Raw genomic sequence first — 114,873 nt, forward strand, 5'->3', positions numbered from 1 at the left:
TTGTCGAGCGGACGGGGACAGGGCGCGCCGCGGCGAAGGCGCGGGGCGTCCGGTTCGGCCGGCCGCCGGCGCTGAATGCCGACCAGGTGCGTCTCGCGCGACGGCTGCACGCGGAGGGGATGCCGGCCCGGGAGATCGCCGCCACCCTCGGCGTGCATAGGGCGACGATCTATCGGCTCGCGGCCGCCGAGGCGCATTGAGCCCTCCGCCAGCGAAGAGAGTGGCTTGCCACAGGTGGCGACATGAGAGTTGCGGCACGTGGCGTGGTCACGCCTCACGCTGGGCCGCGAGCAGCCGCTGCACCTCGGCATGGACCTTTCGCAGCATCGCTTTTGACACCGCACCGAGCGGCTCGGCATGGCGCGCCGCGATGGTGGCGATCTTGCACGGGCGGACGACGGACGGCGCCGGCAGGCCGGCCTTTCGGTACCCGGCGCCGAAAGACACATCACCGGGCCAGGGCCGGTTTTCCGCGCTGGTGATCATCACCACCCAGATCAACGCGCCATCCTCGCCCACGGCGCCATCGGAGATGACCAACGCCGGCCGATGTTGCCGCGTGGCTTTGTCCGTGTAGGGGAAGGGCACGCGCACCACCGTGCCCGCCTCAAAGGTCGGCATAGGCCTTGCGGTCCGCTTCGCTGTCCCACTCGCCGAAGGTCGCGAACGGATCGTCCGCCGGCTGCGGTGCCGCCTTGGTCAGCACGACGCGACCATCCTCGATGCGATAGGCGATCTCGTCGCCCTCCCGCAGATGGAGCGCCGTGCGCACCGCCTGCGGGATCGTCGTCTGGGCCTTGGACGTGAGCTTGCTCGTGATCATGCCGGAGCATCCGCCATCTGGATGCTCCATAGGTAAGGAATGTCCTTACCGCGGTCAAGGCGCGGGGGCCGATCCCCGCGGGGAGAGGCTGGCCGGCTACGGGTTGGCATGTGATCGACGGTTACGGTGCGCCCTGACCCCAATGCGCCGCCCCTCGCGGGCCAAATTTGGTGCCCGCAAAATCAATATGTTGGATGAAGTATCATGCATGTTCACGCAAGGTCGTGCGCGTTCATTCCTCTTCACGCATCATCGCGACTGTTCGCGCCACTACACTGCGTTTCGCACGAACACGCGCGACATGAGCATCGAAGCGATGTGATGGATTGGACAGCAAGGGGAATGTGCCATCGTGCGCCAAACGGAGATCGGCGTGAGGCACGGACGTTCCTGCTGCCACCGTGCTCGCTCCGGGCAAGGGACGCTTCGCTTTCCGGGGCGGCCCGTGGCTCGCTGCGCTGCGCCCGCGCCAGCCGCCCCTCCACCCTTGCCCTCCACTCCAGCTCGGCGGCGCTCCGAGAGATATCGGGACAAGGGGCGTCGCCCCTGTCCCGCTCCGCGGAGTTCGATCAGCCTCCGGCGGATCGAACAAGGGGCTGGACAGGCAGGCACGCAACACCCGACCGGAGTGTGCCAAGGGGGTTTCGAAAGGGGGCGCAGCCCTCTTCGCCTACGACGCAACTTTGGTAGCGGCTAGTAGGTTATGGTTTTTGAGGCGGCGGCCGGAGAAGAGCGTGGATCACAAAGCTCCGGCTTCGGCAGTTTGATACGCTGGAGGTTTGCTGCCAGGCGGTCCAGTCCGAACCACTCCAGGATGATCTGTACTGCCAGCAGCCCGTTGCCTATCAGCGCCGTCAGCCATGCCGCTGGACCACTACCCTTGTGCTCTTTTCCATCCTGATGAGTCAGGACCCAGCTGTTCTTCTCCTCGTCGAAACTCGAGTCTGTCCACTGCAGCAGCGCGAGCTCCCACGCGAAGGCGAGCAGGTCGTCCGGCAACTCGTGGAGCTGGATGGGTATCATGCGCTCCTTCCGGGCCTCCTCCTCTTCACGCAGGCGCGCCTCAGCCTTCCTCACCTCCACCTCTCGCTGCGCGAGCGAAATGCTTAGCTTGTGCAGTTCCGCGGCACGCGCATCGTCACGTGGGTTGAGCCGCTTCGCATCTCGTGCCTGTGCGTGCAGCCGCTCCGCCTCGGCGCGCTTTTGCGCCTGCTGCCTCTCCGCCTCTGCCAGCTTTTTCTCCCGAGCCTCGATCCGCGATGAGTGCTCTCTCGCCCAATCCTTGGTCTGCTGGTTCTGTCCAGCCGCCCACGCCTCGGCGCGGCCAGGCAGCATGAAGAGGTCGGGTGCCGGGATCGTTGGTGGCTCTGGAAGAGGGGAGACCGAGAGCGCCGTGATTTCGTCCTCGATCCGCTCTTTTTGGGTCTGCGCCTGCTCTCGCAAGCGGACCTGCTCTGCGGTCTGTTTGGCAGTCTGCTTCAGCGTGGCGTCTGCATCTGCGAGCTTTTGCAGAATGCCTTCCATCCTTTCCGTAAGGGTGCTCAAATTGGCTTCGGCGGTCCGCGCACGGCGATCGTATGTTTCGACGTTTTTGCGCGCCTTCTCTGCCTTTTCCGTGGTCTCCGCCCATTTTTCGGCCTTCTGCCGCGCTTCCGCGGCCCGCCGCTCGTTCTTCGAAACGGTGTCCTGTGCCTCCCCCATCTGCCTCTCGAGATCGGCCAGCTGGGCACGGAGCGCATCGGCCTCGAGAGGCAGGTCTTGATGCAGCTCCTTGACGGTGCGGTGCACGACCTCCGAATATTTCGCACCGGCGGCCAACCGATCTCGCTTGCGGTGCCCACGTTCGATCCGTGGCTCGTAATGTTGGGCGACCTTCGCCGCGATATCCTGAAGTTCGGAGGTCACCGAGGGGGTCGCGACCTTTGAGACCGGCCGGCCGTCATAGGCGACGGCGGCCAATTGGTAATGCGCATGGATCGCCGTCTCGTCCAGGTGCACCACCAGTCCGTGCAGCGAGGTGTTGAGGCGCTGAGCGACCGCTTCCGCAACATCACGGAATAGCCGGTCCTGCAACTCGACCGGCAAGGCCTCGATCCATGGCTGCGCTTCGGTCCCGAAGGTGATGATGCCCACTGTCGAAACCGCTGCGCTCTGCGATACTTTGCGCTGGCGAGGGATGTCGGAAGCCTCGCGGCGCGCATCACTGATCTTCCGCATCTCGCCGCCGGGCATGGTCGGGATCAATTTTCGATTCAAATGAGTGCGGTCGGCGTCTACGTATCCAGGCTGTTTCCCCAACCGCAGATCGTGGGCGCGTTCACCATTTGTACCCATGCGACCCCGGGCTTCAATTCGGGTCGAGATGGCCCGCGGATTGGCCTTTGCTGCCTCGGGGTCTAGGTGTTTGATCCCTGGCTTTGATGGTGCAGTCTTTTCGCAGGACTGGAAGGATGCGCTATGGGCCAAGTTCTGCATGGATGCGCCACGACGACAGAGGCGGTCCGTCGAGCGATACAGCATAGTCAAGAGAGCCTGAGGGCTCTGGCCCGGCGCTACGGGATCAACCCGAAAACCGTCGCGAAATGGAAGAAGCGGACGTCCTGTGCTGACCTGCCAACCGGCCCGAAGGATGCCAAGTCCACAGTCCTGTCCCTGGAGGAAGAGGCGATCATCGTCGCCTTCCGCAGGCATACCCTGTTGCCGCTCGACGACGGCCTCTATGCCCTTCAGGCGACGATCCCCCACCTGACCCGCTCGTCGCTTCATCGTTGCCTTCAGCGCCACGGCATCTCCCGCCTGCCCGATGTCGAAGGCGACAAGCCGGCGAAGAAGAAATTCAAGGCCTACCCGATCGGCTTCTTCCACATCGACATCGCCGAGCTGCATTATGAGGATGGGAAGGCTTACCTCTTCGTGGCGGTGGATCGGACAAGCGAAGCTCGTTTTCGCCAGGATTTACCGCAAAGCGACAAAACTGGTGGCTGCGGGCTTCCTCAAGGCCCTGACCGGCACCGTTCCGTATCGGATCCATACGGTGCTTACCGACAACGGCGTGCAGTTCATCCCGCACGACAGGAAGGCAGCGGAGGGCTTCGTCAGCCACGTCTTCGGCAGGGTCTGCGCTGAGCGTGGCATCGAGCATCGCTTGACCAAACCCTATCATCCGTGGACCAACGGTCAGGCCGAACGCATGGTGCGCCCCATCAAGGAGGCCACTGTCCGTTCCTTCCACTCTGCTTCTTTGATCGATCTCAGGCGCCATGTCCGCGACTGGCTGCTGGCCTACAACTACGCCAAGCAACTCAAGGCATTGCGTTTCAAAACACCCTTCGAAGCCATCCGGCAGATCGCGACGCAGAAGCCCGAACTCTTCGTTCGCCAGCCAAGCCATCACATGCGGGGACTAAACACCTAGGCTCGGGGCGCGCCGGAATCCGAGGCGCGAGCAGGTTGGGGCCAAGATGCCGTTGCCATGGCGTCCGCGCGGCCGCGGATGATGCAGGCCAAGATTCTGCAGCAGGCCACGGGGGAGGCGTTGACGGACGATCCGCGGGGCAAGGTCCATGGGGACACGCGCATGTGTCCAGTCCACGGCGCGGTTGGTTGAATTCACGGCGGCGGCGTCCTATGCGTGGACCCCATGGACACCCGAGCCGCCGCCGAAAACCCCCAGGTTTCCTTGCCCCACCGCCGCCCGCCATCCGGCAGGGCGGCTCCGTTCCTGCCCATGAGCCGCGCCGAGATGACGGCGCTCGGCTGGGACGCGTGCGACATCGTGCTGGTGACGGGCGACGCCTATGTGGATCACCCGAGCTTCGGCATGGCCATCATCGGTCGGCTGCTGGAGGCCCAGGGCTTTCGGGTCGGCATCATCGCGCAGCCGGACTGGCAGTCGGCGGAGCCGTTCAAGGCGCTGGGCAAGCCGAAGCTGTTCTTCGGCGTCACCGGCGGCAACCTGGACTCCATGGTCAACCGCTACACGGCGGACCGCCGGCTGCGCCACGACGACGCCTATACGCCCGGCGGGGAGGGCGGCCGGCGGCCGGACCGCTCCACCATCGTCTATACCCAGCGCTGCCGCGAGGCGTTCAAGGACGTGCCGATCGTGCTCGGCGGCATCGAGGCCTCGCTGCGCCGCATCGCCCATTACGATTACTGGTCGGACAAGGTGCGCCGCTCCATCCTGGCCGACGCCAAGGCGGACCTGCTCGTCTATGGCAACGCCGAGCGCGCCATCATCGAGGTGGCGAACCGGATTGCCGCCGGCGAGCCGCCGCGCGATCTCGATTCCATCCGCGGCGTCGCGCTGTTCCGCCGCGTGCCGGAGCATTACACCGAGCTGCACGCCGACGATCTCGACAGCGCCGACGAGGGCGCGGCCCGCCGACCCGGAGATACGGTGATCCGCCTGCCGGCCTATGAGCAGGTCGAGCAGGACCCCGAGGCCTATGCCCGAGCCTCGCGCGTGCTGCACCGGGAGAGCAATCCCGGCAATGCGCGGCCGCTGGTCCAGCGCCACGGCGATCGCGACCTGTGGCTGAACCCGCCGCCGATCCCGCTCACCTCCGCCGAGATGGATTCGGTCTACGACCTGCCCTATGCCCGCGCGCCGCATCCCGCCTACGGCGAGGCGAAGATTCCCGCCTGGGACATGATCAAGTTCTCGGTGACCATCATGCGCGGCTGCTTCGGCGGCTGCACCTTCTGTTCCATCACCGAGCACGAGGGCCGCATCATCCAGAACCGCTCGGAAGGCTCGATCCTGCGCGAGATCGAGCTGATCCGGGACAAGACTCCGGGGTTCACGGGGGTGATCTCGGACATCGGCGGGCCGACCGCCAACATGTACCGGATGGCCTGCAAGGACCCCAAGATCGAGGCGGCCTGCCGGCGCCCGTCCTGCGTCTTCCCCGACATCTGCCCGAACCTCGACACCTCCCACGACGACCTGATCCGACTCTATCGCAAGGTGCGCGAGGTGGAGGGCGTCAAGAAGGTGATGGTCGCCTCCGGCGTGCGCTATGATCTGGCGGTGAAGAGCCCCGAATATATCAAGGAGCTGGTGACCCATCATGTCGGCGGCTACCTGAAGATCGCGCCGGAGCACACCGAGCGCGGCCCGCTGGACAAGATGATGAAGCCGGGGATCGGCACCTACGACCGCTTCAAGGAGATGTTCGACGCCGCGGTGAAGCAGGCCGGCAAGAAATACTATCTCATCCCGTACTTCATCGCCGCGCATCCGGGCACCACCGACGAGGACATGATGAACCTCGCGCTGTGGCTCAAGAAGAACCGCTATCGTGCCGATCAGGTGCAGACCTTCCTGCCCTCGCCCATGGCCACGGCCACGACCATGTTCCACACCGGCGTCAATCCCCTGCGCGGCGTGCGGCACGGGGGCAGCGACAAGGTGGTGACGGCCAAGGGCCTGCGGCAGCGTCGGCTGCACAAGGCGTTCCTGCGCTACCACGATCCGGAGAACTGGCCGCTGCTGCGCGAGGCGCTGAGGCAGATGGGCCGCGCCGATCTCATCGGCGCGCGCCCCGACCAGCTCGTGCCGGTGCATCAGCCGCCCGGCACCGGCAAGGCGGCGGGCACGAGCCGGCCTGTGCGCCGCGCCGGCGGAACCCAGCGCTTCACCACCAAGGGCGTTCGCCTGCCGGGCAAGTAAGGCCATCGGCCCCAGTCTCGACCGGAGCCAAGCGGGTCCGCTCAAGGGCCGCGCGGGCGTGGCCAGCGGCCCTTGTGTCACGCTCACCGGCCGCTGGTATAACCACTGGCCCAGCGGCCGCTGGGCCAGTTGGCGTCGGAGAGCTGAACCGCCCCGCGGGCCCGCGGGGCGTCCCGCCATGGGCCGAGCCCGGAACTTATGACCGTCGGCCCCGGTCATCGACCGCTGCCAAGTGTGTCCGTTCAAGCGCCGTGCGGGCTCGACCAAAGGTCGATGAGCAGCCCTCACGGGCCTTTGGCATGACCTCCAGGCAGGTGTCCACGAGGCGAGGGGCACCGGGCAGCCGAACCGCCGCCGGGATCGCTGGCGCCTCCCGCCATGGGCCGAGGCGGGACCTACACGGAGGGCGGCGTGTCCTCGGTCAAGGGCAAGGCGGCGCGCTGCAGGACGGCGGCGAAGAACCCATCGGTATCATGGCGCGCGGGCGTCAGCGACAGATAGTCCGGATGCGCCGAGCCGGTCAAAGGCGGCGCGGCCTCGTGCAACGGCACCACGCGAAAGGCGGGATGGGCGGCAAGGAAGGTGGCCACCTGCTCTTCGTTTTCCTCGGGCAGCAGGGAGCATGTGGCGTAGACGAGCCGGCCGCCAGGCTTCACCAGCCGGGCCGCGCTCGCCAGAATACGGGCCTGCAGCGGCAGGAGATTGTCCAGCCCCGGCCCCAGATCCCGCCAGCGGGCATCGGGATTGCGCCGCCACGTTCCGGTGCCGCTGCAGGGCGCATCCACCAGCACGCGGTCGAACGTGCCCTTGTGGCGCTTCACCCAGCGGTCGGTTTCGCTGGCCAGCGGCCGGGTCTCAATGTTGTGGAGGCCCGCCCGCCGGAAACGCTCCGCCGCGCGCTTCAAGCGGCCCTCCAGGACGTCGCAGGCGATGACGTGGCCCTTGTTGGCCATCTGCGCGGCGATGGCCAGCGTCTTGCCGCCGGCTCCGGCGCAGAAATCGACCACGCGCTCGCCCGGCCGTGCATCCACCAGCACCGCCACCAGCTGCGAGCCCTCGTCTTGAATCTCCACCTCGCCGCCGCGCAACATGGGCAGGCTGGCCAAGGAGGGAGGCGCGCCGAGGCGGATGCCGTACGGCGCCATGGCGCAGGCCTCGGCCCGCAAGCCGAGGTCGCGCAGGGCCCGCAGCATCGCCTCGCGCGTGGACTTGACCGTGTTGACGCGCAGGTCGAGCGGGGCGGCGGTCAGAAGCGCGGCCATCTCGCTCGTGAACGACGCCTGGAAACGGCGCCGCAACGGCCCGACCGCCCACGCGGGACATTCGACGCGCACCTCGTCCGGCATGGCCGGATGATTGATCGGGTTGCCCTGCAGTTTCACCAGCAGCGCGCGCTCGTTCTCTGTCAGGACGGCGGGCGCGAACCGTTCGCCATTGAACAGGGCCTGCACCTGATCGCGCGTCCTGCTCCCCTCGCGCTCTCCGGCATCCAGCGCAAGCCATGCCAGCAGCCGGTTGCGCGGCACGTCCGGGCGCCCGTGCCGGGCCAGCCACCAGCCCAGCCGCGCGTGATGTCGCAGCAGCGCGTAGAGCAACTCGCAGATGCGGCCGCGATCCGTGTCGCCGATGAAGCGTCGATCCCGGAACCACGCCGAGACGACGGCATCGGCGGGCCGCGCGACATGATCGACGTCATGCAACAGCTCAAGGGTCGCTTGCAGGCGGGCGGCAGGGGTCACGGAGAGGCGATCAGTCTGGAACCGGGGCGGCACCATAAGCGAACGCACCGCTCTTGGCCATCGATTCGCATATGCTCGCTCTGGTCCCCTGGGCGGACGACTGATCGGGGTTTTTCCGGCGCCAGCTCCCGCGCCAAGATCCGCCCAAGTCCGGCGCGAACAGCTGATCGGCAGATGCCGGGCACAGGACGGCGACCGATCGAGGCTCGATCCGCCCGGCTCAATGCCGGGGCCACATCTGGTCGCAGCGTTCGCCGGCGGCGTGGTCGAGGAGGGGGCGGCCGTGGTTGCCGCCATCGCGTCACTTGCTGCAACGGCCAAACGGAAGGGCCGGTCACCAGGCCCAGGCTCGCCGGGTGCCAGATGTGCGGCGGAGGATGGCCTACTTTTGCCACGGCCGCCGGATTGAAGCCCAAGGCGCATCGCACGGCGCCGAGCCTCGCCGCCATCCTGTGATCCAGGGCGATCACCCTGGTTTCTTGGGCGCGTCTTAGTGACAGTCTGGCGCGTCCTGGTCGCGATAGACCTCGAAGGCGACGGTGGACGCCCACTGCTCCCCCCGCTGCCGCCAGCGCTCCGCGCTTGCGCCGGAGGCGAGAACCTCCGCGATTGCCCGCGCGAGCGCCGGCGCCCCCGGCGCCACGGCGGCAACCAGCCTCGTCTGCTCCACCTGTGGCAGCGTGGCGGAAAACTTCTGCCACGACACCTTTGCGAACAGCGGATCGAGCAGGGCGCGGTCGTGAAGGGCGGCGTCGCAGGTTCCCGTGCGTACCTGCATCAAAGCGAGCGCGGGCGCGCGCTGGGCCTTCACCTTCGCTCCCAGACGTTCAGCAAGGTCGTGGGCGTGCCGGTTCGCCGCCGCCACGCACACCACCTTGCCCCTCAATTCATTCCACGACGACAGCGGCCGGTCCGTGCGCACGGCGAGGCTGAGGCCCGACCTGAAGCCGGTTTCCACGATGCGTGCCTCCGGCAAGCGAAGATCGTCGCGGTCGAGACGCGCGAGCACCACGTCGACCTCACCTTCGGCGAGAGCCCGCGCCGCGCTCTCCGGCGCCACACGGACCAGCCGCAGGCCAGCGCCAACCCCCTGGGCAAGCTCCGAGGCGAGGTCGAGCTCGAAACCCGCCTCCGTATAGGGGCGCGTCTCCGGCGTCTCTGGCGGCGGCAGCCACTCCACCCCAACGCGCAAGGTCGAGCCGGCAAAAGCGCGGGCTGGCGCGTCCTCGCGCCGCGACGCGGCCAGGAGTAGGGCCGCGGTCAGTCCGCCGACGATGAGCACGGCGCGGACCGTGGCGGGCAAGAATGAACCCCGGAGCAGGAAAACCATTGCAGTTCAAACCGATGAGGAAGAAGGCTCGGGTGCGTCCAAGGTCGCCGGCCCGGCCATCTTCGCCGCCGGGCCGGAGAACCCTCTTGCTATTTTTTATAAAAACCATCGATTATATCAATATATAATCCGGCGTCTTCGGCCCCCATTCCGCATTCGGCGATGGTCGAGCGGCGCCGCAGGAGCTCCCGGCCGCGCGCCGGATCACTGACGGGACCTCGAACATGACCGCACTCCATGAGCACGATGCCGCAGCGATCAAGGCGCTGCGCGATCTCGGCCCCGAGACGCCCAACTGGGTTCCGCCGCGGCCGGGCATCGATCATGATGTCGCGGTCGTCGGCGGCGGCCAATGTGGGATCGCGACCGTGTTCGCGCTGCGTCAGGCGGGCATCGGCAGCGTCGCGCTCTACGATGCCGGCGACGCGGCGCGCCCTGGCATCTGGCTGACCCGGGCCCGGATGCACACCCTGCGGACGATCAAGGACATTTCCGGCCCCGAGCTGCACAACCCGGCGCTCGGTTTCAGGGCCTGGTTCGAGGCTCGCCACGGGCAGGCGGCGTTCGAGGCATTGACGCGGATCGCGCGGACCGACTGGGCAGAGTATCTGCTCTGGTTCCGCCGCATCGCGGGCGTGACGCCGCGCCAGCGCACACGCCTGACGCGGATCGAGCCCGCGGACGACCATCTGCGCCTGCATCTCGAACACGACGGCGCGCCGAGCGTGGAGACCGCGAGGCGGGTGGTGCTGGCGACCGGTTATCCCGGTGGCGGCGCCATCGTCATTCCCGAACTGGTCCGCGAGGGCTTGCCGCCCTCGGCCTACGACCATACGGACGCCGAGATCGATTTCTCGCGTTTCAGGGGACGGCGGGTTGCGATTCTTGGCGCGGCCTCCGCCGCCTTCGACAATGCGGCCGCCGCCCTGGAAGCGGGAGCGGCGGAGGTGCGGCTGTTCTGCCGCCAACGTGACCTGCAACGGCACGGCGTGGGCACGGCTTCCATGTACCAGGGGGTCAGTGACAATTTTCATCACCTCCCGGACGCCGTGCGCTGGCAGCTCGCGCCCTTGATCCGCGCGCGCGGCATTTTTCCGACGCCGCCCGTGGTCGCGCGCGCGACACGGTTTCCCAACTTCCACATTCACCTCGCCGCGCCCTGGCAGGCGGTCCGCCAGCGGGGCGAACATGTGGAGATCGACTTTCCCGGCGGCCGCGTCGAGGTCGATCATGTCCTGCTGGCGACGGGCTATCACATGGGCCCGCATCTGCGACCGGAACTCGCCGATTTCGCCGACCAGATCGAGCTTTGGGGCCACCGCCCCGGCCTGCCGCCCATCGCGAACGGGACCGCCATCGGCCGTTTTCCCTATCTTGGACCCTATTATGAGTATCGCGAGCGTGTTCCCGGCTCGGCTCCCTTCCTCGGGCGCATCCAGGCCCTCAATCTTTCGGCCCTGGTCAGCTTCGCCCGCCACGTGGGGGATATCGCCAGCCTGAAGGTCGCAGTGCCGCGCGCCGTGCGGGGCATCAGCCGGGGCCTGTTCCTCGAGGACGCGGGCCACCATCTCGCCCGGATCAGCCAACCGGCCACCGAGGAACTGCCGCGATCGAGCTATGAGGGGGCCATCGTCGGTGGCGGCACGCTGGAGGCGGCGGAATAGGCCCCACCGCGCCACGGCGCTCCTGCCGCTGGCCGCCACGCTGCAGTCGCGCCCGTGGCCGTGATGCGAGATCAACCTGGGCTGCGGACCCGCGCGGAGATTCCGCGGCACCGGATCCGGCCGGCACGCGGATCGTGCCGGCCGGATCGCCTCCCGCAAGAACATTTTACATAGTTTATTTATTAAATAGATTTAATTGACAAATAGGCTGTGAACCTTACTCTGGCTCCCACTCTTCCAAAGACGTTCCTGGAATCGGGGTGTTTCACAGACCTTCCAGAAGGTCGGCGGTGCCGTTGATCCTGCGAGCCCCACGGGGCGCGCGGCGATGCAGCCGGTTGCCGCGAGGACCCGAAGGTGCCGCGTTGGCGGCGATGTTCCATGGTCTGGGGAGCCTATCGAAAGATGAAAAGAGGTCGAATGCTCATGTCCAGATCGAAGGCGGGCGTGCTCGGAAGCTTTCATCGCCACGCTTTGCGTTTCGCCGGGGTACTCCTGGCCGCGACGGCGCTGGCCGGATGTTTCCCCGAAGAAGAGAAGAAGGCCGCAGAGGGAACCGTTTCCGATCCGAAGAATCCGATTTATTTCACCTATGCGGAATACCCAACCCAGGTGTCTCTTGTCAGGTTCGCCCAGGAACTCGGCTATTGGGACAAAGCCGGAATTCGCCCCAAGTTCGTCGGTGGCGTCGATGCCGGACAGCTTCCTGCCCTGGTCGGCAAGGGCGAGGTCACATTCGCCAACTTCATGTTCAACCGCGCGCTGGCGGCGGTGGCGAACGGCGTCGACCTGAAGGTGATCGCGGCGCAGTCCTATACCACCCGGGACGAGCCGCACATGACCTATTTCACGCGGGCCGACTCGACCATCAGCGTCGACAACCTGAAGGAACTGGAGGGCAAGACCGTGGGGCTGGCGAGCCTTGGCGGTTGCGCGGAGTTCATTCTCAAGGACCTGCTGACCAAGAACGGCATCGACGTCAAGAAGGTCAAGTTCCTGACCCAGGCGGAAAGCCTTCTTCAGCAATCGGTCGAGAACGGCTCCGTCGCTCTCGCGGTGATCCATCCGCCCCTGAACGGCGTGATGCGCGCCGACAAGGCCCTCAAGGCCGCGTTTTCCGACTACGACAATTCGCAGGAGGACGGCGGGTCGGCCCCCATCAGCGCCAATGGTGAGTTCATTCGCAAATATCCGGCGCAGACCAAGGAGTTCGTCGGTATCATCGCGAAGACCGCAAATTGGATCAACGCGAACCCGGATAAGGCCGGCGATATCAGCGCCAAGGTCACCGGTTTTTCGCGAGAGTATGTGACGAAATATTACTATGTCAACAATCTGATCCTGGACGAAAATCAGCTGCAGTTCTGGTGGGGGCTTCTGGATCGGGTGGGCAGCCTCAAGCCTGATCAGGCCAAGCTCAAGCCATCGGACATTGCGACAAACGAATACAACCCCTACGCCCCGTCCGCGGCCCTGATCGCTTCCCAGAAGGACAACCTGAAGGTGCTTACGGCCACGGAATACTAGGACATCTCCGGCAGGCCGGTTGCCTTCTTTTCCGAAAGACGACGCCATTGCAGCGCCTGCGGATACCCAGTCGAAGCATTTCGTCAGCCCATGTGGGTGAAAAGACTTCGATAAAACCTGCGCAACGATGACCGGCAGACCGCGCGGCGCGATCCGTCCGGTCGTCTGGAGCCTCGCGCGGGGTCTCGGTGGAAACCCTTCCGGTCGGCATGGAGAATCTATGACTCAATCCGTCGTCGGTCTGCCCCAGGTTCACGCCCCCGTGCGGCGCGCGGCCGGGCATGCGCACAAGATCCAGGCCCGGGACCTGCGCAAGACATTCAGGCATGCTGGCCAAGGCGCCGGGTCCGGCGTCACCGAGGTCCTGCAGAACTTCAATCTCGATATCCGGGAGGGAGAATTCGTCGCCTTGCTCGGCCCGAGCGGCTGCGGCAAATCCACGTTTCTCAACATCATCGCCGGGCTTGAAGAATTCGACGGGGGCGGACTGCTGCTCGACGGAACGGCGGTGCGGGGCGTCAGCAAGAAAGTCGGCGTGGTGTTTCAAAGCTACGCCCTCTTTCCCTGGCTGTCGGTGCAGAAAAACGTCGAGGCCGGCCTCAGGATTCGCGGTGTGTCGGTCCGGGAGCGGCACGAGATCGCCACCCGCATTCTGCGAACGGTCGGCCTGGAGGCGTTCGCCGATCATCTTCCGCACCGCCTGTCGGGCGGCATGCGTCAGCGCGTGGCGATCGCGCGGGCCCTCGCCTATGATCCCGAGATCCTCGTCCTGGACGAACCATTCGCGGCCTTGGATGCCCAGACCCGCGAATTCCTCCAGAACGAGCTGCTGCGGATCTGGGAGACCGGAGGGCAGAAGAAAACCATCCTGTTCGTCACCCACTCCATCGACGAAGCCATCTTCCTTGCCGACCGGATCGCGGTCATGACCAAGCGACCGGGAAAGGTCAAATCAGTGATCGACGTCAATCTTCCGCGACCGCGGGATGATAGCGCTCGCGCCACCACAGAATACGGCCGCATCCGTGGCGAGGTCGCTGCGATCCTGCTGGAGGAGGTTGAACTTGGCAAATGAAATTGAACTTGAGAGCGGCGTCGTGAATGCGATTCCGGTGCGGGCTGGCGCCGCGAAATTTATTCCTAAACTGCCGGAATTGGAGAAATATGACAAATATCTCTACGGATTTATCGGCCTCGCCTCCTTCATCTTCCTGTGGTGGCTCGCCAACAGCATCGGCCTGCTGAACCCTAAGTTCCTGTCGCCTCCGCGAACCGTTCTGGTGACGCTGATTTCCGGCCTCCTTCCGGGAGGCGACCTGTGGCCACAGATCTGGCCCAGCCTTCGCCGGGGGCTTGAGGGATTCGCCATCGCCCTGGTGGTCGGAATCGCTGCTGGAATTGCCGCCGGATCGTTCAGCGTGGTTGAAAAAACTCTGGCACCTGTTCTTCTGTTTTTTAGAAATCTGTCTATCCTGGCGCTGTTTCCCGTTTTTCTCCTGTTCTTCGGCATCGGGGAGCAATCCAAGGTAGCCATTGTCGCCTGGGCGTCGTTCTGGCCGATCTTCGTCAACACCACCAGCGCGGTCAAAGGTGTCGAGCGTATCCTCATCAACGCGGCGCGGACCCTCGGTGCCGGCAAGGCCTATATTTTCGCCTATGTGGTGCTTCCCGCCGCCTTCCCGAACATCTTCCCCGGCATCAGGCTGGCAGCCTCGTATGCCTTCACGGCATTGGTGGCTGCCGAATACCTTGGGGCGACGGAGGGCCTGGGCATCTATATCCGGGCCAGCCAGGAGCGCTTTGAGATCGCGGAGATGTATTCTGGCATTGTGGTGCTCGGCCTCATCGGCGTGATCGTCAATGCGGTGCTGACCCTGGTGGAGCGGCGGGTCACCAGCTGGCAGCTCGGCATCACCAATCGATGATCGCGCACCTTGTCCCGGCCATCGATCGCGTCGGAAGAAACCGCCGGCCCGGCCAACGCGGCGGCACGCGGAGGCACCGCCGCGTTGCCTTGCGCGTGGCGGCGGCGCTGCTTTCGCTTGCGGCGCTGGCTGGCCTTCCGGCCTGCTCGGACGCCGACGGGGCCGGCGAGCGCCCCATCAAAATCTATGTCGGGGGCGATGACTATCGCGATGTCCTGGATTACGTCCGGTCCAGCGGGCTGGTCGGAAACGTGACGTTCAAGCTGCTCGATGCGGGGGCCGATGCCAACGCCTTGGTCGCGGCGGGACGGGGCGATCTCGCCTTCCACCAGCCGCTTCCGGCATTCCTCGCGGAGCAGCAGGAGGCCTCAGGTGAGGCGCTTCAGGTGGTCTCAAGGGTGACTGTCGCGCCCTATGCGATCTATTCGTCCAAGTGGAAGGATCTGAACGAGACGGCGTCCAGAATCAACTCGTCCCTTGTTCCCGATACAGTTGTCGGCGACAGCCTCCCGCATGGCTCCAAGGTCGTCCTGCCGGATACGCCCGCGGGTTTCGCGCGCGGGCTCTACCTTCTTCAGGCCGCGGGTTTGCTCAAGCTTGACCGCGCTTTTGGCGGAACGGGGATCGAGGACCTGTCGGTCAACAGGGATAATGTGCTGGAAACGCCGCGGCACGTCGCGATAGACGGCCTGGACCTGGGTCTTGCGGCCGACATCTACCGGTCCTTTGATGCCGTGGTCCTGGATCCGCGCACAGCCGCCCGGATCGGTCTGGTTCCGTCCAGGGACGCGCTGGCGATCGAGGCGGGGCTGGACAATCCGTATGCGCGGGTTCTCGTGGCGCCGGCAAGGCTCGCGGGAGACGCCCGGGTTCTCGAACTCGCCCGCGCCCTGGAAAGCCCGCAGGTCGCCGCATTCCTTGCCAACAAGTATAGGGGCACCCTCATCTCGGCCCGCACGCCGCACCAACAACGCTGATGAACCGTGCTGGGTTTGCCGGAGACCCCAACTCGAGAGAAGTAAGGTCTAGGTGTTTAGTCCCGGCATTTGCTGGAGTGGATTGAGGGTGAATCGTTCGGGCTCGTTTGTCCAGCACTTGCAGATGAATTCGTAGGGGGTGAGGCCCCTCAGAGCCCGTCCCGAAAGGGTTGAGCGGCTGGGGCGCTCGTGATTCCAAGGGGTTGTTCAGGCCATCTTGGAGCGAGCGATGTGGACCCCAGCCACTCGCCGGCAGCATAGTCGTGCGGGACTTCGATACGAAACGGATCTGACGGATGCGGAGTGGCGGCTGGTTGCGCCGTTGCTACCGGCGCCGAAGACGCCGAAGCCACCATTGCCTCAGCGACCGCCTCCTCTACGCCGCCGCCGCCATGGTCCTCATCCGCCGCATCGCCCGAACGTCATGAGGTTCGGGACGGACTCTGAGACGCCAAAACGGTCTCAACTCATCTGACGACGGACAGCCGCGTGTCTTTCATGGTTTCGGTCGCGTCGATGAGGCGCGGGAAATCTTCCGCCACGGTATAGACGCCCTCGATGATCTGATCCTGTATCCCGCCCTTGTGAGAGCCCGTTTGGAAATTCGTTATCCAGGGATTCCTGTTTGTCCGTGCTTATGATTCAAGCTGTGGATGTGGACAGCAGAACAGCGGGACCGGATGGCCAGGATCGCCCGGAAGACGAAACGCTATCCGTCGGACCTGACGGATGAAGAATGGGAGCGGATGGCGCCGTTGATGCCGGCTCCCGGACGCCGGGGGCGGCCCCGCGAGGTGGAGTTCCGGGAAGTCATCAATGCGGTGCGCTATCTGGTGCGTTCAGGCGGCGGCTGGCGGATGCTGCCGATCCATTTCGGGCACTGGCGCACGGTCTATGGCTGGTTCCGCGAACTGGCGCGCCGCTTCCTGTTCCAGACCATCCACGATGTCGAACTGATGCTGGACCGCGAGCGGGCCGGGCGTGAGGCGAGCCCGACGGGCGCGGTGATCGATAGTCAGACAATCAAGGCGCCGCAAGCCGAAGCCAGGGGCTACGACGCCGGCAAGAAGATCGTCGGGCGCAAGCGCCACATTGCGGTCGACACCGACGGGCGGCTCCTGATGGTCCATCTGACGACCGCAGACATCTCCGACAGCGCCGGCGCACAGATGATCCTCGATGCGATCCGCAAGCGCTGGCCGTGGGTGAAGCACCTCTTCGCCGACGCCGCCTACGATCGGCTCAAGCTCATGGACAAGGCCGCCTATCTCGACTTCGTCGTCGAGATCATCCGTCGCCGCGATGGCGCGCAAGGTTTCGAAGTCCTGCCGCGCCGCTGGGTCGTCGAGCGCACCTTCGGCTGGATGACCCGCTGGCGCCGCCTGGTGCGCGACTATGAGCGCCGCATCGATGTTTCAAAGGCCATGATCCTCGTCGCCATGGGCGCAAATCTGGCCCGAAGAAATACCCATCCCTGAATTTCCAAACGGGCTCTAAGCGGTCAGGGAGATGGGGGACATCGCCTCATAAGACCTCTATGAAGATCAATCAATCTCGCGGACTTTATAGGTCGGATAGCTTATCACGTACAGATATAATGCGGATTTTTTGATACGTCCATCCGGTGCGTCGACAGACGTGTACTTTATGCCAACCGCTGAACGCAAATCATCACCAAGTCGCCTGCGCTTAGTATAGGATCCGATGCTATTTAGAAGAGTTTCTACACTAATTCTATCTACAGCGTCGGTGAGTTCGTACGGAATAGAGCGCCCTTCCTCCAGATCAAACGCCCGACCAGTCCCTTGGTTTGCATTAAAACTCGATATGCTAAATATTTTTGCTCTAACAGAATTATCTATTACATTACCCAACATATACTCCTTAGTTTTTGGCGTGAATTTCGCAATATTCGTCGCCTTCTCCTGCTGTATGTTGTTTATATTTATATTTATAACGCCATGATTAATTACATTGTGCCCTAACCGTACGGCGGGTTCAACGGCTTCAACCAATGCGGCCACATCTCCACCTCGGTCAGCCTCTAATCTGGAAACAGAGTCGGGGGTATCCGCTTCATTCCCACCGGTAACACGTCTATAGACAGTCTTAAGTAGGTCAGTAAGTAAATTTCCTGCAACTCCACCCGCCAATGTCAGGGCGATTGGGCCACCAATAGTAGCTACGTTATACGCGACTTCGTACAACGTTTCATAGCTGCCGGGCCGTTGCGCGATCATGTTGAAAGTTAGCGGTACCTGACCGAAATCACGGCGGCGGACACGCCCCTCAACCAGAAAATTCGATATCATTAAAATAGAGCGCGTTAGGCCTTCGAGCGATTTTGTGCCGTCATAAGCCGGTATTTTATGGGTATCTGCAAGACCGCCCTCAAATTTAACCGCTATGAGCATTTAAGCCCCCGCTGGCATAAGCTGCGATCATATAAACGGGTTCCGTTAGGTATTGCAATGGCGTGCCACTCCGACCACGCCGCTCGTATAGGTAGCGAACCGTGCGTAGATCGTGAATGGCCGCGCGCCGGAGAATATCCCGCCAACGGAAGGCTCTCTGGAGAGCGGAGTAACGCGACTCTAGGCGAGTCAAAGTGGTGTACGGCTCTGTGTCGTACGGGCGACACCGCCTATCTGATGCAAAACACGCATCCCTTGTCTCCGCAAAAAACTGACTGATATTCGATACACCGATTCGAGTTAGGTGGTGCGCTCGCATGCGAGATGCTCTGCGGTGATTAGCGAACTAAGATTGCGGCTGTAGACGCTATCGCCTTTGATATATAGCATCTATTCCGTCGCTTATCATAAAGAAAGAATGTCTCATGAATCTAAAGGAAAGCGCCCGTCAATTTGTCTTGCACAATCTGCCGTTTGACAGAAATGATGCCGAGACGATCAGCTACTTAAGTCGCCTTGATGCCTCTCTGCTGCTGGCCGTTTACCATAACTGGCTTAACCGGTTAGTTCGACCGCAGCCACGTCAGGTTCTACAATCTCAAGCCTTCATACGCAATCCAGTTGTTCTAGCGCGCCAGGCGGATATTAATGGGATTGTCGTGGATGTTGAGCGCGGATTCGATCTGACAAAATACTTAAGTCGCGGGGTTAAAATTGGGGCGCAAAGTCCGGCGCAAAAACGCCGACAAGACCTGGATTTAATGCTCAACCAATGGGGCATACACCACCTCCATCTCTCATCAGAAGTAGAGTCAGATGGATTTGTAAAAAGAGATGGTCCAGTCATTTTCGCAATGTTTAGGACAGACAAGGCCTTTTTTATCGATGTCATGGGTCACGGAGATTGGACACGAGACCACGTCCTCGAGACTTTGGTGGATGAATGGCCAAACGAGGGGCTTATTCACCAATTACGAGGCGCGGAAGGTCTCAGTCGGACGATAAGTGAATCTGACCGCGCCGTCTTGCGTAAGAAGCACGCGAATGCAGCCTTTGAATATAAAGGAAAGGTGTATATGCCGGATGGACTGCTCTCGTCAGCTGGAACATCGGTCGACTCAATCCGAGAGGCTGACAGAGTTGTCATTGCGATCGAGGATTTCGAGCGACGGGCTGCCGTTGATTCAAACTGGCTTCCGCGTATATTTGCCGCTAATGGGATCACATATCCGACAGAGCCAAAATTTGCATTTACCGTAGGGGACGAGGGTGTTGCGGTACTCGAAGAATCGACAGGCGCGATAATACCTTTACTGAGATGAGGCCATAAGGGATGTCATCGCCATGCGGCAATTACTGCACCACTCTTGATGGTCACTTCGGACAACCGGATGGTCTCCCGTTTCTGGGATATTTTCACCGCCGACAGTCGTGCTCCGCAGTACCCGCCGCGCGGAGCGGAATAGGAGTGCGGCTTGCTGCTGCCAACCAGAAGGCTCTATTGGGGGCGTTTCTTGCTACCCGCTAACTGAGCGAGCGGCCTTGTAACGGCGACGGTTGCAGCGTCCGGCCGAGGTAAGCCTCGGGGACGCGGCTAGATGCCTTACGGCGGGGGCATGCGAAGGCGTACGGGCGGTCCGCTGCCCGCATCTCCCGGAATACCGCCACCTCGGCCGCGAATGGGAGGCCCCCCCCCCCGCCTGGGCCCAGGTGCGAAATGTTAGGGTCGAGACTCAACGGCACCAGCATGCGACGAGTGCAGCAAGGCACAAGGAAGCGAGATAGTTCCTGGCGAGCTTGTCGTATCGGGTGGCGATGCGCCTGAAATCCTTGAGACGGCAGAACATGCGCTCGATGGCATTGCGGTTCTTGTAGCGCTTCTTGTCGAACGGATGCAGATATTTGCGGGTGGGATTGTTGGGAATGACCGCGCGCATGTCCCGGTCGGCCAAATCCTCTCGTACCTTGTCACTGTCGTAGGCGGTGTCGGCGAGAAGCTCGCGGGCCGCCGGCGCGGCGTCGAGCATCACCGACAGCATCTTGATGTCGGCAGCCTGGCCGGGCGTGAGCGCAAGGACAAGGGGGCGGCCCTTGCCGTCGCTCAGGGCATGGATCTTAGTTGTTCGACCACCGCGGGAGCGACCAATCGCCTGACGTTGCTCCCCCCTTTTTCGGCGCCGGCCGCCGAGCGGTGCGCCTTCACATGGGTCCTGTCGGCCAGAAGCTGGCGGGGCGTTCGCTCATCGCCGGTGATCGCGGCGTAGATCTTCTGCCAGATCCCCTTGCGGGACCAACGGTTGAAGCGGTTGTAGACGGTTGTGTAGGGGCCATAGTCCGGCGGGCAATCGCACCAGCGACAGCCGCAGCGCAGCACATGGATGATGCCGCTCAGAATGCGCCGGTCATCGACGCGGGGCGGACTGCCGTAATGCGGCAGAAGCGGTTCGATCTTGGCCCACTGCTTTTCGTTTAACCAGAACAACCGGCTCATGCGAATCATCCTCCCATGAGCTGATTGAATCACAGTAATAGCGTTGGGTTTAGACCCTAGGGAATGAGACCGCCCGCGCCGAGCCTCGCGAAGCCGTCCAGCTTGATGCTGAGATCGGCCACCTTGTCGCCGTTCACGTCGCCCAGCAACTGGCCATTGCGCAGGCGCAGCTCGCCGGCCATGCCGGAGAACGCCGCCGCGCCGATGAACGCGAAGGCATCGTCCCCGTCCGTCCGGATATTGGCATCGATGCCGGACAGATCCAGCCTGTCCCCCGCCGCGACGGAGAAATCGGCAATGGTGTCATGGGCTCCACGCCGGGATTCGCTCACCTCGGCGTAGGCGAAGGTATCGGCGCCAGACCCGCCCCACAGCGTATCCTGCCCCGCGCCGCCGGTCAGCGTGTCGTCTCCGGCTCCGCCCAGGAGCACGTCGTTGCCACCGCCGCCGGACAGGACATCATGGCCGGCGGCGCCACGCAGGACATCGCCATGCGCACATCCAGTCATTTGATTATCCCGGGCGTTTCCAATGCCAATACCGCCGCGTGGCGATCCATGAAACGCCAGATTTTCTACATTATCCGTTAGCCTATAGAATTCAACGCTGGCTTGCACGGAATCCAGTCCGCCATCCGCTTCTTCTATAATGACATCGTCAGCCGATCGAACAACATAAAGGTCATTTCCAGAGCCGCCGATCAGATAACTACGTCCAGCGCCGCCATCCAGGACATCATTCCCGGACCCGCCATGGAGCGTATCGTCTCCGGCTTCTCCGAAAAGCGTGTCATCTCCCGCGCCGCCATAGAGCGTATCGTCGCCGCTCCACCCCCAGAACACATCGTTCCCGACGCCCCCGAACGCAACATCGTTTCCGTCGCCGCCATGGAGCACGTCGTCGCCGCGCCCGCCGATCAAGCGGTCATCGCCGTCATAGCCGTAGAGGATGTCGTTGCCGGCACCGCCGTCGAGGTCGTCGTCTCGCCGGAATCCGCTGATCGTATTGTCCAGCGCATTGCCGATGCCGCGGAACCTGTCGCCGCCGATGTACGCGCCGCTAACCTCATCATAGCCGTATCTGCTGCTGAAAGTCAGGTTCTCGACATTGGCGCCGAGGCTGAAGACGGCGGCAGAGCTGTAGACGGTATCGATCCCCCCGTTGACGCGCTCGTCGATGGTATCGCCAGCATCGACCCAAAAGTAGGAATCGTTTCCCGCCCCGCCGATCAGGCGATCATTGCCCGGGCCGCCATAAAGGCTGTCATCGCCGTCTCCCCCGACCAGCCTGTCGTCGCCCTGTCCGCCATGCAGCGCGTCGTCTCCGGCACCGCCGTCGATGTCATCGCTTCCCGGCCCGCCGACCAGATGGTCGTCACCGGCCGTTCCCAAAGGCTTCGCCATCCCGCCCTCCGATGCGCCGCAGCGGAACCTAGCGCGGAGGTTGCACCCGATCAAGGCAGCGTCCCGTTGATCGCGCTCAGCTCCGCCGGGTCATCAGGACGGCCTGTCCGCCACCCGCGTTTCCTCACCGGCGATCTCCAGCCGGTCACGCCCGCCTTGCTTTGCGCGGTAAAGCGCCTTGTCGGCGGCATCCATCACCACGGCGAAGCGTTTCCCGCCGATCTCGCCGCAGGACAGACCACCGCTGACCGTGGCGGCGAGGGCCAGCTGGGCATGGGCGCGGCGAGCGAAATCGCGGCGCAGCCGGTCCGACTGCGCCCGCACCACAGCGAGGTCGCCGCCAGGAGAGACGAGCACGAACTCCTCGCCCCCAAGCCGCGCCGCGACCTGGCCGGGGGCGAGGTGCTGCCGCAGTGCCTCGGCGAACAGGGCGATGACCTCGTCGCCCCGCGCGTGACCATGCGTATCGTTGATGTTCTTGAAGCGGTCGATGTCGAACACGGCGAGGGTGGCAGCCCCCGTCCATCCCGCCACGCTTTCCAGCAGCGCGCGCCGGTTCGGCAGGCCGGTCAGGGGATCGGTCAGCGCCTGTTGCCGGTGGGCGCGCACCAGGCGCTGCTGGTTCAGGGCCAGCGTCAGCGCCCCCAGGGCCGGAACCGACAAGACGATCAGCGCGAGGCTGGCGGTCTGCGCCCAGTTCCGCGGCGGGCCGGGCATGATCGCTTGTCCGTCGAGGGCGACGAGCGCGGCGCGCGGCAGAAACGAGAGGCCGATGGCGAAATAGAAGGCGGAAAGGCCGATGAGCGTTCCCGGCGCTTCCCGGCGCGCCGCCCAGAAATGAAAGGAGGCCAGAAAGAGCAGGCCCGCCGCCGACAGGAAGCCGGCCACGAAGCCGATGCCGTTATACCCCGATGCATGCGGCGGGACGGTCAGGCCCAAGGCGATGGCCGTGGCGAGAAGCACCACGCGCCGGGGCGGGGCATCGTAGCGAAACTGCCAGGCCGTGCCGTAGATGGTCGCCAGGCCGCTGAGGAGAAGCACATAGGCGCTGGTGACGAGCCAGGGCTGCGGCCTGTGCGCATAGAAGGCGGAACAGACCACGCTGATCGCGACCAGCAGCGCGCCGAGCCCGCACGTCAGCAGAAAGCCGTCGTGGCGCGATGTCGCCCACGCGGCGAACAGGACGATGCTGCTGCCCACGGTGGAGAAGAAAATCGCAAGGAGAAGCGATGAGAAGTCGAGCATTCTCCGCCTTCTCGTCTCCGGGTCACAGTCAATGCGCAGGGTTTCCGGGCCAAGCGGCACCAGGGCTACCGGATACAGGGGGCACGGCCGCGGTGCAACCCCGACATGCACACGCCCTCCTCCGAGAGCCGGCCCCGGCCTGCGGTGTCGGCGCCCGGGGGCCGGCGGCGTGGCGCGTTTTATTGTATAGCGGGGCGCGAAGCAGCTGTGCGGGGTACCGGGTGATGGTGACGGGGTTGACGGGCGCGCTCCGGCGCACCCTTGGCGCTGCGGCGAGCGTGCTGGTCGTCGCCTTCGGCTTTTATCTCGGCCTCGCCATCCACTACTGGATTCCCTGGCCTGTTCCGCTCCGGCAGGCCGGGAGCTTTCTCTTTCCATTGCTCGTGTGGGCCCTGTGGTTTGCGCCCGGCCCCTGGCGCGCGGTTCGCAAGGGCGCCGCGATCGGCGCCATCGCCGTGCTCTTCGCGGCCTTCCTCCTGAAGGAGCCGGCCGAGCAGGACTGGATCGCCCTCCAGGCGCACAATCCCACGGCGCAGATCGATGGCGACATGGCCACCATCCATAATTTCCGCGATGCGCTCCACCGGCCGGGCCAGCCCTCGGTGCCGCGCTGGACCACCGCCACCTTCGACCTTTCGACCCTCACCGGGGCGGATCTCATCATCCAGCCGTTCGGCGACATGCAGGCCCTGGCCCATGTCATGCTGTCGTTCAACTTTGCCGACGGCCGGCATGTGGTGGCGTCCATCGAGGCGCGGCAGGCCAAGGGGGTCAGCTTCGACGCGCTCGCCGGCTTCTTCCGGCGCGACCCCATCTATCCCGAGATCGGCACCGAACGCGACATCATCTGGAACCGCTTCGCCCGCACCCCGCCCGACGAGGTTCAGATCTATCCGCTGCGCGCCGACCCGGCCGCCATCCGCCTCTATTTCGAACGCGTCCTCGCCTTCATCAATCGTGTGGACGCCCGGCCGATCTTCTATTCGACCCTGCGCGAGAGCTGCATGACCACGCTCATGAACCTCGCGCCGGAGAGCTTCGCCTCGGTTCCCTGGCACGACGTGCGCCGGTGGATCCCCGGCTACGCGCTCAGCCTGTTCCAGCAGCTCGGGCTGGTCGCCGATGGCATGACTCCGGAAGAGATGGCCCGCCGCCATGGTCTGCGCGACGGCGTCCGCTCGCCGGAGGCCTTCCCCTCCGATGCCGCCTGGAGCGCCTATCTGCGCTCTGAGCTTCACCTCGGCGGAACGCGGAACGCGCGGCTGCAACCGGCGGTCCCAGCCGCCGGTCAGTGATCGTCCGCCTCCTCCTGCGGCCGGCGGACGCGCTCCAGGGTGGCGGGATCGTACTTGGCCTTGAGGCTCCCGCCCCGGGCATTGGCGGCCCGGACCTTGTAGCAGCCATCGTCGGAGCGGATGGACAGGACGGTCCAGCCTTCCGACTCGAGCTTCCTCTGGAGCACCTCGCGGGGCTGCCAGTCGGCCAGCGGCACGGTGCAGTCCCGGTCGGCCGCCGCCGGCCCCGAGGCGAGACCCGCCACAGGACCCGCCATGAGCAGCAGGAGGCCCACCAACCCTGAACGTCTCACCCGCGCTCTCCCGCTCGTGCCGCCCGGCCTGGCAGCGGACCACGCCCACCTGACATCCAGCTGAACGCCGCGACGCATTCTCCCGCCCGTGGCTCCGCCCGCCGGGCTAAAACCATAACCCATGGGTCCTGGGCCAAGCCCGCGCGGCGCTTGAGCAGCCCCGACGGAGCGCCGGTGGAAGGCCGGGCCGGTGCTATAAGGTGCCACGACGCACATCGAGGAACCAGATGCGCATTCTCCTGGTGGAAGACGATCCCGTGCTGGGCATGGCGGTGCGCGACCAGATCGTCGCCGACGGGCACGGCGTCGACTGGATGACGCGCCTCGGCGCGGCGGGAGATGCCCTGCGTGCCGCCGCCTTCGACCTCGTTCTGCTCGACCTGATGCTGCCCGACGGGCGCGGAACGGATTTCCTGAAGCGGCTGCGGAGCGCGGGCGCCGCGACTCCGGTGATCGTGCTCACCGCGCGCGACCAGATCTCCGACCGCATCGCGGCGCTTGACGCCGGGGCCGACGATTATCTGGTAAAGCCGTTCGACCTGTTCGAGCTTTCCGCCCGTATCCGCGCGGTGGGCCGGCGCTACGCGGGCAATCCCAACCCGCTCGTCACCCTCGGCGACATCGAGGTGGACCTCGCCGCGCGCGCGGTGCGGCGCGCCGGGCGGCCGGTGGCGCTCACCGCCCGGGAATGGTCGCTGTTCGAGGCCTTCGTTCAGCGGCCGCACCAGCTCATGTCGAAACCGCAGCTGGAGGAACGGCTCTATTCCTTTGACGCCGAGGTGGAGAGCAACACCATCGAGGTCTATATCGCCCGGCTGCGCAAGAAGCTCGGCGCCGATGTCGTCGAAACCGTGCGCGGCATGGGCTATCGCCTCGGCGCGCCGGGAACCGGCGGGTGACCGGCCGCCGGCGGTGCCGGTGGAGCCTGCGCCGGCGGCTGGGGCTGTGGCTCGCGCTGTCCGTGGCCGCCCTGTGGCTCGCGGCGGCGACGGTGGCGGGCCTGGTGCTTCGCCACGAGATCGACGAGGTGTTCGACAGCGCCCTCCAGGAAGTGGCGCAAAGGGTGCTGCCGCTCGCGTATTCCGAGCTGCTCGCCCGCGAGGAGGGCGCCGCCCCACAGCACATGGCGCCGGTCGGCCCGCACCGGGAATACATCACCTATGTGGTACGCGACGGAACGGGACGCGTGCTGCTCCAGTCCAGCGACGCCGAGCTGATGGACATTCCCGCCGGCCTCGCGCCGGGCTTCCAGACCACGGCGCGGCTGCGCACCTACACGGAAGCGGCAGTGCGCGGCACCCTTCTCGTCACCACCGCCGAAGACCTCGGCCATCGCGCCGCCGCGGTGCGCCGCGCGGTGATGGCGCTGGTGTGGCCGCTCGTCGCCCTGGTGCCCATCGCGCTGGCCGGCGTCTGGCTCGCGCTCCGCCTCACCCTCAAGCCGGTGCTCTCCTTCCGGGCGGCCATCGCGGCCCGGGGCCGGGGCAACCTGACACCGGTGGCGGCGACGGGACTGCCCGAGGAGATGGCGCCGGTCGCCGCCGCCGTGAATGCCCTGCTGGACCGCCTGCGCGGCGCGCTGGAAGCGGAGCGGGGCTTCGCCGCCAACAGCGCCCATGAGCTGCGCACCCCCATCGCCGCCGCCCTGGCCCAGGCCCAGCGCCTGATCGCGGAGCTCCCCGAGGGGGCGAGCCAGGAGCGCGCGCGCGCCGTCGCGGAGGCCCTGCGCCGCCTCTCGCGCCTGTCGGAAAAGCTGCTTCAGCTCGCCCGCGCGGAGGGGGGCGGCCTCATCGCCGAAGCACCGGCGCCGCTCGCGCCGGTGCTTCGCCATGTCATCGCGGATCTCGGCCGGCAGGCCGGGGCAAACCCGGACCTCACAGTCACCCTCGCGCCGGACGGGGGACCGGTCAGCGATCTCGATCCGGACGCCTTTGCCGTGCTGGCCCGCAATCTCGTCGAGAATGCCCTGAAGCATGGCGCGCCCGGCGCGCCGGTCCGCGTGCGCCTCGCCGCCGGCGCGCTGGAAGTCTCGAACCGTGGCGCCGTGGTGCCGGCGGAGCGGCTCGGCGTGCTGCTGCGCCCGTTCGAGCGGGGGCCGACCACGGCGGAGGGCGCCGGCCTCGGCCTGGCCATCGCCGCCGCCATCTGCCGGGGCGCCGGGCTGAACCTGGAGATCGCCTCGCCGATCCCCGGAGAGGCGGACGGCTTCCGCGCCACGGTGCGCTTTGCCGCCCCACCGATCCTGACGGGACGCTGAACGCGATCCCGGGACAGGTTCAGGCCGCCGTCAGGTGCGGGGGCGAGGGTGCCCTCGTCAGCACCTGCCGGGAGGCTTCCATGAAGACACGCACCCTGATCGGAACAGCCCTTCTCCTGTCCACGACGGGCCTCGGCGTCGCCTGGGCGGCGACCCAGGCCGAACATCCGGACCGCCGCGCCCATGTCCGGCACGAGAAGCTGGACACCGCCGCCGCTGGTCCCCTGCGCTTCGCCGGGAACGACCGAGAACACGGCGACCGGCATCACGACCGCAGCCGCCACGCCGGCCACGACCGGGACAACGACGACGATGACGACGCGGGCGCCCGTGGCGCGGCGCTGTGGACCGCACCGGCCGATCCCGCCGCCGCGGTGCCGGACAACGGCCTGTTCCAGGGCAAGACCCGGCCGAAGGTCGAGGTGCAGTGAGCCCCCATCCCCCCAATCGTCCCAGGACCGCACAGATGAAGCTCATCCTTCCCATGGCCGCCGCCACCGCGACCCTGCTCTCGCCGGTGATCGCCGAGGCCCGGCAGGTCACGTTCGAGACCACGCTGAAAAGCTACGGCGGCAACGGCGCCTATGTGGCGCTCTATGTCACCGATGCCGCCGGCGCCTACAAGGGCACGCTCTGGATGGCCGGCGGCAAGGCGAAATACCATCGCCACCTCGCCGACTGGCAGCGCGCCTCGGGCGGGCGCCCGGCCGAGATCGACGGCATCACCGGCGCCAGCATCGGCTCCGGCAAGACGCTGAAGATCACCCTCGACCTCGCCGACGCGATGATCGACGCCGGCTACACGGTGCACCTGGACACCGCCGTGGAGGACGGGATGGACAATCCCTCCGAGGTGGTGGCGCCGCTCACCACCGCCGCGTCCGGCAAGCCGGTCGCCGGCAGGGGCTATGTGAAGTCCTTCACCGTCACGTTCTGAGCCGGCTGGAGAAGTCCCATGCTTCGCCGCCTTCATGGCCTGCCCGGCGTGGTGCTGGCGCTCGGCCTTACCGTCACCGCCCTTACCGGGGCCGTGCTCTCGGTGCAGCCGGCGCTGGACCGCCGCGCCGCGCCCGCGATCCCCGCCGGAACCAGCGTGGCGGATCTCGCCGCGCGGGTCGCCGCGCGCCATCCGGGCATCGCCGCCATCCGCCAACGGGCGGACGGCACTCTCACGGTGGCGTTCGACGACGGCGGCACGCGCGGGGTGGAGCGGGTCGATCCGGCCACCGGCGCGGGGCTCGGTCCGTACCGGGTGTCCGAGACCACACGGTTCGTCATCAATCTCCACCGCTCATTCCTGGCCGGCGATGCCGGCCGCGCCGGGGCCGTCGTCGGCGCCCTTGCCCTGCTGGCCCTGAGCGTCTCCGGCCTCGCGCTGCTCGCCCGCCGGCTCGGCGGAGCGCGGGCGCTGCTGCGGCCCATCCGCGGCACGCCGGCGCAGCGCTGGCACGGCGAACTGGGGCGGCTGGCGGTGGCCGGCCTCGTGCTGTCGTCCCTCACCGGACTGTGGATGTCCGCCGGCACCTTCGGCCTCGTCCCGCAGCCGCAGGCCTCCGCGCCCGGCGTCCCCGGCAGCGGCGGGACGCCGGCACCGGTCGGCACCCTCGCCGCGCTGAAGGCGGTGCGGCTGGAGGACCTGCGCGCCCTCGACTTCCCCGATCCCGCCGACCCCACGGACGTGTTCACCTTGCGCACCGCCGCCGGCGAGAGCCGGATCGACGCGGCCAGCGGCCTCGCCCTCGCCGTCGTCCCGGCAACGACGGTGGAACGGGTCGACGACATCATCCGCACCCTGCACACCGGGCGGGGCGCCTGGGTGCTCGCCCTCCTGCTGGGGCTCGCCTCGGCGGCGGCGCCGATGCTGGCGGCCACCGGCCTCGTCCTATGGGCGCGCCGGCGCGCCATGCGGCCGCGCATCGCCGCCAACGTCTCCGCGCGCGGCGCCGACACCGTGATTCTGGTGGGGAGCGAAGGCCTGTCCACCTGGGGCTTCGCGACCACCCTGCACGCGGCCCTTTCCGCCGCCGGGCACCGCGTCCACACCGCCGCCATGAACGAACTGGCCCCGGCGCATCTCGCCGCCGACCGCCTGCTGATCCTCGCCGCCACCCATGGCGAGGGCGCCGCGCCGGCCTCGGCCGATCACTTCCTGTCGCGCCTCGCGCGCCTGCCGGGCCGGCCGCCGGTGGCGGTGCTGGGCTTCGGCGATCGCACCTTCCCGCGCTTCTGCCACTTCGCCCGGGAGGTCGCGGACGCGCTCGACGCCCGGGGCTGTCCACAGCTCCTGCCCATGAAACGGGTGGATCGGCGCTCGCCCCAGGAGTTCGCCCAGTGGGGGCGCGACCTCGGCGCCGCGCTGGGGCACGACCTCGCGCTCTCCCACGTGGCAGAGCCGCCGACAACCATGCCGCTCGTGCTCGCCGGGCGCGAGCTGTACGGCGAGGCGGTGGGCACCCCGGTGGCGATCCTGCGCTTTCAGGCCGCGCCTGATCCGCGCACCGGCGCGCCCGGCCGGTTGCCCGCCTTCGCGGCGGGGGACCTGATGGGCATCCTGCCGCCGGGTGACGCCATGCCGCGCTTCTATTCGCTTGCCTCCTCCACCCGCGACGGCGTCCTCGAAATCTGCGTGCGGCTGCGCGCCGGCGGAGTGTGCTCCGCCTTCCTGCATGCCCTCGCGCCCGGCGGCACCGTCGCGGCCTTCATTCGCGAGAACCCGGCCTTCCGCCCGGCGGCGGGGCGCGCTCCGCTCATCCTCATCGGCGCTGGGGCCGGCATCGGCCCGCTCGCCGGCTTCGTGCGCGCCAATGCAGCGGAGCGACCCGTGCATCTTTACTGGGGCGGGCGCAGCGCCGCGTCCGATTTCCTTTACGAGCACGAGCTGGCGCGGCACCTGGCCGAAAGGCGCCTCACTTCGCTGCGCATCGCCTTCTCGCGCGACCCCGACGGCGGCGCCTACGTGCAGGACCACATCGCCGCCGACGCGCCACGCCTGCGCGAGCTGGTGCGGCAAGGCGCGCAGATCCTGGTATGCGGCGGCCGCGACATGGCCGAGGCCGTGACCCGCGCCTTCGAGCCGGTGGTTCGCCCGCTCGGCCTCGACCTTCCCACCCTCAGATCGTGTGGACGCTATGTGGAAGATGTCTACTGACCCCGCGCCCGAGGCCCCGGCGCTCCAGCGCCAGGCCCTGAGCGGTCCCGCCATGGGCGCGCGCTGGTCGGCCCTGTGCTTCGCCGATGGCGGCATGGACACGGCGGCGCTGACCCGTCGCCTCCAGGCCGCCGTCGACCGGGTGGAACGGCAAATGTCCCCCTTCCGACCGGAGTCCGACCTGGAGCGGCTCAACGCCGCCCCGCCCGGCACCTGGGTGGCGTGCCCCCGCGAGCTGCTGCGCGTGCTTGCGGTGGCCCTTGAGATCGGCCGCCTGTCGGACGGGGCGTTCCACATCGGCGTGGGCGATCTGGTCCAGGCCTGGGGGTTCGGCGGCGGCCCGCGCCAGCCTGATCGCGCGCGCGCCGCCGCCCTCGCCGGACAGCCCGCCCTCGCACCACTGAAGACGCTGCAGCTCGACCCGGCGGGTGGCCGCGCGCGCCGGCTGGCGCCGCTGCGGCTCGACCTCTGCGGCATCGCCAAGGGCTTCGGCGTGGACGAGCTGGCGCGGGTGATGGCTGAGGCGGGCCTCTCCTCCTGGCTGGTGGGCATCGACGGCGAGCTGCGGGCCCGGGGACTGAAGCCGGACGGCCGCCCCTGGAGCGTCGCCCACGAGGCACCGACCGCGGGCCGGCGGGACATCCTCGGCGTGCTGGAGCTGTCCGGCGCCGCCGTCGCCACCTCGGGCGGCTACCGCCGTCAGGTGGAAGCGGCGGGCCGCCGCCTCTCCCACACCATGGACCCCGCGCGTGGCGCCCCGCTCGACAACGACCTTGCCGCCGTCACCGTGCTCGGCGACACCTGCATGGCCGCGGATGCCTGGGCGACGGCGCTGCTGGTGGCCGGCGCCCAGGACGGCCCGGCTCTCGCCCGCCGGCTCGGCCTCGCCGCGCTGTTCGTCCGGACCGATGGGGCCGTGGTCTCGACGTTGCCCGGCGCGGCGGCCTGAGCCGCCCTCGCGAGCGCGCCCGCCACCCGGGCGGCACCACGCCCCCGGAGGCGGTCCGCGGGCGCCGCAAATCGGCCCCATAATCTCCCCAGGCCCACCTTGCGCCCGTAAGCAAGGCGTAAGCTCAGCCTTGCAACCTCCCCTCGCTCCTTTCACCACCAGGACGAGCGGACATGGGATCTGCATATATCGTTGAGCCGGCCGATGCGGACCGCGCCGAGGTCGAGGCGTTCGTCCGGGCGGTTTATGCCCGCGAGCATGGCGCGCGCGTGGGCCGCCTCGCCAGCCGGCTGCTGTGCCGCAGGGGGGCGCGGGACGAGATCGTGTGCGCCGCCGGCCTGCGGCTGCCGGCGGATGGCTTCTTCTCCGAGCGCTACCTCGACCAGCCGGTGGAAGCCGCGCTCGCCCGTGCCAGCGGCCGCAGCCTGCGGCGCGACGACGTGTACGAGGTAACGACGCTCGCGAGCCGCTCCCCCCGCGACCTGCCGGCCTTCATCGACGACATCATCGGCTTCGGCGCGCGCCAGGGCCTGTCCTGGTGCTTCTTCACCCTCACCCGGCGTCTCAGCCTGCTGGTGCGGCGCCGGGGCCTCGGCCCCATTCCGCTCGGCGATGCCGACCCGCGCCGGGTGCGCGACGCCGCGTCCTGGGGGCGCTATTACGAGACCGAGCCGAAGGTTTACGGCGTATGCGGCGTCGATCTGCTGAACGCCCGCACCAAGGCTCTTTCCTCCGGCGCGCCGGCGATGCCCCATGCGCACCTTCTTTGAAAAGGTGGCGGACCTCGCCCGCCGCGCGCCGGACCGCCGCGTCTTCAGCGATGCCGACGGCACGCTCACCCGCGCCGGCCTGATGGGCGACGCCGCGCGCCTCGTCGCCGCCCTGCCAGCGGCCGCGCGCGTGATCGGCCTGCTCCTGCCCAACGGGCGGGCGTGGGCGGTGGCGCAGATCGCCTGCGTCGCATCGGGGCGCATCGCCGTTCCGCTGCCCGCCTTCTTCAGCCCGGCGCAGATTGCCCACATCGTCCGCGATGCGGGCATCGAGCTGGTGCTCGTCCCCCCCGGGGGCCATGGCGCGGCCCCGCAGGGACTGGCGCGCCATCCGGTGGCAGTGACCGGGGCCAGCGGCCCGGCGCCCGCGTTCCAGGACGGCTACGGCACGCTGATCTACACCTCCGGCAGCACCGGGACCCCCAAGGGCGTGCGCCACGACAGCGGGCAGGTGGGCTGGTCGGCCGCCGCGCTCGCCGCCGCCATCGGCGCCGGCCCCACGGATTCCTATCTCTCGGTCCTGCCCTTGTCGCTGCTGCTGGAAAGCATCTGCGCCGTCTTCGTCCCGGCGCTCGTCGGCGGCCACGCCCACTTCGCGACGGGTCTGGCGGAGGCGGTCGGACGGGGCGCGGCGGCGGGCATCGCCGCCGCCTTCGACACCCACCAGCCGACCGTCAGCGTGGTCGTGCCCGAGCTGCTGCGGGTCTGGCTGGGCGAACTGAGCGGTGGCGGGCGGCGGGCCCCGCAGAGCCTGCGCTTCGTGGCGGCCGGCGGCGCCCCGGTTCCCCCGCGCCTTGCCGCCGCCGCCTGGCGGGCGGGCATTCCAGTGCACGAGGGGTACGGCCTCTCCGAATGCGGCTCGGTGGTGGCGCTCAACCGCCCTGGCGCGCGGGCGGCCGGAACGGTGGGCCTGCCGCTGCCCGGCCTCTCGGTATCCATCCGCGACGGCGAGATCCTGGTGGACGGCCCCTCGGTGACCGACGGCTATGCGGGACGGCCCGGCGCCGCGCGGCCCTGGCCGACCGGAGACCTCGGCGGGTTCGACGCCGCGGGGCGGCTGTTCGTTTCAGGTCGCAAGGACAATCTCATCGTCACTGCGCTGGGGCGCAACGTCAGCCCGGAATGGGTGGAGACGGCAATCCTCGACGACCCCGGCATCACCGCCTGCGCCGTCGGCGCGGACCAGGGCTGGCTCGTCGCCCTCGTCGTGCCGGCGCCGGCCGCGCTCGCCGGGTTCCGCGACGCGGACCCGCAGGCCCGCGCCCACCGCATCGCCAGCCTCTGCGCCAACCTCCCGCCCCATGCGCGGCCGCAGCATGTGGTCGTCGTCGACCTGGCCACGGCCGGGGCCTGCGGCCTCTTCACGGACAACGGCCGGATTCGCCGGGCGGTCGCCGCCACGCTCATCGCACGGGCCGCGCCCGTCCCTGTTCCCTTCCCTTCGCCCGACCAGATGGAGCCGGCCAAGCCATGACCTTTTATGATCGTCTCGTGCGGGAAACCGCGCCTGAGCGGGACCGCTTCCTGTCCATCCCCCTGATCCGCGAGGCCCTCGCCTCGGGAGGGCCCAGGAGCCTTTACCTCGCCTTCCTGGCCGAGGCCTATCACCATGTGAAGCACACCTTCCCGCTGCTGGCGCTCGCCGCCTCCCGCACCACCGACGCGCGCTACCAGGGCGCGCTGCTGGAATACATGGAGGAGGAGCGCGGCCATGAGAGCTGGATCCTCGCCGACATCCGCGCCCTGGGCGGAAACGCCGAGGCGGTGCGCGACGGGCGCCCGGGGCCAGCCTGCCGGGTGATGGTCGCGTTCGCCTACCACGCCATCGAGCACACCAGTCCCTATGCCATGCTCGGCAGCGTTCATGTGCTGGAGGGCATGTCGGTGCTGCTCGCCGACCGGCTGGCGAACGTGCTGCGCCGCCAGTTCGGCGGCAGCGAAGGCGAGGGCTTCTCCTACCTCGTCTCCCACGGCAGCCTCGACCTGGAGCATGTGGCCTTCTTCCGCACCCTGGTGAACGACCTCCACGATCCTCTGGCGCAGGACACCGTCATCGACCATGCGAAGATGTTCTATCGCCTCTACGGCGACATCTTCCGGGAGCTTGGCGCGCGCGGGGAGCTGAGCCATGCCGCGTGAGGCGAAACGTGTTCTGGTCACCGGCGGCGGGTCCGGCATCGGCCGCGCCCTGGCCGTCGAGGCCGGCCGGCGCGGCATGAGGGTGGCCCTGTGCGGCCGGCGGCGCGCCGCCCTCGACGCCACCGCGGCGGAGCTGCCGAGCAGCGCCCACCCGCTCGTCATCGACGCGGACCTGACCCGCGCGGCGGACCGCGCGCGGGTGGTGGCGGGCCTCAGCGAAGCGTGGGGGGCGCTCGACGTCCTGGTCAACAACGCCGGCGTAATCGAGGGCGGGCGCGTGGAGGACATGGACGACCGGGTGCTGGACGAGGTGTTCCGCACCAATGTGCTGGCGCCCATGGCGCTGACGCGGGACCTGGCGCCGCTGCTGGCCGCCGCGCGCCCCGCGCGGGTGGTGAATGTGGGCTCGGTCTTCGGCGACATCGCCTATCCGGGATTCGCCGCCTATTCCGCCTCCAAGTTCGCGCTCAGGGGCTTTTCGAGCGCGCTGCGCCGCGAGTGGAAGCCCCTCGGCATCGGTGTCACCTATGTGGCGCCACGGGCCACGCGGACCGACGCGGCCGGTGCCTTCCGCGACCTGATCGCCGCCACCGGCATGCGCCTCGACCCGCCCGAACGCGTCGCCGCGCGGATCTGGCAGGCGGTCGAAGCCGGGCGCGACGCCGCCTATCCCCCTGGGCCGGAGCGCGTCTTCGTCCTCATCCAACGCCTCGCCCCCCGCCTGATAGACCGGGCCTTGGGTCGCGCCGCCGCGCGCGCCGACGCCTGATTTCCCGCAACCGGAAAGGACCAGACCCGTGCGTGCCCTCTCCCGCGCGCGCCTTCGCGCGCTCCTCATCGCCAGCCTCGCCCTGGGCGCCCCGGCGGCCCACGCGGGGGACGACCCCGTCACCACGCAGGTGAAGCAGATTCAGATCAAATGGGAGACCATCAAGTTCACCGTTCCCGAGGGTGACCGGCAGACCGAGCAGATGAACGCCCTGGGCACCGAGGCCGACACGCTGGCCTCCAAGCATCCCGACCGCGTCGAGGCGCTGATCTGGGACGGCATCATCACCAGCGAGCGGGCCTCCATGGTCAATCCCCTCTCCGCCCTGTCGCTGGCGACCCGGGCCCGGGACACGCTGGAGAAAGCCTATAAGATGAACGCCACGGCGCTGGACGCCGGCGCGCCCACCAGCCTCGGCGTGCTTTACTACCGCGTGCCCAGCTTCCCCGTGGCGTTCGGCGACAAGGCCAAGGCCCGCCACCTGCTGGAGCAGGCGACCACCGCCGCCCCCGACGGCCTCGACGCCTGGTATTTCTACGGCGACTTCCTGCTGGCCCAGGGCGAATACGCCAAGGCGCGGGAGGCCTTCGGCCATGCCCTCGCCATCCCCGTCCGCGCCGACCGGCCGCTGTGGGACGAAAACCGGCGCCTCGTGATCAACGAGAAGCTCGCGCAGATGAAGGCCAAGCCGTGACGCCGGCCGGACGACCACGCCCGGAACTGCGCCTCTGGCACTGGCTCGGGCGCCAGCTCGCCGATCCGCGGGGGCGCGGGGGCACCGTGCTCGGCCGCCTCATGGCAATGGTGAATGGCGCCCCCTACCGCCTCGCCATCGAGGGGCTGCACCCCTCCCGGCGCCACCATGTGCTGGAGATCGGCTTCGGACCCGGGGCGGGGCTCGCCGCCCTGGCCCGGCTGCTGCCGGACGGACGCGTCTGCGGCATCGACGGGTCGCCCGCCATGCTGCGGCTCGCGGGGCGGCGAAACCGGGCCGCGATCGCCCGCGGCCAGATGCGGCTGGCCCAGGGGGATGCTCGCCGGCTGCCCTGGGCCAACCGGAGCTTCGACGGCGTGCTCGCGGTGAACGTCGCCTATTTCTTCGACGCGGAAGGCCGCGCGATCCGCGAGATCGCGCGGGTGCTGCGCCCGGGCGGGCGGCTCGCGCTCTATGTCACCGACCGGGCGACCATGCGGCACTGGCCGTTCGCGGGGCCGGACACCCACGCCACGTTCGATGCGGACGAACTGGGCCAGTTGCTCCGGCGCGGCGGCTTTCCGCCCGAGACGGTCACCGTGCGCGAAGTGCTCCTGCCCCTCGGCATCCGGGGGCTGGTGGCGATCGCGGTGCGGCCCGCGCCGTGAGGTCGCCGCGCCTCACGCCTCGGCGTCCGCCGGCGGGGGGAAGACCATCACCGCCTCGGCGCCGCCCGATGGCGCGTTGCGCAGCTCCAGGCGGCCGCCATGGGCCTGCATGGTGCGCTCGACGATGGCGAGGCCGAGCCCCACCCCCTCGCGGCGATCGCTGCGCACCGGGCCGCGGCGCCGCGATTCCGCATCGAGCAACGCCGGAGAAAAGCCGGCGCCCTGGTCGCCAACGCGAATGGCCGGCGCCGCCGTGACCTCCACCCGGATCATGCCGTTGCCGGGCGAGTGCTCGAGCGCGTTCTCAATGAGATTCCGCACGGCCCGGAAGAGGTCGTCTCGGCCTCCCGCCACCACCACCGGCGCCGGCCCGGCAATCACCTCGATGCGCCGCCGCCGGGCGATGATCCGTGGAGCCATGAGCGCGGACGCCTCGCGCGCCACGTCCCGCAGGTCCACCACATCGCCCGGCTCGAGGCGGAAGCGGCCCAGGCGCGCCCGGTCCAGCAGCTGCTCCACCAGGCGCGCCATGGCGCCCAGCTCCCGCTCCAGCACCCGCGCGTAGGGCGCGTCCACGGCGGCGAGCTGCGCCGTCATCACCGCCAGCGGCGTGCGCAGCTCGTGCGCCATGTCGCCGGAGAACTCCTCCTGCGCCCGGTAGCCTTCCCGCAGGCGACCGAGGGCCTGATTGACCGCGCGCACCAGCGCCAGCACGTCGTCCGGCAACCCCCGCTCGCTCAACGTGACGGAGACGCCTCCGGGATGGATCGCCTCGGCCTCCTTCACCGTCTGGGCCAGGGGCCTGAGGGCGATGCGGGCGACCAGCAGGTTGGTCGCGAGCATCAGCAGCATGAACGGAATCCACAGCCAGGCGATGTCCTGGAGAAACTCTTCCAGAACCGAATCGAAGATCAGATCGCTGCTCGGGAACGCCACCTGCACATAGGCCGCCGGCGGTCCGGGAAGGCGCAGGGAGATGCCGTAGAGCGCCTCCGGCGAATTGCCCTTGGGCAGCTCGAAATAGCGCTCCTCCACGTCCTCCAGCGGCACGAACGCCTCATCCACGTCGGACGAGCTGGCCAACAGGGCCCCGGACGCGCCCAGAACCACGAAATGCCCCCCCTCCTGCGCGATCCTGCGCACCGTGGACGGACGGATATGGACCGACGGCACCACGCCGACGTCGACATCCTTCGCGATGCTGACCGCGAAGCTGTGCAGCGTGCCTTCGCGAAAGCGGGTGTTGACCGCGTCGAACCGGATGTAGAGAAACGCCGCCGTCGTGCACACGGCGAAGACGCTGACGACGATCATGCCAAGCATGAGGCGGCCGAACAGCCCCCGGACCAGCCGCCTCACGGCTGGCGCTCCGCCAGCAGGTAGCCGATGCCGCGCAGGGTGTGAATCTCCACGCCGGCGCCCGCGCCCGACAGCTTTTTCCGGAGGCGATGGATGAGGACCTCGATGGCGTTGGTGCTGACCTCCTCGCCAAATCCGTAGAGCGCCTCCTCCATCGTGGATTTGGCGACCACCACGCCGGAACGCCGCATGAGGAGCTCCAGGGCGCTCATTTCCTTCCGGCTCAACGCAAGCGGCGCATCGGCGACCCGCACCTGCCGGGTCACCGTATCCAGCTCGATATTGCCATCCCGCAGGGCCGTGGCCGCGGGAATGCCCGGACGCCGCAGCAAGGCACGGATGCGGGCCACGAGCTCTTCCATATTGAAGGGCTTGCGCAGATAGTCGTCGGCGCCGCCGTTGAGCCCCGCCACCACCGAGGCGGCATCGTCGCGCGCGGTGACCAGCAGCACCGGCGTGGCCACCCTGTGCCTCCGGATGCCCTCCAGGAGCTCCATGCCGTCCTGGTCCGGCAGGCCCAGGTCCAGGATGACGGCATCGTAGGTGGAGACGCGAACGGCCGCCTCCGCATCTCCGGCGCGGTGCACACAGTCCACCGCGAACCCCGACGCGCGCAGGGCCGTGGCCGTCAGGTCATTCAGGCGAACGTTGTCTTCGACGAGGAGAATGCGCATCGGACAGGATCGGCGACTTCACACGCCCCGGTAGAGGGAAAATGTGGCGTAAAGCAGATTGATATTACGAGGAACGACTTCCTACGCTGACGCTATTCAGCCAGCTTGACACAAGAGCACGGTGATAAGCATGCCAATGGCCGCGCGCGCGAAGCTGACACCGCCGCGCGGGGCGCCGCCAAACGGCCCCCCCCGCGAAGGCCCGGGCGGGGCCGCGGCCGCGCCCGCCGCCGTGTGGCTCCGGCGTACCTTCGAGGCGGCGGGCATGTTATTCATGGATCGGATCGGCGATGCGCCGGGGTCAGATGAAGGACCGGACATGACGAACACGGCCCCAGGCCACGCGAAACGCATGCCGGCGCGATCGCGGACGGCGCCAGGGGCGTGTGAACACCTGGCGACGCGCGGCGGAGCCCCGGGCCCGGAACCTGTTCCAATGCGCGCGAAGGGCTGAGCACCAAAATGTGGCGACTGCCCACCGCTCCGAGAAACGAAGCCGAGCGCCTGAAGATCTTGCAAGCCTGCGGTATCATGGACGCCATGTCGGACGCGCGCTTTGATCGCATCACGCGTCTGGCGGCCCGCATCTACGCGGCGGACGTGGCCTTCATCGGCCTGGTGGACGATCAGTTCCAGTCGCTCATCTCCCTCTCCACAGACGCGCTGGGACGCAACGTTCCGCGGAACGACAGCGTGTGCAATACGGTCATCGAGAGCGGCCAGCCGATGATCGTCGGGGACTTGAAGAGCGACCCCAGGTTTCTCGGCCATCCCCTGGTGCCGCACATCACCTTCCGCTTCTATGCCGGGGCGCCCATCATCGCCGCGCCGGATCTGGTGCTCGGCACGCTGTGCGTGATGATGCGCGAGGCCGGCGACCCGGACGCCTTCGACATCGGCCCCCTTCTCGATCTCGCCGCCATCGCGGCCAGTGAAATCGTCCAGTGGCAGGCGAACCAGGAATTGCGGCGGCAATCCGAAACCGACAGCCTCACCGGCCTGCCGAACCGGCGCAGCTTCGACGATGCCCTTGGCCTGGCCATCCGCCGCTCCCGCCGGACCGGGCAGCCGGTTTCGCTGCTCATCCTCGACCTCGACCACTTCAAGCAGCTCAACGACAGCGGCGGGCACCAGATGGGCGACGAGGTGCTCGCCCGGATCGGCAAGCTGCTCGCGGCCCGGCCGCGCGGCCCGCTCGACACGGTGGCGCGGATCGGCGGCGAGGAATTCGCCCTGATCCTGCCCGACACCGATCGCGACGGCGCACGCGCCGTCGCGGAAGCGCTGCTGGCCCGGGTGAGAAAGGCCGCGCTGCCCCATCCCACGCGCAGGAGCGTGAGCGCGAGCATCGGCGGCGCGACCATGAGCGGGGCGGAGCTGACGCCATCGGCGCTCTTCAAGGAAGCAGACGTCGCGCTCTACGCCGCGAAGACAGCAGGCCGCGACACCTTCCGGGAAGGACGTCTCCCCGCCGAGGCCCACGCCTGAGATCAAGCCGAAGACTTGCCACCTAATGCGCACCCCTGGCCGATGACGGACAGGAAGAGCGGAGCACAGATATGGATTATCGTGACATTTCCGACTTCAGAATAAATATGCTCCGCCGGTTCCGCGAAATGTACCAGAACCGGCGCTTCGGGCTGGACCTCTTCGACGCGGACAACGGATACCTGCAGACGACACTTTCAGACGAGGATCGCATGTCATTGCGTTTTTTCGTCGAATACAACAATGCATGGTGGTTCGCTATCATCGACGGCGTCGATGTTCCTTCGATCGGCTATGATGCCGAGACCGACACCGGGTCGATCGTCCTGGACATCCGCTATGGCGAGGACCATTTGCTGGCGATGCAGCATGTTCAGTTTGACGATGAGCGGATCGTCCGGCTGCGCACCTATGCGTCGAACAGCTTCTTCGCCAGGGGCAACCCCTTGATCAGGCTCGATGCCCATGGCAACGCGATCTGGCTGGAAACCGGCTATGACCTGAGGAACGCGAGCGAAGCGGCGGAGGTCTTCCTTCGCAGCCCCAAGGGGCGCCGCTTCGGCGAAACCGAGCCGACACGAGGGGCGGTCGCGCGCATCCGTGAAAACCTGTCAGACTTGCGCCGCCGTCTCTAGGGAACACGAAGCGCCGAAGTCCGCGCCCGGCGCGGCGCCGCGATGCCGGCCTTGCCGCACGCGCTTCTCGCGCCGGGCTGAGCGCGCCGGAAGCACCCGGACGCGGGGCGCGGGGCGCCGCTCAGGCTTCCACCTCGCCCATCTCCCCGATGGCCACGACGCAGGAGCGTCCGCTGGTCTTGCCCCGATACATGGCCGCGTCGGCGCGCCGGATCAGGCTTTCCGTGCTGGCGGAGCTGGCGCGGCCCACCGCCACGCCCACGCACGCCGAGATCGAAGCCAGCCCCTCGGCGAGGCGGAAAGGCGCGCTTATCCGGTCGTGGATCTTCTGGGCGACGGTCATGGCGTCAGCCTCGGTCTCCAGCGCCGGCAAGAACACCACGAATTCGTCGCCGCCGACGCGGGCGACCGTGTCTCCCGCCCGCACCGCGCCGGCGATGCGCTGCGCCACCATCCCCAGCAACTGGTCGCCGGCGGCATGCCCCCACTTGTCGTTGATGGGCTTGAAGCGATCGAGGTCGATGAACAGGAGACCGAGCAGGCCGTCGGTGCGCCGGTGCTGCGCCAGCGCCTGCTCGATCCGGTCGGACAGCAGCGTGCGGTTCGGCAGGCCCGTCAGGGGGTCGAAATTGGCCCGCTGCCAGTTTTCCTCCTCCTGCCGCTTGCGCGCGGTGATGTCCGACAGCAATGCCACGTACCCGGAAATCCTGCCGTCCGACTGCATGATCGCGCTGATGACCGCGCGCTCCACGAACAGGCGTCCATCCTGGCGCCGGCTCGTCATGTCGCCTTCCCAGCGGTTCTGGACGGCGAGGCTCTTGAGGATCGGGCGGCAGAAGCCGAGGGCGTTGTGCCCCGATGCCAGCATCCGGGGCCTCTTGCCCACCACTTCGTCGGCGCGATAGCCGGTGAGTTCCTGGAAGGCGGGATTGACGCGGATGACCTCCCACTTGCGGTCGGTCACCATGATGCCTTCCGCCGCCGCCTCGAACACGCGCTCGCTGATGAGGACCTCCTCCTCCAGCTGCACCGCGCGCGTGATGTCGGAAAAGGCGACCACGGCTCCGGTCGGGCCCGTGCCATGCTCCTGCAGGAAGCGGCGGGTGTTGACGCTGAGGCAGGCCCTCCGGCCGGATGCGTCGCGCAGAAAAAACAGCTCCTCGTCGAGATCCTCGGTCAGGCAGCGCACCGATGGGCGCTCGGCGAACGGAACCTCCTGGCCGTTGGCGTCGAACACGCTGCGGGTGCGCTCCGCCACGTTTTGCGGATCGGTCCGCAGGATCTCCGCCGCCCGCGAATTGCATTCGACGATGGCGCCGCTCTCGTTGACCAGCAGGAGGCCGGCCGGCACCACCTCGAAGATGCTGCGGTAGCGCGTCTCGCTTTCCCGCAGCCCGCGCTCCAGCTCGAACCGGTCGGTGACGTCGTGGATGATGGAGTAGAGCGCGATGCCGTCTTGGAGCTTCACCGGACCGGAGAAGACCTCCACCATCCGGATGTCCCCGGATGCCAGTCGATGCGGGAAGATGAAGGACGGGCGCTCCCCTTCCTTCGCCTCCTCCATGCGGCGCCGGATCTCCTCGCGCGGCAGGCAGTTGATCTGGGCGATGTTCATGCCGGCCAACGCCTGCTGGCTGTAGCCGTAGAAGGCGGCGGCGGCGGCGTTGGCGGCCAGGATGTGGCCGTTGGCGGGATCGGTGATGAGCTTGACCGAGTGGTTCTGCTCGAACAGCGCATGGTAGAGCGCCTCCTGCTGAACCAGCCTGGCCCGCTGGCGGACATCGCGCAGGGCGAACTGCGCCAGTCCAAGGCCCAGGCAGAGCAGAACGCCGGTGCCGATCAGGTTGGTCCAGCGATGGGCCGCGATCGTCTGGTTCAGGGGATCGAGAAGATCGGCGGTGGAGAGGCCGACGAAGACCACCACCGGAAAGCCCTGAAGCCGGGCCCAACCATAGATGCGCTCGATCGGCTCATGGGTCGCCTGCGCCGTGAACACTCCGGTCGGGCGCGCATCAGCATCCAGGTAGGGACGGGAGGCGTCCACGGCCCGCCCCATCAAGGTGGAAATGTCGCTGCTGCGGGCCAGATAGGTGCCGTTGGGAACGTGCACCGCGCCGACGGTGTCGTGCCCGCCCAGGACCACCAGGGCCAGTTCGTCCGAGAGGAACGCCGGCGCAAGCCGCAGCACCATGACGCCGCCGAAGCCGGAACCATCCGCCGCCAGGGGACGGACCATGGGCACCCACCAGCGCCCGTCGTCGACGCCGCGCTCGGCCTCGCCCAGAAGCAGGACATCCTCCCCTGCCCGCGCCTTCTGCGCCTTGAAATAGGGCGTGTCCGCCACGTTCTCCGGGGCCGCGCTTCTGCCGTTGCTGGCCACGAGACCGCCGTCGGCATCGTATATGGCGACCCGCGCGTCCGCCGAGGGCGGCAAGGCCGCGAAGGTTTGCGATGCGGTGGTGTCCAGTTCATGCGGCGCGCGCTCATAATCGCGCCGAATCTGTCGCAATATATAATCTGCCCCGCGAAATGTCGCAGCGAGTTGCTGGCGCGCGGCCTCGCTGATTTGCGAGGCCCTCAGGCTGCCATCGGCCAGCGCGTCTCTTCGCAAAATATAGAATGAACGCTCAAGATAAGCCCAATACACTGCAATAGCTGCTAAAAATACAACAAATGCAACAATCAGGCGAACTGAACTACTCTTGACACCCATCGACCGTCCAATCCGCACCCAACGCGAGCACATACCTTTTCATGTTACGCGAGGCCGCGCCGTTCCTCAATTCGCCTGAAATCGATACCTGCCACCGTCGGCGAGTGAGCGCACACATTTGTTGTTCGGATGATGACAGGAAGGGCCGCCCGGAGGGACGCCACACCCGGCGGGCGTCATCGCACGGCCCATGTCCCATGCCGGGCACCGCGCCCCGCACCGGCATGGCCGCGAATGCGGCGCCCTCGGACGCCCTACTTGGTGGTGTAGCCGCCGTTGACCAGGATGGTCTGGCCGGTCATCCACCAGCCGTCCGAAACCAGGAAGCGGATGTAGGGAACGATGTCCTCGATATCCGTGAGACCGGTCCGCGAGCGTGTCGACAGCGCCGCCGCGGTCTTGTGGTAGGCCTGCGCCTCCGGCGTCTCCTGGCCGTAGAAGAAGGGCGTGTCCATCGGCCCCGGGCCGATCGCCGTCACCGAAATGCCGCGCGCGCCGAATTCCTTGGCGGCGGCGCGGGTGAAGTGCTCGACCGGAGCCTTGGTCCCGGCATAGCTCGCATAGAAGGGCGTGAAGGCGCCGAGCAGGGAGGTGACGAGGGTGCAGATCCGGCCATCGTCGTTCACATGCCGCCCCGCCTCCTTGAGGAAGAAGAACGCCGACTTGGCATTCACCGCGCTCATCTCGTCATACTCGGCTTCCGAGGTGTCGAGGATCGGCTTCTTCAACACCTTGCCCACGGTGTTGATGGCGATGTCCGGGCGACCGAACGCGGCGACCGCGGCGGCGAACAGCGCCTCCACCGCGCCGGCGGTGGTGAGATCGGCCTGGAAGGCGGCGGCCCGGGCGCCGGCGGCCTGAACCGCGGCTACCGTGGCCTCGGCGTCCGCGCGTGTGGCGGCGCTGTTGTAGTGGATGGCGATGGCCTTGGCGCCATGGGCGGCGAGGTCGCGGGCGATCAGGCCGCCGAGGTTCTTGGCGCCCCCGGCGATGATGACGGTCTTGCCGGTGATGGAATGGTCGGTCATGGAATGGTCGGTCATGGAACGAGCCCCCTTGCGGCGGCGCGATCACGGTGCCGCCGGTATCGCGGCTGAATGTAGCGGCTGGCATTTTGCGATAAAGAAAGCCAGTCTGGCATCATCTGTCAGGCTTCACGAACAATCGGCGCCCCGTTGGATCGCATCGACCTCTTCCGCATCTTCGCGCGCGTTGTCGAGGCGGCGAGCTTCACCCGCGCGGCGGATGCCCTGGGCCTGCCGCGCTCGTCGGTGTCTGCGGCGGTGATCGAGCTGGAGGGACGGGTGGGGACCCGCCTTTTGCACCGCACCACCCGCAAGGTTGCCCCGACCCGGGACGGAGCGGCCTTCTATGACCGCTGCCTGCGGGTCATCGCCGACGTGGAGGAGACCGAGAACCTGTTCCGCCAGAGCGATGCCGGGCCTTCCGGCAAGATCCGGGTGGATGTTCCCGGCCGGATCGGCCGGCTGATCATCGCCCCCGCGCTGCCGGACTTTCTCGACCGCTTCCCCGGAATCGACATCGAGCTCGGGGTCACCGATCGGGCGGTGAACCTGGTGGAGGATGCGGTAGACTGCGCCCTGCGCGTGCACGCCTCCAGCGATCCGGGGCTGATCGCACGCCCCATCGGCAAGCTGCCGCTCGTCAACGTGGCGAGCCCCGGCTACATCGCCCGACATGGCACGCCCGCCACCCCCGCCGACCTGGCCGCGCATTGGGCGGTGCGCTACGCCTCACCGTCCACCGGGCGGATCGAGCCCTGGGAGTGGATCGAGGCCGGCGCGGTGCGCACCCTGCCCATGCGCGGACGGGTGACGGTCAACAGCGCGGAGGCCTATATCGCCTGCTGCCTCGCGGGCCTCGGCCTCATCCAGATTCCCGCCTACGACGTGCGCCGCCATCTTGAAGCCGGGGAGCTGGTGGAAGTGATGGCGGGACACCGGGCGGCGCCGCTGTCGATGGCGCTCCTGTACCCGCACCGCCGGCACCTCTCCCACCGCATCCAGGCCTTCGCGGACTGGCTGGAACGCCTGATGAGGGAACTCACGGCACCGCCGCCGGAGCCCGCCAGCGGCCCGAAAGACGCACCATGAGGCGCGCCCGCGCAAACCGCCCTCGGGCGCGGTCAACGGGTCGCGGCGGGGCCCGCCCCCGGCCGCTTGAAGCGGCCCGGCGCTCGTGCTCTTCCTGCCGGTGCCCCAAGCACCGACGGGCGCATCGAACGGAGCACGCTGAATGACGAGCAGGGGCGCGGCCACGCAGGGCGGCCGGAGATGACGGTTCGACAGATCGTGATGTTTCCCGACCCGCGCCTGCGCGCGGTCGCCGCGCCCGTCACCGTCTTCGACGGCGCGCTCAAGGCCCTCGCCGGCGACCTGCTGGACACCCTGCGCGCTGCGCAGGGCCTCGGGATCACGGCGCCGCACATCGGCATCCCGGCACGGGTGGTGGTGATCGAGCTCGCGCCCGCCGACGGGGTCCGGACCTATGTGAATCCCGAGCTCACCTGGACCTCCGACACCATGGCCCGGCACCAGGAAGGCAGCCTGTCCCTGCCCGGCGTCGCCGAACAGGTCGAGCGCCCGGATCGGGTGCGCGTGCGCTTCCAGGACACGGACGGCGCCGAGCACGCGGCGGAGGCCGACGGCCTGCTGGCAGCCTGCCTGCAACACGAGATCGACCAGCTCGACGGCCTGTTCTGGATTCAGCGGCTGTCCCGGCTGAAGCGCGAGCGCCTCCTCAAGCGCCACGGGAAAGCCAGGCGCGCGTCGCTCCCGGACTGAGGCTCCGCCGCGGCGGCGTCATGCTTCTGTCGTCGTCCTGTCACGGGACGACGCCACACCTCGCCCCGGATCACAGCGGGTGCCCAGATGGATTATTTCAGACGCTTCACCTTCCTCTTCGCGACGCCGGCCTTCGACGCCGAGGACCTGGAAGGCGCCCGCTATAACCAGATCGTCGCGGAGATCGAGCGCTCCGGGTTCGAGGTGGTGCGCGCGCGCAACCTGGAAGACGCGGAAATCGCCGTGCAGACCGACGCCGCCATCGGCTGCATGATGGTGGACTGGGGCAAGAAGGGCCTGGAAGGCAAGACCGCCGCCCTCATCAACCTCATGCGCCGGCGCGGCCTCGACTTCCCCATCATCCTGCTGATCCGCCGCAAGCGCTTCGAGGACGTGCCGGTGGAAGTGCTGGACTTCATCGACGGCTATGTCTTCCTGTCCGAGGAAACGCCCGCCTTCATCGCCAAGAACCTCATCAGCCGGCTCAAGCAATATGCGGAGACGCTGAAGACCCCCTTCTTCGGCGCGCTGGTGGATTACGCCGAGCAGGGCAACCAGCTGTGGACCTGCCCCGGGCACAATGGCGGCGTGTTCTACAGCCGCAGCCCCATCGGCCGGGTGTTCATGGAGCATCTGGGCGAGGCGGTGTTTCGCGATGACCTCGACAATTCCGTGCTCGATCTCGGCGACCTGCTGACCCATGAGGGGCCGGCGCTGGCGGCGCAGAAGGAGGCGGCCCGGATCTTCGGCGCCGAAAAGACCTATTTCGTGCTGAACGGCACCTCCACCTCCAACAAGGTGGCGCTGTCCGCCCTCGTGACCGACGGCGACCTGGTCCTGTTCGACCGCAACAACCACAAGGCCGCCCACCACGGCGCGCTGATGATCTCCGGCGGCATTCCGGTCTATGTGCCGACCACGCGCAACGCCTACGGGCTCATCGGCCCCATGGATTTCGCCGCCCTCGACGAGGACGCCCTGCGCGCGCGCATCCGCGCCCATCCGCTGGTGAAGGACCCCGAGGCCTGGCGCAAGCCGCGCCCGTTCCGCGTCGCCGTGGTGGAGCAATGCACCTATGACGGCACCATCCACAATGCCGAGATGATCCTGAACAAGATCGGCCATCTCGCCGACTACATCCTGTTCGACGAGGCCTGGGCCGGCTTCATGAAGTTCCATCCGCTCTATGCCGGGCGCTATGCCATGGGCCTGAGCGACCTCGGGCCGGAGGCGCCGGGCATCATCGCCACCCAGTCCACCCACAAGCAGCTCGCGAGCTTCTCCCAGGCCTCGCAGATCCACATGAAGGACCGGCACATCACCGGCCAGAAGCGGCGGGTGGAGCACCGGCGCTTCAACGAGAGCTTCATGCAGCACGCCTCCACCTCGCCCTTCTATCCCCTGTTCGCGTCCCTCGACGTGGGCGCGCAGATGATGAAGGGGCGCTCGGGCGAGGTGCTGTGGGACGACACCATCCGCCTGGGAATCGAGCTGCGGAAGAAGATCCGCGCCGTGCGCCGCGAGTTCGAGGAGAAGGAGCAGCGCCCGGAGCGGCGCTGGTTCTTCGAGCCGTTCGTCCCGGACCGGGTGGCCATTCCTGACGCGGCCCGTCCCGGCGCGGTGCACGACGTGCCGTGGGAGAGCGTGACCACCGACCAGCTCGCCACCAATCCAGCCTTCTGGCAGCTCGCCCCCGGCGCCGCCTGGCACGGCTTTCCCGGCATGGAGCCGGGCTTCGCCATGACCGACCCCAACAAGCTGACCCTGCTCACGCCCGGCTTCGACCGCGCCACCGGCAGCTATTGCGAGCACGGCGTTCCCGCGCCGGTGGTGGCGCAGTATCTGCGCGAAAACCGCATCGTCGCGGAGAAGAACGACCTCAATTCGCTGCTGTTCCTGCTCACCCCCGGCGTCGAGGCCTCCAAGGCGGGAACCCTCATCTCCGGCCTCGTCGCCTTCAAGAAGCTGCACGACGACAACGCCCTGCTGGAGGAGGCCATTCCGGCCTTCCATCGCCGCCGGCCCGCCCGCTATGCCGGGGTGCGGCTGCGCGACCTGTGCTCCGACATGCACCGCGCCTACCGCGCCGCCAACGCCAGCGCGCTCCAGACCATGCAGTTTTCCGCCGCGCACCTGCCGGACATCGCCCTCTCGCCCCACGACGCCGCACGGTGCCTGGTGCGCAACGATGTGGACTACCTGCCCATCGACGCCATCTCCGGCCGCATCGCGACCACGCCGTTCGTGGTCTATCCGCCCGGCATCGCCACCATCGTGCCCGGTGAACGCCTGACCGAGCGGGCCCAGCCCATGATCGACTATCTCAGGATGTTCGAGGCCGCGTTCAACGCCTTCCCCGGCTTTGACGTGGAGATTCAGGGCGTCTATCGCGAGATCGACGCCTCCGGCCGCGTGCGGCTTCATACCTATGTGGTCGCGGAATAGGACAGGGAGTAACGGGTTCCCCCATGGATCAGGAGCAAGCCATCGTCGTTCGCCCGTCGCGGGATCAGGATGTGGAGGCCATGCTGGCGATCTATCGCCGGCATATCCGCCGCGGCGTCGAGGAGGGCGTGGACGACGGCGACACACCCCAGCCCGACGACCTGCGTGAGCGGCGCAAGAACCTGAAAAGCCGCCGCTTCCCCCATCTGGTGGCGACGCTGCACGGGGAGGTGGTGGGCTATGCCTATGTGGTGCTGTTCCGCAAGCGCCCGGCCTATCGCTACACCGTCAAGCACTCCATCTATGTCCACCACGATCACCTGGGCCGGGGCGTCGGGCGGCGGCTCATGGGTGGGCTGATCGATGCCTGCGCGGCCGCCGGATTCCGGCAGATGATGGGCTATATCGACGCCGACAACACCGCCTCCCTGGCCCTGCACGAGCGCTTCAGCTTCGTGCGCGTGGGCTATCTGCCCGCGGTCGCCTATCGCTATGGCCGCTGGGCCGACAGCGTGATGGTGCAACGCTCCCTCGGCCCCGGCGCCAGCACCCCGCCGCCGCCCCTCCCGCTCTCCACCCGGTGACGCCGCGATGGCGGCACGCCGCTACGGCGGCGTGCGCGACGGCGTAGCGCGGGGGCTCCGCCCCACCGAGCGGGATCGCGCCGCATCCGCCCGCCCCCCCCCCTTGGCCTGTCCCCCTTGGCCTGTCCCTCCCCTTGGCCCCCGTCCCCTTGGCCCCGTCCCCTTGGCCCCGTCCCCTTGGCCCCGTCCCCTTGGCCCCGTCCCCTGGCCCGCCACTGCGCCTGAGCGCTCGCGGCCCAGGCAACCCGCGCTCGGGCCGTTCATAGCCCCCGCGGCTTCGGCCCATGGCCCGCGTTCGCCCCTGGCCCTTGGCGCGGCCCGCACGCAGCCAGAACCCGCATGGGGGAATCCCGGAAGCACCGAGCGGCGGCACGCCCCTCGGCAGCGGCCTGAGAGCGGATAGCGGACGGCTGGAACGATGCCGGCCGTCGCCCCGCGGTGACAGCGACAGGGCCGCCTCGGGTGGCGACAGGACGGACCCGGCGGACCGTGCGCTCAATGCCGTCGCGATCGCGGTACAGCACCGGGAAGCAGGGCGTCCGGCGTCGGCTGACCTTGAGCTGCATATGGAGCAAGGCGCCCGCCGCCTCCGCGTGACGGCCCACTGAATCTCAGTCGTAGTCCCCTGCGAGGGGGACGCACCGTCCATATCGGCCGAAGCAGACCGCTGCGTGGCGCGCCAGGGCCTGAAATCAGAGGCCCGTGAGCTCGACTCCTGGGCTTTTGTAACGCCCGCGCGGCGCTTGAGCGAACCCACCTGGCACCGGTGGAAGACTGATACCAAAGGCCCATGAGCGTGACTCATGGGCCTTTGGTCAAGCCCGCGCGGCGCTTGAGTGGACCCACTTGGCACCGGTCGAAGACCGGGGCCGATGGTATGAGGCCGATGATATGAGCCCCCGCCCCTGAGCCCGCGCCCGTGGGCTTCGAACCTGAGGGATCGCTCCCACCCATGCTCCAGGGGCGTCAGCCTCCGGTCCACTTCCGCGCGGCGCGTGGACCACCGCCGCCCACCCATCACCGATGCCACGCGAAGTGCCGCGACGGACACGACAAGGTCGAACACAAGGCAAGGCTGGAAACAGTGCGGCCCGCGCCCGTCCGCCTGGGGAGACGAACCGGCACGGGCCGTAAAAGTCACTTGCAAAGCGGGGCTGGACGCGGCGGGGAGTTGCCGGTTCGGAACGCAAACTCACGTCGGAAAGCAGGCGCGGAGCCACGGCTCAGGGAACCGCCGCCTCCGCGCCCGGCGCGCGCCTGTGCGACTCAGCTGTTCTCGCCCTCGCCTTCCGCCTCGCCTTCCGGAGCGGCGGGCGCCGGCGTCTCGGTCTTGGGCGCGCGGGTGCGGGTGGCGCGTCGGGTGGCGGGGGCCGCCTCACGGGTGGCGCGCGCGCGGGCGGACGGCTTCTTCGCCGGCTTATCCGCCACTGGCTCCACCCCTTCGGCCTCGGCCTCCGGCTCGGCGGCCACTTCCGCGGTCACCTTCTTGCGCGGCTTACGCGCCGGCGCCTCCTCGGCGACCTCCGCCTTCGGCGTGGCGACGGCGGCATCGCGGCCGGCCTCCGCGCCTTCCTCGAAACCACGGCGCAGGGTGCTGTCCTCGGGCAGCAGCTCGGTCAGGAACACGGCGCCGAAGACGACGCCATAGGACACGCCGTAGGCCAGATTATAGACTGCGGAACCAACACCGCTCTGCACCTTCTTCGCCGCCACCTTGGCGGAAGCGCGGGCGCTGGACGCAGCGTCCCCGAGGGTGTCCGCTGCCGTTTCGAGAGCCTCCCCGAGAGCGGAGAGGGGATCCGTGTCGAGAACTTCACTGGTCTTGGTGCTCATTGGCCTAACCTTGTTGTCTCAGGAAACCGTTTCAGGTGCGGAGCGACACTGTCGTCATCACGAAGGCCGGCGGCGGAACCCTGCCCGGGCCACCGGCGCCGACGACAACCACCGCGTCGCCGCCAAGTCATCGCGCGCCTTGGCACATTAAAGCAAAAATCTGCCCGCAGCCAAGCACATTTAGTCGAACTCACCCCCTCATCATCGACACCGGGCGGAGCTATTGGGGCTAAGTCCGATGTCATTCACGGGCTTTTCAAGTTGAACAGCGGAAGCGGGACAGTTGAACACCGCCCGCCGCCCGGCTGTGCCCGCCGGTCACTTCAGCGGGCGCTTCGCCGCCTGCGTGGTGGCCTTGGCCAGATGCAGGTCCAGGTCATCGATGGCGCTCCGCAGATTGAGCAGCAGATGGGGACGCCGCACCCGCTGCAGGGTCATCCAGCCGAGGCCGATGGCCATGTAGGCCACGAACAGCAGGAACAGTACATTGTCCGGGAAGCCCGGTGGCGGGAACAGCTCGCTGCCGGGAATGCCGATGGTGCCAAGGACCGGCAGCGCCATGAAGGCGATGGACAGCGCCGAGATCGCCACCGCGCCCGGGGTCAACTGGCCGATGCTGCGCAGGTACCGCGGCGCGGCGATGGAGATGAGCACATAAGTCAGCAGGAACCCGAAGCTGCACAGGGTTCCGAAGTAACCCTGGCCATCGAACGCCGAACCGCCGGACAGATAAAGCCCCGTCGGCAGAAGGAAGGTGATGAGGGCGGCGATGCAGACCGCAGTATAGGGCGTCTTGTTGGTTTCGTGCGCTTCACCGAACACTTCGGAGACCAGACCATTGCGGGCCATGGAAAACACGATGCGAGCGGTGGAATTCACGCAGGCGAGCGTGCAGGCGAAGAAGCTCAGCAGGATGCCGAAGTTGATCACCATGCTGAGCGGCCCCCAGCCATTGGCCTTGGCCAGCGCATCGAGCGGGGCCTCGCTGTTGGCGAGATTCAGCCCGGTGCCCTGGAAGCCCAGGACCACCACATAGGCCATGAAGATAAAGACCAGGCCGGAGATCACCACGCTCTGGATGACCGAGCGGGGAATGGCCCGCAGCGGATCCTTCGCCTCGTGGCCGAGGGACGTGGAGCTCTCGAAGCCGGAGAAGGCGAACACCACCAGCAGCACGCCCATCAGCACCCCGTTCGGCGTCGCGCCCTCCAAGGTGAATTGCGCGCTGTCGAGGGCGAAGCCCTTGTCCCACCAGATGAGCACGCCCAGCACCAAGATGGCGGCCATCACCGTGCCCTCGATGAGCAGCATCATCTTGGCGGAAAGCTGGATGTCGCGGAACGCCACGTAGCAGGCGCCCACCGCGCCGATGGCGAACGACAGCAGGATCGGCACCTGGATGCCGAGCGGCGCCAGGATCACGTTCACGAAGATGGCGAAGCCGCACAGGGTCGACATGCCGGTCATGGTGTAGCCGAACAGGAGCGCCCAGCCGCCGAGCACGCCGGCGGTGGGGCCGAGGCCCTTCACGATGTAGCTGTAGAGCGACCCCGGAGACGCCGAGCGGCGCGCGAACTGGTTGATGTTCAGGCTCACCAGCACCATGCCGACCATGCCGAACAGGAAGCTGAGCCAGGTTCCGTTGCCGGCGGCGGCGAAGATCAGGCCGACGATGGCGGCCGGTACGGTTGAAGGCGCGATGACGGACACCGACTGAGCGAGAACCTCCGTATAGGACAGGCAATTGTGCTTCAAATCACCGCCTCTGCCCGCAAACGTCACTTGGGGGCCGACCGAGGGTTCTCCAGGCTCAACCTGTGTTTTCATTTCCATTTCAACCTTTTGGATTGTGAGAGACGCGTGATGATCCGGACTGACAACAGTCCGCAGGTGTGAATTTCAGGAGTGGCGGGCGCCGCATCCCGCCGCGCCGCCGAGCGATCTTTCATTTGACAGGTGACGCCGGGGGTTTTAATGTATATAAAGTTTATGGAATTAAGCCTATAATGGGCGCCACCCCAGAGATGTCAATATGATGACAGCTTCATTCGAGACCTCCCTCGCCATCGGCGCCGGACCTGAGAGTGAGAGGGAAGCGGCCACATATTACCACCACCCATCAATGCGGAATTCGTCCTGCCGCAGAACGTCAAACCGCAGCAAGTCAATCAATGATGTAATACACAAGATCAGTGCGTGTATTTATTGATAGCCGGCTTAAATATATTCGAGCCTTTCGCTTTTCGGTAGTGGGAACGCGTGCAGCGCGGCAATTTTTTTCAAGGCCCGGGCCGCTGTGACAAAAGCGAGACATAAATTGACTAGTGCAGACGCGACTGCTTCTGATCGGTCCCAGGCAACCCGCCCCCGTGGCGCGGCAACCCGAGCCTGGGAACCCGAGACGAACGAACCCCGGAAGAGGTCGCGATCGGTGCCCAGATCCCCAAATTCGAGGCCGCGTCAGAACCACGGACATGTCGCCGGCGGCGCCACCAGCACCGCGCGGATGCGGACCTCTCAGGTCCTGCGGCAGATTCTGACCAAGAACCCCTCCACCAAGGAATTCACGGTCGAGCACATCGTCGCCTCCATGAGCGACAACGGTCTGGCCCCGCCGCTGCTGCTGTTCTCGATCCCGTCGATCCTGCCGGTTCCCGATGCCAACGCCCTGACCGGCCTGCCCGCCGGCGTCATTGCCAGCCACATGATCGCCGGGCGGCGCGAGATCGAGCTGCCCAAGGTCATCCGCGAACGCTCGGTGCCCCGCCGGTCGCTGGCGGTGGCCATCCACACCATCCTGCCGGTGCTCGAGCGGCTGGAGAAGACCACCAAGCGGCGCTGGCTCTGGGCCAGCCACCCCATCGCCGAGCGCATGCTGGGCGTGGTGGTGTTCCTCCTCGCCCTCACCATCGCCTTCCCGATCCTCGGCTTCGCCCTGCCGCACGCGGCCGCCATGTTCACCATCGCGCTGGGCATGGCGGAACAGGACGGCGTGGCCATCCTCGTCGGCGTCGCCGGCGCGGTCGCGGCCCTGGTGCTGCTGACCGGCAAGAGCCTCACGGTAAGCGCCCTGCGGGCCAAGGCGTGGGACTGGATCCGCGGGGTCGGGCGCCGCTACGGCCTGAAGCTGCTGACCACGGCGCTGGAGAAGCTCGGCATGACCTGGGCCGGCCTGCTCACCTTCGATTGGACCCAGTTGCTTTTGTTGTGGGACCCGGAGCGCAACCGCCCGGCGGCGGAGCAGGACGCCCAGCGCGGCAAGCGCAAAATCCCGGAACTGCCCCCTGGCGCCCGGCCGCGCAAGGCGACAATACTGTCTCCCGCATTCGCCCCCTGCGTGGTTCCGGTGTGACGATGAAAAAAGAGAAGATCTTCGAGTTCCAGATTGAGAAGCCTCTCACCGCCCAGAGGCGCAAGGCGGTGGAGAAATATATCGAGAAACAGGCCGAACTGAACAAGACCGCTCTCGAATACGGCTGGGCTGGCGCGGACGACACCATCCTTGAGATCGCCGCCTCGCCCATCGAGATCGAGGTCCGTTTCCAGGAGCACGTGGTTGAGCTGTATGGCGCCGCGCCGCTCTGGGCCCGGCTGCTGTTCACGGACAAGAAAAAGGGCGAGTTGAAAGCGCAGATTGAAGTCCTGCTGCGCGAAGCGAAGTTCATCTCCGCCGCCAAGACCGCTTAATACCATCGGCCCCGGTCTTCGAGTGGTGCCAAGCTTCGAGCGGTGCCAAGGTTCGAGCGGTGCCAAACGGGTCCGCTCAAGCGCCGCGCGGGCGGGACCAAAGGCCCATGAATCAGGACTCACGGGCCTTTGGGATAAGCGGAACACCCGAGGCCATCGCCCGGCTCCCGGCCGGCCCGTGGCGGGTCCGCGCCGGGGCGGAACGCGGTCATGGCCGCCTGTTCCCAGGCCTCCGCGCGCGCCCACCCGCATCCATGTCCCGATAAAAAAGGCCCCCCACGGGTGGGAGGCCTGATATTGGCTGCACGCGGCTGTCTCGCCGCGCAAGCAACCGCTGCAGAAGCACCCGCCGGACCGGCACGACAAGGGATCGCACCCGCGCGGGGACGACAAGCGCCCGGAAACGGGCCGCGCGCCCACGGAACGGTACCCGCCGACCGGGAACTCCACAGCGGCGGGCGCCAGTCCTTCTCGGCGCGGCGGGGCGGCGTTGCCGGCCGCCCCGGGTCCCGCCGGCTCAGATCTTGTATTCGTACAGCAGCCGGGCGCGAATGGTGCCTTCGAGCGCGCGAATGTCCTCGAGAACGCGCTGGCTGTCCGCCGCCGACGCATCCGCGTCCAGCACCACATAGCCCACGTCCGCATAGGTCTCGTAATATTGCGCGGCGATGTTCACCGAATGGCGCGCGAGCACTTCATTCAGCCGCCCGAGCATGCCCGGCAGGTTGCGCTGAACCTGAATGAAGCGGGTGCCCAAAGGGCGCGCGGGCAACTGCACCTGGGGGAAATTGACCGCGCCCACGGTGGAGCCGGTGTCGCTATAGTCCAGCAGCTTGCGCGCCACCTCGGCGCCGATGCGCTCCTGGGCCTCCAGGGTGGAGCCGCCGATGTGCGGGGTCAGAATGACATTCTCCAGGCCCTGCAGCGGCGAAACGAAGCGCTCCCCATTGGCGCCGGGCTCGACCGGGAAGACGTCGACGGCAGCGCCCAGCAGCTTGCCCGCGCGCAGCACCTCGGCCAGCGCCTCGAGGTCCACCACCGTGCCGCGGCTGTTGTTGATGAAATAGGACCCCGGCTTCATGGCCGCGAACTCGGCCTGACCAATCATGTTCTGGGTCGCGGGCGTCTCCGGCACGTGCAGGCTCACCACGTCGCTCTGCTCCAGCAGCTCGGTGAGGGTGGCGGTGGGCTCGGTGTTGCCGAGGCGCAGCTTGTCCACGAGATCATGGAAGATCACGCGCATGCCCATGGCTTCCGCGAGATTCGAGAGCTGCGAGCCGATGTTGCCGTAGCCGATGATGCCAAGCGTCTTGCCGCGCACCTCGTGGCTGTTGGTAGCCGACTTGTCCCATTCCCCCCGGTGCGCCGCGTTGGAGCGCGAGGGAATGCGGCGCAGCAGCATGACGATCTCGCCGATCACCAGCTCGGCAACGCTGCGGGTGTTGGAGAAGGGTGCGTTGAACACCGGAATGCCGTGGCTGCGGCAGGCATCCAGGTCCACCTGGTTGGTGCCGACGCTGAAGCAGCCGATGGCGATCAGCCGATCCGCCGCCTCCAGCACCTCGGCGGTGATGTGGGTGCGCGAGCGGATGCCGAGCAGATGCACGCCCTTGATGGCGTCCTTGAGCGCATCCCCGTCCAGCGCCTTGCTGAGGCGCGTGAGGTTGGTATAGCCCGCCGCCGTCAACATCTCGACCGCGCTGTCGTTCACGCCTTCGAGAAGCAGCACCCGGATCTTGTCTTTGGCCAGGGAGAGTTGCGACGAATGGGAATGGCTGTCGGTCACGATCTCGGCGTCCTTCGGCGGTGAATGAGCTACGAACGAAAAACCAGGGCGGGTCGCGTGGCTCGGACGGCCACGTCCGGTCCCGCGCCCTCGGTATAGGCGCTCCTGGGGCGCGCGACCTTAGCCTTTTTGCCGCGCGCGTCTAGGGTCGGGCCCTGTCGCGGCCGCGCCGGAAGCGGCGGCGGCGGCGATTCCGGCCGCGGGGAAGATCACATGCCCGTCAGGGGCGTGAAAGGCGGCAAGGTGGCGCTCTCGATCGGCGACGCCCCGCCGCCGTCGGGCGGCATCGAGCTCCCCGACACACGGACCCGTCTGACGTTGGGACAGGAGTAAGCAACTCCGCGCGCAGGACGCCCGGCGCCCCTGTCGCGCCCTTTGCGGGCGTAGCTTGATCACCTACAAACGATAGGTAGTTTTCCGCTGTTCCAACACTGGAGCGGGTCCATGATCTTGGCTCGGAAAGCATCCCTCACCTGGTCCGACAGCGGCGTCGCGGGCATCCAGACCTGCCAGACCTGGACGGGGGCTGAAGGCGATGGCGGCTGCCTCGCGCGACTCGAGGCCGGCGCGCGCTTTCCCCGGCACGCCCATCACGGGTGGGCGCAGATCCTCGTCCTGGAGGGCGCCATTCGCTTCGACGATGGGGTGACGCGCGCCGGAGACATGCTGCAGGTGCAGGGCAGCGACGCGCACGAAGCCCTGGCGCTGGAAGGAACGCTGCTGTTCGTCGCCCATCGTGGCGGCATCGACTTCGTGGACGGACCATCGTGACGGCGCCGCCGAAGCCCCACCCTCCCCTCACCCGGGAAGCGATCCTGGGCGCCTCCATCCGCTTGTTCCAGCAGCGCGGCTTCAGCGGGCTGGCATGCGCCAGATCGCGGAATGCCTCCAGATCAAGGCGCCCAGTCTCTACCACCACTTCCCCTCGACGGAGACGCTGGCGCAGCAGGCCTTCGGACACTAGCGCCAGGACCAGACCGCGCGCCTGCGCGTGATGGACGCGCTGGACGACCTGACCGCGCGGCTGAACGCCCATGCGGCGCTTTTTGCCGAGATGCTGGGGGATGGAACCCGGCCCTGCCTGTACCTGGTCATGATGCGGGAGCCGGCGTTTCAGGACTCCGGTGGCGCCGCCGAATTGAAACGGTGTGTGGACCAGAACATCGATTGGCTGGAACAGACCCTGCTCATGGTCAGGGGCAAACGAGACAGGACGCGGGCCTGTCCGAGCGCGATCTGGCCGAGCAGATCTTTGCCTCCTTTGAAGGCCTGGTGGCGCTCTCGCTTTCCGACCCCGAGCCCATGGCCTCGTTTCGGAAGCGCTCCGAGAAGGCCATCCGGCTCCTGACGGCGGCGCCGGGCCTCCCGGGTCCGGGAGCCTGAGACGGATACATTCCAGCCGGCGCGTCCGGGGCCGCCCCGGACGCGCCGACCTAGCGCCGCTTGCAGCGGGGCGGCACGCCGTACACCTTCTTGAACGCCACGGCGAAATTGGAGGGGTCGTTGTAGCCCGCCGCATAGGCGGCCTGGGCGATGGTGACGCCATCCCGCTCCAGCGCCTCGCAGGCCTGGGCAAGGCGCGCGCGGCGGATGAAGTCGAACACCGTCATCCGGAAATGCTCCTTGAAGTGCCGCTGCACCGAGGACACGCTGGCCCCCACCGCGCGAGCAATCTCCTCGATGGTGAGCGCGCGGTCGAGATGCTCCACCACATAGTCGCGCACCCGCTCGCTCTGCCGCCGGCTGGCAAGAACCGGGCGGCGCTCCTCCTCGGCCTCGGCCAGGGCAAGGCCGGCCACGCACATGATGTCGAGCGCGCGCGAATTGCAATGCAGCGTGCGCAGTTCCCCGGCGAGCGAGGGCGGCGGCGACAGGATCTGCTCGGCGAGCTGGCGCACATGGCCGCTCGCGGCAAAGGTGAAACTGGCGAGGTGCTCGGCCAGGAATGGCCGCAGCGCGGAGGCCTGCGGCCCCTGGGTTCGCATCAGCCACTCCATCCACGGGTGCGGCGCCGAGATCATCACCTTGCGCAGTGGAATGCGGCTGTCGTTGACGAAGCGCAGCCGCGCGAACCGCGCCACGTTGAGCATGAACACCAGCGGCCGCGCGGTCTCCCCTGCTCCGGCGTCGATCCGGAACGCGCTGTCGTCGATGACGAAGTGCTGCGCCCCCTGCAGCAGCACCATGACGACGAACTTCGGCCAGATGTCATACACGCTTTCCGCGCATGCGCAGGCCGGCACGCCTTCCATCGTGCCCACGAACAGATGCTGCGGTATCTCCCGTTTCAATGTCCTACCTTGGAATTTGTAATAATCAAAAGAACGCCTCTTGCCCACCTTCGCCGTTTGCGCAGAACTATTTGCCGTTTGCGCCCGCCCTTCGCCAATCGACGCCTTTAATACTAAATCTTATACATGAGGCAGTTCGTCAAGGCGTGCCGCCGCGCCGCGCGCCGCCCATTGCATTTCAAGGACATGGCCAATGGTGCTTCCTCCTTTTGCCTCGCCCCGCGTTCGTCCCGCGTTCCGCGCCGCCCTTCTGTGCGCGGTGAGCGTCGCCGCCATCGGCCTTGCCCACGCCGAAGAGGCGAAGCCCGACGCGATCCCGCTCGACACCCTCCAGGTGCAGGGCCGGCAGGAGCGCGGCGACGGGCCGGTGGACGGCTACGTGGCCCGCCAGTCGCTCGCCGGCACCAAGACCGACACGCCCATCGCCGAAACGCCGCAGTCCATCTCGGTGGTGGGCCAGCAGCAGATGCAGGACCAGCAGGTCGAATCCGTCGCCGAGGCCCTGCGCTACACGCCCGGCGTGTTTTCCGAGTATCGCGGTGCCTCCAACGTGCGTGACGAAGTGTTCGTGCGCGGCTTCAGCTATGTGCCGCGCTATCTCGACGGCATGCTGGTGGGCGGCGACCAGGATTACGCGAAGGTCTATCCCTACCTGCTCGAGCGGGTGGAGTTGATCGCCGGCCCGTCCTCGGTTCTCTATGGGCAGATCAATCCCGGCGGCCTCATCAACATGGTGAGCAAGAAGCCCACCTTCTCCGCCCTGCGCGAGGTGGAGCTGACCCTCGGCACCAACAACATGTTCCAGGGCTCGTTCGACTTCGCCGACAAGATCGTCGGCAGCGACACTCTGGCCTTTCGCGTGGTGGGCACCGGCCTGTCCACCGATCTCCAGGAAGACTTCGCCAAGCAGCAGGCCATCGCCATCGCCCCCTCGCTGTCGTGGCGGCCCAGCGACGACACCCTGCTCACCATCCTCGCCGGCTACGAATATGAGCCGGACTTCGGCTATCGCAACTTCCTCGACGCCGCCGGCACGGTCGAGCCCATCGCCGGCTACGGCTTCGTGCCGCGCTCCTTCTTCGTTTCCGACCCCAATTTCGAGACCGAGAAGCGCACCCAGGCCTGGCTCGGCTACGAGTTCGAGCACCACTTCAACACCGCCCTCACCGTGCGCCAGAAGCTGCGCTACTATTGGGTGGACATGGAGCAGAAGACCTTAGTGTGGGGCTGGACCAGCGCCACGCCGGGCACCGGCGCCTACACCACCGTGCATCGCACCGCCAGCGGCGGCACCGACACCTGGGGCACCCTCACCAACGACAACCAGGCCGAGTTGAAGTTCGACACCGGCCCGGCCGCCCACACCGTGCTCGCCGGCCTCGACTACCGCTACCGCAAGCGCGACTATCAGTGGGGCTACAATTGGAGCGACGTGCCCACCATCAACCTGGTGTTCCCCGTCTACGGCTACGACTTCTCCGGCCTGGTGCTCAACCCGTCGTCGGACCAGGACCTGTCCGCCTCCCAGCTCGGCGCCTATCTGCAGGACCAGGTGTCCATCGGCGACCTGCGCCTCATCGCCGGCCTGCGCCAGGACTTCGCCCAGACCTCCATCGTCGACGCGGTGGGCGGCACCAACCTGCGCACGTCGGATTCCGCCTTCACCTATCGCGTGGGCGCCCTCTACACCTTCGCCAACGGCATCGCGCCCTATGCCAGCTACGCCACCTCGTTCGAGCCCGCGCTCTACGAGCCGCCGGCCGGCGAGGGTCCGTTCAAGCCCACCACCGCCGAGCAGGTGGAAGTAGGCGTGAAATACGCCCCGGAAGGCACCCGCACCCTTCTGACCGCCGCCTATTACGACATCCGGCAACAGAACCAGGTGCAGAGCATCTACAATCCGCTGATCGGCTCCTATGTGTATCAACAGATCGGCGCGGTGCATAACCGCGGCGTCGAGCTGTCCGCCCACACCGAAATCAACAAGAACTTGTCGGTGATCGCCAGCTATTCCTACATCAACTCCACCATCACCGAGACCGGGGACACGTCCCAGCTCGACAAGACTCCGGCCCGCATTCCCGCCAACATGGCTTCGCTATGGGCCAAATACGCCTTTGACGAGGGCATGGCGAAGGGCCTCGAGCTGGGCGGCGGCATCCGCTACATCGGCGAGAGCTGGGGCAACAATGCCAACACGTTCGAGGTGCCGGCCTACACGTTCTACGACGCCATGCTGAAATATGATCTCGGTGCGGCCGACCGGCGCCTCGCGGGAGCCGCGCTGCAGGTCAACGCCAAGAACATCGCCGACACCACCTATGTGGCGTCCTGCGCCAATGCCTATGCCTGCTTCTACGGCGAGGGGCGCTCGGTGACCGCCTCGCTGAAGTATACGTGGTGACCGCTCCCGCCCGCCGCTCCCCCCGCTCCCTCGCCCTGCTGCTGGCGGGGGGGCTCCTTGCCCCGTGTCCCGCCATGGCCGAACCGCCGCCCGCCGCGAACACCCCTGCGCTTGCTCCCCTCATCGACGCCGGCGGCGCGCGACCGCTCGCCGGCCTCGCCGAAGGCGGCAGTCTGCGCCTGCCCCTCGCCGGGGCTGAGGGCGACTACCTGCGCGGGGAACTGGCGGTCTCGCGCGGGCGCTGGCGGCTCGATCTCGTCGCGGCTGACGGCCGGCACCTGCGCCGCCTCGCCGCCGACGTGGCGACCGTGGCCAGCTTCCAATTCATCCTGGCCGCCCCCGGCGACACCCTGGTGGCGACGGCGCTCGCGGCCGACGCGCTCGCCACGCTCACCCTGTCCGCCCGCGTGCCGCGCGCCGCCCAGCGGCCCCCGGCCGAGCCGCCGCTCAGCCCGGCCATCGCCGCGCTCGCCGCGCGGCTGGCCCAAGGGGAGACCACCGAGGCCTTCTGGGCCGAGGTGGGGCGCGCCGGCACGCCCCTGGTGGAGTCAGCGCCGGACGGGCAGCGCCTGCTGACCTTCCTGGCGCGCGGCGCGCGCGCCAACGTGCGCCTGTTCGGCGCTCCCTCCGGCGATCACGACTGGCTGGCCCGGCTGGGCGACAGCGACGTCTGGTTCAAGAGCTTCCTGGTGCCCGCCGATACCCGCCTGTCCTACCAGCTGGCGCCTGACGTGCCCGAGCTGCCCGGCACGCCGCGGGAGCGCCGTGCCGCCCTGCTCGCCACCGCCCGGGCCGACCCGCTGAACCGCGCGCCCTGGCCGGCCGTGGCGCCCGATGCCTACAATCAGGACTCCACCGTGACCCTGCCGGATGCCCCTGCGCAACCCGGCCTTGCCGCCACCGGCGCCCCGAGCGGCCACCTCGCCACCTTTCCTTTCGCCAGCCCGCGGCTCGGCAATGTCCGCGACATCACGATCTACCGGCCCGCCGGCTTCGACCCGCGCGACCGGCGCAACGCGCTGCTGGTGGTGTTCGATGTCCGAGCCTATCTCACCAAGGTGCCGACCCCGGCCATCCTCGACGCGCTGATCGCCGAGGGCCGCCTGCCGCCGGTGCTGGCGGTGTTCGTCTCCGAGATCGACCCGGCGACGCGCGCCCGCGAGCTGCCCGGCCATCCCGGCTTCGCCGACATGCTGGCCGACGAGCTGCTGCCGCGCATCCGCGCCGAAACCGGAGCCGACATTCCGGCCGCACGCACCATTCTCGCCGGCTCCAGCTATGGGGGACTGGCGGCGGTGACGGCGGCGCTGCGCCGCCCCGAGCGGTTCGCCAATGCCATCGCCTTGTCCGGCTCGTTCTGGTGGCATCCCCCGGACGCGCCCGCCGATGCCCCCGAGCATGTGGCCGACCGCGTGGCGCGGGAGCCGGCGCGCAAGCTGCGGCTCCACCTCAGCGCCGGCCTGTTCGAACGCGCTCATGGCGACAGCGCCGGCATCCTCGACACCTCCCGCCACCTGCGCGACGTGCTGCGGGCCAAGGGCTATGACGTGAGCTACCGCGAATATGCCGGCGGCCATGACTATCTGGTCTGGCGCGGCGCGCTGGCCGATGCCCTCCTCGCCCTGGCCCCGCGCCTGGACAGCCCCTGAGCCCGGAACCCGGTTGCGCGCTCAGTGCAGGCCGAATTCGCGCAGCAGGGCCTCGCGATAGCGGATGAAATGCGCCTCGCTGCGATCCCGCGGGCGCGGCAGGTCGATGTCGATGAGCTGCGGCGCCCGGCTCTTGTCCTTGGGCAGCACCAGCACCCGGTCGGCCAGGTAGATCGCCTCTTCCAGATCGTGGGTCACCAGCACCATGGTCACGTTCTCCTCGTGCCAGATGCGGCTCAGCTCGTTCTGCATGGTGATCTTGGTCATCGCGTCGAGGGCACCGAACGGCTCGTCCAGCAGCAGGATTTCCGGCTGCACCGCCAGCGCCCGGGCAATGCCCACGCGCTGCGCCATGCCGCCCGATAATTGCCGGGGAAAGGCCTCGGCGAAATCCGAGAGCCCCACCAGCGACAGGTAGCGGCGGGCCTCCGCTTCCGCCGCGCGCCGGGCGAGGCCGCGCATCTCCAGGCCGAACGCCACGTTGCGCAAGACGCTCTCCCAGGGCAGCAGGCGCGGCTCCTGGAAGATCATGGCGCGCTCGGCGCCGACCCCGTGGACCCGCCGGCCGCTCACGCGGACATCGCCCGCATCGGCCGTCTCCAGGCCGGCGAGGATGCGCAGCAGCGTGGTCTTGCCCGATCCGCTGGCGCCGACGATCACCAGGCTCTCGCCGGAGCGGATGTGCACGCTCAGATCCCGCACCACCGGCAGGTCGCGCCCCGCGATCACGAACGACTTGGACAGATCGCGGATGGAGACCTCTCCGCGGAAGGCGGCGCTCGGCTCGCTCATGGCTGGCCTCAGTCCTTCGGCTGCGCCGCGTCGGGCTGGAAGATGATGTCCGCCGGCTTGATCTTTCCGGCCGGGATGGTCCCCTCGCGAGAGAGCACGTCCACCCAGAAGGCGACGTCGCGCTCGGTCGCCCTGGCCCCGGGCTGCAGGCCGAAGCCCAGCCAGAACTTGGCGAGCTCGGGGTTCTCGCCGCGCTTTTCCAGGATCTTGGCCACCTCCTTGCGCGCGTCCTCCGGATTCTCGCGCGACCAGTCGGCGGCCCGCGCCGCCTGCTGGACGAAATTGCGCGCCGCCACCGGATGGGCTTTGGCGAAGTCGCGGCGGAACACGACGAAGCCGCCCGCCAGCTCGCCCAGCACGTCGGTGTCGCTGAAGACCGCCCGCACGCCGCCGTTGGCCACCAATTGACCGGCGAAGGTGGCCTGCCAATAGCCGAGGCCGGCGGCGTCCACCTGCCTGGCGCGCAAGGTCTGCTCCAGCTGCGGGCCGGGCACCACCACCAGCTTCGCGGCATTCTGCGGCAGACCATTCTTGTGGAACGCCTCGCGGACCGTGTAATCGAGATGGGCGCCGAGGGTATTGACCGAGATGGTCTTGCCCTTCAGGTCGGCGATGGTCTTGATGGGACTGTCCTCGAGCACGAAGAAGACGCTCTCGTTGCCCTTGACGATACCGTTGGAGGGATAGGCGATGAGAAAATCATTGCCATTGGCGATGGAGTTCAGCACCGCCGACGTCGCCGCCGAGGCAAGATCCAGGCTGCCGCCGGCGAGGCCGAACAGCGTCTCCGGCCCGCCGCTCGCGAACCCCTTGTTCTCCAGCTTGATGCCGAAAGGCTCGTAATAGCCCAGCGCGAAGGCGAGATCGTGCGGGCTGACGCTGCCCCGGTTCGGCATGAAGCGGAAGGTGAAGGGGTCGGACGCCGGCTCGGCGCGGCTGGGCGCGACCGCCGCCGTCAGAACGCTGGCGGCGACGAGCGCGGCGGCGCCGATCTTGAGAAACGAGAAGTCCATGGCTGGCAGTGCCCTTCTGGCAAAATTGAGCGAAGACGCGAAACAAAGATCGGGTCAGCTGGACGCCACGCTCCATCGGCACAACCGCCGCTGCAGGCTGACGATGGCGTAATTGGCGAGAAGACCCAGCACCGCGAGCATGAAGATGGCGGAGAACATCAGCGGGATCTGGAAATTGAACTGCGCGTTCATCACCTGAAAGCCCAGACCCTGGTTCGCGCCGATCATTTCCGAAGCGATCAGCATCAGCAGCGCCATGGTGGCCGACAACCTGAGGCCGACGAAAATGGACGGCAGGGCGCCCGGCAGCACCACACGGGTGAACACGGCCAGCCGCGAGGCCCCGTACACGCGGGCCATCTCGATCAGCTTCGGCTCGACTTCCTTCACCCCGCCGATGGTGCTCAGCAGCAGCGGAAAGCTGGTGGCCCAGAAGATCACGAACACCTTGGAGAGCTCGCCCAGCCCCAGCAGCAAGATGAACACCGGATAGAGCGCCAGCGCCGAGGTCTGGCGGAACAGCTGCAGGATCGGGTCGAGCGCCCGCTCCACCGCCCGGATCTGCCCCATGAACAGGCCGAGCGGAATGGACACCGCCACCGCGGCGGCGAAGGCCAGCCCCGAGCGCTGCAGGCTGATGCCGAGGTCGGCCGCCAGCGTGCCCTTGGTGAGGCCCCGCCAGAACGCGGAGGCAATCACGTCGAGAGGCGGAAAGACCGAGGGGTTGACCCAGCGCAGGGTGCTCGCCACGTGCCACAGGAGCAGGAAGGAGAGCAGCAGCCCGTAGCGCGCGAGGAACCGGCCGACCGCCTGCGGCGCGGCGCGGCGCAGGCTCGCGCCGAACGCCTTCTCCCGCCGGTCGAGGCCGATGGGCAAGGTGGCATCCAGGTTCTGCAGGCTCATGCCGATATATCCCTCTCGCGAGCGCCTCACGGGTTGATGAGCGCGATGCTACAGGCTCCGGAAATAGTGTCAATTAAATCGATGGAATTTATAAATTACGGTGATGACCGGGATTTTCCACCCCTGCCTGCGGACATACGCCGGCCCGGATCGAAGCCGCCCTGGAATCCCGATCCCATGACGCGGACGTCGGGGCATCCCACGGAGCCCCGACGTCTGATCGCGTGACGCCACCGGCGCGCGCGCTATTCCGCCGCCGCGCGGCGGGCGGCGAGGCTGTTGGCGGGGCGCTTCAGGCCCAGGTTCTCGCGCAGGGTCGCGCCCTCGTATTCGGTGCGGAACAGGCCGCGCCGGCGCAGCTCCGGCAGGACCAGCTCGACGAAATCGGTGAAGCCGGCGGGCACCAGGGGCGCCATGATGTTGAAGCCGTCCGCCCCATAGGCCTCGAAGCGCTCCTGCAGCAAGTCGGCGATCTCCGTGGGCGTGCCCACCACCTGCCAATGCCCGCGGGCGCCGGCGATGCGCAGATAGAGCTGGCGGATGGTGAGATTCTCCCGCCGCGCCAGCTCGCTCACCAGGGCTTGGCGGCTGCGCCCGCCCTGGGTGGCGGGCAGCTCCGGCAGCGGCCCGTCAAGCGGATAACCTGAAAGGTCGAAGCCGCCGGTGTGATTGGAGAGCAGCTCGAGGCCCACTTCCGGGCTGATGAGGTTTTGCAGCGCCTCGAACTTGTCCTGCGCCTCCTCGCGGCTGCGCCCCACCACCGGGAACACGCCGGGCAGGATCTTCAAATCGTCCGGCGCGCGGCCGTACTTGGCGAGCCGCCCCTTCACGTCCGCATAGAAGGCCGCCGCCTCCGCGGTCGTCTGCTGGGCGGTAAAGATCACCTCGGCGGTGCGCGCCGCCAGCTCCTTGCCGGGCTCGGAAGAGCCGGCCTGCACGATCACCGGCCGGCCCTGGGGCGTGCGCGGCACGTTGAGTGGCCCCTGCACCTTGAAATGCCGGCCGCTGTGATTGAGCACATGCAGCTTCTCGGGGTCGAAATAGCGTCCGCTCTCCCGGTCGCGCACGAAGGCGTCGTCCTCGAAACTGTCCCACAGGCCGGTCACCACGTCGGCGAACTCCTCGGCGCGCTCATAGCGCTGAGCATGGGGCACGGGGGCTTCGTGGCCGAAATTGAGCGCGACATCCGGCTCGTTGGAGGTCACGAGGTTCCAGCCCGCGCGCCCCTGGCTGAGGTGGTCGAGGGACGCGAACTGGCGGGCGAGGTTGTAGGGGTCGGAAAAGGTGGTGGAGGCGGTGGCCACCAGGCCGATGCGGGAGGTGAAGGCGGCCAGATGCGACAGCAGCGTCAGCGGCTCGAACACCGATACGCCGCTATGGGCCTTGCGGCTCGCCGCCTCCGGATGCTTCAGCCGCACGCCGACCCCGTCGGCGAGGAAGAAGGCGTCGAACTTGGCGGCCTCCGCCAGCCGCGCGAACTCGATGTAATGGCGGATCTCGTCGCCCGCCCAGGCCTGCGGGTGGCGCCAGGCGGCGACGTGATGGCCGGTGAAGTAATGGAAGGCGCCGAGCTTGAGCTGTCCGTTGCGCGTGGTCATGGCGTGTTCCGCTGGAGGGAGTCCGAATTGAGGGCGAATCGGCGGCGGGCCGGCCCGGCGGTCAGGCCGGGGCGTCGAGCACGCCGAGATAGGTGCGGCCGATGAGATCGTGGGTGGCGTTCTCGTTCGGCGGATGGAACGGGCCCGAGCGCACGTCGCGATAGAGCCGTTCCAGCTCGTTCTTGCGGTAGAGCGAGGAGGCGCCGGCGATGCGGGTGGCGAGGTCCACCACCCGCCGCGCCCCGTCCACCGCATGTTGCTTGGCCGCCAGCAGCTTGGCCGGCCAGGCTGCGCCGTGGTCCGCCCCCTCCACCCATTCGTGGGTGATGCGGTCGAGCAGCGCCCAGATGGAATCGAGCTCGATGGCCGCCTGGGACACCAGGAGCTGGGTATGGGGATGGTGGGCCAGCGCCTTGCCGCCCAGCGCCGAGGAGGTGCGGCCCTGGGCGCTCGCCACCGCGAGGTCGAAGGCGCGCCGGGCGATGCCGTAATAGACCGCCGCGATGGGCGGAATGGCCGACGAGAAGATGCCGTCGATGAAGGGATCGGCGGGCGGACCCGCCGGCAGCACCCGGGTGACGAACGGCGCCTCGGCGACGGCGCCCTCCAGCAGCGTGTCGTCGCTGCGGGTGGCACGCACGCCCAGGGTGTCCCAGGTTTCCAGGGTGCGGTGGCCGCCATCGGCGCGGCGGATGAAGGCATGGACGATCTTGGGGTGGTCCGGGTCCGACGCATCGCGGGCGTGGATGCCCAGCCAGTCCCACACCGGCGCCAGGGAGGTGAACACCTTGCGCCCGGTGAAGCGGTAGGAGCCGTCCGGCTGCGGCTCGGCCGCCACGGCAGAATAGGCAAGGCCAAGGTCGTTGCCGATCTCGCCATGGCCGGCGGCGAAGATGCGGCCCGCCAGCGCCTCCTCCAGGATCCAGTCGGCGGAATGGTCGCCGCGCCGCCACAGATAGGCGGCGGCGCCGGTCCAGTAGAGGTGCATGTTGATGCCGAGCGCGGTGGCCGGCGCCCGATAGGCGAGGCGCGCCTGCTCGCGCACCACCTGCGGCAGCAGCCGGCCGAGCCCCCCCAGCTCCGAGGGCACCGCCAGGGTGAGATAGGAGATGGCCCGCAGGTCCTCCAGGTCTTCGTGGAAGAAGCGGTTCTCCCGGTCGTAGCCATCGGCGCGGGCGCCGAGGCGCTCCAGCAGGTCGTCGGACAGGATGCTGTCGGCGGCGCGCGCGACGTCGCCGCCGAGCCGCACCGGGGTCACATGACGGACGGTTTCGTTCATGGCGTGCTCAACCTCTTGGCGTATCGCTCGGGCGGACGCTGCTTGGGGGGGGCGGCGGAATGGCCGCGGGTCCATGTGATTTAACATGATAATTTTTATTGAATTAATCAAGAATGTCATTAGGTTTTTTCCCGGCATTCGCCGCACCCGAGAAACCCGACCTCCCAACCAGCGAGCATGGGCATGGCCAGCGCATCTTCCCCCGACACGGACAGCGATTTCGCGTGCGACGTGCTCATCCTCGGCGGCGGACCGGCCGGCACCTGGGCGGCCTATGCGGCGGCGCGCGCCGGCGCGCGGGTGGTGCTGGCCGACAAGGGCTTCTGCGGCACCTCCGGCGCCACCGCCCCCTCCGGCACCTCGGTGTGGCATGTGCCGCCCGAGCCGGCCCGGCGCCACGCCGCCATCGTCAGCCGCGAGGCCCTGGGCGGATATCTCGCCGACCGCGCCTGGTCGGCCCGGGTGCTGGACGACACCCACGACGCGCTCGATCACCTGGGCGAGCGCGGCTACCCCTTTCCGCTGGACGAGGCCGGCGTCCCCATCCGCGTCTCCCTCCAGGGGCCGGAATACATGCGTCTCATGCGCAAGCTGGTGAAGGGCGCCGGCGTGCGCATTCTCGACCACAGCCCGGCGCTGGAACTGCTGGTGGACGAGGCCGGCGGCGTCGCCGGCGCGCGCGGCATCCATCGCCAGCGGGGCGACCTCTGGAGCGCGCGGGCCGGCGCGGTGGTGATCGCCACCGGCGGCTGCGCCTTCCTGTCCCGCGCCCTCGGCTGCACCGCCCTGACCGGCGACGGCCACCTGATGGCGGCGGAGGCGGGAGCCGACCTCTCCGGCATGGAATTCTCCAACGCCTATGCCATCGCCGCCGCCTTCTCCTCGGTCACCAAGACGCTGTTCTACAAATGGGCGACCTTCACCGATCCATCCGGCGCGGTCATCCCCGACGCCGCCTCCCAGGGCGGGCGCTCGGTCATCGCGCGCCACCTGCAGCAGGGGCCGGTCTATGCCCAGCTCGACCGCGCCGACGCCGCCATGCGCGCCCACATGCGCTTGGCCCAGCCCAATTTCTTCCTGCCGTTCGACCGCATGGGCATCGACCCGTTCACCCAGCGCTTCCCGGTGACGCTGCATCTGGAAGGCACGGTGCGCGGCACCGGCGGCCTGCGCATCGTCGACGACGCCTGCGCCACCGGCGTGCCCGGCCTCTATGCGGCGGGCGACGCCGCCACCCGGGAGCTGATCTGCGGCGGCTTCACCGGCGGCGGCAGCCACAATGCGGCCTGGGCCATCTCCTCCGGCCGCTGGGCCGGCGCGGCCGCCGCCGATTACGGTCGCCGCGCCCGCCCGGCCGGCGGTACGCCGCGGGGCGCCGGCACCGTGGGGCTGCGCTTCGGTGGCGGGCGCCCCTTCGACCCGGCGACGGCCGCCGCCACCGTCATCGGCGAGGTCCACCCCTTTGATCGCAACTACTTCCGCACCGAGACCGGCCTTGCCGACGCCCTCGACCGGCTGGACCGGCAGTGGACCGCGCTGCGCGCCAGCGGCCCGGCCAGCAGCGGCGACCTGCTGCGCGCCCGCGAGGCGGCGGCCATGACCGCCGTCGCCCGCTGGATGTACCGCAGCGCCCTGGCGCGCGGCGAGAGCCGGGGCATGCACCGGCGCCTGGACGCGCCGCGCCTCGACGCCGGCCAGCGCCACTATCTCACCGCCGCCGGCCTCGACGAAGTGAGGGTCACCCCCCGTCCCGCCCCGGCCTTGCCGGACGACGTGCGCCTGGAGGTGGCGGCATGATCGAGCTGCTCAGCCCCAGCCGCTGCACCGCCTGCAACATCTGCGTCACCGCCTGCCCCACCAATGTGTTCGAGGCGGTGGCCGGAGGCATTCCGCGCATTGCCCGCCAGGCGGATTGCCAGACCTGCTTCATGTGCGAGCTCTACTGCCCGGAGGACGCGCTTTACGTCGCGCCCACGGCGAGCGGACCGCAGGGCGCGCGGGAGGCGGACCCCGCGGTCGCCGGCGCCCTCGGCAGCTATCGCGCCGCCATCGGCTGGACCCGGACCACCGCCGCCAACCGCAACGTGGACACCATGCACCGGGTGCTGAAAGGCGGCTGACCCGGTACCCCGCCGATGGCGCCCCCGCCCCATCGGTACCCCGCCGCGCCGGGACGATGTTCAGACCGCCTTCGCCATCCGCGTGACTCCGCTTGGCTTAGCCCCGTTATTCACTCAGCCTCGCTGTACTTGGTCCCGCTCCACTTGGTCCCGCTCTACCTGGCTCCGCTCTACCTGGCTCCGCTCGATTTGGCTCCGCGCGTCCGGTCACGCGCCTTGCCCCTCAGCCGGGTCCTTGAGCCTCGCCCCTCAGCCTCGCCCGTCACAGCCGCGCCCCTGGCACCGCCGGATGGCGACGCCATTTCAGAAGAGGCCGGAAGCGGCCGCGCACGAAACCACAACCGCGGTTCTGGGTGCGGGCTCTTCACGCCGCGATCGACACCCGGCAATGTTCACTGCGCCTGCGGCACCCCGCGTTTCTCACTCTGAGGTTTCTCACTCTGAGGTTTCTCACTCTGAGGTTTTCATGGCTCGTCCCCGTCGCCTGCACCTGGGCGCCTTCATGCGTCCGGTCAGCATCCACACCGGCGCCTGGCGCTATCCCGGTGCCTTTGCCGATGCCAATTTCAACTTCGCCCACCTGAAGCGCTTCATCAGGACCCTGGAGCGCGGCAAGTTCGACGCCTTCTTCATGGCCGATCACCTGGCGGTGCTGAACATGCCCATCGAGGCGCTGAAGCGCAGCCACACGGTGACCTCGTTCGAGCCCTTCACCCTGCTGGCGGCGCTGGCGGGGGCCACCGAGCGCATCGGCCTCATCGCCACCGCCTCCACCACCTTCGATGAGCCGTTCCACGTGGCCCGGCGCTTCGCCTCCCTCGACCACATTTCCGGCGGGCGCGCGGGATGGAACATCGTCACCACCTCCAATCCCGATGCGGCGCTGAATTTCGGCCTGGAGCACCATGTGGCCCATGCCGAGCGCTATGCCCGGGCGCGCGAGTTCCATGACGTGGTGACCGGCCTGTGGGACAGCTTCGCCGACGACGCCTTCATCCGCGACCCGGAGAGCGGCATCTTTTTCGATCCCGCGAAGATGCATGTGCTGGCGCACAAGGGCGAGCACCTGTCGGTGCGCGGCCCGCTCAACATCGCCCGGCCGGTGCAGGGCTGGCCGGTGATCGTGCAGGCGGGAGCCTCGGACGCCGGGCGCCAGCTGGCCGCCGAAACCGCGGAAATGGTGTTCACCGCCGTCAACAGCCTGGAGGCCGGCCGCGCCTTCTATGCCGACGTGAAGGGCCGCATGGCCGCCGCCGGCCGCCACCGCGACCACATGAAGATTCTGCCCGGGGCGCTGGTGGTGGTGGGCGACAGCGGCGACGAAGCCCGCGACATCCGCGCCCGGCTCGATGCACTGGTGCATTCGGACAGCGCCATCGCCGCCCTGTCCATCGCCCTCGGGGTGGATGCCTCCGGCTTCGACCCCGACGGACCGCTGCCGGAGATTCCGCAGACCAATGCCAGCAAGAGCGGACGCGCCCGCGCCATCGCCACCGCCCAGGCCGAGAACCTCACGGTGCGCCAGCTGGCCCAGCGGCTCGGCGGCTATGGCGGCCTCTCCTTCGTGGGCACCGCCGCCACCATCGCCGACGAAATGGAGGAGTGGCTGACGCAGGAGGGCTCGGACGGGTTCAACGTCATGTTCCCGTTCCTGCCGGGCGGGCTCGACGCGGTGGTGGAAAAGCTGGTGCCGGAGCTGCAGCGGCGTGGCCTGTTCCGGCAGGACTACGAAGGCACCACCCTGCGCGACCACCTCGGCCTGCCGCGCCCCGCCAATCGCTTCTTCCCCGCCGACTGACCCGGCCGTGCGACGGCCTCACGCCCCGGCGGCGATGCCCGCGCGGCGGCCGGGCGCCGCCGCCGCGTGCCGGCTCTCCGGGCGCGGCAGGCCGAGCCGGGCGCGCAGCGTGCCCGGCGCATAGTCGGTCTTGTAGAGCCCCCGCGCTTGCAGGATCGGCACCACGCCATCCACGAATTCGTCGAGGCCGCCGGGCAGGTAGGGCACCATGATGTTGAAGCCGTCGGCCGCCCGCGCGGTGAACCACGCCTCCAGCGTGTCGGCCACCCGCGCCGGCGTTCCCACCACCACCAGATGGCCGCGGCCGGCCGCCACCACCCGCGCCAGCTCGCGCACGGTAAGCTTCTCGGCGCGGGCGAAATCCACCAGCAGCCGAGTGCGGCTCTTCATGGCATCGGAGGGCGGCAGCTCGGGCAGCGGCTGGTCAAGCGGCAGGCCGGACACGTCGTGCCCCAGGAAGAAGGACAGCAGCGGCAGCGCCTGGTCCATGTCCACCAGGCTCTGGAGATCGGCGAAGCGCGCCTGCGCCTGCGCATCCGTGGCGCCGAGGATGGGCAGCACCCCGGGGAACACCAGGGCCTGGTCGGGATCGCGCCCGGCCTGCGCCACCCGCGCCTTGAAGGCGCGATAGAAGCCCTGCGCCTCCTCCAGGTCGTTCTGGGCGGCGAACACGATGTCGGCGACCTGCGCCGCCAGCGCCTGCCCGGCGTCGGACGCGCCCGCCAGCACCAGCAGCGGATGGCCCTGCGGCGGCCGGGCGAGGCTGAGCGGCCCGCGCACCGAGAAATGCGCGCCCTCATGGTTGAGATCGTGCAGCTTGGTCTTGTCGAAATAGATTCCGCTGTGCTTGTCACGCACGAAGGCGTCGTCGTCGAAGCTGTCCCACAGGCCCTTCGCCACCTCCACGAACTCGGCGGCGCGAACATAGCGCGAGCCGTGGTCGAGATGGGCCGCGCGGCTGAAGCTGGCGGCCACCTCCGCCGACAGGGTGGTGACGATGTTCCAGGCGGCGCGCCCACCGCTCAGATGGTCGAGGGAGGCGAGCTGGCGGGCGAGGTTGAACGGCTCGGTGTAGGTGGTGGAGGCGGTGGCCACGAGGCCGATGTCGGCGGTGACCGGGCTCAGGGCGCTGAGCAGCGTCAACGGCTCCAGCCGCGCCGCCGCCGAGGGCGAAGCGCCGCGCGAGCTGGTGGGCGTGTCGGGCAGGAAGAACAGGTCGAACTTGCCGCGCTCGGCCGTCTGCGCGGTCTCGCGCATCAGCGCGAAGTCCTCGCCACCGGAGCGCGCCTGCGGATGACGCCAGCCGGCGAGGTGGTAGCCGGCATGGAGGACGAACAGCCCGAGCCGGATCTGGCGGGCGCTGCCGATATCGCTCATGGTGACGCCCTTCCGCTCAGTTCCGGTAGGAGGTGTCGCGCGCGTCCAGCTCGCGCACGAAGGCCTCCCAGTTGCGGGTGGTGTAGCTGCCGCCGGAGGCCCGCTCATAGGTCTGCGCGGCCTGGACGAGGGCGGCTTCCGCCGGCACCACCAGCGGCACGCCGCCGGCCAGGGCGGCGACCTGGATGGCGCAGGCGCGCTCCAGGAAATAGAGCTCCTGCAACGCCTCGCCGACGCTGCGGCCGGCGGTCAAGAGGCCATGGTTGCGCAGCACCAGCACCCGCTTGTCACCCAGGTCGCGCACCAGGCGGGCCTGTTCGTCCAGGTTCAGCGCGAACCCCTCATAGTCATGATAGGCCACGCGCTGGTAATAGCGGGCCGCATGCTGGGAGATCATCAGCAAGCCGTCGCGCTGGGCCGACACCGCCGCGCCGGTGGTGGTGTGGGTGTGCAGCACCGCCTTGATGTCCGGGCGGGCACCGTGGATGGCGCTGTGAATCACGTATCCGGCCTGGTTGTGGCCACGCCCGGTGGCATCCAGCAGCACGGTGCCGGCAAGGTCCACCTTCACCAGGTTGGAGGCCGTGACCTCGCCGAAGGTGAGGCCGAAAGCGTTGATGAGGAAGTGCTCGTCCCGCCCCGGCACGCGGGCGGAGAAGTGGGTGTAGATGTGGTCGGTCCACCCCCACAGGGCGGCAAGGCGATAGCAGGCGGCCAGCTCCTGCCGGGTCTGCCACTCCTCGGCGCTCACCTGATCGCGAACGGGGCGGGCCTCCTGGGCCTTGATGACTGCGCTCATGAACGTGGTCCTCGGTGTCTGGATCAATTCAGGCGGCCTCCCGCGCGGCGGCGTAACCCCGCGCCCGGGCCAGGGCCGCGCTCCGGAGCCGGCGCGCGGGCGGCGGTGTCAGTCAGTCCGGCGCGCGGGTGGCGGCGGTCTCCACGTGCAGCTCGGTGAACAGGCGTTCCTTGATGGCGTTGAACGCCGGCGAGACGCGGTTGCGCGGGCGCGGCAGGGGATTGTCCACCACCGTCCGGATCCGCCCCGGATCGGCATCGAGCACGACGATGCGGTCGGACAGATAGGTGGCTTCCTCGATGTCGTGGCTCACCAGCACCATGGTGATGCCGGAGCGCTGCCACAGCCGCTCCAGCTCCAGCTGCAGCGAAATGCGGTTGAAGGCATCGAGGGCGCTGAACGGCTCGTCCAGCAGCAGCAGGCGCGGCTGTCCGGCCAGGGTCCGGGCGATGGAGGCGCGCTGCGCCATGCCGCCCGAGAGCTGGCTGGGAAACAGGTCGGCAGCATGGCCCAGCCCCACCCGCTCCAGCAGGTCGGCGATGCGGGCGGCGAGCGCCTCCCGTCCGAGGCCGGCGTGGAACGCACCCAGGGCCACGTTCTGGCGCACCGTGAGCCAGGGAAACAGCCGGTGTTCCTGGAACAGCATGCCCCGCGACAGGTCCGGGCCGCGCACCTCCGCCTCGCCGACCCGGATCGAGCCGTCGTAATCACCGTCGAGGCCGGCCACCAGCCGCAGGATGGTGGACTTGCCGCAGCCGCTCGGGCCGATGAGCGTGACGAAGGCGCCGGCGGCGACATCGAGGTCGATGCCCCGCAGCACCGGGCGGCGGCCGCCCCTGGCCGCATAGGATTTGTCGAGCCCGCCGATGCGCAGCGGCAGGCCCAGGGAGGCGGAAGGCGCAGGAGCCGGTTCCATCACCCCTCACACCTTCGCCGTGCGGCGCCAGCGCATCGCGTGATGCTCCAGCTGCGCGAGGACGCCATATTCCAGAAGACCCATCACCGCCGCGAACCCCAGCGTCCAGGCGATCACGCCGGCCACGTTCTGAGCGCCGAACTCGCTGTTGAGCTGATAGCCGATGCCGCTCGACAGGCCGAACAGCTCCACCAGCACCACCACTTTCCAGGCCAGCGACAAACCCAGCCGTGCGCCGCCCAGCAGCGCCGGCATGAGGCTGGGCAGCCACAGGCATCTCAGCCGCGTCCACAGCGGCAGGCGCAGCATGGCCGCCACCTCCAGCAGCTCCGCATCCACCGCCCGCACGCCCTGCAGGATGTTGAGCACCAGCGCCGGGGCAATGGACAGCGCCACCGCCACCGCCGCGCCGGTCAACCCGATGCCGAACCAGATGACGCACAGCAGCGCCCACACCAGCCCCGGCACCGTCAGCCCCACGATGATGGCGGGCTCCAGGAACTGCGCCACCGCGCGCGTGCGCCCCATGGCGATGCCGGCGGCCACCGCCGCCACGAAGGCCAGGGCGAAGCCGGTCGCCACCCGCAGCAGCGTCACCGCCATCTCGCCGAAGAAATGGCCGTTCCGGAAGATCCGACCCAGTTCCTTGCCGATCTCGGCCAAATGGGGCACCAGCGGGCTGCGCAGGCTCACCGCCATCGCCTCCCAGGCCCCGGCGGTGAGGGCGAGCAGCAGCAGCGGCAGGGCCACCGGCGCGATGCGGCGCAGGGGCACGCCGGCCGCGGCGGCGCGCCAGCCGCGCCGGGCCGCCGGGCGCTCCGCCGGCGGTGCGAGAGCGGCCGCGGATGAGGCGTCCACGCTCATGACACGCCCGGCAGAACCGTATAGAGCGGCGCGGCCGGACGGGCGTCGAGGGTGCCATACTTCAGGGCCAGGTCGATCTGCTGCCCGATGTTGGCGAACACCGCCGCATTCCACTCCACCGGCGTCACCCGGCCGATGCGCTCGGGCAGCAGGGCGATGGCGGCGGTCTCGTCCTCGCGCAGGCCGAGGGCGCCATAAAGCTCCGGCTGCTTCAGGATCGAGGGGTCCTTGCGCAGTTCGCGGTTGATGTGGAGATAGGCCTTCGCCACCTGCGCCGCCACCTGCGGATTGGCGTCGAGCCAGGACTTCCGCGCCGCCCAGCCCACCAGGAACAGCGGCTCGGTGTTGCCGGTGGCGGCGTTCCACAAATCCTCCACGCGGGCGATCTCCCGGGCGCCCTTGGCCACGAGGCGCGTGGAATTGGGCTCGATGGCCAGGATGGCATCCACATCGCCGCGCTCGAACAGGGCGAGGCTGGCGAGGCCGGGGCTGTGGCTGACCTGGAAATCCTTGCGCAGGTTCAGCCCATGCAGCGCCAGCGCGACTTCCGCCTGGCGGAAGGTGTCGGTGTTCACCGGCACGGTGGCGATGCGCTTGCCCTTGAGGTCCCCGATGGACCGCACGCCGCTGCCGGCCGGCACGATGAAGCTGCCGTGATTGAGGCTGAGCGGCGCGAACAGGGTCACATCCGCCCCCTTCAGCTGGGCCTCGGCGATGCCGAGGGCGCCATAGCCGCCGACATTGAGGGCGCCGGACAAAAGCTGCAGCTGCATCTGCCCAGGCGCGGTGCCGACCCAGGAGATGTCGAGCCCCGACAGGTCCACGAGATCGCCCTTCATCAGCACCGGATAGATGGCGGAGGTGCTGCCCTTGTTGGGCGCCATCAGGTTGATGGGAAAGGGTTTGGCGGCAGCGGCGCCGGCCGCCGTCTCGGCATGGGCGGCAGATGCCCCGCGCAGCAGCGCGCCGCCGCCGAGGGCGCCGAGCCCAAGGCTCGCGAGCCCGGCCCGCAGCACCGCGCGCCGGTGCAGTCCATGGGTCGATCGGTCATGCGTCGGCATCGTCAGGTCCTCGAGCGGAAGTCGGAAGCGGGGAGCGGGCGGGGACCGGCGGGCCCTCAGGCCTCGCCGAGGGCGTGCAGCACCTGGCGATGGATGGCGAACAGGGCCGGATCTTCGGGATCGCGCGGGTGGGGAATGTCCACGTCCATCACCGCGGCGAAGCCGCTCGGCTGGCCGTTGAGCACGAAGATGCGATCAGCGAGCAGGGCCGCTTCCAGCATGTTGTGGGTCACCAGCACGCCGGTGGGCCGCTGGCCCTCGGCCTCCGCCCACAGGTTCTGCAGCAGCAGCCGCAGCCGCCGCGCGGTCAGCTCGTCGAGGGCGCTGAACGGCTCGTCGAGCAACAGGATGTCCGGCGCCACGGCGAATGCGCGGGCGATGGCCACCCGCTGGCGCTGGCCACCGGAGAGGAACTGGGGATAGGCCCGCGCCTGGTCCGCCAGCCCGACCTTGCGCAGCAGCGCCCGCACCACCTCGCGCGGATCGCCCGGCGGCCGGCGCCCCTCGCGCTCGAACACCAGCGCCACGTTTTCCTCGGCGGTGAGCCAGTCCACCAGGCGCGGTTGCTGGAACACCATGGCGAGCTTGCTGTCGCTGGCGCCGCCGCGGAAATCGATGCGGCCAGCGTCCGGCGTGTCGAGCCCGGCGATCAGGTTCAAAAGCGTGGACTTGCCGCAGCCCGAGGGCCCCACCAGCGCCACCAGCTGGCCGGCCTCGATGCGCATGTCGAGCGCGTCGAAGATGACCGCCGGCGGCCGCCCCCCGCGCGACGCATAGGCCTTGCCGAGCCCCTCGATGACGATGTCGCTACTCATAGGCCGACTTCTTCCAATGATTGGCGCGCTTCTCCATCGGCCGGAAGATGAGGTACTCGACCATCATCATCGCCAGCCAGAACGCCAGGGTCCAGGCGATCACGCCTTCCACGCTCTGCAACGAGAACTGGGCGTTCAACTGGTAGCCGACGCCATTGGCCATGCCGAAGATCTCCACCAGCACGATCACCTTCCAGGCGATGGAAAAGCCCACCCGCGCCCCCGAGATGGTGGAGGCATAGAGCAGCGGCAGCCAGATGCGGCGCAGCACCGTGATGCGCTTCAGCTTGAACACCCGCGCCATCTCGACGATGTCCGCCGACAGCGAGCGCACCCCCTGCTGAACCGTGATGACCATGGACGGCAGCACGCCCAGGGCCACCGCGATCACCGGCGAGACCAGGCTGACGCCGAACCAGATGACGCACAGCAGCGCCCACACCAGCCCCGGCACCGTGAGACCGAGGATGACCCCGGGCTCGAAGAATCGCTCCGCCGTGCGCGAGACGGCGGAGGCAATGCCGATGGGGAAGGCCACCACCACCGCCAGCAGGAAGCCGAGCCCCATGCGGTAGAAGGTGACCCAGATCTCGCGGAAGGCCTTGCCGCTCTCGCAGATCACCACGAACTCGCGCAGCACCGCCGAAAGGTCCGGCACCAGCGGCGAGCGCAGCCACAGCGCCATCGCCTCCCACGCCACCGCCAGCAGCACGAACGAGGCCACGAACGGCAGCACCTCCGAAAGCCGCAGCCGGGGCGTCGGCAGCCGCCAGGATCGCCCGACGGTGGGCGCCGGGCCCGCCCGGAGCTCGCCTTTCGCCGCGTCGGCCTTGTCGAGTAGGGACATGTCTTCTCTTTCGCGTGCGCCGCCCGCGGCCTCAGACCTGGACGTAGATCTTGCCGGCGGGCACCTGCTTGATCAGGCCCAGCCGCGCCGCCACCTCAAGCTGGGTGTCGAGGCTCTTGAACACCTCGGCGTCCCAGGCGGTGGCGTAGGAGTCGCGGGCCCGCTGCGGCAGCAGGGCGAGCGCCTCGGTCTCCTCCGGCTTGATGCCGATCTCGCGGGCGACATCCACCAGCAGCTTCGGATTCTCGCGGATGGCGCCGTTGACGCGCTTGAACAAGGTGGCGACCTTGGCCGCCGTTTCCTTGTTGCCCTCCACCCAGCTGCGGCTGGCGGCAAGGCCCACCAGGATCGGCGTGCCCTTGATGCCGGTGCCCTGCTCCCACATGTCGGCCACGCGCGCGAGGTCGCGCCCGCCCCGGGCCACCAGCCGGGTGGCGGTGGGCTCGAGCGTCAGGATCGCTTCCACGTCGCCGCGCTCGAACAAGGCCAGATTGGCCAGCGGCGAGCCGAACACCACCTTCAGGTCGGCGAAGTCCAGGCCGGCGAGGGAGGCGGCGATCCGCGCCTGCTGGTAGGTCTCGCTGGTTTCCGGCGTCGAGGCCACGGTCTTGCCGGCGAGGTCGCGCACGGTCTTGTAGGGGCTGTCGCCGCGCACCACCCAGCGGGTGTTGTTGTTCAGCGCCGGGCCGAACAGCACGATGTCGCCGCCCTTGTTGATGACATTGGCGAGCCCCACCGCGCCATAGACGCCCACGTCGAGCGCGCCAGCGGTGAGCTGGGTCTGCATCTTGCCGGGATCGCCGACGATCCAGTCCAGATTCAGCCCCAACTCTTCGGCAAGACCGAGCCGCGTCACCAGCGGTTGCCAGACCGAGCCGGCGCTGCCCGGCGACGGGAGGGTGACGCGCACCGGCGCCGCCGTGGCCGCCTTGGCGGAGCCGACCTGCGGCAGGAGCGCGACCGAAGCCGCGCCCGCCAGGAGCTTCAGGCTCTCTCTTCTGTTCATCTTGAAACCTCCGCCCAGGGGACCGGACTGAAAAGCACAGGCGGCGGCGATCGGCGCCGCCGCCGCCGCACACGAGCGCGATTACTGGACGATGGCGCGATACAGCACGCGACGACCGTCGCCATAGTCGCCCACGCCGCGATGCTGTACGATGCGGTTATCCCAGATCACCACCGCGCCCTCCTGCCAGGCCACCCGCGCCTGGACATCCGGCGACTTCACATAGTCGAACAGAATCTGCAGCAGATGGTCGCTGACGGTGCGCGGCACACCCAGGATGCGCTGGGTATACAGCTCGCTGACGAAGATCTGCTTGCGGCCGGTGTCGGGATGCACGCGGATCACCGGCGCCTCGATGGCCGGATACTTGGCGCGCTGGGCCGCCAGCGCCTGCGGGTCCTGATAGGCCAGGGTCAGGAAGCCCTGGGTCTCCACGTCGTGGACCGCCGTCAGGCTCTCGAGGTAGCGGGCGAGCAGCGGGTCGAGCAGGTCATGGGCCGCCACCGCGTTGGAAAACAGCGTGTCGCCGCCGGCGGGGGGCGCCGCCTTGCCGAACAAGGCGGTGAATCGCGGCGGCTCGGGAACGAAGGCCTGATCGATGTGCCAGATCAGGTTCATGCGGGTCTTCTTGACCGCGGAATCGATGGTGTTCACGTCGGCGTTTTCCGTCGCCGCCGGGGTGTAGGGCGTGCCGGAATACTTGGCATGCCCGAACAGCGCCACCAGGTGGCCGAAATCCTCCGCCGAAACCGTGCCCGGCTCGAAGTGCAGGAAGCCGTAGCGCACCAGCCGGTCATGGAGGAACTGGGCCAGCTTCTGGTCGTGCCCGGAGGCCGCGGTGATGCGCAGGCCGCGCACATGGGCGCCCACCACCGGCGAATAGGGCTCCACCACCGCCGAACCGAAGGTTTCCCGCTCGCCCCGGTAGTCGGCAATGGACAAGACCTTGGCCTGAGCGCTGTCGAGCCGCTCCTCGGGAATGTGCAGGACCTGGGAAATGCTGGTCGCAGACCCGGCGGACGCGTGCGGCTGAGCGGACATGACGGACTCCAAGGTAAGGGCCCGAAACGGCCCCCGATCGAGAGTGGCTCTGGCCAAGCCCGGCCCTGGTTCTGGCCGGGGTTCTGGCTCTGGTTTTTCTTCCCGCCCCGGAACCGACGGCCCGCGCGGGCACGGCACCCCACCCATCCTTGCACGCCCTGCGGTGGCGCCGGGACGGGCGATGCGGGAGGCCCCAGGCATCGGCCCCGGCCACCACGTCGATCCGAAACGGTGCCGGCGCCCATTGGAGCCGCCGAACACCCCAGAACGTTACCGCCATAAAATTATAACTTCAACTATTCATTTTATAAAATTTATAGATTATATCGCCTGCTCCTGCCGCCACGGCCGCCGAGGCCCCCATGTCCGTTCGCACCGCCAGCTACCGTCCCCTGTCCGTCCTGGTGGGGCTGGCCTATTTCATGGACCAGCTCGACTCCACCATCATCGCGCCGGCCCTGCCGCAGATCGCGCTCGCCTTCGGCGTCAGCCCGCTGAGCCTCGACCTGACCATGACGGTCTACCTGCTGGCCAATGTCGCTTTCATTCCGCTCAGCGGGCTGCTGGCGGCCCGGTTCGGCACCCGCACGGTGTTCCAAGCCTCGCTGATCCTGTTCGCGCTGAGCTCGACCCTGTGCGGCTTCGCCGACAGCCTGCCGGCGCTCATCGCCGCGCGCGTGCTGCAGGGCGCCAGCGCCGCCCTGATGATGCCGGTGGGGCGCATGGCGATCATCCACGCCACCAGCAAGGCCGATCTGGTGGCGGCCCTGGCCTGGATGATCACCCCCGCCATGCTCGGCCCGCTCATCGGCCCGCTGCTGGGCGGCGTCATCGCCACCTATACGTCCTGGCGCTGGATCTTCTTCATCAACCTGCCCCTCGGCATCGCCGGCTATTTCGCCGCCACGCGCCTGATGCCGCAGGTGAGCGAGGAGACCCCGCCCGCCCTCGATCTGGTCCAGTGGCTGTGGCTGGCGCTGATGCTGGTGGCCGGCGCGGCGCTGCTGGCGCTGGTGCGCCATCCGGACCTCGATCCGCTGGTCTATGGCGCCGTCGTCGCCGTGCTCGTCGTGGGCGGCACCGCCTATGTGCGCCGCCTGCGCGGTGACACCCGGCCGCCGCTGCTCGATTTCGCCCTGCTCCGGCTGCCCACCTTCAGCGCCTCGTTCTGGGGCGGCTGCCTGGTGCGCGTCGGCTATGGGGCGCTGCCGTTCCTGCTGCCGCTGCAATTGCAGCTCGGCCTTGGCTTCACCGCCATCCAGAGCGGCCTGGTGCTGCTGGCCTGCGGCCTGGTGGCCTTCGTGACCAAGACCTTCACCGCGCGCATCCTGGCCCATTTCGGCTTTCGCACCGTCATCATCTGGAACGGTCTGCTGTGCGGCCTGGCCCTTGCCCTGTGCGCCACCTTCCAGCCGGGATGGAGCGTCGGCCTGCTGGCCTTCATCGCCTCCATCGGCGGCTTCTTCCGCGCCATCCAGCTCAATGCGCTGGCGGCCATCGCCTATGCCGACCTGCCGCGTGCCTCGGTGGCCCCGGCCACCTCGCTCAACACCACCTTCCAGCAATTCGCAGTGATGTTCGGCATCTCGCTCTCGGTCACGGTGGTCAACCTCTCGGCCTGGACGTTCGGGCGCCACGATCCGGCCGGGGGCGACTATGGCCTCGCCTTCCTGGTGCTCGCGGCGATCGTGCTGGCGGCGGTGCCCACCGCGTTCCGGCTGCATCCCACCGCCGGCCACGAAATGAGCGGACATCGCGCCCGGCCGCGCTCGCCGGCCGGCAGCCCGTGAGCCGCCCGCCCCTTCCGCCGGAGCCGACCCCGCTCCATCCCCCAGCCCGCGCCGAAGCTCGCGGGAGGCGCCGCCTCCCGCCCGGGCGCTCCCTTCAGGGACAATATCCGCGATGACCGCACCCGCTTCATCCTTCCTCGCATCCACCGACTGGCTGGCCCAGCACCTGTCCGACCCCGGGCTGCGGCTGTTCGATGCCACCGCCGGCCTGTCCCAGCCCCCCGGCGGCGGCGAGAGCCAGCCGGCCCGCGCGGTGTTCGAGCAGGCGCACATTCCCGGCGCGCGCCACCTGGACCTCAAGAACGATCTGTCCGACACCGGCGCGCCGCTCGACTTCACCCGCCTCGATCCGGAGCGCGCGGCCGCCGCCTTCGCCCGCGCCGGCGTCGGCGCGGACAGCACCGTGGTGGTGTATTCGACCTCCACCTATGGCTGGGCGACCCGCGTGTGGTGGCTGCTGAACGACATCGGCTTCACCCGGGTCGCCGTGCTCGACGGCGGCCTTGCCAAATGGGTGCGGGACGGCCGCGCCACCGCCTCCGGCCCGGTGCCGGCCTATCCCGCCGCCGCGCCCCTCACCCCCCGGCCCCTGGGCCTGTTCGCCGATCTTCCCGAGGTGCTGGCCACGGTGGCGGGCGGCGGCGCCACCCTCGTCAATGCCCTGAGCGCCGGGCATTTCAGCGGCGCCACCCCGGGCCCGCACGGGCGCAGCGGGCACATCCCCGGCAGCCTCAGCCTGCCGGCGGGGGCACTGGTGGACCCCGCCGACAACAGCTTCAAGCCGCCGGAGGCCCTGCGCGCGGCCTTCGCCGCCCGGGGCATCACCGGGGAAACCGACGTGATCGCCTATTGCGGCGGCGGCATCGCCGCCACCGTGGACGGCTTCGCGCTGCGGGCCATCGGCCACGAGAAGGTGCGCGTCTACGACGGCTCGCTCTCGGAATGGTCACAGGACCCGGCCCGGCCGCTGGAAGCCTGAGACCAAAGGCCCGTGAGCCTGACTCATGGGCCTTTGGTCAGGCCCGCGGCGCTTGAGCGGACCCGCTTGGCACCGTCGAAGCCTGGCACCAGTCGAAGACCGGGGCCGATGGGATGACGCCCCGAACGACCGGGGCAGGTCCGGCCCCGGTCGCCGCCTGCGGCTGGGCCGAAAAAGGGGGAAGGTCATCGCGCGCGGCTGGATGCTTCGCGACGCGGCCGCCGCCCGTCAGCTCGTCGAGGTGAGCAGGGACCCATGCGCCGCGCCGGCGCGCGCCGGGAACAGCCCTTGCGCGGCGGAGTTCGGTGCGTGGAGATGCAAACTTATATTAGAATTATAATTGAATTCTAATTCATATTTTAATGCAGACCGCCCGACAGCAGGGGCTTGCGGCATCTCACGCCGCACCGGTGCCGGGGCCGGGGCCGGCGGATGATCCGCGCTCCCGCCCCATCGCCTATTTGTCGCCGCCCCACTCGGAGGAGAAGACGACAAACGCGCGCTTCAGCACCTCGTTTTCGGTCCGCAGCTTCTGGATCTGGCGGCGCAGGAGCTGCAGTTCAGAGCGCATCTGGTCCGGCGACAAGGTTTCGCCGTGGCCGGGCTCCACCACATCGGCCGCGTCCCCCTCCTCGCCAAGCCGCATGGCGTCCTTCTTCTTCACCCACAGGCGCAGCGACTGCTCGCCGACACCGAACTGGCGCGCCACCTCGCGATAGATGGTCCGATCCTGGGGATTGTGGAGACGCCGCCGGTCGACCTCGGCCACCGCCAGGTCCTTGAGCGAGGCATCGTAGCGGGCCGAGGCGCGCGCGCCTTCGCCCGACGCATCCAGCGGGTCGGCGGGGTCCGACGTACGATCGCCATCGAGGCTCGTCGCGGCATCATTCCTGGATGGCCCGGCGCGCATTCCTTGCGTTATCTTCATTTTAACGATAAATCTAATACTCTAAATTTATCTCAGTCATTCCACCAACGCAAGCCGCCGCCGCGCCTCGGGTCGGATTTCAGGATGCCGAAACACTTCCCATTGGTTTCCACAGACTGGCTGTCCGATCACCTGGAGGACGACGGCATCGTCATCCTCGATGCCAGCGTATACCTTGAGCCGGCCTCCCGGGAGGGGGAGCGGGCCGAGTTTCGCAGCGGGCTGGACGAATACGAGCGGCAGGGGCACATACCGGGGGCGCGGTTCGCAGACCTGTTCACCCAGTTTTCCGATCCGCAGGCCCCCTATCCCTTCACGCGGCCCACGGCGGCACAGTTCGCGGCGGCGGCCGGTCGGCTCGGCATCACCCGCAACGCCCATGTGATCGTCTACGACAACCTGACCAACCAGTGGGCGGCGCGCCTGTGGTGGGTGTTCCGGTCGTATGGCCATGCCCGCGTGAGCGTGCTCGACGGCGGGCTGCGCAAATACCGGGGCGAGGGGCGCCGGATCGAGGCCGGCCTGTCGCCTTATGTCAAGTCGAGCTATCCGGTGCCGCTGCCCGTCAATATCGTCGCGACCACGCGCGACGTGCTGGACCTCACCGAGGGCCGGCGCGCGGGGCAGCTCATCTGCCTGCTGCAGGAGGACGACTTCACCGGCCGCATCTCGGCACGCGCGCGGCCCGGCCACATTCCCGGCAGCGCCAACCTGCCATTCGTCACCCTGCTGAACGAGCAGGACAACACCTTGCGGGCGGCGCCTGAGCTGCGGGCCCGGTTCCAGGCGCGCACGGCGCTCGGCGGCGAATTGGTGGTGACCTATTGCGGCGGCGGCGTCGCCTCCGCCCTCGGCGCCCTCGCGCTCGCCGTGATCGGCTACGACGCGACGCTGGAATACGACGGCTCCCTCGCCGAATGGACCGCCGACCCCGCCCGCCCCCTGGAACTCGGCGAGGCCTGAGCCCCGGGGCGCACCGGCCCCTCCCGCCGGAGCCGGCCGGCGCCCCGCGTACGCGGCCGCCGCGACCGCCCAGCCCCGCCAAAAACGGCAGGGAAGGGAAGGAGCAGGGGACCGCGGCTTCCCTCCTCCCTGACCCGCGCGGGCAGCGTCCCCACGGACCAGCCCCGGCATCGGCTCCACCGGAGCCGCCCCCGGCATGCCCGGCCCGATCACGCCAGTTCCACCCCGAGGCGGCGGGACGCCAGCGAAAGGCCCCCGGTCCGGACCCGCCCGACCGCCGAATGCCCGCCCTGCCCGTCCCCATCACAGCCCGCGCCTACCAGTTGGCGTCCCTGCCGCGCGTGTCGATATGGACGAAGCTGGCGTATCGCCCGATGCCGCCGGCATAGGCCGGGGTGCTCGCGCGCACCGCCTTCGCCACCTCCCACCACTGCGCGGGCGTGCCCTGCGCGCAGCGGAAATCGATGGCGTTGAAGCGCATGTGCAGGCTGCCTCTCTCGCCGCCGACGCAGCTGTTGTAGGCCGGCGCGCGGTAGCAGGAAAGAATATGGCAGGGGGCTTCGAGCCGGTGGCGGATCTCGTCCAGCATCCGCGCCGTCGCCAGGATGTTGTCCCACAGGCTGGGCGGCGGCAGCGTATTGAGCCCGGCGCAGGCGCCACCGGGCGCATGGCTCGCCCCGAGGGCCAGGAACTCTTCCGCCGTGAAGTAGCGCAGGCCGAGGGCCGCCATGTGGACGCGGAACGCGGGCAGGTCGAAGCTCTCCAAGGCCCAGGTGCTGCCGCGCGATTCCAGCACCTGCACGGACGGCGCCCCGCCGTCGCCAATCTCGACCTGGCTGAACTCCTTCGTATCGTTCGATTCCGCTTCGACCTGCCCGGCCGGAAAGAACACCGCGGCCGGCTCCACCGACACACCATCCTCAGGCGGAAGCGGCGCGGCGACACCGCCCTCGGCGGTGAACCCATCCTCGAAGCTCTCCGGCAGCGCAAGGGCCTCGAGACGGCCGGCGCCGAGGTGATCGACGATACCGTCCGCCAACGCATGCGCGAGCCGGTCGAGATAGTCCTCGTTCCGCAGGCGCGCCTCTTCGGCCGGGACGTCCATGAAGCTGACCTCCGCCAGGCAGCAGGCGGTATCGGCATGATGCAGGCTCGCCTTGAGCACCCCCAGGGGCTGGGACTTCACGCCGCCCGGAAACGACGCGTTGCGATCCTTGTAGTGGGTGGCGGCGACAAGACGCTTCTGCACCGCCCGGCACAGGCTCGCCGATGCCGAGCTGTGCACCAGATCGCACAGGGTCTCGGTGCCCTGAGCAGCGCCGTTGAAGGCATTGAGGTGAATGGACACGAACACCGGAGCGGCAATGGAGCGGGCGGCCTCGGCGCGATCGGCGAGGCCGAGGTTGACGTCGCCGGCGCGGGTCAGCACCACGGTGTGACCGCGCCCGGACAGGATTTTTTCCGCCCGGTGCGCGAGATTCAAGGTCACCGTCTTCTCAAGCAGGCCGGTGGGACCCACCGCGTTGTTCGGGCTGGAGTTGCCGACCCTCACGTGTCCCCCGTGCCCCGGATCAAGAACGATCTTGGCCATCGCGCGCCTCCCTACAGGCGAGAATATTGCCAAAATCGCTACCATTGATTGCACAAACAATCAACGCAAGACGTGCCGCAGCGTCATCACACCTGCGCCACCGGCGCATCCCGCTCCGGAGACGGGGGTTTCCCACCGCGGTTTTGGTTTTGCATCGACCTGTGGTTAGGTGCGCCGATCTTGAGGTGTGAAGATCCGATCGAAATGTCCGCCGGCTCCGTCCCTGTCCGCTTTCGGCGCCTGAGCCGCCTCCTGCGCGACAAGAACCTGCGCCTGTCCAGCGTCGTGGGGCGCTACGTGGTGGTGACGGTGACCATCTTCGCGGTCTCGCTGGTCAGCGTCGGCGCGCTCTACGACCGCTTCACCCAGCAACTGGAGACCACCCTGGTGGGCGAGCGCCAGTCGGCGCAGGAGGCCGCCACCGCCAACCGCATGGCCGCCTTCCTGGAAACCATGCAGTACCAGCTCGCCAAGATCTCCAACTATCCCGGCCTCAGCGCCTTCCTGGCCGCCCCCGACGCCACCGCCACCGCCGACATCGCCGCCCTGCTGCGGCTGGAGGCGGACGTGCCCGACCTCTACGGCATCCTGTTCTTCGACGGCGACGACCGGCTGAAACATGCCATCGCCGGGCAGGCCGCCTCCGGCCCGCCCTATTGGACCGAACAGGGCTGGTCCATCGCCGGCCTGCCGGTGGTGGTGAAGGATGGGGTGGAGATCATCGGTCCCGCCCTGCCGGAGCCGGGGCGCGCCGGCTGGATCCTGCTGCGCCGGCCCATGCGCAGCGGCAGCGGCGCCGGCGGCACCGTCGCCCTCCACGTGCGCCTCGCCTCGGTCACCGAGCAGCTCGACAAGTCCAACGCCAGCGCCATCGTCCGCATGCTGCTGTCCACACCGTCCGGCGCCATCCTGGACGCCACCGGGCGGCCCATCGAGAGCCGGCGCCTGGACCTCACCCCGGGGCCGGAGGTCATGCCCGGCTGGCGGCTGATGCGTGACCGGCGCTCGCCCGACGTGCTGTCCTCCCTGCGCTCGGCCCGGGGCTGGCTCTACACCGGCGGTGCGCTCATCATGGTGGTGGTGGTGGCGCTGTTCGTCCATCTCGGCCTGCGCATGCGGCGGCGGGTGGACCTGCTGGTGGAGGGCGCGCACGCGGTCGCCAGCGGCAACCTCACCTATCGCCTGCCGCTCACCCGCCGGGCCGACGAGATCAACGCTTTGTCCTCCGCCTTCAACACCATGGCCGAGCGGGTGAAGGACATGATCGACCGCACCGTGCGCACTGAGAAGATGGCGGTGCTGGGCGAGTTCGCCACCGGCGTCGCCCACGAGGTGCGCAATCCGCTCGCCACCATGAAGACCACGGTGCAGACCCTCAGCCGCGACGAGCCGGACGCCGACCGCCGCGAGCTGCTGCTGGACCTTGAAGCCGAGGTGGACCGCCTCAACCGGGTGGTGAACGACCTGCTCACCTATGGCCGGCCCCATCCGGCGGCCCGACGCGACCTCGCGGTGCGCGAACTGCTGCGCCGCACCGCCACCCTGCTGAAGCCGGTGGCCGCCGAGCGCGGCGTGCACCTGGCCTCCACCGGCGATTCCAGCGCCTGCCTGCTGGGCGACGAAGACCATATGCAACAGATCCTGGTCAATCTGGGGCTCAACGCGCTGCAGGCCTGCGCCCGGGGCGGCACCGTGACCTTCCGCTCGCGCCGCGAGGGCGGGTGCACCGTCATCGAGATCGCCGACGACGGCCACGGCATCGCCCGGGCCGACCTCGGGCGCGTCACCGACCCCTTCTTCACCACCAAGCCCAGCGGATCGGGGCTCGGCCTCACCATCAGCCAGCAGATGGTGGAAGCCAACGAGGGCACCATGCGCATCGAGAGCGCGGTCGGGGTCGGCACCCTGGTGAGCCTGAGCTTTCCCGCGGCGGAGCCCCCCCAGGAGGGGGCCTGAGGAGGAGCTGTCCAGCCATGCAAGCCGCATCCATTCTGGTGGTGGACGACGAGGCGCCGTTCGTGCGCTCGCTGGTCTATGCGCTGCGCAAGGAAGGCATGAAGCCCACCGGCGTCAACGGCTGCGCCGCCGCCCTCGACGTGCTGCGGGCGCAGGAGATCGACCTTGCGCTGGTGGACCTGCGCATGCCCGAGGTGGATGGCATGGAAACCCTGGCGCGCATCAAGGCGCTGGCGCCCGAGCTGCCGGTCATCATGATCTCCGCCCATGGCGACACCCGCGCGGCGGTGCAGGCGGTGAAGGCCGGGGCGGTGGATTACCTCACCAAGCCGTTCGAGCTCGACGAGCTGTTCCACTGCATCCGCCAGGCCCTCGACCGGCGGCGCATGCATGAGGAGATCGAGTACCACCGCGGCCGCCAGCTTTCCACCGCCAGCCTCATCGGCGCCAGCCCCGCCATGGCCGGCCTGCGCGAGGCGGTGGAGCGGGTGGCGGGAAGCGGCACCTCGCGCATCCTCATCCATGGCGAGTCCGGCACCGGCAAGGCGCTGGTGGCGCGGGCCATTCACGCCGGCAGCCGCCGCGCCGACCAGCCGTTCGTGGAGGTGAACTGCGCCGCCCTGCCGGAACAGCTCATCGAGGCGGAGCTGTTCGGCGCCGAAAAGGGCGCCTACACCGGCGCCCACCAGAAGCGCACCGGCCTCGTCGCCCTGGCCGAGGGCGGCACCCTGTTCCTCGACGAGATCGGCGAGGTGCCGCTGGCGCTCCAGGCCAAGCTGCTGCACTTCCTGGAAGACGGCACCTACCGGCCGGTGGGCGCCTCCGCCGTGCACGTCGGCAACGTGCGGGTGGTGGCCGCCACCAACCGCGACCTTGCGGCACTGGTGCGCCAGGGCCTGTTTCGCGAAGACCTCTATTACCGCCTCAACGTCATCAACGTGGCGGTGCCGGCGCTGCGCGAGCGGATCGGCGACGCCTTGGTGCTGGCCCGCCATTTCGCCGCCCGCTATGCCGCCCAGGAGGGCTGCGCGCCCATCTCCCTGTCGGGCGAGAGCGCCGAGCGGCTGAACACCCATGCCTGGCCCGGCAACGTGCGCGAGCTGAAGAACCTGATCGAGCGCCTCACCATCCTCTATCCCGGCGAGACCATCGCGCCGGGCCTGCTGCCGCAGGAACTGCGCGCCGGCGCCACCGCCATCCGGTCGCCGGTGGAGGAGCCGGCCGCCCCCGCCGGCATCGACGCCCACATGGACCAGGCCGAGCGCCAATTGCTGCTGGAAGCCCTCAGCCGTGCCAGCGGCCACAAGGGGCGCGCGGCCGAGACCCTCGGCATCTCCCGCCACGCCCTCAAGCGCCGGCTGCAGCGCCTGGGACTGTAGCGCCCAAGGCTCTGTTCCCCGGGCGCGAAGCGGCGGGTGCGACGGGCGTCGCCCTGCCGCCTGCGGGCGGCCTCAGCCGCGCAGCATGTCCAGCCGGCCGGGCGCGGCATGGAAGCGCACGCGCACCACCAGCCGACGATGATCCTCAAAGGCGCTGCGGGCGTGCAGGGCCCGATGATTGTCGATGATGACCAGGCTGTCGCGCGGCATGGCTTGGCGAATTTCGCCGGGGCCGTCGTCAAGCAGCTTCTGCCAGAAGGCGAGGTGGCGCCGCGCCTGCGGCGTGTCGTATTCGGGGTGGTCCTCAAGCCCCTTTTCCAGGGTATCGGACCGATAGCGGCAATATACGTCCGCACCGAACAGAGGCGCAAACGTATATTCGCGCGTTTCGGGCCGACCGGTGGAGGTGAAAAGCGTCGGAATGCGGAAGGGCAACGGCTGCTCATGGAAGAAGGCCAGTGCCTCGCGACCATCCCGGCTCCGCATCATCTCATCCTTGAGCATCTCGACGCTGCGCAGCGAATTGACCCCGCCGCCGCATGACGCGATCTCATGGAAATAAAGTAGGAAATAGCGCTCCGGATCAGCAAAATACTGCGTGTCGGTATGGTAGGAGGCTTCGTCGTTGGTTTCCGAGAAGCTCCAATAGCGCCCGTGATGGGCGGCATCGCCGGCGGCCTCCCGGCGCGCATCCTTCACGTCCCACACCACCTCCCCGGTGCGCGGATTGGTGACGCTGGGTGTCCCCATGAGGGCCGACAGGGCATAGAGGATCTTCCGCTTGTCCTCCAGCGGCAGCCCGGCGAGGCCGAGCGCGGGGACGAGCAGGCCGCACGCCCCCGCCGCCAGCAGCGTCGCGGCGTCACGCGCGAGGCCCGACAGCGCCGGCGCGGCGCGCATCAGGTCGCCGGCCAGTCCCACGCCGTCGGCCGGCTTCGTCAGCCCGGTGCTGGGGCAGCCCGCCCCGAAATGCGCATCCAGGAGCTCCACAAGCGGCGGCAAGGGCACCTGCCAACCCGGTGACAGGCGGACACTGACGACGCCCTGTTCCAGCGGGTCGATATCCGAAATGGCGCGCATGCGTTCGTCCTTAGCGGTGCCAGGGCGAATGGAGGGGCCGAGGCCCCGGCCAAGCCTCAGCCTAGGGGCAGGCGGCACACCGGACAAGGGGACGCGCGGGATGAACGGGCACCGGCGGCCAAGCGCGCGCCATGAGCGACCATGAGCGACCATGAGCGGGCCAAGAGCGGGCCAACAGTGGGCCAAGAGCGCGTGGTTGAGCGCGCGATGAACGGGCCATGAGGCGGCCTCCCCGCCGCGGCGGATCGGGCCGGGCAGCGCCGCCCGGCACCCGGGTCAGGAGAGCTGAGCTCAAGGGGAGCCGGGCGAAGCGCGCGCAGACGCGCCTGCGGCCGGGGCGACGGGGCGGGGATGAGCGGAAAGCGCTCATCCCCGCCCGCTCAGGGGAGCGCTTTCCGCTCAGCCGCGCGCTGGCCGCTCACCCCCCCTGCAAAAAACGCCTGACTCCTGAACGGCTCCGGCCGGTGCGGACGTCTGGCATGGCCCTTGCTGAACTTGAGGCAACAAGAATGATGCGAGCGCTCGCTCGCCAGGGAGGTCCGCGCATGAAAACGACAGGGAGGCTCCCTGGCTGGAGAGGGCTTGTTGTCGCCGCCGGTATACTGGCGAGCACCATTGTCCCTGTGCAGGCCGAACGCATCGTGCTCGGCGCCTCCGCCGAGGAGGCGGACGCGGTGGTGGGCTGCATCTACCCCATGGCCGGCCGCGCCGCGATCTATGGCGAGGACAGCGTGGAGGGCATCCGCCTCGCCCTGCGCGACATCGCCGGGGGCAAGGTGACCGGCCTGCCGGCGCCGCGCCTGCGCGTCATCATCGACGACGACCTGTCCAAGTCGTCCTACGGCCTGCGCCTCGCCGAGGACTTCATCGACAAGGACCATGCCCGCTTCCTGTGCGGCATGGTCTCGTCCGGCGTGGCCCAGGTGGTGAGCGACCTGGCGCGGCGGCGCTCCATCATCCTGGTGGGCACCGACCATGCTTCCTCCCGCCTCACCATCGAGGCCGGGCACCCCCATTACTTCCGCGTCTCCAACGACAGCTGGACCTCCAACGCCGCGGGCGCGCGCTACCTGCGCGACATCAAGGCCAGCCAGCCCTGGCGGCGCATCGCCATCCTCAATCCGGACTACGAGTATGGCCACGTCTCCCGCGACGACCTGCTCGCCGCCATGGACACGCTGGGCCTCGACTATGAGGTGGTGGCCGAGCTGTGGCCCAAGCTCTACGAGCCGGACTATTCCTCCTACATCCAGGCGCTGAAAGACCTGAAGCCCGATATCGTGGTGACGGCGCTGTGGGGCGGCGACTTCCTGGCCTTCCTCAAGCAGGCCCAGGCCACCGACCTGTTCTCCCAGATGCGGGTGGCCAATTTCGACACCGGCGCCAATTACGACGTGCTGGTGCAGCTCGGCGCCACGCCGCCGCCGGGCCTCATCCTGTCCGCGCGCCACCACAACAACTGGCCCGACACCCCGGCCAACCGCCGCTTCGTCGCCGACTTCCGCGCCATGGCGGGACGCTACCCCACCTATGCCGCCGAAGGGGCGTACACCGGCATCATCGCCATCGCCAAAGCAGTGGCGCAGGTGGGCAACGCCACCGACGACAAGGCCCTCATCGCCGCGCTGGAGGGCATGCGCCTCACCCTGCCGGAAGACCCGGAGGGCTTCGCCTCCACCATCGACCCCGAGACCCATCAGATCCTGCAGGCGCAGGCGGTGGGCACGCCGGTGCCCGACCCGCGCTTTCCGCCGGCCAAGGTGATGCTCGGCCACATCCGCGCCTACGACGCCGAGGACCTGCGCACGCCGCCCGGCCTGGTGCGGGCCCGGCGCGACGCCGCCCGTCCCACGCAATGACAACCAGACCCAAAAGGGAGAACGTCAAGTGAAGACACAGAAGTCCGTGACGAAACACGTCACCGGCCGCCTCGCGGCGGGCGTGGCCGCGCTCGCCCTGGCGAGCGGCCTGATGACCGGCGCCGCCGCCGCCGCCGAGAACGGCAAGTTCCGCCTCGGCATCGTCACCTTCCTGTCGGGCCCGGCCGCCGGTCCCTTCGGCATTCCCTCCGCCAATGCCGCCAAGGTGGTGGTGGAAGGGCTGAACAAGGGCGTGGTGCCCGCCCCCTACAACACCAAGGGCATCAACGGCGCCGAGATCGAGGCCGTCATCATCGACGAGGCCGGCGGCGCCACCAAGCAGGTGGAAGAGTTCCGCAACCTGGTGCAGCGCCAGAAGGTGGACGCCGTGATCGGCTACATCTCCTCCGGCGACTGCCTCGCGGTCGCCCCGGTGGCCGAGGAGCTCAAGGCGCTGACCGTGTTCTACGACTGCGGCACCTCGCGCCTGTTCACCGACGCCACCAAGCCCAAGTACACCTTCCGCACCGGCCTCGACGCCGCCGTCGACAATATCGGCGCGGTCCGCTACCTGGCCGCCACCAAGCCCAACGTCACCCGGGTCGCCGGCATCCAGCAGAATTATGCCTGGGGCCAGGATTCCTGGCACGACTTCACCTTGTCCCTGGCGCAGCTGATGCCGAAGGCGAAGATCGTCGAGAGCCAGATGCCCAAGGTGTTCCAGGGCCAGTATGGCGCGGAAATCTCGGCGCTGGCGGTGAAGAAGCCGGAGATCGTGCATTCCAGCTTCTGGGGCGGCGACATGGAAGCCTTCATGCTGCAGGCCAATGCCCGCGGCCTGCTCGACGAGGCCACCGCGCTGCTGACCTGCGGTGAATCCGCCCTCGACCGCTTCAAGGACCAGGCCCCCAACGGCACCATCATCGGCGCCCGTGGCCCGTTCGGCGCCTTCGCGCCCGACAACACCCTGAACCAGTGGTTCGTGAAGGCCTACACCGACGCCTACGGCATGGCCCCGACCTATCCGGCCACCAAGATGGCCCACGCCATCCTCGGCCTGAAGGCCGCCGCCGACAAGGCGGGCGGCGTCAACGGCACCGTGCCCACCGCCGATGCCATCGCCGACGCCTTCAAGGGCGCCACCTTCGAATCCGTCTCCGGCACCGCCAAGATGGACCGCGCCGATGGCCACCAAGCCGTGCAGTCCATCTCCTACGGCACCTACAAGTACGATCCCAAGACCGGCAAGGCCTCGATCGAGAACATCCTGACCTTCGCCGGCGACTGCGTGACCCCGCCCGACGGCACCACCTCCGACGAGTGGATCAAGGCCGGCTTCCCCGGTGCCAAGTGCAACTGAGGCTGGCAACTGAGGTTGGCAACTGAGGCCCTCAACCTGAGCGCGGCATCACCGATCGGGATCGCCTGACCGGCCCTGATCCCGATGCCCCGGAGCCGGCGGCGCCCGCCGCCGGCTCCACTCCGCCCCAATGACGGATGCGATCCCATGCTGAGCTTTCTCGCCGTATTGATCGACGGCACCATCTACGCGTCCTGGCTGTTCCTGGTCGCCGCCGGCCTGACGGTGATTTACGGCGTCATGCGCATCCTCAACATGGCGCATGGCTCGTTCTATGCCATCGGCGCCTACACCGCGGCGACCGCCATCGGCTGGTATTTCGCCGACGGCACCGGCTCGGCCGCCGTGAGCTTCGCCATCCTGATCGGCAGCGCTCTCCTCTCCGGCCTGCTGGTGGGCACGCTGGTGGAACGCGGCCTGCTGCGCTTCATGTACGGGCGCGACGAGATCCTGATGGTCATCATCACCTACGCGCTGCTGCTGATCCTCGAGGACGCCATGAAGATCGTCTTCGGCGTCAATCCCTATTTCGCCTATCAGCCCTATACCGCGCTCGGCCGCTCCACCATCGCCGGGCTCAAGGTGTCGAACTATGACCTGGTGCTGATCGGCATCGCCGTGGCGGTGGGGCTTGCCCTGTGGGGCTGGCTGGAGCGCACCAACCTCGGCAAGATCCTGCGCGCCGTCATCCACGACCGGGAAGTGGCCCGGGCCATGGGCGTGAACGTCAAGCGCATGTTCACCCTCACCTTTCTCATCGGCACCACGCTGGGCGCCCTGGCCGGCGCGCTCACCGCGCCCTCCATCTCGGTGGTGCCGGGCATCGGCGTCGAGGTGATCGTGCTGGCGTTCGCCGTGGTGGTGGTCGGCGGCATGGGGTCCATCGAGGGCGCCGCCGTGGGCGCGCTGCTGCTGGGCCTCTCCCGCGCGGCGGCGGTGCACTACGCGCCGCAGTTCGAATTGTTCGTCATCTACGGCGTCATGTCCCTGGTCCTGGCCATCCGGCCGCAGGGCCTGTTCGGCCGCACGCTGGCAAGGAAGATCTGACATGCGCCTCGACAAGACTGAACTCGCATTGATCGGCCTTGTGGTCGTCCTGGTGCTCGGCGGCACGCTGGCGCCCGGCTGGCTGATCTTCCTGCTGACCGTCGCCCTCGCCAAGGCCCTGGTGGTGCAAGGCGTGGTGATGCAGATGAAGGCCGGCCTCGTCTCCTTCGGCCAGGGCCTGTTCTATTGCGTGGGCGGCTATGCGGTGGGCATGGGCGGCCAGTTCCTCAACATCAACGCCGGCCTCGCCCTGCTCGCCATCGGCGTTGTGGCGGCGGTGGTGCTGGCCATGGTGCTGGGCCTGCTGCTGACGCGCTATCGCGAGATCTTCTTCGCCATGCTGTCGCTGGCCTTCTCCATGATCCTTTACGGGGTGCTGGTGAAGAGCCAGGAGCTGGGCTCCACCGACGGCTTCAACGTGAAGAACTGGACCCTGCTCGGCCGCACCATCGAGGGCGGCGAGCAGGCCACCCATGCGGTGTTCATCCTCACCGTGATCGCGGCGGCGGCCGTGACCTTCTTCCTCAACCGCTACTACCGCTCGGCCATGGGCATGACCTGCGAGGCCATCCGCGAGAACGAGGTGCGGGTGGAGTTCCTCGGCCTGTCGCCGCGCTGGATCCAATATGCCAACTACGTCATCGCCGCCGCCGTGTCGGCGCTCGGCGGCGGGCTCACCGCGCTGGCCACCGGCCACGTGGACCCGGACATGGCCTATTGGACCACCTCGGGCGAGTTCGTGTTCATCGCCCTGCTCGGCGGCACCGGCAGCGTGCTGGCGCCGTTCCTGGCGGCCATCGTGTTCGCCCTGGTGCGCACCTACGCCATCGAGTTCGTGCCCAACGGCTGGCAGATGATCCTGGGCTTCACCCTGCTCGGCATCGTCGTGTTCCTGCCCAAGGGCCTGTGGAGCCTGTTCACCCGCCGCCGGGCGGAGGCGCCGCCCGCCCCCACCTCGTCCACCAAAGCCCGCACCGGAGGCGTCGGCGCATGAGCGCGAGCATCACCCCGATCCTCGAGACCCGGAAGCTGAACAAGACGTTCGGCGCCGTCACCGCCGCCAAGGACCTCGACGTCAAGATCGGCAAGGGCGAGATCGTCGGCGTCATCGGCGCCAACGGCGCCGGCAAGACCACCTTCATCAACATGGTCACCGGCTACCTGCCGCCCACCTCGGGGGAGATCCTGATGGACGGGCGGGCGATCCTCGGCCTTGCCCCGCGCGCCATCACCCGCGCCGGCCTTGCCCGCTCGTTCCAGGTGGCGCAGCTCTTCCCCGAGCTGACCGTGCTCGACAACCTCGTCATCGCGCTGGCCGCAGCCGAGAGCCCGCGCCCCTCGTTCCTGCGCGCGCTCAACACCAAGGCGCGGGTGGCCAAGGCCGAGGAGATCCTGGCCGAGTTCAAGGTGTCGGCCTATCGCGATGCCCGCGTCACCGCGGTGCCGCAGGGCTCGCGCAAGCTCATCGACATCGCCATGGCGATGATCGGCAACCCGAAAATGCTGCTGCTCGACGAGCCGACCTCCGGCGTCAGCGTCGACGAAAAGGGCGACCTCATGGACACGGTGATGGCGGCGGTGCGCCACCATGGCCTGACCGTGCTGTTCGTGGAGCATGACATGGACGTGGTGCGCCGCTACGTGTCGCGCATCCTCGCCTTCTACAGCGGCGAGATCATCGCCGACGGCCCGCCCGACGCGGTGCTCGCCGACGCCCGGGTGCGCGAGCTGGTGACCGGGCATTCGGACCATTCATCGGCAAGCCACAAGAGCGCCGCGCCGGCGGCCGCGCGCGAGGGGAGCGCCAGCGCATGACCCTGTCCATCTCCAATCTCGACGTCTCCATCGCCGGCATTCCCATCCTGCGCGATGTCAGCCTGGAAATCCCCTCGGGCAGCATGGTGGGCCTGATCGGCCGCAACGGCGCCGGCAAGACCACGCTCATCCGCGCCATCATGGGCCTCACCGCCCTGTCGGGACGGATCGTGTTCGACGGCACCTCCATCGGCGACCGCGAGGCCCATGTGCGGGCCTCCATGGGCATCAGCTACCTGCCGGAGGATCGCCGCCTTATTCCCACCCTGACGGTGGAGGAGAACATCCTCATGCCGGCCTGGGCCAACAGGCTCAAGGATGCGCCGGCGCGCCTCGAATGGATCTATTCGCTGATGCCGGAAATCGCCCAGTATCGCGACCGCAAGGCGCTCCAGCTCTCGGGGGGCCAGCAGAAGCTGGTTGCGCTCGGGCGGGCGCTGATGCCCGGCCGGCGGCTGCTGCTGCTGGACGAGCCGTTCGAGGGCGTGGCCCCGGTGCTGTCGCGGCGCCTGACGGAAGTCATCGGCAAGCTGCGCAGCGAAGGCCTGTGCGTGCTGCTATCGGAATCCGATGCCACCCACTCCTCCGATCTCGTCGACCAGGTGTTCAACATCGAGCGCGGCGTGGTGACCAGCCACTGAAGCCGCCCCCGCCCTCGTTTCCATGGCAATCGCGATGACCTTGAACTTCACCTTCGAAACCACCCCGTACGTGATCCAGCAGGTCGGCGGCGCCACCCGCCTGCCCGCCCTGGCGGCGGAGCTGGGCGCCCGCAAACCCATGATCGTCACCGACGCCGGGCTGGTGAAATCCGGCGTGCTGGCGCCGGTGCTGGAGGCGTTTGCCGCCGCCGGCCAGCCGGTGGAACTGTTCACCGACGTGCAGGCCGATCCGCCGGAGACCGTCGTTCTCGCCACCGTGGAAGTGGCGCGCGCGGCCGGCGCCGACGTCATCATCGGCCTCGGCGGCGGCAGCTCCATGGACACCGCCAAGCTGGTGGCGCTGCTGCTGGGCGCGCCGCAGGTGCTGGCCGACATCTACGGCATCGGCCTCGCCCGCGGGCCGCGCCTGCCGCTGATCCAGGTGCCCACCACCGCCGGCACCGGGTCGGAGGTGACCCCCATCTCCATCGTCACCACCCCGACCCACGAGAAGAAGGGGGTGGTGAGCCCCCTGCTCTATCCCGACATTGCGGTGCTCGACGCCAGCCTGACCGTGGGCCTGCCGGCGCCGGTGACCGCGGCCACCGGCATCGACGCCATGGTGCACGCCATCGAGGCCTTCACCAGCAGGCACAAGAAGAACGCCGTCTCCGACGCCCTCGCCCTCCAGGCCCTGCGCCTGCTCGCCGCCAACATGGATCGGGTGATCGCCGACGGCGGCGACATCGCCGCCCGCTCCGCCATGCTGCAGGGCTCGATGCTGGCCGGCATGGCCTTCGCCAACGCACCGGTGGCCGCGGTGCACGCGCTGGCCTATCCGCTCGGCGGGCACTTTCATGTGCCGCACGGCCTCTCCAACGCCTTGGTGCTGACGCCGGTGCTGCACTTCAACAAGCCCGCCGCCGCCCCGCTCTATGCGGAGCTGGCCGGCGTGGTGCTGCCGGACCGGGTGTTCGCCAGCGTGGACGTGGCCGCCGACGCCTTCATCGCCTTCATGCAGGAGCTGGTCGCGCGCATGCCGTTCGCCCAGCGCCTCGCCGAGGTGGGGGTGGTGGCGGACGACTTGCAGCGCCTCGCCGTCGACGCCATGAAGGTGGAACGGCTGCTGATGAACAATCCGCGCCCGGTGACCCTCGACGATGCCTTCGCCATCTACCAGTCGGTGCTGTGAGGCGCCCGGCGCCATGAGCTGAACGGGCCGCCCCCGCCCCGCGGGGCGGCCCGCACCCCATCCCAGGCGGGCGCGCACGCCGCGACCTTCGCCCGTTCCAAGATTTGCCGAGGAGGCTTTTCGAGCCATGCCCGTCCCGACCCTCTCCGACACCGCCCTGCTGCGCGACAAGGCCTATATCGACGGCGCCTGGGTGGGCGCCGACAGCGGCAAGACCTTCGCCGTGACCAACCCCGCCGATGGCTCCCCCCTCGCCGACGTGCCGGACCTCGGCGCCGCCGAGACCCGCCGCGCCATCGAGGCGGCGGAGCGGGCCCTTCCGGCGTGGCGCGCCAAGACCGCCAAGGAGCGCGCCACCATCCTGCGCCGGTGGTTCGAGCTGATCACCGCCGCCCAGGAAGACCTGGCGCAGATCATGACCGCCGAGCAGGGTAAGCCGCTGGCGGAAGCGCGCGGCGAGGTGACCTACGGCGCCTCCTTCATCGAATGGTTCGCGGAGGAAGGAAAGCGCATCTATGGCGATGTGATCCCGAGCCACGGCGCCGACAAGCGCATCATCGTCATCAAGCAGCCGATCGGCGTGGTGGCCGCCATCACCCCCTGGAACTTCCCCAACGCCATGATCACCCGCAAGGTGGCGCCGGCGCTGGCGGCCGGCTGCACCACCGTGGTGAAGCCCGGCGAGGATACCCCCCTGTCCGCCCTGGCGCTGGCCGAGCTGGCCGAGCGCGCCGGCATTCCCGCCGGCGTGTTCAACGTGGTGCCCACCCTGCAGGCCGCCGCCGTGGGCGGGGAGATGACCGCCAACCCCATCGTGCGCAAGCTCTCCTTCACCGGCTCCACCCCGGTGGGCAAGCTGCTGATGGCGCAGTGCGCCGGCACCGTGAAGAAGGTGAGCCTGGAACTGGGCGGCAACGCCCCCTTCATCGTCTTCGACGACGCCGACCTCGACGCGGCGGTGGCCGGGGCCATGATGTCGAAATACCGCAATGCCGGCCAGACCTGCGTGTGCGCCAACCGCATCCTGGTGCAGGCGGGCGTCTATGACGCCTTCGCCGAGAAGCTCACCGCCGCCGTCGCCGCGCTGAAGGTAGGCGCCGGCACCGCCGCCGGCGTCACCACCGGCCCGCTCATCAACGCCAAGGGCTTCACCAAGGTGGACCGGCTGGTGAAGGACGCGGTGGAAAAGGGCGCCACCGTGCGCGTGGGCGGCAAGCCCCACGCCCTGGGCGGCAATTTCTACGAGCCCACCGTGCTCACCGACGTGTCGACCGACATGGAGCTGTTTTCCGAGGAGATCTTCGGCCCGGTGGCCCCGCTGTTCAAGTTCGAGACCGAGGACGAGGCCATCCGCCTGGCCAACGCCACCCAGTACGGCCTCGCGGCCTATTTCTACGCCCGCGACATCGGCCGCATCTTCCGCGTCGCCGAGGCGCTGGAATACGGCATCCTGGGCATCAACGAGGGCATCATCTCCACCGAGGTGGCTCCGTTCGGCGGCATCAAGGAATCCGGTGTCGGGCGCGAAGGCTCCAAGTACGGCGTCGATGATTTCGTGGAGATCAAGTACATGTGCCTCGGCGGCATCCGCTGACGCGCGGCGTTCTCCACCTTCCGACAACATCCGATCGTCTGGATAGAAGAATGGACTATACGTTCAGAAGCGTGCGCCGCATCGTCAGCGAAGCCGGCGGCCTGAAGCGCCTCGGCGCCCTGGCCAAGGAGCTGGGCGCCACCCGCGTGCTCATCGTCTGCGATCCCGGCATCGTCACTTTAGGCTTCGCCGGCATCGCCACGGCGGCGCTGGCCGAGGCCGGCATTGCCGTGGACGTATTCGCCGACGTGGCGGCCGATCCGCCGGTGTCGGTGGTGCTGGCGGCGGTGGAGCGGGCGAAGGCGTTCGCGGCCGACGGCATCATCGGCATCGGCGGCGGCTCCTCGCTCGACACCGCCAAGCTGGTGGCGCTGATGGTCAAGTCCGACCAGCCCATCGCCGAGATGTACGGCACCAACCTCGCCACCGGCACCCGCGTGCCGCTGATCCAGGTGCCCACCACCGCCGGCACCGGCTCCGAGGTCACCTGGGTGTCGGTGGTCACCGACGCCGAGGGCCGCAAGAAGGCGATCTATGCGCCGCAGCTGCTGCCGGACGTGGCGCTGCTCGACCCAGAGCTGACCCTCGGCCTGCCACCGCGCATCACCGCCGCCACCGGCCTCGACGCCATGGTGCACGCCATCGAGGCCTTCACCAGCCGCACCGCCAAGAACCTGCTCGCCGACGCGCTGGCGGTGAAGGCGCTGCAGCTGCTCTCCGCCAACATCCGGGTGGCGGTGAAGGACGGCGGCAACGTGCAGGCCCGCGCCGCCATGCTGCAGGGCTCGCTGCTGGCCGGCATGGCGTTCGTGAACGCCTCGGTGGCCGCCATCCATGCGCTGGCCTATCCGCTGGGCGCGCGCTTCCACGTCCCCCACGGCCATTCGAACGCCATCGTCATGGCGCCGATCATGCGCTTCAACCTGCCGGCGGCCGCCCCGCTCTATGCGGAGCTGGCCCGCCAGACCCTGCCGGGCCGCGTCTTCGCCTCCGACGCCGAGGCGGCGGAAGCGCTGGTGCACGACATCGAGACCCTGGTGCCGGCCATGGGCCTGGAAATCCGCATGCGCGAACTTGGGGTGCCGCAGGACGCCATTCCCTCCATGGCGGAGGAAGTGGACACCGGCATTCGCCGGCTCATCGCCTGCAACCCGCGCGACATGACCCGCGCCGACATCGAAGGCATCTACGCCAGCGTCTATTGACGCGGCCCCGGCCGCCGAGGCTCCTCCCGAGCGGCGGCCGGGTCTTTTTTTCGCGGAGGCCGCGCGCCCCTCACCCGCGCAGGTGCCCGGTGGGCAAGGCGGTGGTGTACTTCACCTGGTCGAGGGCAAAGCTGGAGCGGATGTTCGCCACGCCCGGAATCTGCGTCAGGCAGTCCAGCATCAGCGACTGGTAGCGGATGAGGTCCTCGATGACCACCCGCAGCAGGAAGTCGGCCTCCCCGGTCATCAGGTAGCATTCCATCACTTCCGGCCGGCGCCGGATGGCACTGGTGAACACCTCCAGCGACGGCTTGTCCTGCTGCTTCAGCGTCACGTGCACGAACACGTTGACCGCCAATCCCAGCTTCAGCGGGTCCACCAGCGCCACCGCGCCGCGAATGACACCGCGCGCCTTCAGGTCCGCCACCCGCCGCCAGCACGGCGAGGCCGACAAGCCCACCTGCTCGGCCAGCTCCGCATTGCTCAGCTCGGCATTCTGCTGCAGCGCGTCGAGGATGCGCAGGCTGGCGTCATCCAGCAGGTCGCGGTCGTGGGACATATTTTCCCCTATGATGAGATTTTCCGGTCAAATTCTCCGCAACTAACGTCAGCGTCAACCAAGGAAGACCAGTTTCTCGCGCTGCACCCTCCTATTGTGGCCACACCACGGCGCACGGGGGAGACCGGCCGGATGAGCGTGACCCACGACGACTGCACCCACGGCGCCGCCGCCCGGGAGAACCACACCGGGCGCACCTCCCGTCTGAACCCGCTGCCGAACGCTCGGCGAAGTGTTGGGCCGACCACCGTTCGGGAAACTGCTCTGGCGAGTGCACCCGGCCACGCGCGGCGGGCCGCGCACCCCGCCGGAGCCGACAGCATGGCCTGGCTGGGGGTGATGGTGGTGCTGTGGGGCGTGAGCTGGCCGGCCACGAAGCTGGCGCTCGAGGCGGTGCCGCCGCTGTGGCTGGCGACGCTGCGCTTCGCCACCGCCGCCCTGTGCCTGTTCGGCTTCGTCGCGGCCCGTGGCGCGCTGCGCCTGCCGCCCCGGGCCGACTGGCCCATCGTCGCCAGCATGGGGCTGCTGCAGATGATGGCCTTCACCGGTCTCGGCATGGTGGCCATGACCGCCACCGACACCAGCCATGCGGTGCTGCTGGCCTACACCACGCCGCTCTGGGGAGTGCTCGCTGCCTGGCTGCTGCTCCGGCAGGCGCCGACCCGGCTGCAGGTGGCCGCGCTTGGAGCGGGGCTTGCCGGCATCGCCCTCATCTGCTCGCCGCTGGAGATGGACTGGACCAGCGGCCCGGCGCTCATGGGCGGGGCCTTCCTTCTCGTCGGCGCCATCTGCTGGTCGGTGGTGATCCTGCACATCCGCCGTCACCGCTGGACCGCCTCGCCGCTCGCCCTCGCCCCCTGGCAGATGCTGCTGGCGAGCGTGCCGCTGGCCGGCGTGGCCTGGGCCCTGGAGGGGCCGCCCACGGGCATTGCCTTTGACCCGCCGCTGCTGCAGCTGCTGGCCTTCATCGGCCCGGTGGCGACCTCGGCCTGCTTCGTCATCTCGGCCGAGCACGGACGGCGGATCAGCACCTTTGCCATGGGCAATCTCACCCTCGGGGTGCCGCTGGTGGGCATCCTGGCATCCACCCTCGTCCTCGGCGGCCACCTCTCGGGCGTGTTCCTGGCCGGGCTGGCCCTGGTGATGGGCGGCATGCTGCTGGCGGCGGCGGCGACGCACCGCACCGCCTGATCCGGATGCGGCCGCTTTCGCCGGCCGGGCGACACGGCGAATGCCAAAGGCCCATGAGCTTGGCTCATGGGCCTTTGGTCAAGCCCGCGCGGCGCTTGAGTGGACCCATTTGGCACCGCTCGAAGACCGGGGCCGATGGTATAAAGCCCACGGCAACCGCACAGCCCCGGGCCGCCACAGGCGACCCCGCCCGTCAGGAGGCCGCGCCCTTGGACCACCCCCGGATCGACTGGGACGATCTGCGCGTCTTCCTGGCCATCGCCCGGGACGGCTCGCTCACCGCCGCCGCGGCGCGGCTGCGCCTGAGCCAGCCCACCGCCGGGCGGCGGCTGAAGCGGCTGGAGGACGCCTGCGGCCTCGCCCTGTTCCAGCGCACCCCCGCCGGACTGGTGCTGACCGAGGACGGCATGCGCGTGCGCGACATCGCCGGCCGGATGGAGGACCAGGCGCAGGCGCTGGGCCGCTTCCTGGCGGGGACCGAGCAGGCGCTCGAAGGCACGCTCAAGGTGTCCTCGTCCGAATGGTTCCTGCATCATGTGCTGGCGGCTCCCCTCGCCGCCTTCACCGCGCGCCACCCCGGCCTGACACTCGAGCTGGCGGCCGAAGCGCGGCTGCTGGACCTCGACCGGCGCGAGGCTGACCTGGTGTTCCGCTTCCGGCCGTTCGCCTCGCCGGACATCGTCCAGCGCCGGTTCACCACCGTCGGCTATGGCCTTTATGCGGCGCCGGCGGAGGATCTGCCGGGCATCCCTGCCCCGCGGCCTCAGCCCCATGGGCGGGGCCATCGCCTCATCACCCTGGAGACCAGTTTGGATGCCGCCGCGGACATGCGCTGGCTGCGCCACCACCTGCCCGAGGCCACGGTGAGCCTGCGCAGCAACAGCCGCGCACTTCAGGCGCTGGCCTGCCGGCAGGGCGCGGGGCTGGCGGTGCTTCCCCACCGCCTCGCCGCCAGCGCCGGCCTGACCCGGATCGACGACCACGGCGCCCCACCCGACAAGGACGTGTTCGTGGGCTACCATCGCGATCTGCGCAACCTGCCGCGCCTCAGGCTGCTGCTCGCCCATCTGGAGCAGACGGTTCCCGACCGGGTCTGAGCCCGGCGGCGCCATTCATCCGCGCATGCGCCATATACGGCGTTGGCGGTGGCGCCCCACGCCGGCCAGGTGGATGGTGCCGCCACCACGACAGACCCTGGAGCGCCGCGCATGAAAGCCATCGGCTACTACACCCCCGGCCCCATCGACCGCGCCGACGCGCTGGTCGATCTCGACCTCCCCATGCCCGTTCCGGGCCCGCGCGACCTGCGGGTCGAGGTGAAGGCGATCTCCGTCAACCCCGTTGACGTGAAGGTGCGCGCCACGGCGCAGCCGGAGGCCGGACAGCCCCGCATCCTGGGCTGGGACGCCGCCGGCATCGTCGAGGCGGTGGGCGCCGAGGTGAGCCTGTTCCGCCCCGGCGACGCGGTGTGGTACGCTGGCGACATCACCCGGCCCGGCACCAATGCCGCCTTCGCCCTGGTGGACGAGCGCATTGCCGCGCTGAAGCCGGCGCGCCTCGGCTGGGAGGACGCGGCGGCCCTGCCCCTCACCGCCATCACTGCCTGGGAGCTGCTGTTCACCCGGCTCGGCGTGCCCTACGGCCGCAAGACCGGCGGCGGCACCCTGCTGGTGGTGAACGGCGCCGGCGGCGTCGGCTCGATCCTGATCCAGCTCGCCCGCCGGCTCACCGGGCTGACGATCATCGCCACCGCCTCCCGGCCCGACAGCGTGGACTGGGTCCGCCGCATGGGCGCGCACCATGTCATCAACCACCATGCGCCGCTCGATGCGCAACTGGAGGCCCTCGGCCATCGGGAAGTGGAGCTGGTGGCCAGCCTGACCGGCAGCGAGCGGCAGCTCGCCTATTATCCCGCCCTCATCGCGCCCCAGGGCCGGCTGGCCCTGATCGACGATCCGGCCCGGTTCGACATCGTGCCCTTCAAGCGCAAATCCATCTCCGTGCACTGGGAGCTGATGTTCACCCGGCCCATGTTCGCCACCGCCGACATGATCGAGCAGCATCGGTTGCTGAGCGAGGTGGCGGCGCTGGTGGATGAGGGGCTGATCGTGTCCACCCGCCGCGAGGTGCTGCGCCCCATCTCGGCCGCGACCCTCAAGCTCGCCCATGCCCGCCAGGAAAGCGCCTCAGCCATCGGCAAGACGGTGCTCGCCGGTTTCGAGGACTGAGCCGGGCCCAACGGGCGGCCCCGGCCCTTGACCGGACCGGCGTCCGCGCCGACCGTCATCCGCGCAGAAACCCGGGACACGGCGCGGCAGGACACGCGCCGCGTCACCGCGCCGATCCCGGAGAGGCCGCCATGACCGATGAAACCACTCCTGAAACCGCCGACACCGTCACCCTCATCGCCTATCTGGAGGCAAGGCCCGGCGCCGAGCCGGCCCTTATCGCCGCCATCACCGCGATCCTGCCCGCCGTGCTGGCCGAGGACGGGTGCCTGGATTATCGCGCCCACCTGCTGGCGCAGGCCTCCGGAACAGTGGTGATGTACGAGCGCTGGCGCGACCAGCAGGCGTTCGAAGCCCACGCCGCCGGTCCCGCATTCACCGGCCTCGCGGCACGGTTCGATGATCTGCTCGGCGCCCCGCTGCGGCTGGAGTTCCTCGACCCCCTGTAGCGCCGGCGCGTCCCGCACGCGGCGGCCGCCGCTGGACCAGGGCGTCTCGAACTCCATATAACCGGCAATATGAGACGGGACGCACACAGGCGGAGCAGGCGATGCGACAGGTCGGAGTGATCCTGGGGGACGGCGTCCAGGTCATGGGGCTGGCGGCGATGTCGGCATTCGAGTTCGCCAACATGGAATTGGGACTGGAGGCCTATCGCATCGCCGTCATGTCGGAGCACGGCGGGCCGGTGCGCACCTCCCTCGGCGTGCGCGTCGAGACCGCGCCCCTGGCGGCGGAGCCGCCCGACACGCTGATGGTCGTGGGCGAGCTGGCGCCGCGCGCCCCGCCCCCCGCCGTGCGCGCCTATATCGCCGCCGCCGGCGCGCGCGGAGGCCGCGTGGCCGGCCTGTGCACCGGCGCCTTCGCGCTGGCGGAAGCCGGCCTGCTCGACGGCCGCGCGGCCACCACCCACTGGGCCCATGCCGCCGCCTTGCAACAGCGGTTTCCCGCCGTCCGGGTGGAGCCGGATCGCATCTTCGTTGGCGATGGCAATGTGTGGACCTCCGCCGGCATGAGCGCGGCCATCGACCTGACCCTGGCGCTGATCGAGGACGATCACGGCGCGGCGCTCGCCCGCGCGATCGCGCGCAAGCTGGTGGTCTATCACCGGCGGCCGGGCGGCCAGTCGCAATTCTCGGCGCTGCTGGAGATGGCGCCCCGGTCCGACCGGGTGCAGCGCGCCCTGGCCTATGCCAAGGAGCACCTGCGCAATCCGCTCACGGTGGAGGAGCTGGCGGGAGCCGCCAGCCTCAGCCCGCGCCAGTTCAGCCGGGTGTTTCGGGACGAGACCGGCCAGTCGCCAGCCAAGGCGGTGGAGCGGCTGCGCCTCGAGGCGGCCCGGCTGATGCTGGAAGACGGGCGCCATGCCCTGGACCTGGTGGCCCGCGAAACCGGCTTCGCCGATCGCGACCGCATGCGCCGCGCCTTCCTGCGCTTCTATGGCCAGCCGCCGCAGAGCCTGCGGCGGAGCCTGCGCCTGATCGACGGCGAGGCTCCGCCGCCCGCCACCGGCCGAGGGGTGGCCTAGTTTCCGCCGTCGCCGAGCTTGTCCTGCGTCCTCTGCTCGAAATCGCTGGCGTCATGACGCTCGCGCAGCTGGCCGGAAGGCTCCCCGGAGATGCGGTTGACCATGCGCCCGCGCACCACCGCCGGCCGCGCGGCGATGGCATCGGCCCAGCGCAGCACGTTCCTGTAGTCGCCGACCGAGAGGAACTCGGCCGCGCCGTAGAGCCAGCCCTTCACCAGCCCGCCATACCAGGGGAAGGCGGCGATATCGGCGATGGAATAGGTGTCGCCGGCCAGGTAGGCGCTCTCCCCCAGGCGCCGGTCGAGCACGTCCAGCAGGCGCTTGGCCTCCATGGTGAAGCGGTCGATGGCATATTCGATCTTGGTCGGCGCATAGGCATAGAAGTGGCCGAAGCCGCCGCCGATGTAAGGGGCGCTGCCCATCTGCCAGAACAGCCAGGAAAGGCACTCGGCCCGCTCCGCCGGCGCGGCCGGCAGCAGCGCGCCGAACTTCTCCGCCAGATAGAGCAGGATGGCGCCGGATTCGAACACCCGCACCGGCTCCGGCCCCGAACGGTCCAGCAGCGCCGGAATCTTGGAGTTGGGATTGACGGCGACGAAGCCGCTGGAGAACTGGTCGCCCTCGTTGATGCGGATCAGCCAGGCATCGTATTCGGCGCCCACATGGCCAAGCGCCAGCAGCTCCTCGAGCAGAATGGTGACCTTCTGGCCGTTGGGCGTCGCCAGCGAATAGAGCTGGAGCGGGTGCCGGCCCACGGGAAGCTCCTTCTCGTGGGTCGCCCCCGCCACCGGACGGTTGATGTTGGCGAACCGGCCGCCGCTCGCCTTGGTCCAGGTCCAGACGGCGGGCGGAATGTACTCGGGAAGGTCAACCATCGGCTGTCTCCGGAAGATGCGGGCGGGGGTCCCGCGGACAGGGATCGCGCGGGCGATTCGGCGCCGCGCCATGAAATCACAGACCGGGCGGCAACGGCACGACACCGGACGAGGCACGGCGGATGCGGTGGCCTCAGTCTCCACCCTCGCCGCGGCATCGGGTGTTCCCGCGTCGTGCGCCAGCACCGCGCGGGGGCCCGCCCCTTTGGCCGCAGGGCGGTGGAGTGAAGCCAAGGAGGCCGATCATCGCTGAGGGCGCGCCGTCCGCCCCGACCGCACACGGCCCGGCCCGGCCGGGCCGCATCGACAGCCCGCCCCCTCACCAGGCGCCCCTTCGTACCCAGCCGGTCGAAGGCTGCGCCACCGAACTCGCAGGGTGGCGGGCAGGGCCAGACGGCGGGCATGGGCGAGTGGCGGGCATGGACGAGTGGCGGGCATGGGCAGCCGGCGACGCGCCCCGGCCTGCCCCTTGCGACGTGCCGCTCCGGCGGCCGCGCTCAGGCCCGCGCCAGACCGAAATGGTCGCGCAGGGTGGTGCCGTCATAGGCCTCACGAAACAGGCCGCGCCGACGCAGCAGCGGCACCACCTCGTCCACGAAGGATTCGAGGCCCGACGGCAGCACGTCCGGCATCACGTTGAAGCCATCCACCGCACCGGCGCGGAACCAGGTCTCGATGCCATCGGCGATCTGCTCGGGGGTGCCCACCACCACCCGGTGATGGGTGCCGCCGCGCTGGTAGCGGATCAGTTCGCGCACCGTCCACCCGTGCGCGCGGGCCAGCCGGGTGGTGCCGAGGAAGAAGGTCTGGATTCCGTTTTCCGGCAATTTCAGGTCGTCCGGCAACGGCTTGTCCGGATCGAGGGTGGCCGGGTCGACACCCAGGGTGCCGGCCAGCCGCGCCAGCCCCAGTTCCAGCGGCAGCAGGTCCCAGATCTCCTGCTCGCGGCGGCGCGCCTCCTCCTCGGTTCCGCCGATGATGGTGACGAGGCCCGGGAACACCAGCACCGAAGCCGGATCGCGGCCGTGGGCGGCGGCCCGCTCCCGCAGCGTGCGGGAATAGGACACCGCGTCGTCGAGCTCGTGCGCCAGGGCGAACACCGCGTCGGCATGCCGGGCGGCCAGGTCCGTGCCCTCCGCCGACCCCCCGGCCTGCACGATCACCGGCCGGCCCTGCGGCCCCTTCGGCACGTTCAGCGGACCGCGAATGGTGAAATGGGCGCCGGAAAAGCCCACTTCCCGCACCTTGGAGACATCAATGAAGCGCCCGCCGGCCTGGTCGCCGATCACCGCATCGTCGTCCCAACTCGACCACAGCGCCTTGATGGCGGAGGTGAATTCATCGGCACGGGCATAGCGCTCGGCGTGCGGCACCACGTCGGAGCGGCCGAAATTCAAGGCCGAGCCGCGATCGGCGGAGGTGACGATGTTGATGCCGATGCGCCCCCGGCTCGCATGGTCGAGGGTGGCGAAGCGGCGGGCGATGTTGAACGGCTCGTTGAAGCTGGACGAGATGGTGGCGATGAGGCCGATATGACGGGTGTGCGCCGAGATGACCGCGAGCGCGATGGTCGGCTCCAGCGACTGGAACGGCGCGAAGTCCGGCCGGCCGGTAAGGGCCGGGAAATCCGCCAGGAACACCGAATCGAACGTGCCCTTTTCCGCCAGCTGCGCGACGCGGATGTAATAATCGATATCGAAGAAGGCCTTGGGATCGTTGCCCGGCCAGCGCCAGGCCGACCCCACGGTGCCGGCATTGAGAAAATTCAGGTTGAGATGCAGGCGGCGGTGATCGTCCGGCATGGGTGCATATTTCCTTGTCCTCGGACCGGGCCGGCGGCGGCCTGGGCGGCCCCGGGGACGGCGAACATCTCGTCACCGGCCGGCCACGGCGCGGCATCGGCGTGCCGTTTCGGGCGAGAGCCTGGATCATAAAAAATATAATATCAATTGATTTAATTTACATTCTATGTCGCCATTTTTACGGAAGTCGCCACCGACGCTGCGGAGAGGGGTTGCCCCCTGCTCTGCGGCAAGCGCGGGCCGGGAACGGGCGCTACGATGCGTGGCATCCTTGCGCCCCTATATAATATATAATTTCAATCGAATTTATTGACTATTTGGCGGGACCGTGATCGCATGCGCCGGCGCACAGGAGAGAGCCTTGCCCGTCCACATGCCCCATGTCCCGTCGCGGCGCCGCGCGTTGCGTGTCCGCACTTCCGCCCGGCTGGCCCGCGGCCTGCTGGCGGGAAGCCTGCTCGCCTCGGCACCCCTCGGCGCGGCGCTGGCGGCCGAGCCCCAGCCGGCGGCAGCCCAGCCGAACGCCGGCGGCACCATTCGCTACGGTCATTTCCAGGAGCCACCCTGCCTCTACGGCGGCTGGATCCAGCAATGGTACCTGCAGCGCCAGTATGGCGACAATCTCGTCGCGCGCGGCGCGGACGGCGCCATCCACCCCTGGCTCGCCTCCAGCTGGTCCCTCTCCGACGACAGGACCACCTACACGTTCGAGCTGCGTCCCGGCGTCAAGTTCCACGACGGCACGCCCCTGGACGCGGCCGCGGTGGCCACCAATTTCAACACTTGGCTCAGCAAGGACCCGCTCACCCGCAACAATGCCTCGGTGGTCTATTTCGGCGAGCAGTTCAAATCCGCCACCGCCACCGGCCCGCTCACGGTCCGCGTGGAGCTGAAGGAGCCCTACCAGCCGTTCCTCGACGTGCTGACCCACGCCACCCACATCATCCTTTCGCCCACCGCCCAGGCCCGCGGACAGCAGGCCAATTGCGAGCAGCCGGTCGGCTCCGGCCCCTTCATCGTCGACACCTGGAACCACGGCCAGGACGTGGTGTTCCGCCGCAATCCCGACTACGCCTGGGCCCCGGCCACCGCCCGGCACCAGGGGCCGGCCCATGCCGAGCGGCTGGTGTGGAAGTTCCTGAAGGACCCGACCCTGCGCTACGGCTCGCTGAAGGCGGGCGAATCCGACGTCATCTACGACGTGCCGGCGGTCAACTGGGCCGACGCGCAGAAGAATTTCCAGATCGTCAGCCACATCACCGGCGGCTCGCCGCTGCGCTTCCAGCTCAACACGGCGCGCCCGCCGTTCGACGATCCACGCGTGCGCCGCGCCTTCGCCCATGCCGCCGACCGCCGCGCGGCGGTGGAGGCCGCGTTCCAGGGCCAGACCCCGTTCGAGGGCAACGGCGCCTTGAGCCAGAGCGCCCCCGAATACGTGCAGGCCCTGGCCGACAGCTATCCCTACGACCCGAAGAAGGCGGCCGAACTGCTGGATGCCGCCGGCTGGACCGCCCGCGACGCCAAGGGCATCCGCCAGAAGGACGGCAAGCCGCTGCTGGTGCGCGTGGTCTATTCGCAATCCCACGTCACCCTGGACGCCGCCCAGGCCCTGCAGATCATCCAGGAGCAAGCCCGCGAGGCCGGCTTCCAGGTGGAGCTGAAGCCGGTGACCCAGGCCGACTGGTACGCCGGCAAGAATCGCGGCCCGGCCGATTACGAGATCCAGCCCGCCTATTGGACCGCCGCCACCGCCCAGATCTTCCGCGTGTCGTGGCGCCCCGACGCGGGCGAATGGAAGAACGCCAACAATGTCTCGCGCTACCAGGATGCCGACCTGTGGCGGGTCATCCAGGAGGCCGACGGCGCGTTCGACGACGCCCGCCGCACCGCGCTCTACGGCGAGGTACAGAAGCGCCTGGTGGAGGAGGCGCCGGTGATCGGCTTCACCGTGCTGCCGGTGGTGCTGGCCTCCCAGCCGCGTCTCCACGACGTCTGGCTGTCGCCGGCGGTGGGCGAGCCGGTGTTCCACGACGCCTGGCTCGAGAAATAGGCGCGCGGCATGTCCATCTTCGACATCGAGCTGGAGGCCACCGCCCCCGCCGCCGACCTCCGGCGCACGGCGGCGCGCCGCCTCGGCCGCCTCGCGCGGGCGGCACTGTCGGCGGTGGCGGTGGTCTGGGTCGCCGCCAGCTTCACCTTCCTGGTGCAGGCCCTGCTGCCCGGCGATCGCGCGGTCATCCTCATCAACATCGTCGCCGGCACCATCACCAATCCGACCCCGGAGCAGATCGCCGCGGTCAACGCCCAATACGGCTTCGATGCGCCGCTCTACGTGCAATACCTGCGCTATATTGGCGGGCTGGCGGTGGGCGATCTCGGCATGTCCTATCTCCAGCACAAGCCGGTGCTGGAGGTGATCGGGGCACAGGTCCTGCCCACCGTGGTGCTGGCCTTGAGCGCGCTGGCCACCGCCTGGATGATCGCCATCGCCCTGACGCTGGCCGCCGCCGGACGTCCCGGGTTCGCCTCCCGGCTCGCCACCGGCGCCCAGATCCTGCTGGCCACCGCCCCACCCTATTGGCTCGGCACCCTGCTGCTGGTGCTGTTCGCGGTGAAGCTCGGCCTGTTCCCGGTGGAGGGGCGCAACAGCCTCGCCGGCCTGGTGCTGCCCACCCTGTCGCTGGCGCTGCCGCTGGCGGGCTTCATCGGCCAGGCGATCCAGGACGAGTTCGCGCGGGTGCTGGAACAGCCGTTCGTCACCTCCGCCCGCACCCGGGGCATGAGCGACCTTGGGGTGCGGCTCGGCCACGTGCTGCGCCATGCGGTGCTGCCGGGCATCAGCCTGTCCGGCTGGGCGGTGGGCAAGCTCCTGTCGGGGGCGGTGCTGGTGGAGGCGGTGTTCGCCCGCCAGGGCATCGGCGGCATCCTCGTGAACGCCACCTCGGCCCGCGACGTGCCGGTGGTGTCGGGCATCGTGGTGCTGTCTGCGGCGGCCTACGTGATCATCAACATGGGGGTGGACGCCATCTACCGGCTGGTGGACCGCAGGATCGCGCTGCCATGAAACTCCCGTCATGAGCCTCGCCCCCCTCCATCCCGCCGCCCCGCCCCCCCTGGCGGTTGCCCGCGCCCTGCTGCGGCGGAGCCTCGCCGGGCTGGGCCGCGTGCCCCTGGGGCCGGCGGTCGCCGCCCTGGTGGTGGCGGTCTATCTCGTCGCCGCGCTGGCGCCGGACCTGCTGCAGACCCACGGGCCGTTCAAGATCGACCTCAAGGCGATCCTGCTGCCGCCCTCCCCCGACCACTGGTTCGGCACCGACCAGACCGGGCGCGACCTCTATTCCCGCGTCATCGCCGGCGCCGGCCAGTCGCTCGCGCTGGGTCTTGCCGCCACCGCCCTGAGCCTTGCCATCGCGCTCGCCTTCGGGCTCACCGCCGGCCTCGCCGGCGGCGACGTGGATCTGGTGATCGCCCGGTTCCTCGACGTGCTGTTCTCGTTCCCCACCCTGTTCCTGGCGCTCCTGTTCCTGGCCGTGTTCGGCACCTCCATCACCACCCAGGTGGTGGCGGTGGGCGTCGGCACGGCGCCCGGCTACGCGCGGATGATTCGCGGCCAGGTGCTGGCGGTGAAGGGCGCCGGCTATGTGGAGGCCGCGCGCGTGCTCGGCCATCCGCCCTGGCGCATCGCCCTCAGGCACATCGTGCCCAACGCGCTGCGGCCGCTGGTGGTGCTGATGACGCTCGGGGTGGGCCAGTCCATCGTCTGGGCCTCGGGCCTCGCCTTCCTGGGCCTCGGCGTCGCGCCGCCCTCGCCGGAATGGGGGGCGCTGCTGGATGCGGGACGCAACTACGCCATCCGCGCCTGGTGGCTGGAACTCATGCCCGGGCTTGCCATCGTCGGCTTCGCCCTGGCCGTCACCGTGCTCGGCCGCCACCTGCGCGACCGGCTGGAAGGCAAGTAGGGCCCGCCCATGCGCACTGCTGATCCCGCTGCCGACCGTACCGCGCACATCCCCCGACCCGCCGCGCCGCCGGCCGTCCCGCTGGTCGAGGTGCGGGCGCTGCGCGTCGGCTTCGGCCGGGCGGACCGGCCGCCGGCCGTGAAGTCCGTCTCATTCGACCTTCACGCCGGCCGCTGCCTCGCCATCGTCGGCGAATCCGGCTCCGGCAAGAGCGTCACCGCGCGCGCCCTCATCGGCCTCGCCGGCCGGGGCGCGCGGGTGGAGGCCGAGCGGCTGCGCATCCAGGGCCGCGATGTGATCGGCCAATCGGAGCGGGCGTGGCGGGCACTGCGCGGCAGGACCATCGGCTATGTGCTTCAGGACGCCCTGGTCTCGCTCGATCCCCTGAAGACGGTCGGCAGCGAGGTCACCGAGGGCCTGTTCGTGCACGGCGCCGTGCGCCGGGGCGAGCGCGCCGCCCGCGCCGCCGAGCTGCTGCGCAGGGTGGGCGTGCCGGACCCGGAGCTCAAGGCCCGCCAGCTCCCTCACGAATTGTCCGGCGGCCAGCGCCAGCGCGCGCTGATCGCCGCCGCCTTGG

The 114,873-nt window shown here is 68.8% G+C and carries 98 protein-coding genes and 4 pseudogenes (2 of these 102 cut by a window edge); 62 read left to right on the plus strand and 40 right to left on the minus strand.

The features are described from left to right. On the plus strand, positions 1-200 hold the end of the coding sequence (locus V5F53_RS12050) for a recombinase family protein (protein WP_393997555.1). Its footprint begins 358 nt before the window's first position; 200 of the gene's 558 nt are visible here — the last part of the coding sequence; its start codon lies beyond the left edge, outside the window; its stop codon occupies positions 198-200. A 67-nt stretch (positions 201-267) separates the two neighbouring features. On the opposite strand, the gene V5F53_RS12055 is transcribed toward V5F53_RS12050, so the two are convergent. The 3 genes from V5F53_RS12055 to V5F53_RS12065 form a co-directional block, all read right to left on the minus strand. Further along, positions 268-621, minus strand: a complete 354-nt coding sequence (locus tag V5F53_RS12055) for a type II toxin-antitoxin system PemK/MazF family toxin (protein ID WP_393997554.1) — start codon at positions 619-621, stop codon at positions 268-270. Beyond that, positions 608-823: an AbrB/MazE/SpoVT family DNA-binding domain-containing protein gene (locus V5F53_RS12060; protein WP_237347393.1), complete on the minus strand. Its 216-nt coding sequence runs from the start codon at positions 821-823 to the stop codon at positions 608-610. Before V5F53_RS12060 ends, V5F53_RS12055 begins: the two co-directional genes overlap by 14 nt. Positions 824-1,516: 693 nt before the next feature. Further along, complete coding sequence (locus tag V5F53_RS12065; protein WP_509212308.1) at positions 1,517-3,055, minus strand: plasmid recombination protein; 1,539 nt, start codon at positions 3,053-3,055, stop codon at positions 1,517-1,519. 225 nt (positions 3,056-3,280) lie between these two features. Between V5F53_RS12065 and V5F53_RS12070 the strand changes: the two are divergent. Then, positions 3,281-4,238: pseudogene (locus V5F53_RS12070) on the plus strand (IS481 family transposase). A 225-nt stretch (positions 4,239-4,463) separates the two neighbouring features. Beyond that, entirely contained in the window at positions 4,464-6,497 is a 2,034-nt protein-coding gene (locus tag V5F53_RS12075) for a YgiQ family radical SAM protein (protein ID WP_393997553.1), read from the plus strand. Between the two features lie 395 nt (positions 6,498-6,892). Here the strand turns inward: V5F53_RS12075 and V5F53_RS12080 are convergent, their stop codons facing one another. Next, positions 6,893-8,533 carry an RsmB/NOP family class I SAM-dependent RNA methyltransferase gene (locus V5F53_RS12080; RefSeq protein ID WP_393997552.1) on the minus strand — a complete coding sequence of 547 codons (1,641 nt, stop codon included), beginning with the start codon at positions 8,531-8,533 and terminating at the stop codon, positions 6,893-6,895. Between the two features lie 193 nt (positions 8,534-8,726). Then, positions 8,727-9,539, minus strand: a complete 813-nt coding sequence (locus V5F53_RS12085; RefSeq protein WP_393997551.1) for a transporter substrate-binding domain-containing protein — start codon at positions 9,537-9,539, stop codon at positions 8,727-8,729. A gap of 251 nt (positions 9,540-9,790) precedes the next feature. Here V5F53_RS12085 and V5F53_RS12090 point away from each other — a divergent pair, with 251 nt between their 5' ends. The 5 genes from V5F53_RS12090 (at position 9,791) to V5F53_RS12110 (ending at position 15,659) form a co-directional block, all read left to right on the plus strand. Then, positions 9,791-11,230 (plus strand): FAD/NAD(P)-binding protein, encoded by a 1,440-nt coding sequence (locus V5F53_RS12090; protein WP_393997550.1) that lies wholly within the window; start codon positions 9,791-9,793, stop codon positions 11,228-11,230. A 426-nt stretch (positions 11,231-11,656) separates the two neighbouring features. Beyond that, positions 11,657-12,757 carry an ABC transporter substrate-binding protein gene (locus V5F53_RS12095; protein ID WP_393997549.1) on the plus strand — a complete coding sequence of 367 codons (1,101 nt, stop codon included), beginning with the start codon at positions 11,657-11,659 and terminating at the stop codon, positions 12,755-12,757. A gap of 220 nt (positions 12,758-12,977) precedes the next feature. Then, on the plus strand, positions 12,978-13,832 hold the full coding sequence (locus tag V5F53_RS12100; protein WP_393997548.1) for an ABC transporter ATP-binding protein: 855 nt from the start codon (positions 12,978-12,980) through the stop codon (positions 13,830-13,832). Further along, complete coding sequence (locus V5F53_RS12105) at positions 13,822-14,682, plus strand: ABC transporter permease (protein WP_393997547.1); 861 nt, start codon at positions 13,822-13,824, stop codon at positions 14,680-14,682. Before V5F53_RS12100 ends, V5F53_RS12105 begins: the two co-directional genes overlap by 11 nt. Continuing rightward, positions 14,679-15,659 carry a MetQ/NlpA family ABC transporter substrate-binding protein gene (locus tag V5F53_RS12110; protein ID WP_393997546.1) on the plus strand — a complete coding sequence of 327 codons (981 nt, stop codon included), beginning with the start codon at positions 14,679-14,681 and terminating at the stop codon, positions 15,657-15,659. The genes V5F53_RS12105 and V5F53_RS12110 overlap by 4 nt, the downstream gene beginning before the upstream one ends. Positions 15,660-15,707: 48 nt before the next feature. Here V5F53_RS12110 and V5F53_RS12115 read toward each other — a convergent pair. Then, positions 15,708-15,818, minus strand: a pseudogene (locus V5F53_RS12115) (IS481 family transposase); the annotation flags it as partial. Positions 15,819-15,888: 70 nt separating this feature from the next. Here V5F53_RS12115 and V5F53_RS12120 point away from each other — a divergent pair. Further along, positions 15,889-16,017 (plus strand): annotated as a pseudogene (locus V5F53_RS12120) (transposase); the annotation flags it as partial. A gap of 121 nt (positions 16,018-16,138) precedes the next feature. Here V5F53_RS12120 and V5F53_RS12125 read toward each other — a convergent pair. Further along, positions 16,139-16,246 (minus strand): annotated as a pseudogene (locus V5F53_RS12125) (DUF932 domain-containing protein); the annotation flags it as partial. Between the two features lie 66 nt (positions 16,247-16,312). Here V5F53_RS12125 and V5F53_RS12130 point away from each other — a divergent pair. Beyond that, complete coding sequence (locus V5F53_RS12130; RefSeq protein ID WP_509212313.1) at positions 16,313-17,137, plus strand: IS5 family transposase; 825 nt, start codon at positions 16,313-16,315, stop codon at positions 17,135-17,137. Between the two features lie 66 nt (positions 17,138-17,203). Here the strand turns inward: V5F53_RS12130 and V5F53_RS12135 are convergent, their stop codons facing one another. Beyond that, entirely contained in the window at positions 17,204-18,073 is an 870-nt protein-coding gene (locus V5F53_RS12135; protein WP_393997696.1) for a DUF7946 domain-containing protein, read from the minus strand. Positions 18,074-18,498: 425 nt separating this feature from the next. Here V5F53_RS12135 and V5F53_RS12140 point away from each other — a divergent pair, with 425 nt between their 5' ends. After that, positions 18,499-19,395, plus strand: a complete 897-nt coding sequence (locus V5F53_RS12140) for a hypothetical protein (protein WP_393997697.1) — start codon at positions 18,499-18,501, stop codon at positions 19,393-19,395. 411 nt (positions 19,396-19,806) lie between these two features. On the opposite strand, the gene V5F53_RS12145 is transcribed toward V5F53_RS12140, so the two are convergent. The 3 genes from V5F53_RS12145 to V5F53_RS12155 form a co-directional block, all read right to left on the minus strand. Continuing rightward, a protein-coding gene (locus V5F53_RS12145) for an IS5 family transposase (protein ID WP_393997698.1) occupies positions 19,807-20,564 on the minus strand; the annotation gives its coding sequence in 2 pieces (ribosomal slippage) (positions 19,807-20,244 and positions 20,247-20,564; 756 coding nt in all). Positions 20,565-20,620: 56 nt separating this feature from the next. Then, the gene (locus tag V5F53_RS12150) at positions 20,621-21,967 is read right to left on the minus strand and encodes a calcium-binding protein (protein ID WP_393997699.1); all 1,347 of its coding nucleotides are present in this window, start codon (positions 21,965-21,967) and stop codon (positions 20,621-20,623) included. Positions 21,968-22,060: 93 nt separating this feature from the next. Further along, positions 22,061-23,212 (minus strand): GGDEF domain-containing protein, encoded by a 1,152-nt coding sequence (locus V5F53_RS12155; RefSeq protein ID WP_393997700.1) that lies wholly within the window; start codon positions 23,210-23,212, stop codon positions 22,061-22,063. Between the two features lie 236 nt (positions 23,213-23,448). Between V5F53_RS12155 and V5F53_RS12160 the strand changes: the two genes are divergently transcribed. Beyond that, the gene (locus V5F53_RS12160) at positions 23,449-24,507 is read left to right on the plus strand and encodes an Lnb N-terminal periplasmic domain-containing protein (RefSeq protein ID WP_393997701.1); all 1,059 of its coding nucleotides are present in this window, start codon (positions 23,449-23,451) and stop codon (positions 24,505-24,507) included. Here the strand turns inward: V5F53_RS12160 and V5F53_RS12165 are convergent. Continuing rightward, positions 24,501-24,764 (minus strand): PepSY domain-containing protein, encoded by a 264-nt coding sequence (locus tag V5F53_RS12165; RefSeq protein ID WP_393997800.1) that lies wholly within the window; start codon positions 24,762-24,764, stop codon positions 24,501-24,503. The two genes, V5F53_RS12160 and V5F53_RS12165, sit on opposite strands and share 7 nt — an antisense overlap. A gap of 263 nt (positions 24,765-25,027) precedes the next feature. On the opposite strand from V5F53_RS12165, the gene V5F53_RS12170 reads away from it, so the two are divergent. The 12 genes from V5F53_RS12170 to V5F53_RS12225 all read left to right on the plus strand — a co-directional run bounded on the left by V5F53_RS12170 (position 25,028) and on the right by V5F53_RS12225 (position 36,194). Continuing rightward, on the plus strand, positions 25,028-25,699 hold the full coding sequence (locus V5F53_RS12170) for a response regulator transcription factor (RefSeq protein ID WP_393997702.1): 672 nt from the start codon (positions 25,028-25,030) through the stop codon (positions 25,697-25,699). Then, on the plus strand, positions 25,696-27,057 hold the full coding sequence (locus V5F53_RS12175) for a sensor histidine kinase (protein ID WP_393997703.1): 1,362 nt from the start codon (positions 25,696-25,698) through the stop codon (positions 27,055-27,057). The genes V5F53_RS12170 and V5F53_RS12175 overlap by 4 nt, the downstream gene beginning before the upstream one ends. Positions 27,058-27,137: 80 nt before the next feature. Further along, a complete protein-coding gene (locus V5F53_RS12180; protein ID WP_393997704.1) occupies positions 27,138-27,488 on the plus strand; it encodes a hypothetical protein in 351 nt (116 codons plus the stop codon). Positions 27,489-27,523: 35 nt separating this feature from the next. After that, positions 27,524-27,994, plus strand: a complete 471-nt coding sequence (locus V5F53_RS12185; protein WP_393997705.1) for a DUF2271 domain-containing protein — start codon at positions 27,524-27,526, stop codon at positions 27,992-27,994. 18 nt (positions 27,995-28,012) lie between these two features. After that, on the plus strand, positions 28,013-30,205 hold the full coding sequence (locus V5F53_RS12190) for a PepSY domain-containing protein (RefSeq protein WP_393997706.1): 2,193 nt from the start codon (positions 28,013-28,015) through the stop codon (positions 30,203-30,205). Then, a complete protein-coding gene (locus tag V5F53_RS12195) occupies positions 30,186-31,154 on the plus strand; it encodes an FAD:protein FMN transferase (protein WP_393997707.1) in 969 nt (322 codons plus the stop codon). Before V5F53_RS12190 ends, V5F53_RS12195 begins: the two co-directional genes overlap by 20 nt. A 173-nt stretch (positions 31,155-31,327) precedes the next feature. Next, positions 31,328-31,924, plus strand: a complete 597-nt coding sequence (locus V5F53_RS12200) for a thermostable hemolysin (RefSeq protein ID WP_393997708.1) — start codon at positions 31,328-31,330, stop codon at positions 31,922-31,924. Continuing rightward, entirely contained in the window at positions 31,908-33,398 is a 1,491-nt protein-coding gene (locus V5F53_RS12205) for an AMP-binding protein (RefSeq protein ID WP_393997709.1), read from the plus strand. The genes V5F53_RS12200 and V5F53_RS12205 overlap by 17 nt, the downstream gene beginning before the upstream one ends. After that, complete coding sequence (locus V5F53_RS12210; protein WP_393997710.1) at positions 33,395-34,063, plus strand: iron-containing redox enzyme family protein; 669 nt, start codon at positions 33,395-33,397, stop codon at positions 34,061-34,063. The genes V5F53_RS12205 and V5F53_RS12210 overlap by 4 nt, the downstream gene beginning before the upstream one ends. Further along, the gene (locus tag V5F53_RS12215; protein WP_393997711.1) at positions 34,053-34,832 is read left to right on the plus strand and encodes an SDR family NAD(P)-dependent oxidoreductase; all 780 of its coding nucleotides are present in this window, start codon (positions 34,053-34,055) and stop codon (positions 34,830-34,832) included. The genes V5F53_RS12210 and V5F53_RS12215 overlap by 11 nt, the downstream gene beginning before the upstream one ends. A 28-nt stretch (positions 34,833-34,860) precedes the next feature. Continuing rightward, the gene (locus V5F53_RS12220) at positions 34,861-35,526 is read left to right on the plus strand and encodes a tetratricopeptide repeat protein (protein WP_393997712.1); all 666 of its coding nucleotides are present in this window, start codon (positions 34,861-34,863) and stop codon (positions 35,524-35,526) included. Further along, a complete protein-coding gene (locus V5F53_RS12225; RefSeq protein WP_393997713.1) occupies positions 35,523-36,194 on the plus strand; it encodes a class I SAM-dependent methyltransferase in 672 nt (223 codons plus the stop codon). Before V5F53_RS12220 ends, V5F53_RS12225 begins: the two co-directional genes overlap by 4 nt. Positions 36,195-36,206: 12 nt before the next feature. On the opposite strand, the gene V5F53_RS12230 is transcribed toward V5F53_RS12225, so the two are convergent. Both V5F53_RS12230 and V5F53_RS12235 read right to left on the minus strand, forming a co-directional pair. Further along, the gene (locus V5F53_RS12230; protein WP_393997714.1) at positions 36,207-37,553 is read right to left on the minus strand and encodes a sensor histidine kinase; all 1,347 of its coding nucleotides are present in this window, start codon (positions 37,551-37,553) and stop codon (positions 36,207-36,209) included. Further along, positions 37,550-38,227 (minus strand): response regulator, encoded by a 678-nt coding sequence (locus V5F53_RS12235; protein ID WP_393997715.1) that lies wholly within the window; start codon positions 38,225-38,227, stop codon positions 37,550-37,552. The genes V5F53_RS12230 and V5F53_RS12235 overlap by 4 nt, the downstream gene beginning before the upstream one ends. 462 nt (positions 38,228-38,689) lie before the next feature. On the opposite strand from V5F53_RS12235, the gene V5F53_RS12240 reads away from it, so the two are divergent. Together V5F53_RS12240 and V5F53_RS12245 are read left to right on the plus strand one after the other, a co-directional pair. After that, positions 38,690-39,715 (plus strand): GGDEF domain-containing protein, encoded by a 1,026-nt coding sequence (locus V5F53_RS12240; RefSeq protein WP_393997716.1) that lies wholly within the window; start codon positions 38,690-38,692, stop codon positions 39,713-39,715. A 71-nt stretch (positions 39,716-39,786) separates the two neighbouring features. After that, positions 39,787-40,350 carry a hypothetical protein gene (locus V5F53_RS12245; protein WP_393997717.1) on the plus strand — a complete coding sequence of 188 codons (564 nt, stop codon included), beginning with the start codon at positions 39,787-39,789 and terminating at the stop codon, positions 40,348-40,350. A gap of 121 nt (positions 40,351-40,471) precedes the next feature. Here V5F53_RS12245 and V5F53_RS12250 read toward each other — a convergent pair whose 3' ends face one another. Then, complete coding sequence (locus V5F53_RS12250; RefSeq protein ID WP_509212320.1) at positions 40,472-43,063, minus strand: PAS domain S-box protein; 2,592 nt, start codon at positions 43,061-43,063, stop codon at positions 40,472-40,474. 254 nt (positions 43,064-43,317) lie between these two features. Continuing rightward, on the minus strand, positions 43,318-44,091 hold the full coding sequence (locus tag V5F53_RS12255) for an SDR family oxidoreductase (protein ID WP_393997801.1): 774 nt from the start codon (positions 44,089-44,091) through the stop codon (positions 43,318-43,320). 147 nt (positions 44,092-44,238) lie between these two features. Here V5F53_RS12255 and V5F53_RS12260 point away from each other — a divergent pair, with 147 nt between their 5' ends. The 4 genes from V5F53_RS12260 to V5F53_RS12275 all read left to right on the plus strand — a co-directional run bounded on the left by V5F53_RS12260 (position 44,239) and on the right by V5F53_RS12275 (position 48,896). Next, positions 44,239-45,177, plus strand: a complete 939-nt coding sequence (locus V5F53_RS12260) for a LysR family transcriptional regulator (protein WP_393997719.1) — start codon at positions 44,239-44,241, stop codon at positions 45,175-45,177. Positions 45,178-45,357: 180 nt separating this feature from the next. Further along, complete coding sequence (locus V5F53_RS12265; RefSeq protein WP_393997720.1) at positions 45,358-45,867, plus strand: peptide deformylase; 510 nt, start codon at positions 45,358-45,360, stop codon at positions 45,865-45,867. Positions 45,868-45,954: 87 nt separating this feature from the next. Beyond that, on the plus strand, positions 45,955-48,312 hold the full coding sequence (locus V5F53_RS12270) for an Orn/Lys/Arg family decarboxylase (protein ID WP_393997721.1): 2,358 nt from the start codon (positions 45,955-45,957) through the stop codon (positions 48,310-48,312). A 23-nt stretch (positions 48,313-48,335) separates the two neighbouring features. Beyond that, positions 48,336-48,896, plus strand: a complete 561-nt coding sequence (locus V5F53_RS12275; protein WP_393997722.1) for a GNAT family N-acetyltransferase — start codon at positions 48,336-48,338, stop codon at positions 48,894-48,896. A gap of 1,266 nt (positions 48,897-50,162) precedes the next feature. Here V5F53_RS12275 and V5F53_RS12280 read toward each other — a convergent pair. Next, positions 50,163-50,729: a hypothetical protein gene (locus V5F53_RS12280; RefSeq protein ID WP_393997723.1), complete on the minus strand. Its 567-nt coding sequence runs from the start codon at positions 50,727-50,729 to the stop codon at positions 50,163-50,165. 318 nt (positions 50,730-51,047) lie between these two features. After that, entirely contained in the window at positions 51,048-52,484 is a 1,437-nt protein-coding gene (locus V5F53_RS12285) for an APC family permease (protein WP_393997724.1), read from the minus strand. 751 nt (positions 52,485-53,235) lie between these two features. On the opposite strand from V5F53_RS12285, the gene V5F53_RS12290 reads away from it, so the two are divergent. Then, on the plus strand, positions 53,236-54,081 hold the full coding sequence (locus V5F53_RS12290) for an exopolysaccharide biosynthesis protein (protein WP_393997725.1): 846 nt from the start codon (positions 53,236-53,238) through the stop codon (positions 54,079-54,081). A 2-nt stretch (positions 54,082-54,083) separates the two neighbouring features. Continuing rightward, positions 54,084-54,416, plus strand: a complete 333-nt coding sequence (locus V5F53_RS12295) for a hypothetical protein (protein ID WP_393997726.1) — start codon at positions 54,084-54,086, stop codon at positions 54,414-54,416. 517 nt (positions 54,417-54,933) lie between these two features. Here V5F53_RS12295 and serA read toward each other — a convergent pair. Then, complete coding sequence (serA, locus tag V5F53_RS12300; protein ID WP_393997727.1) at positions 54,934-56,202, minus strand: phosphoglycerate dehydrogenase; 1,269 nt, start codon at positions 56,200-56,202, stop codon at positions 54,934-54,936. 444 nt (positions 56,203-56,646) lie between these two features. Here serA and V5F53_RS12305 point away from each other — a divergent pair, with 444 nt between their 5' ends. Further along, a complete protein-coding gene (locus V5F53_RS12305; protein ID WP_393997728.1) occupies positions 56,647-56,973 on the plus strand; it encodes a cupin domain-containing protein in 327 nt (108 codons plus the stop codon). A gap of 94 nt (positions 56,974-57,067) precedes the next feature. Further along, on the plus strand, positions 57,068-57,166 hold the full coding sequence (locus V5F53_RS12310; protein WP_393997729.1) for a TetR family transcriptional regulator: 99 nt from the start codon (positions 57,068-57,070) through the stop codon (positions 57,164-57,166). A 469-nt stretch (positions 57,167-57,635) separates the two neighbouring features. Here V5F53_RS12310 and V5F53_RS12315 read toward each other — a convergent pair whose 3' ends face one another. Then, a complete protein-coding gene (locus tag V5F53_RS12315; RefSeq protein WP_393997730.1) occupies positions 57,636-58,493 on the minus strand; it encodes a helix-turn-helix transcriptional regulator in 858 nt (285 codons plus the stop codon). A gap of 193 nt (positions 58,494-58,686) precedes the next feature. Here V5F53_RS12315 and V5F53_RS12320 point away from each other — a divergent pair, with 193 nt between their 5' ends. Together V5F53_RS12320 and fes are read left to right on the plus strand one after the other, a co-directional pair. Beyond that, positions 58,687-60,897 carry a TonB-dependent siderophore receptor gene (locus tag V5F53_RS12320; RefSeq protein ID WP_393997731.1) on the plus strand — a complete coding sequence of 737 codons (2,211 nt, stop codon included), beginning with the start codon at positions 58,687-58,689 and terminating at the stop codon, positions 60,895-60,897. Further along, entirely contained in the window at positions 60,894-62,546 is a 1,653-nt protein-coding gene (gene fes / locus V5F53_RS12325; protein ID WP_393997732.1) for an enterochelin esterase, read from the plus strand. The genes V5F53_RS12320 and fes overlap by 4 nt, the downstream gene beginning before the upstream one ends. Before the next feature lie 21 nt (positions 62,547-62,567). Here fes and V5F53_RS12330 read toward each other — a convergent pair whose 3' ends face one another. The 5 genes from V5F53_RS12330 to V5F53_RS12350 all read right to left on the minus strand — a co-directional run bounded on the left by V5F53_RS12330 (position 62,568) and on the right by V5F53_RS12350 (position 68,131). Beyond that, positions 62,568-63,338 (minus strand): ABC transporter ATP-binding protein, encoded by a 771-nt coding sequence (locus V5F53_RS12330; RefSeq protein ID WP_393997733.1) that lies wholly within the window; start codon positions 63,336-63,338, stop codon positions 62,568-62,570. Positions 63,339-63,346: 8 nt separating this feature from the next. After that, positions 63,347-64,351 (minus strand): ABC transporter substrate-binding protein, encoded by a 1,005-nt coding sequence (locus V5F53_RS12335; protein WP_393997734.1) that lies wholly within the window; start codon positions 64,349-64,351, stop codon positions 63,347-63,349. 54 nt (positions 64,352-64,405) lie between these two features. Continuing rightward, entirely contained in the window at positions 64,406-65,254 is an 849-nt protein-coding gene (locus V5F53_RS12340; RefSeq protein WP_393997735.1) for an ABC transporter permease, read from the minus strand. 245 nt (positions 65,255-65,499) lie between these two features. Further along, the gene (locus V5F53_RS12345; protein WP_393997736.1) at positions 65,500-66,852 is read right to left on the minus strand and encodes an LLM class flavin-dependent oxidoreductase; all 1,353 of its coding nucleotides are present in this window, start codon (positions 66,850-66,852) and stop codon (positions 65,500-65,502) included. Between the two features lie 61 nt (positions 66,853-66,913). Beyond that, on the minus strand, positions 66,914-68,131 hold the full coding sequence (locus tag V5F53_RS12350; RefSeq protein ID WP_393997737.1) for an acyl-CoA dehydrogenase family protein: 1,218 nt from the start codon (positions 68,129-68,131) through the stop codon (positions 66,914-66,916). A 183-nt stretch (positions 68,132-68,314) separates the two neighbouring features. On the opposite strand from V5F53_RS12350, the gene V5F53_RS12355 reads away from it, so the two are divergent. The 3 genes from V5F53_RS12355 to V5F53_RS12365 all read left to right on the plus strand — a co-directional run bounded on the left by V5F53_RS12355 (position 68,315) and on the right by V5F53_RS12365 (position 72,049). After that, positions 68,315-69,928, plus strand: a complete 1,614-nt coding sequence (locus V5F53_RS12355) for an FAD-dependent oxidoreductase (RefSeq protein WP_393997738.1) — start codon at positions 68,315-68,317, stop codon at positions 69,926-69,928. Next, the gene (locus V5F53_RS12360; protein ID WP_393997739.1) at positions 69,925-70,251 is read left to right on the plus strand and encodes a 4Fe-4S binding protein; all 327 of its coding nucleotides are present in this window, start codon (positions 69,925-69,927) and stop codon (positions 70,249-70,251) included. The genes V5F53_RS12355 and V5F53_RS12360 overlap by 4 nt, the downstream gene beginning before the upstream one ends. Positions 70,252-70,717: 466 nt before the next feature. After that, positions 70,718-72,049: an LLM class flavin-dependent oxidoreductase gene (locus V5F53_RS12365; RefSeq protein ID WP_393997740.1), complete on the plus strand. Its 1,332-nt coding sequence runs from the start codon at positions 70,718-70,720 to the stop codon at positions 72,047-72,049. A gap of 18 nt (positions 72,050-72,067) precedes the next feature. Here V5F53_RS12365 and V5F53_RS12370 read toward each other — a convergent pair whose 3' ends face one another. The 9 genes from V5F53_RS12370 to V5F53_RS12410 form a co-directional block, all read right to left on the minus strand. Then, positions 72,068-73,426, minus strand: coding sequence for an LLM class flavin-dependent oxidoreductase (locus V5F53_RS12370; protein ID WP_393997741.1), 1,359 nt, complete (start codon positions 73,424-73,426; stop codon positions 72,068-72,070). A gap of 16 nt (positions 73,427-73,442) precedes the next feature. Beyond that, positions 73,443-74,225: a class II aldolase/adducin family protein gene (locus tag V5F53_RS12375; protein ID WP_393997742.1), complete on the minus strand. Its 783-nt coding sequence runs from the start codon at positions 74,223-74,225 to the stop codon at positions 73,443-73,445. 112 nt (positions 74,226-74,337) lie between these two features. Further along, positions 74,338-75,141: an ABC transporter ATP-binding protein gene (locus V5F53_RS12380; RefSeq protein ID WP_393997743.1), complete on the minus strand. Its 804-nt coding sequence runs from the start codon at positions 75,139-75,141 to the stop codon at positions 74,338-74,340. 6 nt (positions 75,142-75,147) lie between these two features. Further along, positions 75,148-75,999: an ABC transporter permease gene (locus V5F53_RS12385; RefSeq protein ID WP_393997744.1), complete on the minus strand. Its 852-nt coding sequence runs from the start codon at positions 75,997-75,999 to the stop codon at positions 75,148-75,150. Between the two features lie 2 nt (positions 76,000-76,001). After that, on the minus strand, positions 76,002-77,066 hold the full coding sequence (locus V5F53_RS12390) for an ABC transporter substrate-binding protein (protein WP_393997745.1): 1,065 nt from the start codon (positions 77,064-77,066) through the stop codon (positions 76,002-76,004). Positions 77,067-77,122: 56 nt separating this feature from the next. Next, positions 77,123-77,881: an ABC transporter ATP-binding protein gene (locus V5F53_RS12395; RefSeq protein ID WP_393997746.1), complete on the minus strand. Its 759-nt coding sequence runs from the start codon at positions 77,879-77,881 to the stop codon at positions 77,123-77,125. After that, complete coding sequence (locus tag V5F53_RS12400) at positions 77,874-78,728, minus strand: ABC transporter permease (protein WP_393997747.1); 855 nt, start codon at positions 78,726-78,728, stop codon at positions 77,874-77,876. The genes V5F53_RS12395 and V5F53_RS12400 overlap by 8 nt, the downstream gene beginning before the upstream one ends. Positions 78,729-78,759: 31 nt before the next feature. Continuing rightward, positions 78,760-79,734 (minus strand): ABC transporter substrate-binding protein, encoded by a 975-nt coding sequence (locus V5F53_RS12405; protein ID WP_393997748.1) that lies wholly within the window; start codon positions 79,732-79,734, stop codon positions 78,760-78,762. 81 nt (positions 79,735-79,815) lie between these two features. Next, complete coding sequence (locus V5F53_RS12410) at positions 79,816-80,775, minus strand: TauD/TfdA dioxygenase family protein (protein ID WP_393997749.1); 960 nt, start codon at positions 80,773-80,775, stop codon at positions 79,816-79,818. 362 nt (positions 80,776-81,137) lie between these two features. On the opposite strand from V5F53_RS12410, the gene V5F53_RS12415 reads away from it, so the two are divergent. Together V5F53_RS12415 and V5F53_RS12420 are read left to right on the plus strand one after the other, a co-directional pair. Then, positions 81,138-82,565, plus strand: coding sequence for an MFS transporter (locus V5F53_RS12415; protein WP_393997750.1), 1,428 nt, complete (start codon positions 81,138-81,140; stop codon positions 82,563-82,565). Between the two features lie 112 nt (positions 82,566-82,677). Then, positions 82,678-83,544, plus strand: coding sequence for a sulfurtransferase (locus V5F53_RS12420; protein WP_393997751.1), 867 nt, complete (start codon positions 82,678-82,680; stop codon positions 83,542-83,544). 457 nt (positions 83,545-84,001) lie between these two features. Here V5F53_RS12420 and V5F53_RS12425 read toward each other — a convergent pair whose 3' ends face one another. Further along, a complete protein-coding gene (locus V5F53_RS12425) occupies positions 84,002-84,454 on the minus strand; it encodes a transposase (RefSeq protein WP_393997752.1) in 453 nt (150 codons plus the stop codon). Between the two features lie 102 nt (positions 84,455-84,556). Here V5F53_RS12425 and V5F53_RS12430 point away from each other — a divergent pair, with 102 nt between their 5' ends. Further along, entirely contained in the window at positions 84,557-85,435 is an 879-nt protein-coding gene (locus V5F53_RS12430; RefSeq protein WP_393997753.1) for a sulfurtransferase, read from the plus strand. Between the two features lie 316 nt (positions 85,436-85,751). On the opposite strand, the gene V5F53_RS12435 is transcribed toward V5F53_RS12430, so the two are convergent. Then, entirely contained in the window at positions 85,752-87,026 is a 1,275-nt protein-coding gene (locus tag V5F53_RS12435) for an N-acetylmuramoyl-L-alanine amidase (protein ID WP_393997754.1), read from the minus strand. A gap of 204 nt (positions 87,027-87,230) precedes the next feature. Between V5F53_RS12435 and V5F53_RS12440 the strand changes: the two genes are divergently transcribed. Together V5F53_RS12440 and V5F53_RS12445 are read left to right on the plus strand one after the other, a co-directional pair. Further along, entirely contained in the window at positions 87,231-88,982 is a 1,752-nt protein-coding gene (locus tag V5F53_RS12440; protein ID WP_393997755.1) for a sensor histidine kinase, read from the plus strand. Positions 88,983-88,999: 17 nt separating this feature from the next. Continuing rightward, positions 89,000-90,361 (plus strand): sigma-54-dependent transcriptional regulator, encoded by a 1,362-nt coding sequence (locus V5F53_RS12445; protein ID WP_393997756.1) that lies wholly within the window; start codon positions 89,000-89,002, stop codon positions 90,359-90,361. A gap of 72 nt (positions 90,362-90,433) precedes the next feature. Here V5F53_RS12445 and V5F53_RS12450 read toward each other — a convergent pair whose 3' ends face one another. Then, positions 90,434-91,441: a TauD/TfdA family dioxygenase gene (locus V5F53_RS12450; RefSeq protein ID WP_393997757.1), complete on the minus strand. Its 1,008-nt coding sequence runs from the start codon at positions 91,439-91,441 to the stop codon at positions 90,434-90,436. Between the two features lie 545 nt (positions 91,442-91,986). Between V5F53_RS12450 and V5F53_RS12455 the strand changes: the two genes are divergently transcribed. The 9 genes from V5F53_RS12455 to V5F53_RS12495 all read left to right on the plus strand — a co-directional run bounded on the left by V5F53_RS12455 (position 91,987) and on the right by V5F53_RS12495 (position 102,154). Next, entirely contained in the window at positions 91,987-93,300 is a 1,314-nt protein-coding gene (locus V5F53_RS12455; RefSeq protein ID WP_393997758.1) for an ABC transporter substrate-binding protein, read from the plus strand. Between the two features lie 28 nt (positions 93,301-93,328). Then, a complete protein-coding gene (locus V5F53_RS12460) occupies positions 93,329-94,660 on the plus strand; it encodes an ABC transporter substrate-binding protein (RefSeq protein WP_393997759.1) in 1,332 nt (443 codons plus the stop codon). Between the two features lie 147 nt (positions 94,661-94,807). Further along, positions 94,808-95,707, plus strand: a complete 900-nt coding sequence (locus V5F53_RS12465) for a branched-chain amino acid ABC transporter permease (RefSeq protein ID WP_393997760.1) — start codon at positions 94,808-94,810, stop codon at positions 95,705-95,707. Position 95,708: 1 nt separating this feature from the next. After that, a complete protein-coding gene (locus V5F53_RS12470) occupies positions 95,709-96,701 on the plus strand; it encodes a branched-chain amino acid ABC transporter permease (RefSeq protein WP_393997761.1) in 993 nt (330 codons plus the stop codon). Further along, positions 96,698-97,522: an ABC transporter ATP-binding protein gene (locus V5F53_RS12475; protein WP_393997762.1), complete on the plus strand. Its 825-nt coding sequence runs from the start codon at positions 96,698-96,700 to the stop codon at positions 97,520-97,522. The genes V5F53_RS12470 and V5F53_RS12475 overlap by 4 nt, the downstream gene beginning before the upstream one ends. Further along, a complete protein-coding gene (locus V5F53_RS12480) occupies positions 97,519-98,163 on the plus strand; it encodes a branched-chain amino acid ABC transporter ATP-binding protein (RefSeq protein WP_393997763.1) in 645 nt (214 codons plus the stop codon). The genes V5F53_RS12475 and V5F53_RS12480 overlap by 4 nt, the downstream gene beginning before the upstream one ends. A gap of 34 nt (positions 98,164-98,197) precedes the next feature. After that, entirely contained in the window at positions 98,198-99,355 is a 1,158-nt protein-coding gene (locus tag V5F53_RS12485) for an iron-containing alcohol dehydrogenase (RefSeq protein ID WP_393997764.1), read from the plus strand. Between the two features lie 127 nt (positions 99,356-99,482). Beyond that, positions 99,483-100,949 (plus strand): NAD-dependent succinate-semialdehyde dehydrogenase, encoded by a 1,467-nt coding sequence (locus tag V5F53_RS12490; protein WP_393997765.1) that lies wholly within the window; start codon positions 99,483-99,485, stop codon positions 100,947-100,949. A 50-nt stretch (positions 100,950-100,999) separates the two neighbouring features. Further along, positions 101,000-102,154, plus strand: a complete 1,155-nt coding sequence (locus tag V5F53_RS12495) for an iron-containing alcohol dehydrogenase (RefSeq protein WP_393997766.1) — start codon at positions 101,000-101,002, stop codon at positions 102,152-102,154. 70 nt (positions 102,155-102,224) lie between these two features. Here the strand turns inward: V5F53_RS12495 and V5F53_RS12500 are convergent, their stop codons facing one another. Next, positions 102,225-102,713, minus strand: coding sequence for an Lrp/AsnC family transcriptional regulator (locus tag V5F53_RS12500; RefSeq protein ID WP_393997767.1), 489 nt, complete (start codon positions 102,711-102,713; stop codon positions 102,225-102,227). Positions 102,714-102,845: 132 nt separating this feature from the next. On the opposite strand from V5F53_RS12500, the gene V5F53_RS12505 reads away from it, so the two are divergent. From V5F53_RS12505 to V5F53_RS12525, 5 genes are all read left to right on the plus strand, one after another. After that, positions 102,846-103,904 carry a DMT family transporter gene (locus V5F53_RS12505; protein ID WP_393997768.1) on the plus strand — a complete coding sequence of 353 codons (1,059 nt, stop codon included), beginning with the start codon at positions 102,846-102,848 and terminating at the stop codon, positions 103,902-103,904. A gap of 209 nt (positions 103,905-104,113) precedes the next feature. Continuing rightward, positions 104,114-105,001 (plus strand): LysR family transcriptional regulator, encoded by an 888-nt coding sequence (locus tag V5F53_RS12510; RefSeq protein ID WP_393997769.1) that lies wholly within the window; start codon positions 104,114-104,116, stop codon positions 104,999-105,001. 111 nt (positions 105,002-105,112) lie between these two features. Further along, the gene (locus tag V5F53_RS12515) at positions 105,113-106,132 is read left to right on the plus strand and encodes a zinc-binding alcohol dehydrogenase family protein (RefSeq protein WP_393997770.1); all 1,020 of its coding nucleotides are present in this window, start codon (positions 105,113-105,115) and stop codon (positions 106,130-106,132) included. Between the two features lie 131 nt (positions 106,133-106,263). Continuing rightward, the gene (locus tag V5F53_RS12520) at positions 106,264-106,581 is read left to right on the plus strand and encodes a putative quinol monooxygenase (protein ID WP_393997771.1); all 318 of its coding nucleotides are present in this window, start codon (positions 106,264-106,266) and stop codon (positions 106,579-106,581) included. 101 nt (positions 106,582-106,682) lie between these two features. Next, positions 106,683-107,660: a GlxA family transcriptional regulator gene (locus tag V5F53_RS12525; RefSeq protein WP_393997772.1), complete on the plus strand. Its 978-nt coding sequence runs from the start codon at positions 106,683-106,685 to the stop codon at positions 107,658-107,660. Here the strand turns inward: V5F53_RS12525 and yghU are convergent. After that, entirely contained in the window at positions 107,657-108,535 is an 879-nt protein-coding gene (yghU, locus tag V5F53_RS12530) for a glutathione-dependent disulfide-bond oxidoreductase (RefSeq protein WP_393997773.1), read from the minus strand. The two genes, V5F53_RS12525 and yghU, sit on opposite strands and share 4 nt — an antisense overlap. 497 nt (positions 108,536-109,032) lie before the next feature. Further along, positions 109,033-110,337: an LLM class flavin-dependent oxidoreductase gene (locus tag V5F53_RS12535; protein WP_393997774.1), complete on the minus strand. Its 1,305-nt coding sequence runs from the start codon at positions 110,335-110,337 to the stop codon at positions 109,033-109,035. Positions 110,338-110,698: 361 nt separating this feature from the next. Here V5F53_RS12535 and V5F53_RS12540 point away from each other — a divergent pair, with 361 nt between their 5' ends. The 4 genes in view from V5F53_RS12540 to V5F53_RS12555 are tightly spaced (at most 10 nt apart) and all read left to right on the plus strand, a layout consistent with a single transcriptional unit that may run on beyond the window. Then, positions 110,699-112,387 (plus strand): ABC transporter substrate-binding protein, encoded by a 1,689-nt coding sequence (locus V5F53_RS12540; RefSeq protein WP_393997775.1) that lies wholly within the window; start codon positions 110,699-110,701, stop codon positions 112,385-112,387. A gap of 9 nt (positions 112,388-112,396) precedes the next feature. Then, a complete protein-coding gene (locus V5F53_RS12545; protein WP_393997776.1) occupies positions 112,397-113,401 on the plus strand; it encodes an ABC transporter permease in 1,005 nt (334 codons plus the stop codon). 10 nt (positions 113,402-113,411) lie between these two features. Continuing rightward, positions 113,412-114,296 carry an ABC transporter permease gene (locus tag V5F53_RS12550; protein WP_393997777.1) on the plus strand — a complete coding sequence of 295 codons (885 nt, stop codon included), beginning with the start codon at positions 113,412-113,414 and terminating at the stop codon, positions 114,294-114,296. 9 nt (positions 114,297-114,305) lie between these two features. Next, positions 114,306-114,873, plus strand: the start of a protein-coding gene (locus tag V5F53_RS12555) for a dipeptide ABC transporter ATP-binding protein (protein WP_393997778.1). 1,154 nt of this gene lie beyond the right edge of the window; the window shows 568 of its 1,722 coding nt (coding positions 1-568); the start codon lies at positions 114,306-114,308; its stop codon lies beyond the right edge, outside the window.

This window comes from Xanthobacter cornucopiae, from assembly GCF_043195065.2.
Taxonomy (GTDB): domain Bacteria; phylum Pseudomonadota; class Alphaproteobacteria; order Rhizobiales; family Xanthobacteraceae; genus Xanthobacter.

Bases quoted from the DNA above. Each gene is read 5' to 3' on its own strand.
- V5F53_RS12055 (WP_393997554.1), bottom strand. From the start codon at position 621: ATGCCGACCTTTGAGGCGGGCACGGTGGTGCGCGTGCCCTTCCCCTAC.
- V5F53_RS12060 (WP_237347393.1), bottom strand. From the start codon at position 823: ATGATCACGAGCAAGCTCACGTCCAAGGCCCAGACGACGATCCCGCAG.
- V5F53_RS12065 (WP_509212308.1), bottom strand. From the start codon at position 3,055: ATGCCCGGCGGCGAGATGCGGAAGATCAGTGATGCGCGCCGCGAGGCT.
- V5F53_RS12075 (WP_393997553.1), top strand. From the start codon at position 4,464: ATGGACACCCGAGCCGCCGCCGAAAACCCCCAGGTTTCCTTGCCCCAC.
- V5F53_RS12080 (WP_393997552.1), bottom strand. From the start codon at position 8,533: ATGGCGGCAACCACGGCCGCCCCCTCCTCGACCACGCCGCCGGCGAAC.
- V5F53_RS12090 (WP_393997550.1), top strand. From the start codon at position 9,791: ATGACCGCACTCCATGAGCACGATGCCGCAGCGATCAAGGCGCTGCGC.
- V5F53_RS12095 (WP_393997549.1), top strand. From the start codon at position 11,657: ATGTCCAGATCGAAGGCGGGCGTGCTCGGAAGCTTTCATCGCCACGCT.
- V5F53_RS12100 (WP_393997548.1), top strand. From the start codon at position 12,978: ATGACTCAATCCGTCGTCGGTCTGCCCCAGGTTCACGCCCCCGTGCGG.
- V5F53_RS12110 (WP_393997546.1), top strand. From the start codon at position 14,679: ATGATCGCGCACCTTGTCCCGGCCATCGATCGCGTCGGAAGAAACCGC.
- V5F53_RS12130 (WP_509212313.1), top strand. From the start codon at position 16,313: ATGTGGACAGCAGAACAGCGGGACCGGATGGCCAGGATCGCCCGGAAG.
- V5F53_RS12135 (WP_393997696.1), bottom strand. From the start codon at position 18,073: ATGCTCATAGCGGTTAAATTTGAGGGCGGTCTTGCAGATACCCATAAA.
- V5F53_RS12140 (WP_393997697.1), top strand. From the start codon at position 18,499: ATGAATCTAAAGGAAAGCGCCCGTCAATTTGTCTTGCACAATCTGCCG.
- V5F53_RS12150 (WP_393997699.1), bottom strand. From the start codon at position 21,967: ATGGCGAAGCCTTTGGGAACGGCCGGTGACGACCATCTGGTCGGCGGG.
- V5F53_RS12155 (WP_393997700.1), bottom strand. From the start codon at position 23,212: ATGCTCGACTTCTCATCGCTTCTCCTTGCGATTTTCTTCTCCACCGTG.
- V5F53_RS12165 (WP_393997800.1), bottom strand. From the start codon at position 24,764: ATGGCGGGTCCTGTGGCGGGTCTCGCCTCGGGGCCGGCGGCGGCCGAC.
- V5F53_RS12170 (WP_393997702.1), top strand. From the start codon at position 25,028: ATGCGCATTCTCCTGGTGGAAGACGATCCCGTGCTGGGCATGGCGGTG.
- V5F53_RS12180 (WP_393997704.1), top strand. From the start codon at position 27,138: ATGAAGACACGCACCCTGATCGGAACAGCCCTTCTCCTGTCCACGACG.
- V5F53_RS12185 (WP_393997705.1), top strand. From the start codon at position 27,524: ATGAAGCTCATCCTTCCCATGGCCGCCGCCACCGCGACCCTGCTCTCG.
- V5F53_RS12190 (WP_393997706.1), top strand. From the start codon at position 28,013: ATGCTTCGCCGCCTTCATGGCCTGCCCGGCGTGGTGCTGGCGCTCGGC.
- V5F53_RS12195 (WP_393997707.1), top strand. From the start codon at position 30,186: ATGTGGAAGATGTCTACTGACCCCGCGCCCGAGGCCCCGGCGCTCCAG.
- V5F53_RS12200 (WP_393997708.1), top strand. From the start codon at position 31,328: ATGGGATCTGCATATATCGTTGAGCCGGCCGATGCGGACCGCGCCGAG.
- V5F53_RS12205 (WP_393997709.1), top strand. From the start codon at position 31,908: ATGCGCACCTTCTTTGAAAAGGTGGCGGACCTCGCCCGCCGCGCGCCG.
- V5F53_RS12210 (WP_393997710.1), top strand. From the start codon at position 33,395: ATGACCTTTTATGATCGTCTCGTGCGGGAAACCGCGCCTGAGCGGGAC.
- V5F53_RS12215 (WP_393997711.1), top strand. From the start codon at position 34,053: ATGCCGCGTGAGGCGAAACGTGTTCTGGTCACCGGCGGCGGGTCCGGC.
- V5F53_RS12235 (WP_393997715.1), bottom strand. From the start codon at position 38,227: ATGCGCATTCTCCTCGTCGAAGACAACGTTCGCCTGAATGACCTGACG.
- V5F53_RS12240 (WP_393997716.1), top strand. From the start codon at position 38,690: ATGTGGCGACTGCCCACCGCTCCGAGAAACGAAGCCGAGCGCCTGAAG.
- V5F53_RS12245 (WP_393997717.1), top strand. From the start codon at position 39,787: ATGGATTATCGTGACATTTCCGACTTCAGAATAAATATGCTCCGCCGG.
- V5F53_RS12250 (WP_509212320.1), bottom strand. From the start codon at position 43,063: ATGGGTGTCAAGAGTAGTTCAGTTCGCCTGATTGTTGCATTTGTTGTA.
- V5F53_RS12255 (WP_393997801.1), bottom strand. From the start codon at position 44,091: ATGACCGACCATTCCATCACCGGCAAGACCGTCATCATCGCCGGGGGC.
- V5F53_RS12265 (WP_393997720.1), top strand. From the start codon at position 45,358: ATGACGGTTCGACAGATCGTGATGTTTCCCGACCCGCGCCTGCGCGCG.
- V5F53_RS12270 (WP_393997721.1), top strand. From the start codon at position 45,955: ATGGATTATTTCAGACGCTTCACCTTCCTCTTCGCGACGCCGGCCTTC.
- V5F53_RS12275 (WP_393997722.1), top strand. From the start codon at position 48,336: ATGGATCAGGAGCAAGCCATCGTCGTTCGCCCGTCGCGGGATCAGGAT.
- V5F53_RS12280 (WP_393997723.1), bottom strand. From the start codon at position 50,729: ATGAGCACCAAGACCAGTGAAGTTCTCGACACGGATCCCCTCTCCGCT.
- V5F53_RS12290 (WP_393997725.1), top strand. From the start codon at position 53,236: ATGCGGACCTCTCAGGTCCTGCGGCAGATTCTGACCAAGAACCCCTCC.
- V5F53_RS12295 (WP_393997726.1), top strand. From the start codon at position 54,084: ATGAAAAAAGAGAAGATCTTCGAGTTCCAGATTGAGAAGCCTCTCACC.
- V5F53_RS12305 (WP_393997728.1), top strand. From the start codon at position 56,647: ATGATCTTGGCTCGGAAAGCATCCCTCACCTGGTCCGACAGCGGCGTC.
- V5F53_RS12310 (WP_393997729.1), top strand. From the start codon at position 57,068: ATGCGCCAGATCGCGGAATGCCTCCAGATCAAGGCGCCCAGTCTCTAC.
- V5F53_RS12320 (WP_393997731.1), top strand. From the start codon at position 58,687: ATGGTGCTTCCTCCTTTTGCCTCGCCCCGCGTTCGTCCCGCGTTCCGC.
- V5F53_RS12330 (WP_393997733.1), bottom strand. From the start codon at position 63,338: ATGAGCGAGCCGAGCGCCGCCTTCCGCGGAGAGGTCTCCATCCGCGAT.
- V5F53_RS12335 (WP_393997734.1), bottom strand. From the start codon at position 64,351: ATGGACTTCTCGTTTCTCAAGATCGGCGCCGCCGCGCTCGTCGCCGCC.
- V5F53_RS12340 (WP_393997735.1), bottom strand. From the start codon at position 65,254: ATGAGCCTGCAGAACCTGGATGCCACCTTGCCCATCGGCCTCGACCGG.
- V5F53_RS12345 (WP_393997736.1), bottom strand. From the start codon at position 66,852: ATGACCACGCGCAACGGACAGCTCAAGCTCGGCGCCTTCCATTACTTC.
- V5F53_RS12350 (WP_393997737.1), bottom strand. From the start codon at position 68,131: ATGAACGAAACCGTCCGTCATGTGACCCCGGTGCGGCTCGGCGGCGAC.
- V5F53_RS12355 (WP_393997738.1), top strand. From the start codon at position 68,315: ATGGCCAGCGCATCTTCCCCCGACACGGACAGCGATTTCGCGTGCGAC.
- V5F53_RS12360 (WP_393997739.1), top strand. From the start codon at position 69,925: ATGATCGAGCTGCTCAGCCCCAGCCGCTGCACCGCCTGCAACATCTGC.
- V5F53_RS12365 (WP_393997740.1), top strand. From the start codon at position 70,718: ATGGCTCGTCCCCGTCGCCTGCACCTGGGCGCCTTCATGCGTCCGGTC.
- V5F53_RS12370 (WP_393997741.1), bottom strand. From the start codon at position 73,426: ATGAGCGATATCGGCAGCGCCCGCCAGATCCGGCTCGGGCTGTTCGTC.
- V5F53_RS12375 (WP_393997742.1), bottom strand. From the start codon at position 74,225: ATGAGCGCAGTCATCAAGGCCCAGGAGGCCCGCCCCGTTCGCGATCAG.
- V5F53_RS12380 (WP_393997743.1), bottom strand. From the start codon at position 75,141: ATGGAACCGGCTCCTGCGCCTTCCGCCTCCCTGGGCCTGCCGCTGCGC.
- V5F53_RS12390 (WP_393997745.1), bottom strand. From the start codon at position 77,066: ATGCCGACGCATGACCGATCGACCCATGGACTGCACCGGCGCGCGGTG.
- V5F53_RS12395 (WP_393997746.1), bottom strand. From the start codon at position 77,881: ATGAGTAGCGACATCGTCATCGAGGGGCTCGGCAAGGCCTATGCGTCG.
- V5F53_RS12400 (WP_393997747.1), bottom strand. From the start codon at position 78,728: ATGTCCCTACTCGACAAGGCCGACGCGGCGAAAGGCGAGCTCCGGGCG.
- V5F53_RS12405 (WP_393997748.1), bottom strand. From the start codon at position 79,734: ATGAACAGAAGAGAGAGCCTGAAGCTCCTGGCGGGCGCGGCTTCGGTC.
- V5F53_RS12410 (WP_393997749.1), bottom strand. From the start codon at position 80,775: ATGTCCGCTCAGCCGCACGCGTCCGCCGGGTCTGCGACCAGCATTTCC.
- V5F53_RS12415 (WP_393997750.1), top strand. From the start codon at position 81,138: ATGTCCGTTCGCACCGCCAGCTACCGTCCCCTGTCCGTCCTGGTGGGG.
- V5F53_RS12420 (WP_393997751.1), top strand. From the start codon at position 82,678: ATGACCGCACCCGCTTCATCCTTCCTCGCATCCACCGACTGGCTGGCC.
- V5F53_RS12425 (WP_393997752.1), bottom strand. From the start codon at position 84,454: ATGCGCGCCGGGCCATCCAGGAATGATGCCGCGACGAGCCTCGATGGC.
- V5F53_RS12430 (WP_393997753.1), top strand. From the start codon at position 84,557: ATGCCGAAACACTTCCCATTGGTTTCCACAGACTGGCTGTCCGATCAC.
- V5F53_RS12435 (WP_393997754.1), bottom strand. From the start codon at position 87,026: ATGGCCAAGATCGTTCTTGATCCGGGGCACGGGGGACACGTGAGGGTC.
- V5F53_RS12440 (WP_393997755.1), top strand. From the start codon at position 87,231: ATGTCCGCCGGCTCCGTCCCTGTCCGCTTTCGGCGCCTGAGCCGCCTC.
- V5F53_RS12445 (WP_393997756.1), top strand. From the start codon at position 89,000: ATGCAAGCCGCATCCATTCTGGTGGTGGACGACGAGGCGCCGTTCGTG.
- V5F53_RS12450 (WP_393997757.1), bottom strand. From the start codon at position 91,441: ATGCGCGCCATTTCGGATATCGACCCGCTGGAACAGGGCGTCGTCAGT.
- V5F53_RS12455 (WP_393997758.1), top strand. From the start codon at position 91,987: ATGAAAACGACAGGGAGGCTCCCTGGCTGGAGAGGGCTTGTTGTCGCC.
- V5F53_RS12465 (WP_393997760.1), top strand. From the start codon at position 94,808: ATGCTGAGCTTTCTCGCCGTATTGATCGACGGCACCATCTACGCGTCC.
- V5F53_RS12470 (WP_393997761.1), top strand. From the start codon at position 95,709: ATGCGCCTCGACAAGACTGAACTCGCATTGATCGGCCTTGTGGTCGTC.
- V5F53_RS12475 (WP_393997762.1), top strand. From the start codon at position 96,698: ATGAGCGCGAGCATCACCCCGATCCTCGAGACCCGGAAGCTGAACAAG.
- V5F53_RS12480 (WP_393997763.1), top strand. From the start codon at position 97,519: ATGACCCTGTCCATCTCCAATCTCGACGTCTCCATCGCCGGCATTCCC.
- V5F53_RS12485 (WP_393997764.1), top strand. From the start codon at position 98,198: ATGACCTTGAACTTCACCTTCGAAACCACCCCGTACGTGATCCAGCAG.
- V5F53_RS12490 (WP_393997765.1), top strand. From the start codon at position 99,483: ATGCCCGTCCCGACCCTCTCCGACACCGCCCTGCTGCGCGACAAGGCC.
- V5F53_RS12495 (WP_393997766.1), top strand. From the start codon at position 101,000: ATGGACTATACGTTCAGAAGCGTGCGCCGCATCGTCAGCGAAGCCGGC.
- V5F53_RS12500 (WP_393997767.1), bottom strand. From the start codon at position 102,713: ATGTCCCACGACCGCGACCTGCTGGATGACGCCAGCCTGCGCATCCTC.
- V5F53_RS12505 (WP_393997768.1), top strand. From the start codon at position 102,846: ATGAGCGTGACCCACGACGACTGCACCCACGGCGCCGCCGCCCGGGAG.
- V5F53_RS12515 (WP_393997770.1), top strand. From the start codon at position 105,113: ATGAAAGCCATCGGCTACTACACCCCCGGCCCCATCGACCGCGCCGAC.
- V5F53_RS12520 (WP_393997771.1), top strand. From the start codon at position 106,264: ATGACCGATGAAACCACTCCTGAAACCGCCGACACCGTCACCCTCATC.
- V5F53_RS12525 (WP_393997772.1), top strand. From the start codon at position 106,683: ATGCGACAGGTCGGAGTGATCCTGGGGGACGGCGTCCAGGTCATGGGG.
- yghU (WP_393997773.1), bottom strand. From the start codon at position 108,535: ATGGTTGACCTTCCCGAGTACATTCCGCCCGCCGTCTGGACCTGGACC.
- V5F53_RS12535 (WP_393997774.1), bottom strand. From the start codon at position 110,337: ATGCCGGACGATCACCGCCGCCTGCATCTCAACCTGAATTTTCTCAAT.
- V5F53_RS12545 (WP_393997776.1), top strand. From the start codon at position 112,397: ATGTCCATCTTCGACATCGAGCTGGAGGCCACCGCCCCCGCCGCCGAC.
- V5F53_RS12550 (WP_393997777.1), top strand. From the start codon at position 113,412: ATGAGCCTCGCCCCCCTCCATCCCGCCGCCCCGCCCCCCCTGGCGGTT.